Source organism: Cedecea sp. Ae19-4, assembly GCF_059801165.1.
The window spans coordinates 2,400,683-2,514,964 of sequence record NZ_JBCHWG010000001.1; the positions used below are offsets into that span (position 1 = coordinate 2,400,683).

At 55.9% G+C, this 114,282-nt stretch carries 110 protein-coding genes and 1 tRNA gene (2 of these 111 only partly in view); 25 read left to right on the forward strand and 86 right to left on the reverse strand.

Features of this window, described 5'->3' with window-relative positions:
• The 13 genes from nuoM to lrhA form a co-directional block, all read right to left on the reverse strand.
• Window positions 1-1,318: the 5' portion of an NADH-quinone oxidoreductase subunit M gene (gene nuoM, locus AAIE02_RS11335; protein ID WP_166872195.1), read on the reverse strand. It extends 212 nt beyond the left edge of the window; the window shows 1,318 of its 1,530 coding nt (coding positions 1-1,318); the start codon lies at window positions 1,316-1,318; its stop codon lies off the left edge, out of view.
• A gap of 121 nt (window positions 1,319-1,439) precedes the next feature.
• Entirely contained in the window at window positions 1,440-3,281 is a 1,842-nt protein-coding gene (nuoL, locus tag AAIE02_RS11340; protein WP_008459786.1) for an NADH-quinone oxidoreductase subunit L, read from the reverse strand.
• Entirely contained in the window at window positions 3,278-3,580 is a 303-nt protein-coding gene (nuoK, locus tag AAIE02_RS11345) for an NADH-quinone oxidoreductase subunit NuoK (RefSeq protein ID WP_008459783.1), read from the reverse strand. The genes nuoL and nuoK overlap by 4 nt, the downstream gene beginning before the upstream one ends.
• Window positions 3,577-4,134 carry an NADH-quinone oxidoreductase subunit J gene (nuoJ, locus tag AAIE02_RS11350; protein WP_008459782.1) on the reverse strand — a complete coding sequence of 186 codons (558 nt, stop codon included), beginning with the start codon at window positions 4,132-4,134 and terminating at the stop codon, window positions 3,577-3,579. The genes nuoK and nuoJ overlap by 4 nt, the downstream gene beginning before the upstream one ends.
• Before the next feature lie 10 nt (window positions 4,135-4,144).
• Window positions 4,145-4,687: an NADH-quinone oxidoreductase subunit NuoI gene (gene nuoI, locus AAIE02_RS11355; protein ID WP_008459780.1), complete on the reverse strand. Its 543-nt coding sequence runs from the start codon at window positions 4,685-4,687 to the stop codon at window positions 4,145-4,147.
• A gap of 14 nt (window positions 4,688-4,701) precedes the next feature.
• Window positions 4,702-5,679 carry an NADH-quinone oxidoreductase subunit NuoH gene (nuoH, locus tag AAIE02_RS11360; RefSeq protein ID WP_498532553.1) on the reverse strand — a complete coding sequence of 326 codons (978 nt, stop codon included), beginning with the start codon at window positions 5,677-5,679 and terminating at the stop codon, window positions 4,702-4,704.
• Entirely contained in the window at window positions 5,676-8,399 is a 2,724-nt protein-coding gene (gene nuoG, locus AAIE02_RS11365) for an NADH-quinone oxidoreductase subunit NuoG (RefSeq protein ID WP_336819250.1), read from the reverse strand. The genes nuoH and nuoG overlap by 4 nt, the downstream gene beginning before the upstream one ends.
• 169 nt (window positions 8,400-8,568) lie before the next feature.
• Window positions 8,569-9,915 (reverse strand): NADH-quinone oxidoreductase subunit NuoF, encoded by a 1,347-nt coding sequence (nuoF, locus tag AAIE02_RS11370; RefSeq protein ID WP_039305072.1) that lies wholly within the window; start codon window positions 9,913-9,915, stop codon window positions 8,569-8,571.
• Window positions 9,912-10,412 (reverse strand): NADH-quinone oxidoreductase subunit NuoE, encoded by a 501-nt coding sequence (nuoE, locus tag AAIE02_RS11375; protein WP_008459776.1) that lies wholly within the window; start codon window positions 10,410-10,412, stop codon window positions 9,912-9,914. Before nuoE ends, nuoF begins: the two co-directional genes overlap by 4 nt.
• A 2-nt stretch (window positions 10,413-10,414) precedes the next feature.
• Window positions 10,415-12,226 (reverse strand): NADH-quinone oxidoreductase subunit C/D, encoded by a 1,812-nt coding sequence (nuoC, locus tag AAIE02_RS11380; protein ID WP_008459775.1) that lies wholly within the window; start codon window positions 12,224-12,226, stop codon window positions 10,415-10,417.
• A gap of 86 nt (window positions 12,227-12,312) precedes the next feature.
• Window positions 12,313-12,987 carry an NADH-quinone oxidoreductase subunit NuoB gene (gene nuoB, locus AAIE02_RS11385; protein ID WP_008459774.1) on the reverse strand — a complete coding sequence of 225 codons (675 nt, stop codon included), beginning with the start codon at window positions 12,985-12,987 and terminating at the stop codon, window positions 12,313-12,315.
• 15 nt (window positions 12,988-13,002) lie between these two features.
• Window positions 13,003-13,449 carry an NADH-quinone oxidoreductase subunit NuoA gene (gene nuoA / locus AAIE02_RS11390; protein WP_008459773.1) on the reverse strand — a complete coding sequence of 149 codons (447 nt, stop codon included), beginning with the start codon at window positions 13,447-13,449 and terminating at the stop codon, window positions 13,003-13,005.
• 631 nt (window positions 13,450-14,080) lie between these two features.
• Entirely contained in the window at window positions 14,081-15,016 is a 936-nt protein-coding gene (gene lrhA / locus AAIE02_RS11395) for a transcriptional regulator LrhA (RefSeq protein WP_498532554.1), read from the reverse strand.
• 1,002 nt (window positions 15,017-16,018) lie between these two features.
• Between lrhA and alaA the strand changes: the two genes are divergently transcribed.
• Entirely contained in the window at window positions 16,019-17,233 is a 1,215-nt protein-coding gene (alaA, locus tag AAIE02_RS11400) for an alanine transaminase AlaA (RefSeq protein ID WP_498532555.1), read from the forward strand.
• Between the two features lie 75 nt (window positions 17,234-17,308).
• On the forward strand, window positions 17,309-17,908 hold the full coding sequence (gene yfbR / locus AAIE02_RS11405; RefSeq protein WP_166990925.1) for a 5'-deoxynucleotidase: 600 nt from the start codon (window positions 17,309-17,311) through the stop codon (window positions 17,906-17,908).
• 82 nt (window positions 17,909-17,990) lie between these two features.
• On the opposite strand, the gene AAIE02_RS11410 is transcribed toward yfbR, so the two are convergent.
• The 5 genes from AAIE02_RS11410 to AAIE02_RS11430 form a co-directional block, all read right to left on the reverse strand.
• Complete coding sequence (locus tag AAIE02_RS11410) at window positions 17,991-19,823, reverse strand: SLC13 family permease (protein ID WP_008459768.1); 1,833 nt, start codon at window positions 19,821-19,823, stop codon at window positions 17,991-17,993.
• Window positions 19,824-19,914: 91 nt separating this feature from the next.
• Entirely contained in the window at window positions 19,915-20,610 is a 696-nt protein-coding gene (locus AAIE02_RS11415; protein ID WP_498532556.1) for a sugar phosphatase, read from the reverse strand.
• Window positions 20,588-21,082 (reverse strand): YfbU family protein, encoded by a 495-nt coding sequence (locus tag AAIE02_RS11420; RefSeq protein ID WP_166990919.1) that lies wholly within the window; start codon window positions 21,080-21,082, stop codon window positions 20,588-20,590. Before AAIE02_RS11420 ends, AAIE02_RS11415 begins: the two co-directional genes overlap by 23 nt.
• A gap of 95 nt (window positions 21,083-21,177) precedes the next feature.
• On the reverse strand, window positions 21,178-21,633 hold the full coding sequence (yfbV, locus tag AAIE02_RS11425) for a terminus macrodomain insulation protein YfbV (protein WP_008459760.1): 456 nt from the start codon (window positions 21,631-21,633) through the stop codon (window positions 21,178-21,180).
• Between the two features lie 56 nt (window positions 21,634-21,689).
• The gene (locus AAIE02_RS11430) at window positions 21,690-21,893 is read right to left on the reverse strand and encodes a hypothetical protein (protein ID WP_157141428.1); all 204 of its coding nucleotides are present in this window, start codon (window positions 21,891-21,893) and stop codon (window positions 21,690-21,692) included.
• A 78-nt stretch (window positions 21,894-21,971) separates the two neighbouring features.
• Between AAIE02_RS11430 and ackA the strand changes: the two genes are divergently transcribed.
• The gene (ackA, locus tag AAIE02_RS11435) at window positions 21,972-23,174 is read left to right on the forward strand and encodes an acetate kinase (protein WP_008459758.1); all 1,203 of its coding nucleotides are present in this window, start codon (window positions 21,972-21,974) and stop codon (window positions 23,172-23,174) included.
• 85 nt (window positions 23,175-23,259) lie between these two features.
• Complete coding sequence (gene pta / locus AAIE02_RS11440) at window positions 23,260-25,401, forward strand: phosphate acetyltransferase (protein ID WP_166872182.1); 2,142 nt, start codon at window positions 23,260-23,262, stop codon at window positions 25,399-25,401.
• A gap of 64 nt (window positions 25,402-25,465) precedes the next feature.
• Here pta and AAIE02_RS11445 read toward each other — a convergent pair whose 3' ends face one another.
• The 5 genes from AAIE02_RS11445 to AAIE02_RS11465 all read right to left on the reverse strand — a co-directional run bounded on the left by AAIE02_RS11445 (window position 25,466) and on the right by AAIE02_RS11465 (window position 29,462).
• Window positions 25,466-26,419 (reverse strand): transketolase family protein, encoded by a 954-nt coding sequence (locus tag AAIE02_RS11445; protein ID WP_008459755.1) that lies wholly within the window; start codon window positions 26,417-26,419, stop codon window positions 25,466-25,468.
• Window positions 26,412-27,245, reverse strand: coding sequence for a transketolase (locus AAIE02_RS11450; protein ID WP_336706914.1), 834 nt, complete (start codon window positions 27,243-27,245; stop codon window positions 26,412-26,414). Before AAIE02_RS11450 ends, AAIE02_RS11445 begins: the two co-directional genes overlap by 8 nt.
• Complete coding sequence (locus AAIE02_RS11455; RefSeq protein ID WP_008459752.1) at window positions 27,245-28,636, reverse strand: PTS ascorbate transporter subunit IIC; 1,392 nt, start codon at window positions 28,634-28,636, stop codon at window positions 27,245-27,247. Before AAIE02_RS11455 ends, AAIE02_RS11450 begins: the two co-directional genes overlap by 1 nt.
• A gap of 24 nt (window positions 28,637-28,660) precedes the next feature.
• Window positions 28,661-28,933, reverse strand: a complete 273-nt coding sequence (locus AAIE02_RS11460) for a PTS sugar transporter subunit IIB (protein WP_008459751.1) — start codon at window positions 28,931-28,933, stop codon at window positions 28,661-28,663.
• A gap of 85 nt (window positions 28,934-29,018) precedes the next feature.
• Entirely contained in the window at window positions 29,019-29,462 is a 444-nt protein-coding gene (locus AAIE02_RS11465; RefSeq protein WP_166872180.1) for a PTS sugar transporter subunit IIA, read from the reverse strand.
• 256 nt (window positions 29,463-29,718) lie between these two features.
• Between AAIE02_RS11465 and AAIE02_RS11470 the strand changes: the two genes are divergently transcribed.
• Window positions 29,719-30,738 carry a LacI family DNA-binding transcriptional regulator gene (locus AAIE02_RS11470; RefSeq protein ID WP_008459749.1) on the forward strand — a complete coding sequence of 340 codons (1,020 nt, stop codon included), beginning with the start codon at window positions 29,719-29,721 and terminating at the stop codon, window positions 30,736-30,738.
• A gap of 57 nt (window positions 30,739-30,795) precedes the next feature.
• Here AAIE02_RS11470 and yfcD read toward each other — a convergent pair whose 3' ends face one another.
• The 3 genes from yfcD to yfcF are packed head-to-tail and all read right to left on the reverse strand — an operon-like array spanning window position 30,796 to window position 32,650.
• Window positions 30,796-31,338, reverse strand: coding sequence for an NUDIX hydrolase YfcD (yfcD, locus tag AAIE02_RS11475; RefSeq protein WP_039305105.1), 543 nt, complete (start codon window positions 31,336-31,338; stop codon window positions 30,796-30,798).
• 58 nt (window positions 31,339-31,396) lie between these two features.
• Entirely contained in the window at window positions 31,397-31,948 is a 552-nt protein-coding gene (gene yfcE / locus AAIE02_RS11480) for a phosphodiesterase (RefSeq protein WP_008459747.1), read from the reverse strand.
• 57 nt (window positions 31,949-32,005) lie between these two features.
• Entirely contained in the window at window positions 32,006-32,650 is a 645-nt protein-coding gene (gene yfcF / locus AAIE02_RS11485) for a glutathione transferase (RefSeq protein ID WP_498532694.1), read from the reverse strand.
• Window positions 32,651-32,801: 151 nt separating this feature from the next.
• Here yfcF and yfcG point away from each other — a divergent pair, with 151 nt between their 5' ends.
• The 3 genes from yfcG (at window position 32,802) to AAIE02_RS11500 (ending at window position 34,785) form a co-directional block, all read left to right on the forward strand.
• Entirely contained in the window at window positions 32,802-33,431 is a 630-nt protein-coding gene (yfcG, locus tag AAIE02_RS11490) for a GSH-dependent disulfide bond oxidoreductase (protein WP_498532557.1), read from the forward strand.
• 77 nt (window positions 33,432-33,508) lie between these two features.
• Complete coding sequence (gene folX, locus AAIE02_RS11495; protein ID WP_192810979.1) at window positions 33,509-33,868, forward strand: dihydroneopterin triphosphate 2'-epimerase; 360 nt, start codon at window positions 33,509-33,511, stop codon at window positions 33,866-33,868.
• 23 nt (window positions 33,869-33,891) lie between these two features.
• Complete coding sequence (locus AAIE02_RS11500) at window positions 33,892-34,785, forward strand: TIGR01777 family oxidoreductase (RefSeq protein ID WP_336706907.1); 894 nt, start codon at window positions 33,892-33,894, stop codon at window positions 34,783-34,785.
• Between the two features lie 36 nt (window positions 34,786-34,821).
• On the opposite strand, the gene AAIE02_RS11505 is transcribed toward AAIE02_RS11500, so the two are convergent.
• The 3 genes from AAIE02_RS11505 to dalD form a co-directional block, all read right to left on the reverse strand.
• Window positions 34,822-36,099, reverse strand: a complete 1,278-nt coding sequence (locus tag AAIE02_RS11505; protein ID WP_498532558.1) for an MFS transporter — start codon at window positions 36,097-36,099, stop codon at window positions 34,822-34,824.
• Window positions 36,100-36,162: 63 nt separating this feature from the next.
• Complete coding sequence (xylB, locus tag AAIE02_RS11510; protein ID WP_008459740.1) at window positions 36,163-37,629, reverse strand: xylulokinase; 1,467 nt, start codon at window positions 37,627-37,629, stop codon at window positions 36,163-36,165.
• A gap of 9 nt (window positions 37,630-37,638) precedes the next feature.
• A complete protein-coding gene (dalD, locus tag AAIE02_RS11515; RefSeq protein ID WP_498532559.1) occupies window positions 37,639-39,033 on the reverse strand; it encodes a D-arabinitol 4-dehydrogenase in 1,395 nt (464 codons plus the stop codon).
• 194 nt (window positions 39,034-39,227) lie between these two features.
• Between dalD and AAIE02_RS11520 the strand changes: the two genes are divergently transcribed.
• Window positions 39,228-40,178 carry a sugar-binding transcriptional regulator gene (locus tag AAIE02_RS11520; RefSeq protein ID WP_498532560.1) on the forward strand — a complete coding sequence of 317 codons (951 nt, stop codon included), beginning with the start codon at window positions 39,228-39,230 and terminating at the stop codon, window positions 40,176-40,178.
• A 128-nt stretch (window positions 40,179-40,306) separates the two neighbouring features.
• On the opposite strand, the gene hisP is transcribed toward AAIE02_RS11520, so the two are convergent.
• The 17 genes from hisP to pdxB form a co-directional block, all read right to left on the reverse strand.
• Window positions 40,307-41,080: a histidine ABC transporter ATP-binding protein HisP gene (gene hisP / locus AAIE02_RS11525; RefSeq protein ID WP_498532561.1), complete on the reverse strand. Its 774-nt coding sequence runs from the start codon at window positions 41,078-41,080 to the stop codon at window positions 40,307-40,309.
• A 10-nt stretch (window positions 41,081-41,090) separates the two neighbouring features.
• On the reverse strand, window positions 41,091-41,804 hold the full coding sequence (locus tag AAIE02_RS11530; RefSeq protein WP_039305135.1) for an ABC transporter permease: 714 nt from the start codon (window positions 41,802-41,804) through the stop codon (window positions 41,091-41,093).
• On the reverse strand, window positions 41,801-42,487 hold the full coding sequence (locus AAIE02_RS11535; RefSeq protein WP_008459735.1) for a histidine ABC transporter permease HisQ: 687 nt from the start codon (window positions 42,485-42,487) through the stop codon (window positions 41,801-41,803). The genes AAIE02_RS11530 and AAIE02_RS11535 overlap by 4 nt, the downstream gene beginning before the upstream one ends.
• Window positions 42,488-42,561: 74 nt before the next feature.
• Window positions 42,562-43,344 carry a histidine ABC transporter substrate-binding protein HisJ gene (gene hisJ, locus AAIE02_RS11540; protein WP_008459733.1) on the reverse strand — a complete coding sequence of 261 codons (783 nt, stop codon included), beginning with the start codon at window positions 43,342-43,344 and terminating at the stop codon, window positions 42,562-42,564.
• Between the two features lie 191 nt (window positions 43,345-43,535).
• Window positions 43,536-44,318: a lysine/arginine/ornithine ABC transporter substrate-binding protein ArgT gene (gene argT, locus AAIE02_RS11545; protein WP_039295568.1), complete on the reverse strand. Its 783-nt coding sequence runs from the start codon at window positions 44,316-44,318 to the stop codon at window positions 43,536-43,538.
• A gap of 287 nt (window positions 44,319-44,605) precedes the next feature.
• Window positions 44,606-45,178 carry a UbiX family flavin prenyltransferase gene (locus tag AAIE02_RS11550; RefSeq protein ID WP_498532562.1) on the reverse strand — a complete coding sequence of 191 codons (573 nt, stop codon included), beginning with the start codon at window positions 45,176-45,178 and terminating at the stop codon, window positions 44,606-44,608.
• Between the two features lie 21 nt (window positions 45,179-45,199).
• Complete coding sequence (locus tag AAIE02_RS11555) at window positions 45,200-45,871, reverse strand: ArsR/SmtB family transcription factor (protein ID WP_166862568.1); 672 nt, start codon at window positions 45,869-45,871, stop codon at window positions 45,200-45,202.
• Between the two features lie 65 nt (window positions 45,872-45,936).
• Entirely contained in the window at window positions 45,937-47,349 is a 1,413-nt protein-coding gene (locus AAIE02_RS11560) for an MFS transporter (RefSeq protein ID WP_498532563.1), read from the reverse strand.
• A gap of 135 nt (window positions 47,350-47,484) precedes the next feature.
• Window positions 47,485-49,002, reverse strand: a complete 1,518-nt coding sequence (gene purF / locus AAIE02_RS11565) for an amidophosphoribosyltransferase (RefSeq protein WP_008459723.1) — start codon at window positions 49,000-49,002, stop codon at window positions 47,485-47,487.
• 37 nt (window positions 49,003-49,039) lie between these two features.
• On the reverse strand, window positions 49,040-49,525 hold the full coding sequence (gene cvpA / locus AAIE02_RS11570; RefSeq protein WP_008459721.1) for a colicin V production protein: 486 nt from the start codon (window positions 49,523-49,525) through the stop codon (window positions 49,040-49,042).
• 299 nt (window positions 49,526-49,824) lie between these two features.
• Entirely contained in the window at window positions 49,825-50,541 is a 717-nt protein-coding gene (gene dedD / locus AAIE02_RS11575; RefSeq protein ID WP_336819261.1) for a cell division protein DedD, read from the reverse strand.
• Window positions 50,531-51,799, reverse strand: a complete 1,269-nt coding sequence (gene folC / locus AAIE02_RS11580; protein WP_498532564.1) for a bifunctional tetrahydrofolate synthase/dihydrofolate synthase — start codon at window positions 51,797-51,799, stop codon at window positions 50,531-50,533. Before folC ends, dedD begins: the two co-directional genes overlap by 11 nt.
• A 64-nt stretch (window positions 51,800-51,863) precedes the next feature.
• Window positions 51,864-52,784 carry an acetyl-CoA carboxylase, carboxyltransferase subunit beta gene (accD, locus tag AAIE02_RS11585; RefSeq protein WP_008459714.1) on the reverse strand — a complete coding sequence of 307 codons (921 nt, stop codon included), beginning with the start codon at window positions 52,782-52,784 and terminating at the stop codon, window positions 51,864-51,866.
• Window positions 52,785-52,922: 138 nt separating this feature from the next.
• Window positions 52,923-53,582 (reverse strand): DedA family protein, encoded by a 660-nt coding sequence (locus tag AAIE02_RS11590; protein ID WP_008459711.1) that lies wholly within the window; start codon window positions 53,580-53,582, stop codon window positions 52,923-52,925.
• A gap of 25 nt (window positions 53,583-53,607) precedes the next feature.
• A complete protein-coding gene (gene truA / locus AAIE02_RS11595) occupies window positions 53,608-54,423 on the reverse strand; it encodes a tRNA pseudouridine(38-40) synthase TruA (RefSeq protein ID WP_008459710.1) in 816 nt (271 codons plus the stop codon).
• Window positions 54,423-55,436, reverse strand: a complete 1,014-nt coding sequence (locus tag AAIE02_RS11600; protein WP_039305160.1) for an aspartate-semialdehyde dehydrogenase — start codon at window positions 55,434-55,436, stop codon at window positions 54,423-54,425. The genes truA and AAIE02_RS11600 overlap by 1 nt, the downstream gene beginning before the upstream one ends.
• 69 nt (window positions 55,437-55,505) lie before the next feature.
• Complete coding sequence (pdxB, locus tag AAIE02_RS11605; RefSeq protein WP_498532565.1) at window positions 55,506-56,642, reverse strand: 4-phosphoerythronate dehydrogenase PdxB; 1,137 nt, start codon at window positions 56,640-56,642, stop codon at window positions 55,506-55,508.
• A gap of 114 nt (window positions 56,643-56,756) precedes the next feature.
• On the opposite strand from pdxB, the gene flk reads away from it, so the two are divergent.
• Entirely contained in the window at window positions 56,757-57,761 is a 1,005-nt protein-coding gene (gene flk / locus AAIE02_RS11610; protein WP_498532566.1) for a flagella biosynthesis regulator Flk, read from the forward strand.
• Window positions 57,762-57,817: 56 nt separating this feature from the next.
• Here flk and AAIE02_RS11615 read toward each other — a convergent pair whose 3' ends face one another.
• Both AAIE02_RS11615 and fabB read right to left on the reverse strand, forming a co-directional pair.
• A complete protein-coding gene (locus AAIE02_RS11615) occupies window positions 57,818-58,999 on the reverse strand; it encodes an MFS transporter (protein WP_008459697.1) in 1,182 nt (393 codons plus the stop codon).
• A 225-nt stretch (window positions 59,000-59,224) separates the two neighbouring features.
• Window positions 59,225-60,442, reverse strand: a complete 1,218-nt coding sequence (gene fabB, locus AAIE02_RS11620) for a beta-ketoacyl-ACP synthase I (protein ID WP_008459695.1) — start codon at window positions 60,440-60,442, stop codon at window positions 59,225-59,227.
• A gap of 158 nt (window positions 60,443-60,600) precedes the next feature.
• Between fabB and mnmC the strand changes: the two genes are divergently transcribed.
• Window positions 60,601-62,601 carry a bifunctional tRNA (5-methylaminomethyl-2-thiouridine)(34)-methyltransferase MnmC2/FAD-dependent 5-carboxymethylaminomethyl-2-thiouridine(34) oxidoreductase MnmC1 gene (gene mnmC, locus AAIE02_RS11625; protein ID WP_498532567.1) on the forward strand — a complete coding sequence of 667 codons (2,001 nt, stop codon included), beginning with the start codon at window positions 60,601-60,603 and terminating at the stop codon, window positions 62,599-62,601.
• A 71-nt stretch (window positions 62,602-62,672) separates the two neighbouring features.
• On the opposite strand, the gene AAIE02_RS11630 is transcribed toward mnmC, so the two are convergent.
• From AAIE02_RS11630 to prmB, 6 genes are all read right to left on the reverse strand, one after another.
• The gene (locus AAIE02_RS11630) at window positions 62,673-62,948 is read right to left on the reverse strand and encodes a YfcL family protein (protein WP_008459691.1); all 276 of its coding nucleotides are present in this window, start codon (window positions 62,946-62,948) and stop codon (window positions 62,673-62,675) included.
• 27 nt (window positions 62,949-62,975) lie between these two features.
• Window positions 62,976-63,524 (reverse strand): elongation factor P hydroxylase, encoded by a 549-nt coding sequence (locus AAIE02_RS11635; protein ID WP_008459689.1) that lies wholly within the window; start codon window positions 63,522-63,524, stop codon window positions 62,976-62,978.
• A 16-nt stretch (window positions 63,525-63,540) separates the two neighbouring features.
• Window positions 63,541-64,338, reverse strand: coding sequence for a sulfite exporter TauE/SafE family protein (locus tag AAIE02_RS11640; protein ID WP_008459687.1), 798 nt, complete (start codon window positions 64,336-64,338; stop codon window positions 63,541-63,543).
• Entirely contained in the window at window positions 64,339-65,163 is an 825-nt protein-coding gene (gene mepA / locus AAIE02_RS11645; RefSeq protein WP_008459685.1) for a penicillin-insensitive murein endopeptidase, read from the reverse strand.
• Window positions 65,164-65,167: 4 nt separating this feature from the next.
• The gene (gene aroC / locus AAIE02_RS11650; protein WP_498532568.1) at window positions 65,168-66,253 is read right to left on the reverse strand and encodes a chorismate synthase; all 1,086 of its coding nucleotides are present in this window, start codon (window positions 66,251-66,253) and stop codon (window positions 65,168-65,170) included.
• Between the two features lie 82 nt (window positions 66,254-66,335).
• Window positions 66,336-67,268: a 50S ribosomal protein L3 N(5)-glutamine methyltransferase gene (prmB, locus tag AAIE02_RS11655; protein WP_008459683.1), complete on the reverse strand. Its 933-nt coding sequence runs from the start codon at window positions 67,266-67,268 to the stop codon at window positions 66,336-66,338.
• 173 nt (window positions 67,269-67,441) lie between these two features.
• Between prmB and smrB the strand changes: the two genes are divergently transcribed.
• Window positions 67,442-67,993, forward strand: a complete 552-nt coding sequence (smrB, locus tag AAIE02_RS11660; protein WP_008459682.1) for an endonuclease SmrB — start codon at window positions 67,442-67,444, stop codon at window positions 67,991-67,993.
• 176 nt (window positions 67,994-68,169) lie between these two features.
• Here the strand turns inward: smrB and sixA are convergent, their stop codons facing one another.
• From sixA to AAIE02_RS11680, 4 genes are all read right to left on the reverse strand, one after another.
• Window positions 68,170-68,658, reverse strand: a complete 489-nt coding sequence (gene sixA, locus AAIE02_RS11665) for a phosphohistidine phosphatase SixA (RefSeq protein WP_008459681.1) — start codon at window positions 68,656-68,658, stop codon at window positions 68,170-68,172.
• A 179-nt stretch (window positions 68,659-68,837) separates the two neighbouring features.
• Window positions 68,838-71,003, reverse strand: a complete 2,166-nt coding sequence (gene fadJ, locus AAIE02_RS11670; RefSeq protein ID WP_498532569.1) for a fatty acid oxidation complex subunit alpha FadJ — start codon at window positions 71,001-71,003, stop codon at window positions 68,838-68,840.
• Window positions 71,003-72,313 carry an acetyl-CoA C-acyltransferase FadI gene (gene fadI / locus AAIE02_RS11675; RefSeq protein WP_008459679.1) on the reverse strand — a complete coding sequence of 437 codons (1,311 nt, stop codon included), beginning with the start codon at window positions 72,311-72,313 and terminating at the stop codon, window positions 71,003-71,005. The genes fadJ and fadI overlap by 1 nt, the downstream gene beginning before the upstream one ends.
• 179 nt (window positions 72,314-72,492) lie before the next feature.
• The gene (locus tag AAIE02_RS11680; protein ID WP_008459678.1) at window positions 72,493-72,777 is read right to left on the reverse strand and encodes a YfcZ/YiiS family protein; all 285 of its coding nucleotides are present in this window, start codon (window positions 72,775-72,777) and stop codon (window positions 72,493-72,495) included.
• 377 nt (window positions 72,778-73,154) lie between these two features.
• On the opposite strand from AAIE02_RS11680, the gene fadL reads away from it, so the two are divergent.
• Window positions 73,155-74,495, forward strand: coding sequence for a long-chain fatty acid transporter FadL (gene fadL / locus AAIE02_RS11685; protein ID WP_166990856.1), 1,341 nt, complete (start codon window positions 73,155-73,157; stop codon window positions 74,493-74,495).
• A gap of 46 nt (window positions 74,496-74,541) precedes the next feature.
• Here fadL and AAIE02_RS11690 read toward each other — a convergent pair whose 3' ends face one another.
• The 13 genes from AAIE02_RS11690 to ccmA all read right to left on the reverse strand — a co-directional run bounded on the left by AAIE02_RS11690 (window position 74,542) and on the right by ccmA (window position 87,700).
• Window positions 74,542-76,443 carry a heavy metal translocating P-type ATPase gene (locus AAIE02_RS11690; RefSeq protein WP_498532570.1) on the reverse strand — a complete coding sequence of 634 codons (1,902 nt, stop codon included), beginning with the start codon at window positions 76,441-76,443 and terminating at the stop codon, window positions 74,542-74,544.
• The gene (gene hflK / locus AAIE02_RS11695; RefSeq protein WP_498532571.1) at window positions 76,440-77,492 is read right to left on the reverse strand and encodes a protease modulator HflK; all 1,053 of its coding nucleotides are present in this window, start codon (window positions 77,490-77,492) and stop codon (window positions 76,440-76,442) included. Before hflK (AAIE02_RS11695) ends, AAIE02_RS11690 begins: the two co-directional genes overlap by 4 nt.
• A complete protein-coding gene (gene hflC, locus AAIE02_RS11700; RefSeq protein ID WP_336983423.1) occupies window positions 77,489-78,502 on the reverse strand; it encodes a protease modulator HflC in 1,014 nt (337 codons plus the stop codon). The genes hflK (AAIE02_RS11695) and hflC overlap by 4 nt, the downstream gene beginning before the upstream one ends.
• A complete protein-coding gene (hflK, locus tag AAIE02_RS11705) occupies window positions 78,499-80,463 on the reverse strand; it encodes a protease modulator HflK (RefSeq protein WP_498532572.1) in 1,965 nt (654 codons plus the stop codon). Before hflK (AAIE02_RS11705) ends, hflC begins: the two co-directional genes overlap by 4 nt.
• Before the next feature lie 166 nt (window positions 80,464-80,629).
• Window positions 80,630-81,388 carry a phospholipid-binding lipoprotein MlaA gene (gene mlaA / locus AAIE02_RS11710; protein ID WP_008459669.1) on the reverse strand — a complete coding sequence of 253 codons (759 nt, stop codon included), beginning with the start codon at window positions 81,386-81,388 and terminating at the stop codon, window positions 80,630-80,632.
• A gap of 13 nt (window positions 81,389-81,401) precedes the next feature.
• Complete coding sequence (locus AAIE02_RS11715) at window positions 81,402-82,466, reverse strand: cytochrome c-type biogenesis protein CcmH (RefSeq protein WP_336983452.1); 1,065 nt, start codon at window positions 82,464-82,466, stop codon at window positions 81,402-81,404.
• 8 nt (window positions 82,467-82,474) lie between these two features.
• Window positions 82,475-83,032: a DsbE family thiol:disulfide interchange protein gene (locus AAIE02_RS11720; RefSeq protein ID WP_166872115.1), complete on the reverse strand. Its 558-nt coding sequence runs from the start codon at window positions 83,030-83,032 to the stop codon at window positions 82,475-82,477.
• Window positions 83,029-84,984 (reverse strand): heme lyase CcmF/NrfE family subunit, encoded by a 1,956-nt coding sequence (locus AAIE02_RS11725; protein ID WP_498532573.1) that lies wholly within the window; start codon window positions 84,982-84,984, stop codon window positions 83,029-83,031. Before AAIE02_RS11725 ends, AAIE02_RS11720 begins: the two co-directional genes overlap by 4 nt.
• Window positions 84,981-85,460: a cytochrome c maturation protein CcmE gene (gene ccmE, locus AAIE02_RS11730; protein ID WP_008459665.1), complete on the reverse strand. Its 480-nt coding sequence runs from the start codon at window positions 85,458-85,460 to the stop codon at window positions 84,981-84,983. The genes AAIE02_RS11725 and ccmE overlap by 4 nt, the downstream gene beginning before the upstream one ends.
• Window positions 85,461-85,673 (reverse strand): heme exporter protein CcmD, encoded by a 213-nt coding sequence (gene ccmD, locus AAIE02_RS11735; RefSeq protein ID WP_008459664.1) that lies wholly within the window; start codon window positions 85,671-85,673, stop codon window positions 85,461-85,463.
• The gene (locus AAIE02_RS11740) at window positions 85,670-86,410 is read right to left on the reverse strand and encodes a heme ABC transporter permease (RefSeq protein WP_008459663.1); all 741 of its coding nucleotides are present in this window, start codon (window positions 86,408-86,410) and stop codon (window positions 85,670-85,672) included. The genes ccmD and AAIE02_RS11740 overlap by 4 nt, the downstream gene beginning before the upstream one ends.
• Window positions 86,411-86,439: 29 nt before the next feature.
• Entirely contained in the window at window positions 86,440-87,099 is a 660-nt protein-coding gene (gene ccmB / locus AAIE02_RS11745) for a heme exporter protein CcmB (RefSeq protein WP_336983426.1), read from the reverse strand.
• On the reverse strand, window positions 87,092-87,700 hold the full coding sequence (gene ccmA / locus AAIE02_RS11750; RefSeq protein WP_336819278.1) for a cytochrome c biogenesis heme-transporting ATPase CcmA: 609 nt from the start codon (window positions 87,698-87,700) through the stop codon (window positions 87,092-87,094). Before ccmA ends, ccmB begins: the two co-directional genes overlap by 8 nt.
• Window positions 87,701-87,903: 203 nt before the next feature.
• Here ccmA and AAIE02_RS11755 point away from each other — a divergent pair, with 203 nt between their 5' ends.
• The 3 genes from AAIE02_RS11755 to AAIE02_RS11765 all read left to right on the forward strand — a co-directional run bounded on the left by AAIE02_RS11755 (window position 87,904) and on the right by AAIE02_RS11765 (window position 89,691).
• Entirely contained in the window at window positions 87,904-88,845 is a 942-nt protein-coding gene (locus tag AAIE02_RS11755) for a formate/nitrite transporter family protein (RefSeq protein ID WP_498532574.1), read from the forward strand.
• 75 nt (window positions 88,846-88,920) lie between these two features.
• Window positions 88,921-88,995, forward strand: a tRNA-Arg gene (locus AAIE02_RS11760).
• 156 nt (window positions 88,996-89,151) lie between these two features.
• A complete protein-coding gene (locus AAIE02_RS11765) occupies window positions 89,152-89,691 on the forward strand; it encodes a DUF2058 domain-containing protein (protein WP_336983430.1) in 540 nt (179 codons plus the stop codon).
• Window positions 89,692-89,768: 77 nt separating this feature from the next.
• Here the strand turns inward: AAIE02_RS11765 and AAIE02_RS11770 are convergent, their stop codons facing one another.
• Together AAIE02_RS11770 and AAIE02_RS11775 are read right to left on the reverse strand one after the other, a co-directional pair.
• Window positions 89,769-90,479, reverse strand: a complete 711-nt coding sequence (locus AAIE02_RS11770) for a YnfC family lipoprotein (RefSeq protein ID WP_336983431.1) — start codon at window positions 90,477-90,479, stop codon at window positions 89,769-89,771.
• A 284-nt stretch (window positions 90,480-90,763) separates the two neighbouring features.
• Window positions 90,764-92,032, reverse strand: coding sequence for a hypothetical protein (locus tag AAIE02_RS11775; RefSeq protein ID WP_336983432.1), 1,269 nt, complete (start codon window positions 92,030-92,032; stop codon window positions 90,764-90,766).
• Window positions 92,033-92,380: 348 nt separating this feature from the next.
• Between AAIE02_RS11775 and AAIE02_RS11780 the strand changes: the two genes are divergently transcribed.
• Window positions 92,381-93,004 carry an NUDIX hydrolase gene (locus tag AAIE02_RS11780; RefSeq protein ID WP_336983433.1) on the forward strand — a complete coding sequence of 208 codons (624 nt, stop codon included), beginning with the start codon at window positions 92,381-92,383 and terminating at the stop codon, window positions 93,002-93,004.
• A 77-nt stretch (window positions 93,005-93,081) separates the two neighbouring features.
• On the opposite strand, the gene AAIE02_RS11785 is transcribed toward AAIE02_RS11780, so the two are convergent.
• Together AAIE02_RS11785 and AAIE02_RS11790 are read right to left on the reverse strand one after the other, a co-directional pair.
• A complete protein-coding gene (locus AAIE02_RS11785) occupies window positions 93,082-93,309 on the reverse strand; it encodes a hypothetical protein (RefSeq protein WP_336983434.1) in 228 nt (75 codons plus the stop codon).
• A gap of 236 nt (window positions 93,310-93,545) precedes the next feature.
• Window positions 93,546-94,022: a GNAT family N-acetyltransferase gene (locus AAIE02_RS11790; protein WP_166872092.1), complete on the reverse strand. Its 477-nt coding sequence runs from the start codon at window positions 94,020-94,022 to the stop codon at window positions 93,546-93,548.
• A 92-nt stretch (window positions 94,023-94,114) separates the two neighbouring features.
• Between AAIE02_RS11790 and AAIE02_RS11795 the strand changes: the two genes are divergently transcribed.
• Complete coding sequence (locus AAIE02_RS11795) at window positions 94,115-95,047, forward strand: LysR family transcriptional regulator (protein WP_498532575.1); 933 nt, start codon at window positions 94,115-94,117, stop codon at window positions 95,045-95,047.
• 19 nt (window positions 95,048-95,066) lie between these two features.
• Here the strand turns inward: AAIE02_RS11795 and AAIE02_RS11800 are convergent, their stop codons facing one another.
• A complete protein-coding gene (locus tag AAIE02_RS11800; RefSeq protein ID WP_336983437.1) occupies window positions 95,067-95,942 on the reverse strand; it encodes a LysR family transcriptional regulator in 876 nt (291 codons plus the stop codon).
• 129 nt (window positions 95,943-96,071) lie between these two features.
• Between AAIE02_RS11800 and gstA the strand changes: the two genes are divergently transcribed.
• A complete protein-coding gene (gstA, locus tag AAIE02_RS11805; protein ID WP_336983438.1) occupies window positions 96,072-96,677 on the forward strand; it encodes a glutathione transferase GstA in 606 nt (201 codons plus the stop codon).
• A gap of 61 nt (window positions 96,678-96,738) precedes the next feature.
• Window positions 96,739-96,984 carry a DUF2543 family protein gene (locus AAIE02_RS11810; RefSeq protein WP_008459646.1) on the forward strand — a complete coding sequence of 82 codons (246 nt, stop codon included), beginning with the start codon at window positions 96,739-96,741 and terminating at the stop codon, window positions 96,982-96,984.
• Between the two features lie 24 nt (window positions 96,985-97,008).
• Here AAIE02_RS11810 and AAIE02_RS11815 read toward each other — a convergent pair whose 3' ends face one another.
• From AAIE02_RS11815 to AAIE02_RS11835, 5 genes are all read right to left on the reverse strand, one after another.
• Complete coding sequence (locus AAIE02_RS11815) at window positions 97,009-97,707, reverse strand: RluA family pseudouridine synthase (protein ID WP_498532576.1); 699 nt, start codon at window positions 97,705-97,707, stop codon at window positions 97,009-97,011.
• Between the two features lie 115 nt (window positions 97,708-97,822).
• Window positions 97,823-99,025, reverse strand: a complete 1,203-nt coding sequence (locus AAIE02_RS11820) for a cytochrome c (protein ID WP_336983440.1) — start codon at window positions 99,023-99,025, stop codon at window positions 97,823-97,825.
• Between the two features lie 7 nt (window positions 99,026-99,032).
• The gene (locus AAIE02_RS11825) at window positions 99,033-100,937 is read right to left on the reverse strand and encodes an NAD(P)-binding protein (protein ID WP_498532577.1); all 1,905 of its coding nucleotides are present in this window, start codon (window positions 100,935-100,937) and stop codon (window positions 99,033-99,035) included.
• A gap of 289 nt (window positions 100,938-101,226) precedes the next feature.
• Complete coding sequence (locus AAIE02_RS11830; RefSeq protein WP_008459641.1) at window positions 101,227-101,700, reverse strand: ester cyclase; 474 nt, start codon at window positions 101,698-101,700, stop codon at window positions 101,227-101,229.
• Window positions 101,701-101,711: 11 nt separating this feature from the next.
• Window positions 101,712-103,139 (reverse strand): gamma-aminobutyraldehyde dehydrogenase, encoded by a 1,428-nt coding sequence (locus AAIE02_RS11835; RefSeq protein ID WP_336983442.1) that lies wholly within the window; start codon window positions 103,137-103,139, stop codon window positions 101,712-101,714.
• A 236-nt stretch (window positions 103,140-103,375) separates the two neighbouring features.
• On the opposite strand from AAIE02_RS11835, the gene AAIE02_RS11840 reads away from it, so the two are divergent.
• Together AAIE02_RS11840 and AAIE02_RS11845 are read left to right on the forward strand one after the other, a co-directional pair.
• Window positions 103,376-104,095 carry a GntR family transcriptional regulator gene (locus AAIE02_RS11840; protein WP_273968926.1) on the forward strand — a complete coding sequence of 240 codons (720 nt, stop codon included), beginning with the start codon at window positions 103,376-103,378 and terminating at the stop codon, window positions 104,093-104,095.
• Between the two features lie 27 nt (window positions 104,096-104,122).
• Window positions 104,123-104,830 (forward strand): cache domain-containing protein, encoded by a 708-nt coding sequence (locus AAIE02_RS11845; RefSeq protein WP_498532578.1) that lies wholly within the window; start codon window positions 104,123-104,125, stop codon window positions 104,828-104,830.
• A gap of 57 nt (window positions 104,831-104,887) precedes the next feature.
• On the opposite strand, the gene AAIE02_RS11850 is transcribed toward AAIE02_RS11845, so the two are convergent.
• The 4 genes from AAIE02_RS11850 to AAIE02_RS11865 form a co-directional block, all read right to left on the reverse strand.
• Window positions 104,888-106,369, reverse strand: coding sequence for an APC family permease (locus tag AAIE02_RS11850; protein ID WP_336983444.1), 1,482 nt, complete (start codon window positions 106,367-106,369; stop codon window positions 104,888-104,890).
• Between the two features lie 236 nt (window positions 106,370-106,605).
• Entirely contained in the window at window positions 106,606-107,370 is a 765-nt protein-coding gene (locus AAIE02_RS11855; RefSeq protein WP_336983445.1) for a LamB/YcsF family protein, read from the reverse strand.
• Window positions 107,371-107,372: 2 nt separating this feature from the next.
• Complete coding sequence (locus AAIE02_RS11860; protein ID WP_008459635.1) at window positions 107,373-108,872, reverse strand: MDR family MFS transporter; 1,500 nt, start codon at window positions 108,870-108,872, stop codon at window positions 107,373-107,375.
• A 106-nt stretch (window positions 108,873-108,978) separates the two neighbouring features.
• A complete protein-coding gene (locus AAIE02_RS11865; RefSeq protein WP_008459634.1) occupies window positions 108,979-109,329 on the reverse strand; it encodes a cupin domain-containing protein in 351 nt (116 codons plus the stop codon).
• Window positions 109,330-109,675: 346 nt separating this feature from the next.
• On the opposite strand from AAIE02_RS11865, the gene ypdK reads away from it, so the two are divergent.
• Window positions 109,676-109,735 (forward strand): membrane protein YpdK, encoded by a 60-nt coding sequence (gene ypdK / locus AAIE02_RS11870; protein WP_154188806.1) that lies wholly within the window; start codon window positions 109,676-109,678, stop codon window positions 109,733-109,735.
• Between the two features lie 59 nt (window positions 109,736-109,794).
• Here ypdK and alaC read toward each other — a convergent pair whose 3' ends face one another.
• Window positions 109,795-111,033 (reverse strand): alanine transaminase, encoded by a 1,239-nt coding sequence (gene alaC, locus AAIE02_RS11875; protein WP_008459632.1) that lies wholly within the window; start codon window positions 111,031-111,033, stop codon window positions 109,795-109,797.
• Window positions 111,034-111,274: 241 nt separating this feature from the next.
• Between alaC and AAIE02_RS11880 the strand changes: the two genes are divergently transcribed.
• Complete coding sequence (locus tag AAIE02_RS11880; RefSeq protein ID WP_336983446.1) at window positions 111,275-112,516, forward strand: DUF1479 domain-containing protein; 1,242 nt, start codon at window positions 111,275-111,277, stop codon at window positions 112,514-112,516.
• A 234-nt stretch (window positions 112,517-112,750) separates the two neighbouring features.
• On the forward strand, window positions 112,751-114,282 hold the 5' portion of the coding sequence (locus AAIE02_RS11885) for a sensor histidine kinase (protein ID WP_034809573.1). 172 nt of this gene lie beyond the right edge of the window; 1,532 of the gene's 1,704 nt are visible here — the first part of the coding sequence; the start codon lies at window positions 112,751-112,753; its stop codon lies beyond the right edge, outside the window.

The following is a 114,282-nucleotide window of genomic DNA, read 5'->3' on the forward strand; positions in this document are numbered from 1 at the left end:
GCATCGCCAGAGAGTAAACAGAGGCAAAGACCAGACCGAAGGTTGAAATCACGGTAATGACCGGCACAACGTGGAAGCTGCCGAACAGGATCATGAATTCACCGACGAAGTTACCGGTCCCGGGCATACCCAGCGTGGCAACAGCGAAGAACATCGACAGACCCGGCAGCCATTTAATTTTGTTCCACAGGCCGCCCATCATGCGCATGTCACGCGTGTGCAGACGCTCGTAAAGCTGACCGCAGATGATGAACATACCCGCCGCGGACAGACCGTGAGCGATCATCTGAATTACCGCGCCCTGGTAAGCCAGCTGGTTGCCGGTGTAGATAGCAATCAGCACGAAGCCCATGTGGGAAACGGAGGTATAAGCTATCAGGCGTTTAATGTCGGTCTGGGCAAAGGCCATCCACGCGCCGTAGAAGATGCCGATGACACCCAGCCACATGGCGATTGGTGCAAATTCAGCAGACGCTTCAGGGAACAGCGGCAGAGAGAAACGCAGCAGGCCGTAAGCCGCAGTTTTGAGCAAGATACCTGCCAGGTCAACGGAACCCGCCGTTGGTGCCTGGGAGTGCGCATCCGGCAGCCAGCCGTGAAGAGGAACCACCGGCATTTTTACCGCGAAGGCGATAAAGAAGCCCAGCATCAGCAGCCACTGTACACCGTGGGACATCGGCGTTTTCAGCAGCAGCGCATAGTTAAAGGTCCACACGCCGGTCGCATTGTAGTGCACAAACACCAGACCCAGGATAGCAATCAGCATCACCAGGCCGCTCGCCTGGGTATAGATGAAGAACTTGGTCGCGGCGGTAATACGCGTCTTCCCGTCGGAGGCTTTGTGGCCCCACAGCGCAATCAGAAAGTACATCGGCACCAGCATCATTTCCCAGAAGAAGAAGAACAGGAACATGTCGATGGCAAGGAACACGCCGATAACGCCGCCGAGGATCCACATCAGGTTGAGGTGGAAGAAGCCCTGATATTTTTCGATTTCATTCCAGGAACAGAGCACTGCCAGCACGCCAAGCAGGCCGGTCAGCACCACCATCAGCAGCGACAGACCGTCGAGCGCCAGGTGAATATCAATGCCAAAACGTGGGATCCATTTCAGAATGTACTCTGACTGCCACTGCGGCAAACCCGCCGACTGCGTCAGAGAATAGCCACCCTGCAACCACAATTGCAGAGACAGTGCCAGTGTCAGCCCCATGGTGATCAGCGCAATCCAGCGAGGCACTTTCACGCCGAAGCGTTCGGTCTGCCAGCAGAAGAAGCCGCCGATAAAGGGGATTAGTATTAGCCAGGGTAATAGCATGGCGTTTGAGTCCCTAAGTCAAAATAATTCTTAAACATCGCTCACTTCCCAGCGCCAGAGGAGGTATTAAGCCCCACTCCGACCCTCTCTCAACAGAGAGAGGGGGATGGAAGAAATCCTGTTAACGCAGAACCAGCAGCAGGCCGAGAACTACAACGGCACCGATGCTCATGGACGCAACATACCAGCGCAGATAACCGTTCTCGCTCACCAGCAGGCCGCGGCCAGCAAAGCGGGAGAGAACTGCCGGAATGTTCATCAAAGCATTCAGCGGGTCACGGCGCAGCAGCCACGCAATACCGAGGAATGGCTTGACGAAAATCATGTCGTACAGCCAGTCGAAGCCCCAGGCATTGAACCACCAGGTACCGAAGAAACGCCCCAGTGCGCTGTTCGCAAGCGACGTCACCAGAGTACGTTTACCCAGCCACAGGAAGGCGGCAATCAGGATACCGGCAATGGCGACGACGCCGGAGATGATCTCCAGGGTCAGCACGCTGCCGTGCGCAAGTTCAGTGGTTTCCGGCAGTACGCCACGCAGCGGTGGCACAATCATTGCGCCAACGAAGGTGGACAGCACCAGCAGAACAACCAGCGGCAGGTGGTGGGTAATCCCCTTCCCTGCGTGAGCGTGAATTTTTTCTTCACCGTGGAACGTAATGAAAATCATGCGGAAGGTATAGAGCGAGGTCATAAACGCCCCGACCAGGCCCGCAACCATCAGGTTGATGTGGCCGTTCGCCATCGCACCGGCAAGAATTTCATCTTTACTGAAGAAGCCTGCGGTAATCAGCGGCAGAGCGGACAGCGCCGCGCCCCCAACCAGGAAGCAGACATACACCAGCGGAATAGACTTACGCAGACCACCCATCTTGAAGATGTTTTGTTCGTGATGGCACGCCAGAATCACCGAACCGGATGACAGGAACAGCAACGCTTTAAAGAACGCGTGGGTCATCAGGTGGAAGATTGCCGCATCCCACGCCTGCACGCCCAGCGCCAGGAACATGTAGCCAATCTGGCTCATGGTGGAGTAAGCGAGTACGCGTTTGATGTCGGTCTGTACCAGCGCGGCAAAGCCTGCCAGCACCAGCGTGATCGCACCTACGATACCCACCAGATGCAGAATTTCCGGGGTCATCAGGAACAGGCCATGGGTACGGGCAATCAGGTAGACGCCCGCGGTAACCATGGTAGCCGCGTGAATCAGCGCAGAAACCGGGGTTGGGCCCGCCATCGCATCCGCAAGCCATGTTTGCAGCGGAAGCTGTGCAGACTTACCGACCGCACCGCCTAACAGCATAAGGGTTGCCCAGGTCAGCATTTGGTTGCCGGCAGCGAAGTGCTGCGGTGCCAGCTCAACCATTTCGCGGAAGTTCAGCGTGCCCAGCTCGTTGTAGAGGATGAACAGGCCGAAGGCCAGGAACACGTCCCCGACGCGAGTCACCACGAACGCTTTCATTGCCGCCGCGTTGTTCTTCGGATCGGTGTAGTAGAAACCGATCAGCAGGTAAGAACAGAGGCCCACGCCTTCCCAGCCGAGATACATCAGCAGCAGGTTGTCGGCAAGGACCAGAACCACCATGCTGGCGATGAACAGGTTGGTGTAGGCGAAGAATCGGGAATAACCCTCTTCACCGCGCATGTACCAGGAAGCGAACATGTGGATCAGGAAGCCGACACCGGTAACCACAGAAAGCATGGTCAGGGACAGGCCGTCCAGCACCAGGTTGAAGCCGATGTTAAAATCACCGACCGCCATCCAGGTCCACAGCGGCTGAGTGAACGCCTGCTGCCCGTTGTTAAAGAAATCAACCCCAGCAATGGCGGTGACTACCGCCGCCAGACCTACAGAGCCCATCCCGATGGTTGCGGACAGGTTTTCTGACCAGCGGCCGCGGGAAAATGCCAACAGTAAAAAGCCAATCAATGGCAGAACAATGGTTAACCAGAGAAGGTTCATCCACGCATCTCACTTACTGAATCGATATTCAGATTCTGGCGACGACGATGGAGCTGCAGTAACAGCGCGAGGCCAATACTGGCTTCGGCAGCAGCTAAGCTAATCGCGAGTATATACATCACCTGACCGTCAGCCTGGCCCCAGTAGCTGCCGGCAACCACGAAGGCCAGCGCGGCGGCGTTAATCATCACTTCCAGGCTGATCAGCATGAACAGCAGGTTGCGGCGGATGACCAGCCCGGTCAGTCCCAGCACGAACAGAATGGCGGCGAGGATCAGTCCATGTTGCAGCGGGATCATACGTTCTCCTCCGTTTTTCTTCTCACGGCCATGTCAGCAGGGCGATTGCTCAGCACCTCACCGGCACGGTCTTCACGACCCAGGTGGAACGCAACGACCAGACCCGCCAGCAGCAGCATGGAGGCCAGCTCCACCGCCAGTACGTAAGGCCCGAACAGCGCGATACCGACCTGCTTCGCATCGATGGACGTGCCATCAATACCCTGGTCGTTAACGGTGCGGATGGCGTAAATCAGAACCACCAGCAGGACTGCAGACAGGACGCCAGGCCCAATCCACAGCTGCGGTTTCAGCCACTCGCGTTCCTGCTGCTGAACCGCGTTACCGAGGTTAAGCATCATCACCACGAAGACGAACAGCACCATGATAGCCCCGGCGTACACGATGATCTCCAGCGCACCGGCGAAGTAAGCTCCGAGGGAGAAAAACACCCCGGAGATCGCCAGCAGCGAGATGATCAGGTACAGCAGCGCATGCACTGGATTGGTGTGAGTGATCGTCCGAAGGGTCGTCAGGACGGCCACAATGGCGCAGATATAAAAAGCGAATTCCATTCCTGACTCCTTAAGGTAACAGGCCTTTGACGTCGATAGGCTTAGCTTCATTTTCCGCTTCGCCCTTATCTTTGCCGTCGATTGCCATACCTGCCATCCGATAGAAGTTATATTCCGGGTATTTGCCCGGACCGGAGATCAGCAGATCCTCTTTCTCGTACACCAGATCCTGGCGCTTATACTCACCCAGCTCAAAGTCCGGGGTAAGCTGAATCGCGGTGGTTGGACAGGCTTCTTCGCACAGGCCACAGAAGATGCAGCGTGAGAAGTTGATGCGGAAGAACTCCGGATACCAACGACCGTCTTTCATCTCGGCTTTCTGCAGGGAAATACAGCCTACCGGGCAGGCTACCGCACACAGGTTACAGGCAACGCAGCGCTCTTCACCGTCCGGGTCGCGCGTCAGCACGATACGGCCACGGTAGCGCGGCGGCAGATACACTGGTTCTTCCGGATACATGCGGGTTTCGCGCTTGGCGAAAGCGTGCATGCCGATCATCCAGATACTGCGTACCTGGGTGCCGAAACCAACCACTAACTCTTTCAATGTCATGGTTTTTTCACCCCTTATGGTGCCTGGTAAAGAATGACCGCGGCGGTCACCAGCAAGTTGATTAGCGTCAGCGGCAGGCAAACTTTCCAGCCGAAGGACATCACCTGGTCATAACGTGGACGAGGCAGTGCGGCGCGAATCAAAATGAACATTATCATGAAGAACGCGGTTTTCAGCGCGAACCAGATGAACGGTGGTAACCACGGGCCATGCCAGCCACCAAAGAACAGCGTCACAATCAGTGCAGAAACGGTGACGATGCCGATGTATTCCCCGACGAAGAACAGACCGAACTTCATACCGGAATATTCGATGTGATAACCATCGGCCAGTTCCTGCTCGGCTTCCGGTTGGTCAAACGGGTGACGGTGGCAAACCGCAACGCCGGCAATCGCAAAGGTCACGAAGCCGAAGAACTGCGGGATGATGTTCCACAGATGTGCCTGGTTGTTGACGATGTCGGCCATATTAAAGGAACCGGCCTGCGCCACCACGCCCATCAGGGAAAGCCCCAGGAACACTTCATAACTCAGGGTCTGCGCGGAAGCACGCATCGCACCAAGCAGGGAGTATTTGTTGTTACTGGACCAGCCAGCGAACAGCACGGCGTACACCGCCAGGCCCGCCAGCATCAGGAAGAACAGGATCCCGATGTTCAAATCCGCCACCACCCAGCTTGGGCTGACCGGCACAATAGCAAAGGCCAGCAGCAGCGAGGTGAACGCGATCATGGGTGCAAGCGTAAAGATCACGCGGTCGGAGAACTTAGGGATCCAGTCCTCTTTAAAGAACATCTTGATCATGTCCGCAACCAGCTGGAGTGAACCACCCCAGCCTACGCGGTTCGGTCCGTAGCGGTTCTGGAACAGACCGAGCAGACGACGTTCGCCGAAACTCATGAATGCCCCACAGGTCACCACGACCAGTAGAATGACAACCGCTTTGAGGATGCTCAGCAGAATGTCGATAACTTCCGGTGTCAGCCAGCTCATTGCGCAGCCTCCTGCAGATTTTCAAGACGAGCACCGGCAAGCACTGGCGCAATCCCCGGCATCCCCATCGGCAAACCAACCTGCCCTGCAACCAGACCTTCGGACAGCTGCAGCGGCAGACTCAGCGTCTGGCCTTCGTAGCTGAAGGAGATCAGGCTTCCGGCGTTAACGCCAAGCTTCGCGGCATCGGCCGGGTTCAGCTTGATGTAAGGCTCAACCATACGCTTCTGGAACACAGGAGAACGCTGGGACAGCTCGTCGCTACCAAACAGGTGGTAGTACGGCGCGATTCGCCATTTGCCCTCTTCCGCGTGGAAGGTATCCGGCACGGAAGTGAAGTAGTCCAGGCCCGTTTCAGAGGCTTCGATCAGGCGCACGCCCGGATCGCCGTGGCGCAGATGACCGCCCACTTCGGCCTGGAATTTGTTCCATGCTTGCGGGGAGTTCCAGCCTGGAGCCCAGGCAAACGGAATCTGCTGACGGTCGGCCAGCGGGCTGTTGTTCCCTTCCATTGAGAAGGCAAACATCGTGTCTTTATCCTGCGGCTGACGCGGTTCGTGCACGCTGATATTGGCGCGCATAGCGGTGCGTCCGCTCGAACGGATAGGAGAACGGGACAGTTTCTGACCTTTGATACGGAAGGAAGCATCCGGCGCGGCATCTTTAATACCGGCTAACTGAGGCAATACCTTCACGCAGGCGTCAATCACATGGTCAAGCTGCGTCCAGTCAACGTCACGGCTCTGCACGGTGCTGTGCAGCGAGTGCAGCCAGCGCCAGCTTTCGAACATCGTCACGCTGGTGTCGTAGTAAGCCGGGTCATAAACCTGGAAGAAACGCTGGGCGCGACCTTCGTTGTTGATCACCGTCCCGTCGCTTTCTGCAAAGCTCGCCGCGGAAAGTACCAGGTGTGCTTTGTCCATGATGGCCGTGCGCTGATGGTCAATAACCATTACCAGAGGGGCTTTACTCAGCGCCGCATCTACACGGGCAGCGGAAGCATGGCGATGGAGGTCGTTTTCCAGCACCACTACCGCATCGGCAGCGCCGCTTTCCAGCTCGCTAAGAGCCTCTTCCAAAGAGCCACCGCCGATCATGCCGAGGCCAACGCTGTTAACCGCACGAGCAATCATGGTGACGCCGACGTCTGCACCGCGGCCTTTCAGCGCTTTAGCCACATTGGCTGCCGCCTGAATCACAGCTTCGCTACCGGCGTTCGTCCCGGAAACAATCAAGGGCTTCTTCGCACCGGCCAACGCCTGCACGATAACGTCCACTTTGTTTTTCAGGTCACGATCCAGTTCAACCGCCGGAGAGTTGCTGTCCAGCGCATTGGCAATCGCAAAACCAAGGCGAGCCTGATCTTCAACCGGCGCACGGTAAGTCCATGCGGCGATATCATCCAGGCGAGTGCTATCCACGTTGGTGACAAACAGCGGATGCTTAGCGTTCTGACCGATGTTCAGGATTGCGGCGATCTGCCAGTCAGCCACTTTCTGAGCCGCTGCCATTTCACGCGCCTTGCCTTTGACCGCCTGACGGATAGCCAGAGCAGCACGAGCGCCGGTCTGGGTAACGTCTTCGCCCAGGATCAGCACCGCATCGTAAGATTCGATTTCACGCAGCGCAGGCGTGTGAACGCCGCTGTCACGCAGCACTTTCAGCATCAGCTGCAGGCGAGCCTGCTCACCTGCCGCAATACCGGTGTAGAAGTTTTCAGCGCCAACAAGCTCGCGCAGAGCAAAGTTGCTTTCCACGCTTGCGCGCGGAGAACCGATGCCGATCACTTTCTTCGACTGACGCAGGATATCCGCCGCACCCTGCATTGCCTGTTCGGCGTTCAGGGTAATGAGGTCATCACCACGGCGCTGAATTGGCTGACGCGGACGGTCTTTCAGGTTCACATAGCCATAACCGAAACGGCCGCGGTCGCACAGGAAGTAGTGGTTCACGGTGCCGTTGTAGCGGTTTTCGATACGACGAAGTTCGCCGTAACGTTCACCCGGGCTGGTGTTACAGCCCAGCGAGCACTGCTGGCAGATGCTCGGTGCGAACTGCATATCCCACTTACGGTTGTAGCGTTCGGAATGCGTTTTGTCGGTGAATACGCCGGTCGGGCAAATTTCTACCAGGTTACCGGAGAACTCGCTTTCCAGCGTGCCGTCTTCCGGACGACCGAAGTAGACGTTGTCGTGCGCGCCGTAAACGCCCAGGTCTTTACCGTCTGCGTAGTCTTTGTAGTAACGCACGCAGCGGTAGCAAGCGATACAGCGGTTCATTTCATGAGAGATGAACGGACCGAGATCCTGATTGCGGTGAGTACGCTTGGTAAAGCGGTAGCGACGGAAGCTATGACCGGTCATCACGGTCATATCCTGCAGGTGGCAGTTGCCGCCCTCTTCACAGACCGGACAGTCGTGCGGGTGGTTAGTCATCAACCATTCCACAACGCTTTCACGGAACTGTTTCGCTTCGCCATCATCAATAGAGATGAAGGTCCCGTCGGAGGCCGGTGTCATACAGGACATCACCAGGCGACCGCGAGTGTCTTCCGCGTTCTGATATTGCTTCACCGCACACTGGCGGCAAGCACCGACGCTGCCCAGCGCCGGATGCCAGCAAAAATAAGGAATATCAAGACCGAGGGAGAGACAAGCTTCCAGCAAGTTGTCTGCTCCGTTGACCTCGTATTCTTTGCCGTCTACATGAATCGTAGCCATAGTCAGCATGCTTCCAGTTGGCCTGAATAACTTCAGGCGTTAATCAAAAATTCTTGTGCGAACCACCTTCGCCCTCACCCCGGCCCTCTCCCCCAGGAGAGGGAGAAAATCACCGGTCTATCCCCTCTCCCTCAGGGAGAGGGTTAGGGTGAGGGTGAAAAGCTGTCTATCACCAGCGCGTTTTTAACAGGTTCGGCTGAATACCATTAATGGCACGCAGATTTCCGTAATCCTGTTTGGCAATGCCTGCTTCGAATTCGTCGCGGAAATATTTAATCGCACTCTGCAATGGCTCAACGGCACCCGGCGCGTGGGCACAGAAGGTTTTACCTGGACCCAGATGGCGGCAAAGCTGCTCCAGGGTTTCGATATCCCCCGGCTGTCCTTCGCCGCGCTCAAGCGCGCGCAGGATTTTTACGCTCCACGGCAGACCATCGCGGCACGGTGTACACCAGCCGCAGGATTCACGGGCAAAGAACTCTTCCAGGTTACGCACCAGCGGCACCATACCAATTTCATGGTCAACCGCCATTGCCAGCGCCGTACCGAGACGGCTGCCTGCTTTACCAATACTTTCAAATTCCATCGGCAGGTCGAGATGAGCTTCCGTCAGGAAGTCGGTCCCCGCCCCACCCGGCTGCCAGGCTTTAAACTTCAGGCCATCACGCATGCCGCCGGCGTATTCTTCCAGGATTTCGCGAGCGGTTGTGCCGAACGGCAATTCCCAGACGCCAGGGTTTTTCACGCGGCCAGAGAAGCCCATCAGTTTGGTGCCGGCATCTTTACTCATGCCGCCGCCAATGCCCTGATACCACTCCACGCCGTTAGCCAGAATAGCCGGGACGTTACACAGGGTTTCGACGTTGTTTACACAGGTCGGTTTACCCCAAACGCCGCTTGATGCCGGGAACGGTGGCTTAGAACGTGGGTTCGCACGACGGCCTTCCAGGGAGTTAATCAGCGCGGTTTCTTCCCCGCAGATATAACGCCCGGCTCCGGTGTGTACGAACAGTTCGAAATCGAAACCGGAACCCAGGATGTTCTTACCCAGCAGGCCCGCTTCGGTGGCTTCGGCAATCGCGCGACGCAGGTGGTCTGCCGCCTCGATGTACTCACCACGCAAGAAGATGTAGCCACGGTATGCTTTCAGCGCAAAAGCGGAAATCAGCATGCCTTCCACCAGCAGGTGCGGCAGTTGCTCCATCAGCAGGCGGTCTTTATAGGTGCCTGGCTCCATTTCATCGGCGTTACACAGCAGGTAACGGATGTTCATGGACTCGTCTTTCGGCATCAGGCTCCACTTCAAACCGGTGGAAAAGCCCGCGCCGCCGCGCCCTTTCAGGCCAGCGTCTTTTACCGCAGTCACGATTTCATCTGGCGCCATGCCGGTCAGCGCTTTACGCGCGCCTTCATAGCCGTTTTTGCTACGGTATTCGTCAAGCCAGACCGGCTGTTTGTCATCGCGCAGACGCCAGGTCAGCGGATGGGTTTCGGCAGTACGAATAATCGTCTTCATTTATACTGCTCCAGCAAGTCAGGGATGGCTTCCGGCGTCAGATGGCTGTGAGTGTCCTCATCAATCATCATGGTCGGCCCCTTGTCGCAGTTCCCCAGGCAGCAGGTTGGCAGCAGGGTAAAGCGGCCGTCAAACGTAGTCTGGCCCGGCTTGATGTTCAGTTTGGCTTCGATAGCCGACTGAATGCCCTGGTAACCGGTGATATGGCAAACCACGCTGTCGCAGTAGCGAATCACGTGGCGGCCAACCGGCTGGCGGAATATTTGGCTATAGAAAGTGGCCACACCTTCTACATCGCTCGCCGGGATACCCAGCACGTCAGCAATCGCGTAGATGGCACCATCTGGCACCCAACCGCGCTGTTTCTGAACGATTTTCAGCGCTTCGATAGAGGCCGCACGGGCATCTTCGTAATGGTGTTTCTCGTGCTCAATCGCCTCACGCTCTGCCGCACTCAGCTCAAAAGCTTCAGCCTGGTTTTGTTGGTTATCGTGCATAGTTAGCGATCCACATCAGACATTACAAAATCGATACTACCCAGATAGACAATCAGGTCAGAAACCAGGCTGCCGCGGATCGCCGCCGGAATTTGCTGCAGGTGCGCAAAGCTCGGGGTACGGATACGGGTACGATAGCTCATGGTGCTAGCGTCGCTGGTCAGGTAGTAACTGTTAATCCCTTTCGTTGCCTCAATCATCTGGAAGGATTCATTGGCCGGCATGACCGGGCCCCAGGAAACCTGCAGGAAGTGAGTGATCAGGGTTTCGATATGCTGCAGCGTGCGCTCTTTCGGCGGCGGCGTAGTCAGCGGGTGATCCGCTTTGAACGGGCCGGCTGGCATATTTTTCAGACACTGCTCAAGGATGCGCAGACTCTGGCGCAGCTCTTCAACTTTCAGCATAACGCGGGTGTAGCAGTCGCTGATGCCACCGCCAACCGGGACTTCGAAATCGAAGTTCTGGTAGCCGGAGTAAGGACGAGCCTTACGCACGTCGAAGTCGATACCGGTGGCGCGCAGGCCAGCACCGGTGGTGCCCCACTCCAGCGCTTCTTTCGCGGTATAGGCTGCAACGCCCTGGGAACGGCCTTTCAGAATGGTGTTGCGCAGCGCGGCTTTCTCATAAGAATCCAGGCGCTTCGGCATCCACTCCAGGAACTCTTTCAGCAGGCGTTCCCAGCCCTTCGGCAGGTCGTGTGCAACGCCGCCAATACGGAACCAGGCCGGGTGCATACGGAAACCGGTAATCGCTTCCACCAGATCGTAGATTTTCTGACGATCGGTAAACGCGAAGAAGACCGGCGTCATGGCGCCCACGTCCTGAATAAAGGTGGAGATGTACAGCAGGTGGCTGTTGATACGGAACAGCTCAGAGAGCATAACGCGGATAACTTCAACGCGTTCCGGCACGACGATGCCAGCCAGCTTTTCAACCGCCAGCACGTAAGGCATTTCGTTGACGCAACCGCCGAGGTACTCAATACGGTCGGTATACGGAATGTAGCTGTGCCAGGACTGACGCTCACCCATCTTCTCAGCACCACGATGGTGGTAACCGATATCCGGCACGCAGTCGACGATCTCTTCGCCGTCCAGCTGCAGGATGATACGGAAAGCACCGTGCGCGGAGGGGTGGTTCGGCCCCAGGTTAAGGAACATGAAGTCTTCATGTTCGCTGCTGCGCTTCATGCCCCACTCTTCAGGCTTGAAGGTCAGCGCTTCCATTTCCAGATCTTCTTTCTGTTTAGTCAGGATAAACGGATCGAATTCGGTGGCGCGCGCCGGGTAGTCTTTACGCAGCGGGTGGCCTTCCCAGGTCGGCGGCATCATGATGCGCGTCAGGTGCGGGTGACCATTAAAGGTGATGCCAAACATCTCCCAGGTTTCACGCTCATACCAGTTGGCGTTCGGGAAGAGTTTGGTCAGCGTCGGCAGGTTGAGATCGTTTTCAGACAACGCCACCTTGAGCATGATATCGCGATTGCGTTCAATGGAAATCAGGTGGTAGAAAACGGAAAAATCCGCAGCCGGTAAACCGTTGCGGTGTGTGCGTAGACGCTCATCCATGCCATGCAGGTCGAACAGCATAACGTAGGGTTTTGGTGATTTCTTAAGGAAATCGACCACTTCCAGTAACTGTTCACGCTTAACCCAAACGACGGGCACCCCGGTGCGGGTTGGCTGAACGGTAAAGGCATCCGGCCCAAAACGGTTACGCAATTCGCCAATGACCGGATCATCCAGGTGATCCCTTGTCTGCCAGGCTGGCATAGCGGCGTCTTGCGCGGTTAAATCGGTCATAGTTCTCACCATTGCAAATGGTTCTGTGGTGACTGCGTTCAGTGTCTTTGTTTTTATATTATTGATATACAAAGACGCTCACTGACCGCAGGCGCTAATTAAATCTCGTCCGGCGTCCGCAGGTTGGTGACCGCGATACGCTCGCCGCGCTTACGCTCACGCTCGGACTGCATGTTGGCGCGGTAAACGCCCTGATCGCCAACGACCCACGACAGCGGGCGGCGCTCTTTACCGATAGACTCCTGCAACAGCATCAACGCCTGCATGTAAGCCTCCGGACGCGGCGGGCAACCTGGGATGTACACATCAACCGGGATAAATTTATCGACACCTTGCACAACGGAATAGATGTCGTACATGCCGCCAGAGTTAGCGCAGGCGCCCATGGAAATGACCCATTTAGGCTCCAGCATCTGATCGTAAAGGCGCTGAATTACCGGAGCCATTTTGGTGAAGCAGGTACCGGCCACCACCATCAGGTCAGCCTGACGAGGAGAAGCACGTAAAACTTCTGCACCGAAACGCGCCACGTCATGTACAGCGGTAAACGAGGTCACCATCTCTACATAGCAGCAGGAAAGGCCAAAGTTGTATGGCCAGATTGAGTTTTTGCGACCCCAGTTCACCACATCGTGCATAGCATGCTCGAGCTTGCCCATGTAAACGCTGCGGTTAATCTCTTGTTCGAGGGGATCGGTTACGATCTCCTGCTTTTGCAGGGGGTAACGGTCATTCTCACCGTTGGGGTCTATGCGGGTGAGCGTATAGTCCATCTTATTGCCTCGCTATTACTGCGTATGACGGTTAGTGAGACTGTCTGTTTCCGGGTTGATTTTCTCACGACGCGAACGCGCAGGAGTCCAATCCAGAGCGCCAACGCGCACCAGATAAACCAGACCAGCCAGTAGCACTAAAATGAAAATTGCGGCCTCGACGAAGCCAATCCAGCCGCTTTCACGGATAGAAGTTGACCACGCGTAGAGATACAAGGCTTCCACGTCAAAAATAACGAAGAACATGGCGACCAGGTAAAACTTGGCGGAGAGACGTAGACGCGCCGTACCAACGGAGTCGATGCCCGACTCGAAGGGGGTGTTTTTGTGCCGTGCCTTAGCTCGTCCGCCAAGGAACCAGCCCCCGACAAGCATCAAACAACACAGGCCAACGGCGACAATAAGAAAGACAGCGAACGCCCAGTGATGAGCGATAACTTCAGTGGATGTTGACATACTCATTGCTTACTCATCAAAAGTGGCGCCAAAGTCTCTGCTCTTGTTGGCAGATGAACGCCACATCGATTCATGGGGAGGAACAATCAACCGTACAATAACTACCGGAAATAATACGTAGGCAGCCAATTGATGGGGTTTTTTACTCCTTTCTATAACCTTTTGTCAACTTTAACAAAAGTATCCACACATTAATTTACACCGACAGCAATTCATTAACATTTAATGCGTTAAAACTCATCAACACTCGCGTAAAGACCAGATTTAGATGAGGGTGAATCGTGTCCGTTCCGTGTGAAAAAATAAACAGCCCCTATATTTTGGCAGGAAATTACAACTATTCCTCCCCCCAAGAGGGAGTATTTTCTTGATCTGAGACACGCTTTTGTTAATCCACTTCAAAAAGAAGCAACATTGTTATGCGTTTTTTAACATTACCTGGCCTTTGCATGAAGTTTTTGCGCATAAAACGAGCGAAAATAAACATGCAACCAATATATTGAATTTGTTAGAAAAGATGAGCACCCATGTGATTTAATGAAAATCAGGTATAAAAAATGGGCCGTTGGCGTAAAAAAAACCACCAACGACCCATTTTGTATCTTTAATATTTTGTTACTAACTAGTCGACCTGCAGCTACTCAAAATCCCCTTCAACCAGCAGCGTGTCGTCCCCTTCACTTCCCACGGTGTTATAACGGTATGGGTTTTCCGGCGTCGCCAGCGCACTGAAGATCGCTTGCGCCAGCTCATTACCACTTTCGGGGTTTTTACACAGCAGATATTGGGTTTCAGGTAAAATAGGCAGTCCTTCTGACGCCCCCAGCACACGAAGTTCCGGACTCATCATTTCAACCGGCCTGGCCGTTACGCCTAATCCCGCTTTTACGGCGGCCCTGACCGCGGCAAGCGTAGAGGCGACATAAGAAATACGCCATGGCGTCTGGCTGGCATCAAGATGTTCCAGCATCATATCGCGGTACGGGCTTGGATCGTCCAGCATCACCAGCGGCAGCGCTTCCCCACGTTGAAAAACATAATCAGCGGCGCAGTACCACAGCGTAGGCGAGGTTCGCAGGACGATGGCATCAAAGTTAGAAGGGTTTGATGTCGTCACCACCAAATCGACCTCATGCTGATTAAGCATTTCGATCATAAAGGGGTTGCGTTTGACCCTGACATCCAGCGCAAGCTTGGGGTAAACCGAACTGATGCGGTTTAACAGGAACGGCAGGATGGTGTCCGCCGTTTCATCGGAGGCGCCAAGGGTAAGCGACCCTTGCAGGTTGTTAAACATCAGCGAAGAGCACGCTTCATCATTAAAGCGTAGGATTTTACGCGCATAGCCCAGCAGTTGAATGCCGTGCTCGGTGAGCAGTTTATTGCGGCCATGTCGGGCAAAAAGCTCTTTCCCAACTAATTGCTCGAGGCGCTGCATCTGTTGGCTTACAGCGGATTGAGTACGGCACACTGCCGCCGCCGCTGCCGCAAAGGTATTGAGATCGGCGACCGCAACGAATGTCCTCAGCAGATCGAGGTCGAGGTTCAGTATCGGACGATTTGCGTTAATCATAATTTATTCACTAATAGGTTGCTCTTTCGAGTCTGCCCTGGTTGTATTGCTATGATTTATCAAAGAGATAAAGCAATTCCTTTTACCGAATGTCTCCGGTAGTCTTGGCCGCATACGTTAGCGACGGTTCTGTTTGTTATTTTTGTATTCCCCGGCATGTCCCAATAATCTAAAACACACCCAAACGGGATATTAAGCAGGTCAGGATAAGAAAAAAACCACCAACTCATCGTACCAGTCGACTATTTTAAAACTGCGTTAGAAAGGTAAGTCAGCTTCAAAAAACGACTTTTAATAAGCTTTTATATGATTATTTAACGGGCTGGAGTGCAGCGGCAGGCTTTAACCGGCCAAAACACACAACCAGCTGAATAATAATGGAAATATTTTAATTTTCCGGCAAAGCCATGTCGTTGGCACAGCTACTGGCATCCAAAACCTACCATTTTTCGTAGTGTATCTTACAGTAAAACATGATGTTTTATAACACTTATTGCGAATTATCTGATCTTATTCTCTTTTTGTGGTTTCCACTCTGTTGATTATTTACAACGTTTTTTGAAGTCAGCCACACACTATAATAAAAGACACTTAATTATTGCCGAGGTATTTATCTATTACATTGACCAATCTTTTGATATACATCTCTTTAACTACCTTTTCATTAATCCCTTAATGTTTCAGGCATGAATATTAATTTTTACTTATGTTTAGCGACAACGCATTTACGTCGGCAGCACCTCTCCCTCCGCAGTGAGCAAGAAGCAGTGAATACCATTGCATCATGGCGATATAATTAGCCAATAAAACCACAATAACTAAAATTCATAGTTTTTTTGACCATCAGTATTTTTAAATCGCGTTCCGTGCTTATACATTGTGCTGTAAAGATAAATTGCATTTCTTCAGGCCCCATCCTTCAAATCTCGCTTAAGCAGGAGTACATTGTGGCGGTGCGCTTCCACGGCAGGACGCGAAATTAACAACAAAGGTCGAAGCTTCATGTCCCCCATCGAAAAATCCAGCAAACTTGATAATGTCTGTTATGACATCCGTGGCCCGGTACTCAAAGAGGCAAAACGCCTTGAAGAAGAAGGCAACAAAGTGCTTAAGCTCAACATCGGCAACCCCGCGCCGTTCGGTTTCGAAGCGCCGGATGAAATCCTTGTTGATGTGATCCGTAATCTTCCAACCGCCCAGGGATATTGCGACTCCAAAGGGCTTTTCTCTGCCCGTAAAGCCATCATGCAGCATTATCAGGCTCGTGGGATGCGGGATGTGACTACGGAAGATATTTATATCGGGAACGGCGTTTCCGAACTGATCGTCCAGTCGATGCAGGCGCTGCTAAACAGCGGTGACGAAATGCTGGTTCCCGCGCCAGACTACCCGCTTTGGACAGCTGCCGTTTCTTTGTCCAGCGGCAAAGCCGTGCATTATCTGTGTGATGAGAGTTCTGACTGGTTCCCGGACCTCGACGATATCCGCGCTAAAATCACCCCACGCACGCGCGGCATTGTGATTATTAACCCAAACAACCCTACCGGCGCCGTTTACTCCAAAGAGTTGCTGTTAGAGATTGTCGAGATTGCACGCCAGCACAATCTGATCATCTTTGCCGATGAGATTTACGACAAAATCCTTTATGACGATGCCGAGCATCACTCGATCGCAGCCCTGGCACCGGATCTGTTAACCATTACCTTCAACGGCCTGTCAAAAACCTATCGCGTGGCCGGTTTCCGTCAGGGTTGGATGGTGCTCAACGGGCCGAAGAAACACGCTAAAGGCTATATTGAAGGTCTGGAGATGTTAGCCTCTATGCGCCTGTGCGCCAACGTCCCTGCCCAGCATGCTATCCAGACAGCGCTGGGAGGATACCAAAGCATTAGCGAGTTTATCGTGCCTGGTGGCCGCCTGTACGAACAGCGTAACCGTGCCTGGGAATTGATCAACGAGATCCCCGGCGTCTCCTGCGTTAAGCCTCGTGGGGCGCTGTACATGTTCCCGAAAATTGACGCAAAACGCTTCAAAATTCATGACGACCAGAAAATGGTGCTGGACTTCCTGCTGCAGGAAAAGGTTCTGCTGGTTCAGGGTTCGGCATTTAACTGGCCGTGGCCGGATCACGTGCGTATTGTCACTCTGCCGCGCATTGATGATCTGGAAATGTCGATAGCTAAGCTGGGACGTTTCCTCGGACACTACCATCAGTAAGCCGTTCGGGGGCATTTGCAATGCCCCCTTTCTCCCCTCACAATGACGTCACCAAGTTGTTACCGCGAGAACGTCATGAGTCAGAGCCATTTCTTTGCCCACCTCTCCCGCCTGAAACTGATTAGCCGCTGGCCACTAATGCGGAATGTCCGCACCGAGAACGTGTCTGAACACAGCCTGCAGGTCGCCATGGTTGCCCACGCCCTTGCCGCTATCAAAAATCGCAAGTTTAACGGCAACGTAAATGCCGAACGTATTGCGCTGCTGGCGATGTATCACGACGCCAGCGAGGTGCTGACCGGGGATCTCCCCACGCCAGTAAAATACTTCAATTCGCAAATCGCACACGAATACAAAGCCATTGAAAAGATTGCGCAGCAGAAGCTGATCGAGATGGTGCCGGAAGAGCTTCGTGATATCTGGGCGCCGTTGATTGATGAGCACAGCTACAGTGAAGAAGAGAAAGCGCTGGTGAAGCAGGCCGATGCGTTATGCGCTTATCTGAAATGCCTGGAGGAGCTGTCGGCCGGGAACAACGAGTTTCTGCTGGCGAAAAGTCGCCTGGAAAAAACGCTGGCCGACCGCCACAGCCCGGAAATGGATTATTTTATGCGGGTATTTGTGCCAAGCTTCCAGCTTTCGCTGGATGAAATCAGCCAGGATTCGCCGCTTTAAACACGTCCATCTGCCGAAGCGAAATCAGGATAATGTTTTCCCCTTCTCCCTTACAGGGAGGAGGCCGGGATGAGGGTAAATATCAGAACGGGAACAGCATCGGTACCATCACCACGCTCACGATCATCACAATGACCGTAAACGGCACGCCGAGCTTCACGAAGTCGCTGAACTTATAGTTTCCTGGCCCCAGCACCAGCGTGTTCACTGGCGAAGAGACTGGCGTCATAAACGCCGCAGAAGCCGCCATCGCCACAATCATCGCAAACGGATACGGCGACACCCCCATTGATTTAGCCGCAGCCAGCGCAATAGGCGCCATCAATACTGCCGTGGCGGTATTAGAAATAAATAACCCGATAGCCGCACACATCACAAACAGGCACACCAGCATGATATATGGGCCGTAGCCACCGCCAAACTCCATCAGCCCATGAACGATCAGATCCACCCCGCCGGTTTTCTGCAGCGCTAAAGCGAAAGGCATCATCCCGACAATCAGAATAATGCTCGGCCAGTGAATCGCCTTATAGGCACTTTCCATATCAATACAGCGGAATTTGCCCATCAACAAACAGGCGATAATCGCGGCGATTGGATTGGGTATTTCGTCGGTCAGCATCAGCGCCACCATCAGCGCCAGGCAGAAAATCGCATGAGGTGCCTGGCTGTGGGCCGGGGAGGCATCCTGCTCTTCCACAGGCAGACTCAGCACCAGGAAATCACGGTTCTGCTGTGAAAGCTGGTTGATCAGCTTCCAGTCACCAACCACCAGCATAATGTCGCCCAACTGGATAGGTTCATCCACCAGCAATCCTGCCATGGCTTCACCCGCCCGCCGCAGGCCAACAACGTTAAGGCCGTAGCGGGTTCGGAAAGCCATTTCTCGCAAAGTCTGCCCCGTAAGCCCTGACTCTGGCAGCAGAGAAACCTCTGCCATCCCCACATCCAGCGCCTGATCGGAAAAATACTCCCCCCGCAGGATCATTGGCTCCAGCATTTGCTCCCCGCAAAACTCTCGCAAATCAACCTCTGAGGCCGACATGTCAATCAGCAGTACATCGCGGGCGCGGAATTCCGTACCGCCGGTCACGTTGACAATAACGCGCCGAAAGCGGCGCCAGCGCTCCAGGCCAATCACGTTCGCGCCGTAGCGTTCACGTAGCTTTAAATCGTCCAGACGATGGCCAACCATCGGTGAGCCAGGACGAATAGCCAACCGGCGAGCCCGCCCGGTCAGGCGATATTCTTTTATCAGATCGCGAAATGAACGGCGCTTCCAGCTCTCTTTGCCAGCCTCTTCGCCCTGGCCTTTGAGCGCAAAACGCGCCACCAGCATATAAAGGATGCCCAGCACCAGCACCGCCAGGCCAATCGGCGTCACGCTAAAGAACTGGAACCCCTCCAGCCCTTCACGAAGCAGTTCGCTGTTGATCACCAGGTTAGGCGGCGTCGCAACCAGCGTCATCATGCCGCTTATCAGCCCGGCAAAACTGAGCGGCATCATCAGCCGGGAAGGTGAGATTTTCATGCGCATAGAAACGCTGAGCACCACCGGAATAAAAATCGCCACCACGCCGGTGGAGCTCATAAATGCCCCCAACCCGGCCACCGTCACCATCAGCAGGACCAGCATTTTGGTTTCGCTGCTGCCCGCCACGTCCACCAGCCAGCTTCCCATCTTGGTGGCTACACCGGTGCGCACCAGCCCGTCGCCAATAATGAACAGCGCGGCAATCAGAATCACGTTGGGATCGCTAAAGCCGGAAAATGCTTCGCTGAGGCTTAATGTTCCGCTGAGCACAAAAGCGACAATCACCAATAACGCCACCGCGTCCATACGCATTTTTCCTGTGGCGAACAGCAGAACGGCAACCGCCAGTAACGACAACACCCAAATGAGTTCCGAATTCAAAACGAGTCCCTGAATGGCTGAATATTGGTGAATTGAATGTAGACGAGAATGCCATAAAAAAACCCCGCAAATGCGGGGTTAAATCATGGGATTAGTGTTTTCTTAACACTTCGACGACTCCGTCCGGGGATTTCTGGACGAGCAGTTCGGTGAGGGACGTCAGAACGTAATCCACGTGCTCAAGCCGGGGTGTATCCGCCGGGGCATTAACGGCTATCACGTGGCAACCGGCAGCCAGCCCTGAAAGCACGCCTGCTGGCGCGTCTTCAACGACCACGCACTCTTCCGGCTCCAGGCCAAGCAGCTGCGCTCCCAGCAAATAGGCATCCGGCTCAGGCTTACCGCGTGCGACGCGTTCCGCCGTCACAATCACGTCCGGTTCTGGCAGCCCACCGGCCAGGCGACGAGCGGATGCCACCGGCACGGAACCTGAAGTGACAATGGCCCACGGAATACCCGCTTCGTTAAGATGCGCCAGCAGCTCCGCAGCTCCCGGCAGCGCGACAATGCCGTCGGTATCTTCAGACTCAAGCTTCTCCAGACGCAGGAACTCTTGCTGAATCTCTTCCTCAGAAGCACCGGCCATAAAGTGGCGCAGTGAAGTAATCGCCTGCTTGCCGTGGATGAAGCCTAATACTTCTTCCGGGGAAATATTAAAACGCTTTGCCCAGTTTACCCACGCGCGTTCAACGGCGGGAAGGGAATCAACCAGCGTACCATCCAAATCAAACAAGAAACCTTTACACTTCACTCCGCGTCTCTCCTCAGGCGTTAATGATCTGCGCAATCTCGTTGGCGCTTAAGTGATACTGACGTGGGCAGGCGTGCCACACTTTCAGCATTCGTTGGTATTTGTCCCACATTGGGGTTTGGGCGTTGAAACCGTGGGTGCCGGCATCAAAATGGGTATAGCGGCCTTCAATATTCACCATAAAGCGAACATAGCCGAGGAAGCGGGCTTCGGTGGCAGCATCAAAGCCCATAAAGGTGACGCGGCGTTCATCGATTTCTTTGCCGTCTTTCAGGTTTGTCCAGGAGACATGCATCGCGTGATACATTTCCATGATGTCGATAACGATGCGGCATGTTTCTTCTTTTAGCTCGCCAAACTCGCGATCCAGCTCGCGCATTTGCAGGCCATAGCCGCGTTCGATGATGGTCTGCAGACGACGATAGCGTTCGGCGTTATCCGGGTCCATCATCGTCATCATCTTATACTGGTTAGATAAAATCAGACGTTGCGCGTGGGTCATTTCCATTTCCTGGCTCCTTTGGTACATGGAAAAATGCAGGTTACGACGAGGATAACCTTTAAGAAAGTGTGCCTTCCTTTATATGCGCAACCGCAGGGTAATTACAAATCATCCAGGAAAGTTTTATCCAACTGCTTAAACGCGCGCTTCAGCACGTCCGCCAGCGCCTGATAGTCTGGCTTACCTTCCACCGGTGCCAGCGCCTGCCCGGCTTCCTGAAGCTTCATGCGAACGTCATAAAACCACTGTAACGTCGACGGCGGTAATGGCGTGACCGAGCGCTTACCCAGCCACCACAGCCCCTGCATCGGCAGGCTACAGGCAAAGAGTGCCGTCGCCACCGCCGGGCCAAGCTGGCCACCCAACGCGATCTGCCACGTCAGGGTAAATACCGCCAGCGGCGGCATAAAGCGGATGGCATAGCGGGTGGCGCGTATCACGCGGTTTTCGATAAATACCGGCGCCAGACGCTTATCCAGCGGCCAGGTCTTCGAGTAGTGTTGCCCACGTCCGAACAGGCTAAACCAGCTTACATGGCTATTCTGGGGTGTCGACATGGCTCATACCTCAACTCTACGTATAAAAAATAAAATAATACTGTAACTCAACAACTCTAAATGACATCGTTCAAAAAATTTTGTCTTTCCGAGCCGCTATCTGCTACCCTGTGCCGGCCTTTGATGGCCGTAGTTGGGAAACCACAAGCTGTCAAACATTCTTTTACATCGCCGTGACCTGCAGCTTCAGGAATATGGCGTAAACTCTGAGTAATTTTATTCGCCATGCCGAAAAACGCTTCCGGCATGACGTTAATCATAAATGTCCGCGTCATCATGCGCTACGCTGATAGACTCACTGACGTTTTTTTAGCCACGTATCAAAAATAGGTACTTCCATGTCGAGTAAGCTAGTACTGGTTCTGAACTGCGGTAGCTCATCCCTGAAATTCGCAATTATCGATGCTGTAAACGGTGAAGAGTACCTTTCTGGTTTAGCAGAGTGTTTCCACCTTCCTGAAGCCCGTATCAAGTGGAAGCTGGACGGCGCTAAACAAGAAGCGGCTCTGGGTGCAGGTGCCGCTCACAGCGAAGCTCTTAACTTCATCGTTAATAAAATTCTGGCAGAAAAACCAGAATTGTCCGCTCAGCTGACCGCAATTGGTCACCGTATCGTACACGGCGGTGAAAAATACACCAGTTCCGTAGTTATCGATGATTCCGTGATTCAGGGTATCAAAGATTCAGCCTCTTTTGCACCGCTGCATAACCCGGCTCACCTGATCGGTATCGCTGAAGCCCTGAAATCCTTCCCTAACCTGGCTGATAAAAACGTTGCCGTGTTCGACACCGCGTTCCATCAGACCATGCCGGAAGAATCTTTCCTCTACGCTCTGCCGTACAAACTGTACAAAGAGCACGGCGTTCGTCGCTATGGCGCACACGGCACCAGCCACTTCTACGTGACTCAGGAAGCCGCAAAAATGCTGAACAAGCCGGTTGATGAACTGAACATCATCACCTGCCACCTGGGCAACGGCGGTTCCGTTTCTGCAATCCGTAACGGCAAATGCGTTGATACCTCCATGGGTCTGACCCCGCTGGAAGGTCTGGTGATGGGTACCCGTTCCGGCGACATCGACCCGGCTATCATCTTCCACCTGCACGATGCCCTGGGCATGAGCGTAGAAGACATCAACAAAATGCTGACCAAAGAGTCCGGCCTGCTGGGTCTGACCGAAGTGACCAGCGACTGCCGCTACGTTGAAGACAACTACGCAACTAAAGAAGACGCTAAACGCGCAATGGACGTTTACTGCCACCGTCTGGCGAAATACATCGGTTCCTACACCGCGCTGATGGACGGTCGTCTGGACGCCGTTGTCTTCACCGGCGGTATCGGTGAAAACGCCGCAATGGTGCGCGAGCTGTCCCTGGGCAAACTGGGCGTACTGGGCTTCGACGTTGATCACGAGCGCAACCTGGCTGCACGTTTCGGCAAGTCTGGCTTCATCAACAAGGAAGGCACCCGCCCTGCGGTGGTTATCACCACCAACGAAGAGCTGGTCATCGCTCAGGATGCATCCCGCCTGACCGCCTGATTCCCTCACCGCCAGCCTTAGCTGGCGGTGTTGTTTTCTGAGTCGAGTGAGCATATCTGCTCGCGAAAACGAAAGAGGTTATACCGTGTCCCGTACTATTATGCTGATCCCTACCGGAACCAGCGTCGGCCTTACCAGCGTAAGCCTTGGCGTTATCCGTGCTATGGAACAAAAAGGCGTTCGCCTGAGCGTGTTCAAACCTATCGCCCAGCCGCGTACCGGTGGCGATACGCCGGACCAGACCACCAGCATCATCCGTGCTAACTCCACCATCCCGGCCGCTGAGCCGCTGCACATGAGCCACGTTGAGTCTCTGCTGTCCAGCAACCAGCAGGACGTGCTGATGGAAGAGATCATCGCCAACTACCACAACAGCAGCAAAGATGCTGAAGTTGTACTGGTTGAAGGCCTGGTCCCAACCCGCAAACACCAGTTTGCGCAGGCGCTGAACTATGAAATCGCCAAAACCCTGAACGCAGAAATCGTCTTCGTGATGTCTCTGGGCAATGATTCTCCGGAGCAGCTGAAAGAGCGTATCGAACTGACCCGCAGCAGCTTCGGCGGCAGCAAGAACACCAACATCACCGGCGTCATCATCAACAAGCTGAACGCCCCGGTTGATGAGCAAGGCCGCACCCGTCCCGACCTGTCTGAAATTTTCGACGACTCCAGCAAAGCAAGCATCGCTAACATCGATCCTAAGCTGCTGTTTGCCGACAGCCCACTGCCGGTTCTGGGCTGCGTGCCGTGGAGCTTCGAGCTGATTGCCACCCGCGCAATCGACATGGCTCGCCACCTGAACGCAACCATCGTTAACCAAGGCGACATCAACACCCGCCGCGTGAAGTCCGTTACCTTCTGTGCGCGCAGCATTCCGCACATGCTGGAACACTTCCGCCCTGGCTCTCTGCTGGTTACCTCCGCAGATCGCCCGGACGTGCTGGTTGCTGCCTGCCTGGCCGCCATGAATGGCGTGGAAATCGGCGCTATCCTGCTGACTGGTGGTTACGAAATGGACCCACGCATCAGCAAGCTGTGCGAACGTGCTTTTGCTACCGGCCTGCCGCTGTTCATGGTTGAAACCAACACCTGGCAGACCTCTCTGAGCCTGCAGAGCTTCAACCTGGAAGTCCCAACCGACGACCATCAGCGTATCGAAAAAGTGCAGGAATATGTGGCCAGCCACATCGATGCTAACTGGATCGAATCCCTGACCGCGACCTCCGAGCGCAGCCGTCGTCTGTCTCCTCCAGCTTTCCGTTACCAGCTGACCGAACTGGCTCGCAAAGCCGGTAAACGCGTCGTGCTGCCGGAAGGCGACGAACCGCGTACCGTTAAAGCGGCAGCCATCTGTGCTGAGCGCGGTATCGCTACCTGTGTTCTGTTGGGTAACCCGGATGAAATCACCCGTGTTGCTGCGGCGCAGGGCGTTGAGCTGGGTGCAGGCATCGAAATAGTTGATCCAGAAGTGGTTCGCGAAAGCTACGTTGCCCGCCTGGTTGAGCTGCGTAAGAGCAAAGGCATGACCGAAGCCGTTGCCCGCGAGCAGCTGGAAGACAACGTTGTGCTGGGCACCCTGATGCTCGAGCAGGACGAAGTTGACGGCCTGGTTTCCGGCGCGGTTCACACCACCGCCAACACCATCCGTCCACCGCTGCAGCTGATCAAAACCGCACCGGGCAGTTCTCTGGTCTCTTCCGTGTTCTTCATGCTGCTGCCTGAACAGGTTTACGTTTACGGCGACTGCGCGATCAACCCGGATCCAACCGCAGAACAGCTGGCAGAAATCGCGATTCAGTCCGCTGACTCCGCAGCCGCCTTCGGTATCGACCCACGCGTCGCAATGCTCTCCTACTCAACCGGTAACTCCGGCGCGGGTAGCGACGTTGAGAAAGTGCGTGAAGCCACCCGTATCGCTCAGGAAAAACGCCCTGATCTGGTCATCGACGGTCCACTGCAGTACGACGCTGCGGTTATGGCTGACGTGGCTAAGTCTAAGGCACCAAACTCTCCTGTTGCGGGCCGTGCGACCGTGTTCATCTTCCCTGACCTGAACACCGGGAACACCACCTACAAAGCGGTACAGCGTTCTGCAGACCTGATCTCCATCGGGCCAATGCTGCAGGGTATGCGCAAGCCGGTTAACGATCTGTCCCGTGGCGCGCTGGTGGACGATATCGTCTACACCATCGCGCTGACCGCGATTCAGTCCGCTCAGCAAGCGTAAGCTCACTGAGACGCAAAAAAGGCAGCCATCTGGCTGCCTTTTCTTTTTCTGTCACCTTTAACCGCTACAGCAGCTCTTTCGCCGCCTGCACGATATCTGCCGCCGTCAGGCCATACTCCTGCTGCAGGAAGTCCTGAGTCCCGACCTGGCCGTAACGCTCCTTCACGCCCACTCTGCGCATCGGCACCGGGCAGGTTTCCACCAGCACTTCCGCCACCGCTGAGCCCAGCCCGTTGTGAATACTGTGGTTTTCACAGGTCACAATTCGGCCGGTTTTTTCGGCGTAGTTCTTCACCAGCATGCGGTCGATAGGCTTGAGGGTAAACATGTCGATGACCGCCGCGCTAACCCCTTCCTGCTCCAGCTGCTGAGCCGCTTTCAGCGCTTCCGCAACCATAATTCCGTTGGCGATTAGCGTGATATCCGTTCCCTCACGCAGCACATTACCTTTGCCGATGGTGAAGGTTGAACCTGCCTCATAAACCGTCGCCGCCTGCTTGCGAATAGTCCGCACCCAGTAGAAGCCTTCCAGCTCGATTAACTGACGCAGAATGTCTTTAAACATCACCGCATCAGTCACTTCCAGCACAACAGAATGCGCCAGCCCGCGAACAATGCCCATATCTTCAAACGACATATGGGTTCCACCGTTATGGCAGGCCGTCACCCCGGCGTCGGAAGCAATCACCTTGACGTTATTCCGCTGGTAATCCAGCGACATAAACAGCTGGTCAAAGCAGCGGCGGCTGGCGAAGGCGGTAAAGGTGTGGACGAACGGTTTGCGGCCGGTCAGCGACAGCCCGGCCGCCACGCCAATCACGTTGGCTTCCATGATGCCGCAGTTAATCACATGCTGCGGGTTATCTCGCTGCACGCCATCCATCGCCATCGAACTCATCAGGTCAGCTTCCAGCGCAATGATCCCGCTGCCTTCGCCAATCTGCTGCTGAACAAACCCGGCGTAGACTTTACGCATCTCAACGGCGTCCTGGCCGCCGCTCTGACTTACCTTAATCATGTGCCGCCTCCAGTTGCGCGATGGCCTGCTCCAGCGCCTGTTTTGACTGCTCCGTCAGGCGGAGATGGTGGGAGTTCCCCAGTTGCTCAAGGTACGGCACCCCCTGCCCTTTAATGCTGTCGAGGATCACCAGCAAAGGGCGCTGTTCGCCGCTGCGAACGGGTTTCACCGCCGCCAGCAAACCGGGAATGTCATCGCCTTTCACCTGCACCACGTCAAACCCGAAGGCGCTAAACTTCTCTGCCAGATCGAAAGCACAGATGATTTCGTCCAGCTCGCCGTCCAGCTGCTGTTTGTTCCAGTCCACAAACACCGTCAGATTGTTAAGACGGTGATGAGCAATAAACTGGAAAGCCTCCCAGCACTGCCCCTCGTTCAACTCGCCGTCGCCGACAATGCTGAAGACCCGGTTGCGACGCTGCGCCAGTTTGTGGGACAGCGCCATGCCGGCAGCAATCGAAATCCCTTGCCCTAACGAACCTGTGGTCGCATCCACACCGCGCGTTTTCAGGCGATCGGGGTGGCTGGGCAGGCTGGTACCGTTCTGGTTTAGCGTGGCCAACTGCTCCGCAGGAAAATACCCTTTCAGCGCCAGCGTGCTGTACAGCGCCGGGCCAGCATGCCCCTTCGACAGCACAAAGTAGTCGCGTTCAGCCCAGTCAGGGTCGCCCGGATCGATATTCATCACGTCGCCGTACAGCACCGCCAGCGTCTCGACCACCGACATGCTGCCGCCGTAATGGCCAAACCCCAGTTGGGTGAGCGCTTTCAGCGTCTCTACCCGGATGTCGCGCGCAAACCGCGTGACGTCAGCCAGTTCATTCATTATTTAGCCCCCGTCTTGTCTTCAGTATGTACGGCAGGAGTGCCTTTTCCTTTGCCCAGATAGTTGAACCCGACCAGTACCGCAAACACGGCGACCACTACTGCGGTAATCGCCGCAGGTGACAGGAAGCGTGCAAGGTTGCCGAGGATAATCCCCACCACGCCAAAATCGGCGTCGGAGAAGGTTGTGTTGGCGAAGCCCAGCGCGCCCAGAACAGGCAGCAGCAAGACCGGCAGGAAGGTGATCAGCAGCCCGTTGGCAAAAGCCCCCACCATCGCGCCGCGACGGCCGCCAGTAGCGTTACCAAACACGCCCGCTGTCGCCCCGGTAAAGAAGTGAGGCACCACGCCCGGCAAAATCAGCACCAGCTTCATCTGCCCTAAAAGGAACAAGCCCACCAGACCGCCGAGGAAGCTGAACAGAAAGCCCACCAGCACGGCATTCGGCGCATAAGGGTAAACCACCGGGCAGTCCAGCGCCGGACGTGCATTAGGTACCAGCTTCTCAGAGAAACCGGTAAACGCCGGGACGATTTCCGCCAGAATCAAGCGCACGCCCTGCAGGATGATGAACACCCCGGCCGCAAAGGTAATCGCCTGAATAATGGAGTAAACCAGGAAGTTCTGGCCGCCGCTGAGTTTCTCTTCTACATAAGCCTGGCCTGCACAAATCGCGAGGATCATGTAGATGACAATCATGGTCAGGGAGATGGAGATTGAACTGTCACGCAGGAAGCTGAGGTTCTTCGGCAGGTTCATCTCTTCCGTTGAGCGCGAACCTTTCCCGCACTTGCTGCCGATCCAGCCGGACAGGACGTAACCCAGCGTACCGAAGTGGCCAAAGCCGATATCATCGGTGCCGGTGATGCGGCGCATATAGCGCTGCGCAATGGCCGGGAAGAACGCCATTATCAGCCCGAGGATCAGCGACCCGGTGAACACCAGCGCCACGCCTTCAAAGCCCGCCACGGTCAGGATGACGCTTATCATGCACGCCATGTAGAATGTGTGGTGCCCGGTCAGGAAGATGTACTTCAGGCGGGTAAAGCGAGCCACAATGATGTTCGCCACCATCCCGAAGGCCATGATCAGCGCCGTGGATGCCCCGTATTTCTCCAGTGCGATAGAAACAATCGCTTCATTATTCGGAATAATACCCTGGATATTAAAGGCGTGCTCAAACATACCGCCCAGTGGATTCAAAGACCCCACTAATACGGTGGCACCGCCGCCCAAAACAATAAAACCTAATACGGTTTTAATTGAGCCTTTCACCACATCAGAAAATGACTTCTTTTGCGCTACCAGACCAATTAAGGCTATCAGCCCGACGAGAATGGCCGGGACCTTCAGAATATCAACAATAAAATTCAGCGTGCCAAGGATAAACATATCCGCCTCCGCTTATTATTATGATTAACGACCGGCGAAATAAGCGCTCAGCTTATTTTCCAGCTCATTGATATCGATGATGTTGTTGATCACCACCAGTTGGCTATCCGGCAGGCGCGCGCTGGCGGCAATATCTTTCGCCATCACAAACACATCCGCCGCGTCCGGCGTGGCGGAAGATAAATCCGAGTGTTCAACCTCTGCCTCAATATTGAGTTTTTTAAGCACCTTTTTAATATTCATTTCAACCATAAAACTACTGCCGAGGCCGGAACCGCAGATTGCCATTATCTTCATTTTGTGTACCTTATATTTTTAGTAGAGTAAGAGCGCATCGCATTTTTCAATGCAACGTAAAAACCTATGGTGTTAAATTAAAAAATTAGAATCGATTAATGATTTTTTGTATTTCCTCCAGGTTATTGGCCTGATGCAGTAACGCCATGTCCTCGTCGCTGGAAAATAGCTCAGCGAGCGCAGAAATCATTTCAATATGGCTATGGCTGTCCGGGGCCGCCAGCATAATAATGACGTCCACCGGGTCGTTCCCCTCAGAATGAAAGCTCACGCCCCGCTTCAGCTTCAGCAGCGACAGGCCAAGCCCGGTCGCGCCCTCTTCCGGACGCGCATGCGGCATCGCCAGGCCCGGTGCCAGCACATAGTACGGCCCAAGCTTTTGGTGCTGCTGCATAATGGCCGTCAGGTAATGGGGCGCAATAATCCCCGCGTCCAGCAGCGGCCGGGCGCTAATCTCCAGCGCCTGCTGCCAGTTTGCGACCTCGCCCTGAAGCTGAATAGTCTGCGGATGCAGCCATTGGTTAAGCACGATAACCTCTCGAAATCGACATTGATGATGGGCAAACTTTATTCAACGGCCCTGGGTTTAACTGTGATTGATATCACAAAGATAGCGCTACCAATAACTATCACTCAATTTTGTGATAGCGCTATCAGATTGCAATCATTGTGTTAAATCGCATTTAGGCGCACGATTTCAGGCGTATACTTGAGCGATATTTCCCCTTCGTTTTCAGGGGCCAACGTCAGCCTGGCGTTTTTCAGGTCGAGAATCAGGAATCACAATGTCCATAACCCGAAAGCGGCGAAGTACCGGTAAGGTGACGCTTGCAGATGTGGCTCAGCTCGCCGGAGTCGGTACTATGACCGTTTCGCGAGCGCTAAGAACCCCGGAGCAGGTTTCCGACAAATTACGCGAAAAAATCGAAGCGGCGGTTTCCGAGCTGGGTTATATGCCCAACCTTGCGGCAAGCGCGCTGGCCTCCGCCTCCTCGTACACCATTGCAATGGTGGTCCCAAGCCTGGCAGAATCCGGCTGCAGTGAAATGTTTGCCGGCCTGCAGCAGGTGCTGCAGCCTGCGGGGTATCAGATAGTCCTGGCAGAATCCCAGCACCGGCTGGAGCAGGAAGAGAAGCTGCTGGAAACCCTACTGGCGTCCAATATCGCCGCGGCGATCCTACTGAGCGTGGAACACAGCGACACGGTGCGAGGCTGGCTGAAACACGCCAGCATTCCTGTGCTCGAAATCGGTGCCACCCGCGCCGATCCGCTGGACATGAACATCGGCATTGATAACGTCGCCGCCATGTTTGAACTGACGGAAATGCTCATCCACCGAGGCTATCAGAATATCGGGCTACTGTGCGCGAACCAGGAACAGTGGATTTTCCAGCAGCACCTTCAAGGCTGGTACAAAGCGATGCTGCGCCACCATATGTCGCCCAACAGGGTGATCAACGCTGCCGCGCCGCCGAATTTCTCCACCGGGGCCGCACAGCTACCCGAGTTTTTGCTGGCCTGGCCGGAGCTGGATGCGCTGGTTTGCGTGTCGGATGAGCTGGCCTGCGGCGCGCTGTACGAATGCCAGCGCAGGCGCATCAAAGTGCCTGACGACTTAGCCATCGTCGGGTTTGGCGACAGCGACGTGAGCCGCGTGTGCCAGCCAGCGCTGACCACCATTGCGGTACCGCATCGTAAGATTGGGATTGAAGCCGGGCGAGCGCTGTTGGCAAGAATTAACGAAGAAGAATGGGACAGAAGCCCGACTATCGCGTCATCGCTGTGTATGCGGGAGAGCTGCTGATTTTCCCTCACCCAGGTCCCCTTCTTGCTGGAAAAGGATCGGGGTGAGGGCCAACAATTACTCGCTTTCTTCGCTTTGTGACTCGTTTTTGGCGTTGCGGGTCATCCACAGCGCCAGCGCCTTCAGCGAATCAGGGGTAAATTCGTCACAGCGCGCGGTGATCTCTTCCGGGGACATCCAGCTCACTTCGCTGACTTCTTCTTCCTGCAGCGCGAAAGGCCCGTGGGACACGCAGCTAAAAAGCCCGCCCCAAACGCGGCAGCTATCGTCTTCGAAGTAGAACTGCCCGTGTTCCGCGAACGGCACGCCGGCAATACCCAGCTCTTCTTCCGCCTCGCGGCGAGCTGACTCGAGCATTTGTTCATCCGCCTGTACTACGCCGCCTGCGGTAGCATCCAGCATGCCCGGCATGAAGTCTTTAATTTCGGTGCGACGCTGCACCAGAATTTTGCCCATGCCATCGTGAACAACAATATAGGTCGCGCGATGACGCAGCCGCTGCGCACGCATTTGCTCGCGGCTTGCCTGCGCGATGACCTCATTGTCCTCATTAACAATATCTACCCATTCCGTGCCGACAAAATGACTCTGTTCCACCATCAGGGAAACCTTATTCAGGGGCGCTCTTACGGCGCGTTATTGGATTAACCTGTCAACGTTACGGGGTAATACGCACCTGTGCAATAACCCCATCACTCTCCAGCGTGCGAACGGTCAGAACACCATCATCCAGCATCCCGTAACTGGCCTCAAAACCGCCCTTCGGTATGCTGACAGAGCCCGGATTAAACAAATAGATCTGTTCGTGCTTTTCTGCAACCGGAAGATGCGTATGGCCGAAAATCAGAACATCGCCAGCGGACAGCGGCGGCAAATGCCCAGGATGATAAAGATGCCCGTGGGTCAGAAAAAGCCGCTGCTCCGCCAGCAAAACCTGCTGCCAGGGCGCGGTAATCGGAAACTGGAGCAGCATCTGGTCCACTTCGCTGTCGCAGTTTCCGCGCACCGCGATAATCTTATCGGCAACGCTATTCAGGCACTGCGCCACCGCTGGAGGATTATAGCCTTCGGGCAACGCGTTCCGAGGACCGTGATTCAGTAAGTCGCCCAGAATAACCAGCCATTTCGCGCCGCTGTGTGCAAAACGTTCGAGGACTTTTTCCGTAGCGGGTAGCGAACCGTGAAGGTCCGAAGCAAACATCAGTTTCATTTATCCCTGGCTCCAGTAATGACAATCCGCCAATCATAACGAATTCCCCGCCCGCTATCAGCCTGCGTTTTTGGCCGACTGTGCCAGCCAAAGCTGCACCGACGCGCGCTGCCACTGAAAGCTCGCATACTCTTTCAGCCGCTCAGGCACTTCATCCCCGTTCAGGATAAGACGGTTGAGCATCAGCGCCAGGTCGGTGTCGGCGATAGACCATTCACCAAACAAATTTGGCTGCCCTTGCGGGAGCAAATGCTCTGCGGTAGCGATTAACTTCTCTGCAGCCCGTTGGCCCGCCGGGCTTAGCGCCGGTTTCTTCTCGCCGGCAAAGACCACGGCCGTGGAGCGCTCTTCCCGAATGGGCATTAAGTCGCTGCGAAGCCACGCCTGCACCTGCCGCGCCCGGGCGCGTTTTTCAATGTCATGAGGATAAATGCGTTCCCACGTCGGCGGCGCAAAACGCTCTTCCAGATATTCATCAATGGCGGAGGATTCGCTGAGCACAAAATCGCCAACCGCCAGCACCGGGACGCGGCGAGTCAGATCAAACCCCTTCCAGCCAGGCTTTAAATTCTGGCCACTGGCGAGGTCGATGGTTTGCAGCGCAAAGGCGAGTCCTTTCTCTTTCAGCGCAACAAAAACGGAAAGCACATAGGGGCTGAAACACTGGCTATCGGTCCACAACGTAATGGCAGGCTGGCTCATCATATCCTCACTTATTCGCGCGACAGGTTATTGAACATAGAGCGAAAAAAGCGTTTTGTCATCCGCTTAAAACGCACCATTGCGGTGCAGAAATAGCAATAACTTCTATACTCGAAACATTTGCCAAAATGGACTAACCCCTGGAGTGACCATGATCGAACTTTATTATGCGCCTACCCCAAACGGCCATAAAATTACCCTGTTTATGGAAGAGGCCGGCCTGGAGTACAAAATCCACCGGGTCGATATCGGCAAAGGCGAACAGTTTCGCCCGGATTTTTTGGCTATCTCGCCGAATAACAAAATTCCTGCCATCGTGGATAACAAACCGGCCGACGGCGGCGAGCCTTTAAGTCTCTTTGAGTCCGGCGAAATTTTGCTTTATCTGGCGGATAAAACCGGGTTACTCCTCAGCAAAGAACTGCGCGCCCGCCATGCCACGCTGCAGTGGCTTTTCTGGCAGGTCGGCGGCTTCGGCCCGATGCTGGGCCAGAATCACCATTTCAACCACTTTGCTCCGCAGCCCGTCCCTTATGCTATCGAGCGCTACCAGGTTGAAACCCAGCGTCTTTACGGCGTACTCAATAAACAGCTGGAGAAAGCCCCGTGGCTTGGCGGCCACGATTACAGCATTGCGGACATCGCGACTTATCCCTGGGTGGTGTCCCATGAGCGCCAGCGCGTTGACCTCGCCAATTTCCCGGCGGTAAGGAACTGGTTTGAGCGGATCCGCACCCGGCCTGCCACCGTGAAGGCTTATCAGCGGGCAGATAAGGGATAATCCCCGGTTCAGGTTTTTTCCCGCGCTGGTGTATCCTGTGGCGGGAAAAGACTAATAAGGAACCTGCAATGTCATCCATGCAACCAGACGCCATTATTCGCATTAAAAACCTGCGCCTGCGGACTTTTATTGGTATCAAAGAAGAAGAGATCGCCAACCGGCAGGATGTCGTGATTAACGTCGCTCTCCACTACCCAGCGGGCAAAGCCAGGGAGAGTGAAGACATCAACGATGCGCTGAACTACCGCACCGTGACCAAAGACATCATCCAGCTGGTTGAGAATAACCGCTTCTCCCTGCTGGAAAAATTAACTCAGGATGTGCTGAACATCGCATGCGCCCACCCGTGGGTGACATATGCTGAAGTAGAGATCGATAAACTTCACGCGCTCCGCTACGCCGACTCGGTATCCATGACCCTGAGCTGGCGGCGATAAGCGCGTCCAGGTGGGAGGAAAGTATGGAGATCCTGATTACCGGCGGCAGCGGGCTGATTGGCCGCCACCTGACAGCTCGCCTGCTCGAGCTGGGCCATACTGTTTCGGTCGTCACGCGTGCGCCGGAAAAGGCCCGCAAGCGGCTGAATAATCGCGTCGTACTGCTCAAAGGGCTCGACGGCTTACAGAATCTCGACGCCTTTGACGCGGTCATCAACCTGGCCGGGGAGCCGATCGCCGATAAGCGCTGGAGCGAGGAGCAAAAGCAGCGCCTGTGCCAGAGCCGCTGGCAAATCACCGAGCGGCTGGTCGAGCTGTTTAAAGCCAGCCAGCAGCCGCCCAAAGTCTTCATTTCCGGGTCAGCCACCGGCTATTACGGCGACCTTGGCGAAGTGGTCGTTACCGAAGACGAACCTCCCCACAACGAATTTACCCACAAGCTTTGCGCCCGCTGGGAGCAAATCGCCTGTGGTGCGCAAAGTGAAAAGACGCGAGTTTGCCTGTTACGTACCGGCGTTGTTTTAGCCCCCAAAGGCGGAATTCTGGCCAAAATGCTGCCGCTGTTCCGGCTGGGGCTCGGCGGCCCCATCGGCAATGGCAGGCAGTATCTGGCGTGGATCCACGTCGACGATATGGTAAACGGCATTCTCTGGCTGCTGGATAACGACCTGCGCGGGCCGTTTAATCTGGTTTCCCCTTACCCGGTTCGTAACGAACAGTTTTCCCATGCTCTCGGCCATGCCCTCAAGCGCCCGGCGATACTTCGCGCCCCGGCCACGGCCATTCGTCTTCTGATGGGGGAATCTTCGGTGTTAGTGCTCGGCGGGCAGCGGGCGCTGCCTAAACGCCTTGAGGAATCCGGCTTTGGCTTCCGCTGGTTTGATTTAGATGAAGCTCTGGCGGATGTGATTCGCTAACGGCAAAAAGCCGGGTTTATCCCCGGCTTTTTCATTTTACTGCTCTACAGGGCTCATTTTCCCCGCGTCAGCTTTATCCTTCACCCTTTTCGGCTGCGGAACTTTGATGATAAACGTCAGCACGCCCGCGAACAGATACAGCCCGGTGTACGCCCAAACTACGCCCACAATGTCGAAAAACGGCAGGATCAGTGACGCAATAGCCGGTGCCACAAAGTTGCTCATCCCCGCCGACAGGTTATAGATGGAAATGGCCGCCCCGCGATGATGCGGCTCCAGGGTTGGAAACACCGCCGTCATCGGCACAAACGCCGCGACAAAAGTGCCGAGCATGACCGCCGGGATCAGCGCCACCCAGAAGTTATGCCCCACCCACACCGGCAGGTAATAAAACGTCAGGCTGGAGATCGCCATACCTAAACAGCCGAACCAGCGAACCTGGCGGATCCAGCCGATGTACTCCCCCATGATTCCCCAAAAGATATTGGTGAAAATGGTGACGAAGAAGAACACCGCCCAGATTTGCAGCCATTCTGAAATCGTAAAACCGAGACGGTCAACAAACAACAGCGGCATCACTATCGCAAAGCCAAACAGCGACAGCGTGTTAATAATGCGGATAAGACAGGCGTAAAACACGTCAGGGTTGCTGAACAGAATGGTCACGGCCCGCGACATCTCCGTCATTTTCTCTTTCAGCGGCAAATTAACCCGCGAACGGTCAACCGGTACATTACGCAGGCTGAAGTAGGCGATAAGCCCCCCGCCCGTGACCCAGGCAATGGCCATCCACAGCGTCCCCGTTTCGCCAAATGCCGGGATAGTCAGGCTGGGCAGATAGCTCCCTACCACGCCGATGCCGATAGAGTACATCGCCCAGAACCAGCCCGTTGCCGCCGCCAGCCTCTCACGCGGTACCACCTGCACCAACATCAGCATGAAGGAGTAGATAAACAGCGGATAAGCCAGGCCGCGAATGCCGTAAAACAGAAGCATCAGCGGGTAGTTACGCATCCCGAGGCCAAGCGTCATAAACAATGCATGCATCACGACCCAGGTCACAAAACCAATCAGCATTGCTTTTTGCGGGGTGATAAGCTCAGCGACTACGCCGGAAGCCCAGGCCGCCAGACCTGCCGCAAGGCCATACAGAGTAAACACCATCGCTGATTCCGCGGGCGTAAAGCCCATGTCGGTAATGTGTTTAGACAAAAACGCCATCTCGAAACCATCGCCGCTCATAAAAATAGCGATGGCGACAAATCCCCACAGCAGATGTTTAGGTAAACCAAACCAGTAGTGTTTAGATTGCATCACACTCTTCCTCGTTCACGGGTACAGGGGTTTCCGGCGGCAGAGAGGCCGCCGGAAGGGCCGTCAGGGCAGCAGCTTACGAGCGGCTTTTTGTTGTTGGTAAAGCAGATGGAACACGGACAACCGCTGCTGCAGCACACTTTGCAGTTTTTTACGCGGCGTGAAGCGCTGTTGAACAGGAGGCTTGCGGCAAACAACTTCTTCTACGCCGCCGTCGGCCAACCAGCCAAGGCGAGCAGCACCGAGCGCTCCGGAGGAGCTCGCCGGATGGGTCACAATCGGCACATCCAGCACGTCGGCAATCAGCTGCGCCCAGATAGCGCTACGCGCCCCTCCGCCGGTCAGGCTGCATTGGGTAATCTGGCTGCGGGACGTCTCCAGCACCGCCATGCCGTCCGCCAGGCCAAAAGTCACGCCCTCAATCACCGAATACCCCAGTAAGGCACGGCTGGTTTCATGGTTGAGTGCGAAGAAACTCCCCATGGCGTGAGCATCGTTATGCGGCGTGCGCTCCCCAGACAGATAAGGCAGGAAAACTGGCGCATGCTTTTTCTGCTCGTCGCTCAGATCTGCCATTTCCTCCATAAGCTGGCTTTCGGTGACCGACAGCAGATTGCACACCCAGCGCAGGCAACTGGCGGCGCTGAGCATTACGCTCATCTGGTGCCAGCGCTGAGGTAGAGCATGGCAAAAAGCATGCACGCCGGATTCAGGGCGGGTTTGCAGCTCGTCGTTTACCACGAAGATAACGCCAGACGTGCCGAGCGAAATAAACGCATCGCCGCTGTTCACCGCGCCAACGCCCACTGCCGAGGTAGCATTATCGCCACCGCCGCCGGCGATATTAACGCCGGAGCTAAGCCCCCACTCGGTCGCCAGGGCGGAACGTAAAACGGCGCTGACTTCGCTGCCCTCTACCAGGCGCGGCATCTGGCTGCGGGTTAGTCCGGTCGCCGCCAGCAGTTTGTCTGACCAGTCACGTTTTGCCACGTCCAGCCACAGCGTTCCGGCGGCGTCCGACGGGTCAGAAACGAACGCGCCGCTCAGCCGCCAGCGCAGGTAGTCTTTCGGCAGCAGCACCTTATCCACGCGGGAAAAGATTTCCGGCTCGTGCTCCGCCACCCAGCGTAGCTTCGGGGCGGTAAAACCGGGCATCACCAGGTTGCCGCTGATGGTCAGAAATTCAGGGTGTTCTGCCGTGAGCCGAGCGCATTGTTCGGCGCTGCGCGTGTCGTTCCACAGAATGCAGGGACGCAGCACTTTTCCCTGGTCGTCCAGCAACACCGCGCCGTGCATCTGCCCGGACAAGCCAATAGCGCGAATTTTCGCCCAGGCATCAGGCATTTGTTGGCGCAGCGTAGAGACCACCTGCTGCGTCGCCTGCCACCAGGCCTCAGGATCCTGCTCCGCCCAGTGCGGATGCGGGCGCTGAACGGTTAATGCCGCGTGAGCAGAGCCTAAAATTTCACCCTGCCCGTCAATCAGCAAAGCCTTTAGTTCAGAGGTGCCGATATCGATACCAAGATACATAGCGCCTCCTTAAGCTGCTGCCAAAGGCGATTGAGGAGACTTGATCCACGCCTCAAGGCGAGTGACCGTCCGCGCCATCAGCTCATGGAAAGCGGAGGAATGCGCGAGTTCAGCAAACAAAGTTTCGTCGCTGACAAAGGCTTTGAGCGGCTCAGGAGCGGCGAACAAGGCCCGAATCGCGTCGTCCTGCATGACGCCATCCTGGTACTCATAAGGCAGTTGACCTTGCGCCCAGCGCTGCAGGAAGAGGAAGAACAGTGCGGGCAGAACCGCCGTGGCCGCAGGCTCCTCACCTCGCTGATAGCACTCCATCAGCGTCGGGGTAATAAAGCCAGGGATCTTGGACAGGCCGTCGGCCGCTACGCGCTGGTTGGTGTCTTTGATATAGGGATTACTAAAGCGGGCCAGCACCACATCCCGATACTCAGCCAGATCCAACGGGCTTGGCGACAGTGAAGGAATAACATCCTCCGTGACGTAGTCCCATGCCATCTGCCTAATCGGCTGCTGCACGGTACTTTCATCAATGTAGTTCAGCCCGGTCAGCGTCCCCGCCCAGGCTATGCAGCTGTGGCTGGCGTTCAGAATGCGAATTTTTGCCTCTTCATACGGCAGCACTGATTTCACCATTTCGACGCCAACGTTCTCAAGCGGCGGGCGACCGTTGATAAAGTCGTCCTCGATAACCCACTGAATAAAAGACTCCCCCATCACCGGCACCTTATCGTCGAACCCCGTCGCCGCTTTCACCCGTGGAGCAATGTCTGCCGTAGGGCGAGGGGTAATACGGTCAACCATGGTGTTAGGCGACACGGTGTGGGTGCTCACCCAGTCAAACAGCGCGTGGTCACCCTTCGCCTTCAGGAACGACAGAAAGCCGTGGCGGAAGCGTTCGCCGTTGTGGCGCAGGTTATCGCAGTTGAGCAGCGTTACCGGCTCACCGCCGTTGCTCATACGCCGATGCAGAATGCGGCTGAGCGCGCCGTAAAGCGTGGTCATGCCCCCGGCAAGATCGGCTTTGACATCCGGCTGATGAACGTCCAGCTCGTGCTGCGGCGTGAGATAATACCCGGCTTCGGTGACGGTGAAGGCGATCACGCGGGTCGACGCTCTGGCCCCCTCTTCAACCAGGGCTGTAATCTCTTTATCCCACGGCAGCACTTTTCGGATAGAGGCAATCTTTTCGTAGGCTCGGACACCTTCCGGCGTAACAGTTTCCAGCACGTATTCGCCGTGCTGCGCCGCCAGTTGACTCAGCAACTCGCCGGCATCATCGCGGATGTTGCCCAGCGAAATACTCCAGCCGTCATCGCCCTGCTCGCGCAGCTGATTGAGATACCACGCCTGATGGGCACGGTGGAAAGAACCTGCGCCAATATGCATCCATACCGATTTCGTCGTCATGATTCACCTCAGAATTAAGCATTTGTCATTTTCATGGGCATTTGCCCGATTGTTATAGTCTAGTTGCGGCAGGTGCCGTCTTTCTGAGATCAAACTCACACAGACAACATTTGCCCATAAAAATGACTTTTGCCCAATTACCAACGAAACGCGCGCGGAGTAGAATGTGTTTCAAAGAGTCATAAGGTGTCGCCATGAGCAGAGAAGAGAAAAAACAAGAGCAAGCCGCACGCGTTGCCTGGATGTATTACGTGGCAGGTATGACGCAGCAGGATATTGCCCGCGAACTGGGCATTTCCCGTCAGGTCGCTCAGCGGCTGGTTTCTTCCGCACGCGAGCAGGGTATGGTAACGGTGAAAATTGCCCATCCGGTCGCCCGCTGCCTGAAGCTGGCGCAGCAAGTCCAGGCGCGTTTCGGCCTGGAAATCTGCCGCGTGGTGCCTTCGGAAGGGCTGGATGACGAAGCTATCCAGCAGATGCTGGCGGTGGAAGGTGCCGAAGTGATGTCACAGTTTATCGCTGACGAGCAGCCGCAGGTTTTCGGCATCGGCTCCGGGAAAACGCTGCGCTCAATCATCGACGTGCTGCCGTGGATCGAACGCCCGCAGCACCACTGCGTCTCAATGATTGGGGCGATTGCGCGCGATGACTCGGGTACGCGCTATGACATGCCGCTAAAAATGGCGGAAAAAATGCAGGGCAAATATTATTTCATCCCCGCCCCTCTGTACGCCGACAGCGAAGAAGACAGAGACATGTGGTGCCGGCATAAAGTGTACCAGCGAGTAACAGACCGGGCGCTGGCGGCCAATGTCGCGTTCCTCGGTGTTGGCGAGGTGGACATCGGCTGCCCGCTGAACGCCGAGGGTTTTATTACCGACGAGCAGGTCAACATGCTGCACCGCCAGGGCGTTGCCGGTGAAATGCTGGGGCATTTCTTTGACCACGATGGCCAGCGCGTTTACAGCGAGCTGGATGCTCTGCTGACCAGCGTGCCGCTGCAAAGCGATAACCCACGTAAGATCATCGCTTTTTCCGGTGGAGCGCGAAAATTTGCCGCCATCAAAGCAGCATTGACCGGTCGCTGGATGTCAGGCCTGGTAACGGATGAGAGTACGGCGGTAAGGTTGTTGGCTGAGAGGTGAGGCGTTATTCACCCTGACCCCGGCCCTCTCCCAGAGGGAGAGGGGGAAAACAATGAATGCCCACTCCGATTCGGAAGGGAGAAAACCATCAGTCCCCTCTCCCTTTGGGAGAGGGTTAGGGTGAGGGATTACTTCAACGAACCAGAAAGGAACTGCTGCAGGCGAGCGCTCTTAGGGCTGCCAAACAGCTCGGCTGGCGGGCCTTCTTCTTCAATGCGCCCTTGATGCAGGAAGATAACGTGGCTGGAAACATGCCGGGCAAAGTCCATCTCGTGGGTGACCACGACCATGGTTTTCCCCTCCTCCGCCAGCTTCTGCATAATGCGCAGGACTTCGCCCACCAGCTCCGGGTCAAGCGCCGAAGTAGGCTCGTCAAACAGCAGCACTTCCGGCTCCATCGCCAGCGCACGGGCAATGGAAACGCGCTGCTGCTGGCCACCGGACAGATGCACCGGGTATTTAAAGTACTGACGCTCGTCGATGCCGACTTTGGCCAGGTACTTAATCGCCCGTTCTTTTGATTCCTGCTTGCTCAGCCCAAGCACCTGAATAGGCGCTTCCATCACGTTTTCCAGCACCGTCATGTGGCTCCACAGGTTGAAGTGCTGGAACACCATCGTCAGGCGAGTGCGCAGCAGGCGCAGCTGGTTTTTGTCGGCGACTTTGAGCTGACCGTCTTTATCCCGCACCAGATTGATGTTCTGGTTGCTGACCACAATCGTGCCTTCACTTGGTTTTTCAAGGAAATTAATGCAGCGCAAAAAGGTACTTTTGCCCGAGCCAGACGAACCGATGATGCTGATCACGTCCCCGGCGTTAGCCTTCAGAGACACCCCTTTGAGCACTTCATGTTCGCCGTAGCGTTTGTGCAGATCCGTTACGTTTAATTTAATTTCAGCCATCAGAAGTCACTCAGTGCGAAGCGGGTTTAACGTGCTGCAGCCAGCGTTTTTCCGCTTTGCGGAACAGGCTTATCAGCACATAAGAGATAATCAAATACAGCACGGCCGCGATGCCAAACGCGGTAAACGGCTGGTAGGTTGCGGAGTTGATATCACGGGCAATCTTGAGCAGATCCGGCACCGTGGCGGTAAACGCCAGCGCCGTAGAGTGCAGCATCAGGATCACTTCGTTGCTGTAGGCCGGCAGCGCAATACGCAGCGCGGAAGGCAGAATAATACAGCGGTACATTTTCACTTTTGAGAAGCCGTAAGCGCGCGCCGCTTCAATATCACCGTGCGGAACCGAGCGAATAGCACCGGCGAAAATCTCCGTGGTGTAGGCGCAGGTGTTGAGCGTCAGCGCCAGTACGGTACAGTTCAGGCCGCTGCGGAAGAACGCGTTCAGCAGCTCCGTCCCTTTGACTATCTCCAGCGTGTACATCCCGGAATAGAACACCAGCAACTGCACGTAGAGCGGCGTGCCGCGAAATACGTAGGTAAAGAGCCAGATGGGGAACGAAATAAATTTGTTGCTGGACACGCGCCCAATGGCGAGGAACAGCGCCAGAATCCCGCCCATCACCACGGACGTAATCAACAGCCACAGCGTAATGGCGACGCCCGTAAAGCGGTAACCGTCCGTCCACAGCAGCGACTGCCAGTAATCGTGAATAATATCGATCATAGCTCGGCCCTCTTGACGCCAACGGAATAGCGGCGTTCAAGCCAGAGCAGCACCCCGTTTGAAACCGTGGTAAAGACCAGGTAGATAATCCCGGCGACAATCGCGAAGTAGAACGGCTGCCAGGTGCTTTTCCCGGCAAGCTGCGTGGCTTTTACCACGTCTTCCAGGCCAAGCAGAGAAACCAGCGCGGTGGCTTTGAGGATCACCTGCCAGTTGTTACCTATGCCCGGCAGCGCGTAGCGCATCATGGCCGGGAACAGAATACGGCGGAAAGTTTGTGACCCGGTAAAGCCAAAGGCGGTGGCCGCCTCAATATGGCCCTTCGGCACGGCAAGATAGGCCCCACGGAAGGTTTCGGTGAAATAAGCCCCGTAGATAAAACCGAGCGTGATGATCCCGGCGATCATTGGGTCGATATCAAACTGCGCCATTCCCAGCGCATCTGTAATGCTGTTGAGCAGCATCTGCAGCCCGTAGAAAATTAACAGCATCAGCACCAGATCAGGCACGCCGCGAATCAGCGTGGTGTAGCCTTCAAACAGCAAAGCGAGCGGGCGATTTTTGGACAATTTTGCGCCAGCACCGGCAAGCCCAATCAGCACGGAAAGGACAACCGAGGCGAGCGCCAGCTCAAGCGTAACCAGAGCCCCTTTGAAAATTACTTCGGAAAAGCCATACAACATGGTGCGTATCCTGTCGTCAGTGTTTGCTGCTTATTGGGCCCCGTCTGACGCGGGGCCTTTGTCACCGGTAAGGCTTATTCACCATACACATTAAAATCAAAGTACGGCTTCGCTAACTTGTCGTAGGTGCCGTCTTTACGCATCTCCGCGAACGCCTTGTTCAGCGCCTCGCGCAGTTCGTTATCTTCTTTACGCAGGCCCATGCCGGTGCCCACGCCAAACAGCTTGTCGTCTTTGATGGACGGGCCACCGAACTGATAGTTTTTGCCCACCGGCTGCTTCAGGAAGCCTTCGCTGGCGGCGACTTCATCCTGGAAGGCGGCGTCAATACGTCCGGCAGCCAGGTCGGCGTAAATGGAATCCTGCCCCTGATAGGAGACAATTTCGATGCCTTTTGGCGCCCAGTGTTCATTGCCGTAGGTTTCCTGCGTGGTGCCCTGCAGCACGCCGACGCGCTTGCCTTTCAGCGACTCAAGGGTCGGCTGAATCGGGGAACCTTTGGCCACCACCAGACGAGAATCTGCCGCGTACAGCTTGTCGGTAAAGGCGATTTCCTGCTGGCGTTTTTCGGTGATGGACAACGAAGACATGATGGCGTCGATCTTCTTCGCTTTCAGCGAAGGGATCAGCGCATCCAATGGGTTTTCAACGAAGGTACATTGGGTGTTAATGCGCTTGCAGAGTTCTTTCGCCAAATCGATATCAAAGCCGATCAGCTGGCCCTGAGCATTTTTGGATTCAAATGGCGCATAGGTTGGGTCCGTGCCAATCCGCAGGGTTTTCGGAATGGCAGCGAATGCTGTGGTCACGCTGGAAAACGCCAGCACCAGAGAAAGAGACAAAACCAGCTTTTTCATAATTATCCTCAATAGACTGTCCGTTACTTAAGGCTCACACCCACTACAAACAGGGAAAACTTACGCAACACGTTGCGAAAAAACCGTTTTCGCACCATAACGGTGCAGCCGGAACGGGACTGCACCACTGCATAGTTATCCTGCCCGGTTAAGAATATATTCAAAACCGGGCTACAGACTAAGGGATAAACTTATTCGCCGTAAACATTAAAGTCGAAGTACTTTTTCGCCAGTTTGTCGTAAGTCCCGTCTTTACGCATTTCAGCCAGCGCTTTGTCGAACGCGGCCTTCAGCTCGGTGTCATCTTTACGCAGGCCGATCCCGGTCCCATCGCCGAAGTATTTTTTGTCCTTCACGGACGGACCGGCAAAGGCATAGTCTTTCCCGGCAGGCTGTTTCAGGAAGCCTTCGCTCCCGGCAACTTCGTCCTGGAATGCCGCATCCAGGCGCCCTGCAGCGAGGTCAGAGTAAATCAAATCCTGGTTGGCGTAGGCCACCACATCAACGCCTTTCGGGCGCCATTCAGCGTTGCCGTAGGTCTCCTGAATGGAGCCCTGCAGCACCCCAACGTGCTTGCCTTTCAGCGATTCGAGCGTCGGCTGAATCGGGGAACCTTTGGCCGCGATCAGGCGGGAATCCGCCGCGTACAGTTTGTTGGAGAAAAGGATCTCCTGCTGGCGTTTTTCAGTGATCGACAGAGACGAGATAATGGCGTCAATTTTCTTCGCTTTCAGCGACGGGATCAGGGAATCAAAGTCGCTGCCAACCCAGGTACATTTGGTCTGAATGCGCTTGCAAAGTTCGTTACCCAGATCGATATCAAACCCAACAAAATCGCCTTTCGCGTCTTTCGAAGAGAATGGCGCGTAGGTCGCGTCGGTACCAATGCGGACGTTTTGCGGAATCGCTGCAAACACGCTGGCTGCGCTGGACAGGCCGAGCAGTAAAGACAGTGCAAGAACCGACTTCTTCATACGATACCCTCAAGTTTGGCTTTCTTATTTGTGATGTCTTGTTGTGTGGTAATGCCTTTGCATACGGAGAGTTGCAGTTCTCATGCCACTTTTCCCTGCGTGGAAAAAAGCCGCTGATTTATGTTAATAAAACGTTGCAACTTCGCGCTAGTTTGAAAGATAGCAGGTCTGGGAAGCGGGACTAGAGGGGAAGGCGGTTTTCGAGGATTAAATCTTCTAAAAGCGATCGGCGTTGCAGAATTGCCCCATAATGAGGCAATCATTTTGTGATGCACCGCAGCAGTGCATTACTTGTGTTCACCCCAGCGAACGAACAGATCTTCGGGCAGCTCAAGGTCAAACTGATCCAGCACCCGGTTGACCGTCTGGTCGACAATATCCTGCAGCGTTTGCGGGCGATGATAAAAAGCCGGCACCGGCGGCATGATCACCGCGCCCAGCTCGGACGCCTGGGTCATCAGGCGCAGGTGCCCGAGGTGCAACGGCGTTTCGCGAATGCAAAGCACCAGCGGGCGACGCTCTTTCAGCACCACGTCCGCCGCACGGGTCAGCAGCCCGTCCGTATAGCTGTGCACGATGCCGGACAGCGTTTTAATCGAGCACGGCAGCACCGCCATCCCCATGGTCTTAAACGAACCAGAGGAGATGCTGGCGGCGATATCCCGTGAGTCGTGCACAACATCCGCCAGGGCCTGCACATCACGCAGCGAGTAATCGGTTTCCAGCGCCAGCGTCTGGCGCGCCGCATTGCTCATCACCAGGTGGCTTTCCACCTCCGGCAGCTGCTGGAGGAGCTGCAGTAAACGCACCCCGTAAATGGCGCCGCTTGCGCCGGAAATACCGACAATCAGTCGTTTCATTCATCACCTTTTCTCACCCTTTCAGGATGACCATTTCGACTCAACTCGCAACCCGGCCGCCTGCCAGCCAGGAAAACCATCATCCACGCGCTGCACCATAAAGTCTTTCTGGCGCAGAAACGCCACTGCTTGTCTGGAAAGTACGCAGAAACGCCCACCGCAGTAGGCCAGAATATCCCTGTCGCGAGGTAAATCAGACAGGTGCTGCTCCAGCTTCTCCAGCGGAATATTCAGCGCACCGGGAATATGGCCGGCGGAATAATCTTCCGCGGAGCGAACATCCAGCAACAACGCGCCCTGCTCCAGCCTGGCCAGCAGCGCTTCAATGGAAACCCCCTCCAGCCGCTGCGGGTTGTAGAGACTCTCCGTCGCAACGCGCTGCATTTCGCTGTGCTGCCAGGTATTAAAATTGTGCAGAGCAGAAAGCACGTTTGCCACCGGCCCTTCGCCTTCGCGGTAAAAAACCTGCTTCCCGACGCGCCGCGACTGTACGAACCCGGCCCGCCTGAGCTGCTGTAAATGCTGGGAGGTATTGGTCACGGAAAGGCCGGTTGTCTCTGCCAGTTGCTCAACTGAACTTTCGTGCTGAAAAACGGCCTCCAGCAAGGCAAGACGATGGGGATGCGCCATCGCGCGAGCAAGACCTGCCAGTATTTCTAGTTGGCCCTGCGGGCTCCCCATCACTTTTTTCATCCACGCTGCCCGTTATCCGCCAAACGCCGCCGATGTTAGCATTGCCGCCCCTAAAGTGACAGATATCACCTGGCCTGCCGACTCAGGCGTATTGCTAAAAGCGTCGCACAGGCCGGCGCCAAAGCGAAGACCCCAAACAACGCCATACTGGCCGCGCTGACCCCTTCAACCCCTCCAGGTGAAGTGATGCCGGCCCCGTTAGTAATAACCCCGGCCAGGGCGGCGGCGAGCGCCGTCGCGTAAAGCTGCACGGTAGTAATGGAGGCGGACGCCAGCGTTTCTTCCCCGGGCGGTGCCGCCTGAAATACCTTCGTTAAAAGATGAGGCCAGGCAAGACCAATCCCGAACCCAACGCCCGCCAGCGCCGTACCGCAGGCAACCACGCCCGCCGGGCCGTTAAAAGGTGTCGGCATAATAATGGACAGCGTGACCAACGACACAAGCACCACCAGCGGCCCGACGCAGATTATCCGCTGCGACATTTTTGCACTGACTGAAGCGCTACAAAGCGCCGCCAGCGTCCAGCCCCCGGCCATCATTGCCGTCAAATAACCGGCAGACAACGGGCTGAATAGATGGATGAGCTGCAGAAAGTATGGCACGTATATTTCCGTCGTCAGGCCAATGACCAGCAGCGCCATCATCGCATAAAGCAGGCCAATACCGCGCGTCGGGGAATAAGCGCCGCGAGGCAGCAATTTTGCCGCCTCCGGCCTGCTGTCCAGGCGAGCGATGAGCCACCCTAGCCCCAGACCAACAGCTATTCCGGAGATATTCAGGGGCAAAGAGCCGCCCAGCCCGGCGAGGGAAATGGCTAGCACAGACAGGACCAACAGCGAGATGGTGAGTACGGGCAATCGTGCCTCACCGGCTTCAGGCTTCGACATGCTTCTAAATTGCACCATCACAATCAGGGCAAGCACGGCGGCTATCGGCAGCAACGCCCAAAACGCAAGGCGCCATTCGCCGATCTCCGCGAAAACACCGCCGATCGCCGGGCCGCATAGGGTTGCGATGCCCCACATGCCGGAAACCAGCGCCATAGCCCGGGACCATAGCGGAGCCTCAAAGGCGACGCGGATCAGCGCGTAGCTCAGCGCAAACAACACACCACCTCCGAGTCCCTGCACCACTCTCCCCAGGAGCATGACCGGCATGGAGGGTGCCAGCGCGCAGATTACCGCCCCGCAGGAAAACAGCAGCAGGGCCGACAGGTAGGCCATCGCCGCGCCCTGGCGCGCAATCAGTTTCGCAGAGATGGCGGAGCCTACAATCGACGCGGCGACAAAGAGCGTGGTGTTCCACGCATACCAGGCCAGGCCGCCAATCTCCTGAATGACGGTCGGCAAAATCGTGGTGACGATATAAATATTAATGGCATGCAGCGCCACGCCGCCGGCGAGGGCCAGGGATCGCAGCCCGTTATGGCCGCTAAGCAGCGTGGCCCAGGAGGCATTTTGACTCGTAATGTCTGACATTCACTCTTCCATCTATCATTCCATAAAGTAATGGAATGATAGAATGAAAAACCAACCACAATTTGTCTCTCTGTGCATCGGGCATAAAAAAGCCCACGGGGTAAACCGTGGGCCTGTAAACGAGGGCGGCTTAGCTTAGCCTTCGTTGTGCATCTCTAAGTTTTCCACTTCGTTCTGACGCGCCAGCGCTTTGGAGTCGTCGTTACGCAAGGATTCGAGATACTGCAGGTATTTGTGGTCAACGTCTTTCGTCACGTAGATGCCGTTAAAGACGGAGCATTCGAACTGGGTGATGTCCGGGTTTTCCACGCGTACCGCTTCGATCAGATCGTCCAGATCCTGGAAAATCAGGCCGTCGGCGCCGATGATCTGGCGAATTTCATCCACTTCGCGGCCGTGAGCAATCAGCTCGTTGGCGCTCGGCATATCAATGCCGTACACGTTAGGGAAGCGAATTTCCGGCGCAGCGGATGCCAGATAAACCTTTTTGGCACCGGCTTCACGTGCCATCTCGATAATCTGCTCAGAGGTGGTGCCACGCACGATGGAGTCATCCACCAGCAGCACGTTCTTGTCGCGGAATTCAGCGCGGTTGGCATTCAGCTTACGGCGCACGGATTTACGGCGCAGCTGCTGGCCCGGCATGATAAACGTGCGGCCCACGTAGCGGTTTTTCACAAACCCCTGGCGGTACGGCTTCTCAAGAATGCGGGCGATTTCCAGCGCGATGTCGCAGGAGGTTTCTGGAATCGGAATGACCACGTCGATATCCAGGTCTTCCCATTCACGGGCAATTTTTTCGCCAAGCTTTTTCCCCATCTCAACGCGCGCGCTGTAGACGGAAATCTTGTCGATGAAGGAGTCCGGGCGAGCAAAGTACACATACTCGAACAGGCAAGGATTGCTGACCGGATTGTCGGCGCACTGGCGGGTGAACAGCTGGCCTTTCTCGGTAATGTAAACTGCTTCGCCCGGCGCGATATCACGCAGGAATTCAAAGCCCAGAGTGTCCAGCGCCACGCTCTCGGAGGCCACCATGTATTCGGTGCGGCCATCGCCCAGATCGCGTTTGCCGATCACCAGCGGGCGGATGCCGTTCGGGTCGCGGAAGGCAACCATGCCGTGGCCGATAATCATCGCCACGCAGGCGTAAGCGCCGCGAATCTGGCGGTTAGTGGCGGCGATAGCAGCAAAAATGTTGTCTGCTTCCAGCGGATAATGGCGGAAGTTATCCAGCTCGCTGGCAAAGATATTGAGCAGGATTTCAGAATCAGAAGTGGTGTTAATGTGGCGGCGCTTTTCTTCGAACAGCTTTTTGCGCAGCTCGTGAGCATTGGTCAGATTACCGTTATGCGCCAGCGTAATCCCGTAAGGCGAGTTGACGTAGAAAGGCTGAGCTTCAGAAGCGCTGGAACTGCCGGCTGTGGGGTAACGCACGTGGCCAATACCCATATTCCCCTGCAGACGCTGCATGTGACGGGCTTCAAACACATCGCTCACCAGGCCATTCGCTTTACGCAGACGGAAGCAATTTAACGCGTCGATGGTGACGATGCCTGCGGCATCCTGGCCACGGTGCTGAAGCACCGTTAACGCATCATAAATCGACTGGTTTACCGGCATGAAACCGGCGATACCGACAATACCGCACATGTTGTCTTTTCCTCATTAAGCCACATCCCCACTACGATTAGCGGGGCAAGAAACTTGACGAGCTTTGCAGATAGTCAAAGAACCATCTGATGATGAAACTGAATTGCGGGATAAGCTGCGACTTTTGCCAGTCATCGCTTTTCGAAAAACCGGTAAAGGTATCCAGGAAGAACAGAATGGCGGAGACGATCAGTACGCCACGCAAGGCGCCAAAACAGATCCCCAACACCCTGTCTGTACCCGACAGGCCGGTTTTTTGCACCAGCGCGCTAATCACATAATTGACTATCGCACCAACAATCAGCGTCGCGATAAACAGCACCGCGATAGCTATCCCATTACGTACCAGTTCGTCTTCAAAGCCAGTGAACCAGACTGACAGATAAGTGTAGTAATGACTGGCGACAAAGAAAGCACATCCCCAGGTCACAAGCGATAACGCTTCCTTCACAAACCCACGTATTACGCTTACCAGACAAGAAAAACCGATAACCGCAATGATGGCGTAATCTATCCAGATCATGAAAAAATCTCGTGATAAATTGCCCTGACGTCCAGTTCGGGGCGAATTCTAACAGAAAAAGAAAACGTTTGCGTAGGGATTTCCTTCCCCCGCGTAAATAAATAATGGCGTTGAAAAAAGCATCAACGCCATTAAAAAAGTGCCTGTTTTGCCTTCACTCCGTTGGGGGGAAGCGACGATGTACCGTCGTTTTTCCCCTCACCCTAACCCTCTCCCCAAAGGGGCGAGGGAACAGCATGGTGCGATATTTTTCCCCCTCTCCCTTCCAGGGAGAGGGCCGGGGTGAGGCTCACTGGCGACTACCTTGGCGAATAATTCATCACCACGCCGTTCAGACCAGAAAGCGAATTCAGTTCGCCCAGCGAAGACTTCAGCTTATCTTTCGAGGCATCCGGCCCGACCAGAATACGGGTAATTTTCCCCTGCACAGGCGTGGTCGGCGAGGTGTAAACCTTGAACCCGGCCCCACGCAGTTTACCAACAATTTCATTCACTTTGTCCGCATTTTTCAATGCGCCAAGCTGCACCACATAGGCTTGCCCGGTCGGGGCTTTGTCGGCAGTTTTTTCCGCCTTCGACGCCTGTTCGGAGGCCATCGCAAGCTGCTGACCAGTGTTATCATCAGCGGCAGGTTTAGGCTGCGGTTTTTCCACCGGCTTAGGCTTTGGTTTTTCCTGCACGGGCTGCGGCTTAGGCTGTTCGCGCGCGACAGGCACTTCGTCAACGCCCGCAGAGCCTTCGTTCGGGATAGCCCCGCTGTTCAGCCCCGGCGGTACGGAAGCGCCCGCCCTTACCTCTTCCGCCGCGCCTTCCGGCGGCTGCGCTGGCAAAGCCTGAGTAGCCGCCGGCAGCATATCGGGCTCGTCGCTGTCTCCAGGTTTTGGCACCAAAGGAATGGCCGCGAACTCATCCTGATAATGTTTTTTCTGCCCGTCCAGCAGACCCGGCAGCACAATCACGCCCAGTGCGACCAGAATAATGGTTCCGACTAATCGGTTTTGAAACTTACTCGCCACCTGCTCTCCCCGCGTCCAGTACTTCCATTACATGGGCTACCGTGTGGAACGAACCACACACCAGCACGGTATCTTCTGCCGTTGCTTCCGCCATGGCGGCATGCCATGCGTCCGCCACGGTTGCAAATGCTTTGCCGTGACCAAGATGGGCCATAAGCTGCTCTGCGCTTGCGCCTCGTGGCCCTTCCAGCGGAGCACAATACCAGCTATCGACCTGAGGCGACAAACAGGCAAGCGTTCCGGCTATGTCTTTATCGTGTAGCATGCCAATCACCGCCAGCACACGACCCTGTTTTGGTAGCGCCGCCAGGCGACCCGCAAGATAAGCCGCCGCGTGAGGGTTATGGGCAACATCAAGAATCACGCGCGGTGCCTGAGACACAATCTGGAAACGCCCCGGCAGCGTGGCATGTTCGATGCCGTAGCGTATCGCGTTTTCACTCACGTTCAGTTTGCTGGCACGTAAAGCGGCCAGCGCCGTGGCGGCATTGGGCTGTGGAACCAGCGGCAGCGGCAGATCTTTAAGCTCGCCGTTAGCGTCCCGGAACGTCCAGCCTGTGCCGTTAACTTCATAATCCCAGTCAACGCCGCGGCGCAGTAATTGCGCGCCCTTCTCCTGCGCCACATCGGCAATCGTCTGCGGCATATCTGGCTCGCCCACAACCGCAGGGTTATCTCTGCGGAAGACGCCGGCTTTTTCACGGCCAATGCTCTCACGGTCCGGGCCAAGCCAGTCGGTGTGATCGAGCGCAATGCTGGTGACCACAGCCACATCGGAATCCACAATATTGGTGGCATCCAGACGCCCGCCAAGGCCAACCTCAAGAATCACCACGTCTACCGCCTGCTGCTTAAACAATAGCAAGGCCGAGAGCGTTCCGTATTCAAAATAGGTTAAGGAAATATCTCCGCGAGCGGCCTCAATTTCGGCAAACGAGGCGGTATGCAGGGCTTCAGGCAACTCTTCACCCTGAATGCGCACGCGCTCGGTGTAACGCACCAGATGCGGAGAGCTATAAACCCCTACTCGATAGCCGTCGGCCATCAGCGCGGTTTCAAGCGTACGGCAGGTGGTGCCTTTCCCGTTCGTGCCGGCCACGGTAAAAACCGTTGGCGCAGGTTTCAGCACATCGAGCTTGCGCGCAACGTTGCTGATGCGCTTAAGGCCCATATCGATAGTGGTGGAATGAAGGTTTTCAAGATAGCAAAGCCACGTGGCCAGGGGCGACGTGGCTTGAGGAATAAGGTCTTTGTCCATGATGCCCACTTAACATGCACATAAAGAAAAGGGCAGAACCTGCTGGCCTGCCCTTAGTTGCGAATCAGGCCTCTTGACCCTGTTCCGGTGCTGGCGGAACCACGATAGGCTCACGCGGGGCTTCCGGGTTTGGCGCTGGCAGATTCATGAACTTCGCCAGGATGCTCGCCAGTTTCAGGCGCATTTCCGGACGACGAACGATCATGTCGATAGCGCCTTTTTCGATCAGGAACTCACTGCGCTGGAAGCCCGGCGGCAGTTTTTCACGAACGGTCTGCTCGATAACGCGTGGACCGGCAAAGCCAATCAGCGCTTTCGGCTCGGCAATGTTCAGGTCACCCAGCATCGCGAAGCTTGCGGAAACGCCGCCCATGGTTGGGTCAGTCAGCACGGAGATGTACGGCAGACCGCGTTCCTGCATTTTTGCCAGCGCAGCGCTGGTTTTCGCCATCTGCATCAGCGACATCAGCGCTTCCTGCATACGCGCCCCGCCGGAAGCGGAAAAGCACACCATTGGGCAGTTGTCTTCCAGCGCCTGCTCAACGGCACGAACAAAACGCGCGCCAACTACGGAGCCCATTGAGCCGCCCATAAAGGCGAACTCGAAGGCCGCAGCCACAACAGGCATACCGTGCAGGGTGCCTTTCATGACAACCAGCGCGTCTTTCTCGCCGGTCTCTTTCTGCGCGCTAACCAGACGATCTTTGTACTTCTTGGAGTCACGGAACTTCAGCAAATCTTTTGGCTCAAGCTCGCTCCCCAATTCCACCATTGTGCCTTCATCTAACAGGCTATGCAGGCGATCGCGGGCCGACATACGCATGTGGTGATCGCACTTAGGGCAGACACCAAGATTGCGTTCCAGCTCGGCGCGGTACAGGACCTGGCCGCAGCTGTCGCACTTGGTCCACACCCCTTCAGGGATGCTCGCCTTGCGGGTGGGAGTAATATTGCTCTTATTGAGAATTCGTTCAATCCAGCTCATTGATGACCTTTCTGCTTGAACCTGGTCGATACCAGCTTTTCTGCGGCAGTTTTCCCTGCCCCAGACCATAAATGGTGCTCATTAAAACACAACGGCCCTCTACTTTGGATAAAAAAGTGGTCGAACCGCTGCCACGTATTATTTTGACTGCCGCGACGCCGCGCGTTTGTGGCGGATAACTTCCACCACGCCAGGCAAAATCGACACCACGATAATTGCCACAATCAGCAGCTTCAGGTTTTCCTGTACCACCGGCAGGTTACCGAACAGATAGCCCGCGTAGGTGAACAGCAAGACCCACAGCAGTGCGCCGACCACGTTATAGAACGCAAAATGGCGATAGGACATGTGCCCCATCCCGGCGACAAACGGTGCGAAGGTTCGCACAATCGGCACGAAGCGCGCGAGGATAATCGTTTTTCCGCCGTGACGCTCGTAAAAAGCGTGAGTTTTATCGAGATAACTGCGGCGGAAGATTTTTGAATTCGGATTACTGAACAACTTCTCACCAAACAGCCGCCCGATAGTGTAGTTCACCGCATCGCCGATGATGGCGGCAATCACCATCAAAATGACCATGTAATGCACGTTCAGGTCGTTGGTTTCCAGCGACGCCAGCGCGCCCGCCACAAACAGCAGTGAATCACCCGGTAAAAACGGCGTAACTACCAGCCCGGTTTCGCAGAACAAAATCAGGAACAGAATAGCGTAAACCCAGACACCGTATTGTGCCACTAGCTCGGCCAGATGCACGTCGATATGCAAAATGAAGTCGATGATAAAACGGATGAAATCCATCAAAGTATCCTTTCTTAAGCAGCAATCAATCGGCTAAAAAAAGCGGCCCCATCGGCAGACGCGGCAGCGCAAAGTGGTCGGGGTAATCCACCGACACCAGGTACAGCCCTTCCGCCTTCGCGGTGGCAGCGGCCTTAGTGCGGTCCTTCATTGCCAGCAGATCGGCCATCCAGGTTTCAGCCTGGTTGCCGCAGCCGACTTCCATCAGGCTACCGACGATGTTGCGCACCATGTGGTGCACAAAAGCGTTGGCCTTAATGTCCACCACGATGTAAGCGCCGTAGCGGTTTACCGTAATGTGCATCATATTGCGCCATGGGGTGCGGGACTGGCACTGCACCGCACGGAACGAGGTAAAGTCATTTTCCCCCAGCAGGCTCTGCGCGGCGCGGTGCATTTTATCCGCATCCAGAGGCAGATGAAAATGGGTTACGCCCTGCTGCAGAATGGCCGGACGCAGGCGGTGATTATAAATCACGTAGCGATAGCGGCGAGCCGTGGCGCTAAAGCGGGCATGGAACTCAGACGGCACATCTTTTACCCAGCGCACGGCGATGTCACCAGGCAAATTCGTATTGACGCCCATCGTCCAGGCCGCATCTTTGCGCACCGCGCTGGTTTCAAAATGCACCACCTGGCCCGTGGCGTGAACGCCCGCATCGGTGCGCCCTGCGCAAAACACGTTAATCGGCTCATTGGCCACCTGAGACAGCGCTTTTTCCAGCTTTTCCTGCACGCTGCGCACTTCGTTTTGGCGCTGCCAGCCGTAATATTTACTGCCGTCGTACTCAATGCCGAGCGCGATTTTATGAAGCGGAATTTCGCTTAGCACTTCGGACATCAGTACATATACTCCTGCACGAGTTTCTCAGCGGTTTTTATCGCCATCAGCGCGCCGCCAAAGCGAACGTTATCGGCGACTGACCAGAACTGGATTTGCTCCGGCATACCGTAATCGTTGTGTACGCAGCCAATAGAAAGATGGCCGCTACCGGACGCATCCGCCACCTGAGTCGGGAATTCTCCTTCTTCAGACAGCTCAATATCTTCTGCCTGAGCAAACGCATCGCGGGCTTCTTCTGCCGCCAGCGGGCGCAGCGCTTCAAAGTTGACGATTTGGGCATGGCCATAGAACACCGGCGACTGCACAAGGCTGGCGGAGATCATTAAGCCATCGTCCTGCAGCACTTTACGCACTTCATTCACCAGGCGACGCTCTTCCCGCACGCTGCCTTCGGCGTCCGGCACCAGCGGCAGCATGTTGAACGCCAGCTGGCGGCCAAACAGGTCTTCTTCATCAATAGGAATGCCGTTCAGCAGACGGGCGCTTTGCCCGGCCAGCGCGTCTACGGCCACTTTGCCGCGCGCAGAAGCAGACAGCAGGCTGGTCACCTGAATACGTGACAGGCCACCCTGCTCAATCAACGGTTTCAAAGCGCTCAGCAGTTGGCTGGTCAGGCTGTCCGCCACGGCCACCAGATTACGGTTACGGTAATCGCTCAGCACGAACGGGTTCACATCCGGCACAACCAGCGGCACGTCCGGCTCCAGCGAGAAAAGACCGCTTGAGTCAATCACCAGACAGCCCGCGTTGGTCGCTTCTTCCACATAGCGAGCGGAGGCTTCAACGCCCGCCACGAAGAACGCCAGCTGAGCCTGCGTCCAGTCAAACTCTGCCGCGTCCTGCACCAGGATAGTTTTGCCTTCATAACGCAGATTTTCACCGGCGCTCTCGCCGCGCGCCAGGGCATACAATTCACCAACCGGGAACTGACGTTCAGCAAGCAGTTCAAGCAAAGCTGAGCCTACGGCACCGGTGGCGCCTAAAATGGCAATATTCCAGCCTTCGGACATGTTGGTTTACTCCAGAAAATAGAACAGATGCTCCCCGGGACGTCGCCCCAGGGAGCCAGAAGATATTGCTTAGCGAAGCGGGTGATGTGCCGCGCTAAAGCCAAGTTTTTGCAGCATGCCTGCCGCGTCGGCATCGTCACACTGCACATACAGCGATGACCACTCGCGGCGCTCCAGGTAGTTCTTACGCAGCTTGTCGAATTCACCAGGCTGACCGGCTACCTTTCGCAGCGGCGCGTCGTCGCGGCGCACATCATACACCAGATGCACCAGTCTTTTGAGCGTGGGCTGATCGAGCGGGCCTGCCAGCGTAATGCGGCCAAACTCCGGCGGAGGCAGAAGTGAATCCAGCGCCACTTTCTGAGACTGGCCGATAAAATCGCTAAAGGCTTCAAAGACCTGCGTGGTGCCGCGAGCCTTACCTTCAAGCGTATAGCCCGCAATGTGCGCCGTGCCAATATCGACCTTGTCGAGCAACTCGACGTTGAGATCCGGCTCCGGCTCCCAGACGTCCAGCACAACGCTGAGATTCTGCCCTGCTTTTAAGCATTTCAGCAATGCGTTGTTGTCCACTACCGGGCCACGACAGGCATTAATCAGAATAGCGCCAGACTTCAGGCGGCTAATCAGCGCCTCGTCCGCCAGATGCAGCGTTTTATACTCGCCGGATTTAAACAGTGGCGTATGGAAGGTGATGACGTCGGCTTCCTGCACCAGCGTTTCCAGCGAAAGGAAATCGCCTTCATCACCGCGATCGGCTCGCGGCGGGTCGCACAGTAAGGTGCGCACGCCCCAGGCTTCCAGACGAGCCTGAAGACGGGCACCAACGTTACCCACGCCGACGATGCCGACTGTCCGGTTTTTCAGCTCAAAACCATCACGTTCGGCCAGCATCAATAAGGAGGAGAACACATACTCAACCACGGCAATCGCGTTGCATCCAGGAGCGGCAGAGAAAGCCACCCCGGCACTTTGCAAATACGCTTCATCAACGTGATCGGTTCCGGCCGTGGCCGTCCCGACAAATTTGATCCCTTTACCGTCCAGCAGTTCGGCATTCACTTTGGTGACCGAACGAACCATCAACGCGTCAGCATCCGTTAACGCATCCACCGGAATCGGACGTCCCGGCACGGCAGTCACCTCGCCCAGGCGGCTGAAAAGTTCGCGGGCATAGGGCATATTTTCATCAACGAGGATTTTCACCTGAGTACCTGTCTGTTAATCGTCGAGATAAGGCCGGATAGTGTGCCATAATCTGACGTCCGGGCATAACGAACTACTTGCGAATGTTTTGTCGCACTTAAGGATCATTTAATAATGCAACCCATTCAGGGCGCCACGCCGCGTCCTCCGGGGGAACCTCCCTCCGCACCGTCTGCCGCCGGCGAACAGCCGCTTTCCACCCAGCAACGTACCGTGCTGGAGCGCCTGATCACCCGGATCATTGCGCTTAGCCAACAGCAGAGCGCTGAAGTGTGGGCGGGCCTTAAGCACGATCTGGGACTCAAAAGCGAGACGCCGCTGCTGTCTCGGCATTTCCCTGCCGCTGAGCAGAACCTGAATCAGCGCCTGACCAGTGCGCAAACCACGCTGGCAACGCGTCAGATCATTCAGCAACTGAGCGATTTGCTGCCCCAGGGCAATAACCGCCAGGCGGTGAGCGACTTTATCCGCCAGCAGTTTGGCCAGACGGCGCTGAGCCAGCTCACGCCGGACCAGCTCAAAACCGTGCTGACGCTGCTGCAAAACAACCAGCTCGCCATCCCTCAGCCGCAGCAGCGCCCGGCCACCGACCGCCCGCTGCTCCCCGCCGAGCACAACAGCCTGAACCAGCTTGTCACCAAACTCGCCGCGGCAACGGGCGAGTCCGGCAAACAAATCTGGCAGTCAATGCTGGAGCTGTCCGGCGTGAAAACCGGTGAACTCATTCCGGCTAAGCACTTTGCTTTGTTGACAACCTGGCTCCAGGCAAGGCAAACGCTGAGCCAGCAGTCTACGCCTACTTTGCACAGCGTGCAGGCGGCCCTAAAGCAGCCGCTTGAGCCGCAGGAGTGGAAAGAGATGGTGGATTACAGCCAGCAGCGCTTCCAGGCCACGCCGCAAACGATACTGACGACCGCGCAGGTACAGGACATTCTCAATCAGGTGTTTTTAAAACGCGCCGAGCGACAGCCAGCTACGATTGAAGTGCGTGATATTCAGCCGATCTACAACCCGATGTTTAGCGCAATTATCGAGCCGATAAAGGCGCTGAGCGCGAGGCCAGGTCTGGCGTTGATCGCGCTGGTCGTGGTGGTGATTTTGCTCTGGCTGGTGATCTAGTTCCTCACCCCAACCCTCTCCCAAAAGGAGAGGGAAAAAACGGGCAACAAGCAAACCTACTTCCTGAACGCCACCAGCGTCACGGCAATCCCCAGCACCGCAGAAACGGCCCCGGCCATAAACACCGACGAATAGCCCATAGACGTTGCCAGAATTCCGGTCAGCGGCCCGGTGACACCGTATGAAATATCCTGGAAAGCAGCATAGCCGCCCAGCGCCGTGCCGCGCACCTGAGGCGGAACACGCTTAACCACTTCAACGCCAAGCGCGGGGAATATAAGCGAACAACCGCAGCCGGTCAGCGCCGCACCCAGCAGCGCGGTCCAGGCTCCAGGCGCGTGCCAGAGCAGCAGCAAGCCCACGGTTTCAACCGCAAGGGAAAACAGCGCCACGCGCACGCCGCCGTAGCGATCGGGCATCCAGCCAAACAGCACGCGCACCAGTACGAAAGCGCCGCCAAAAGCCGTCAACGTGAAGCCTGCATGGGCCCAGCCGTTTGCGGCAAAATAGAGCGAAACAAAGGTGCCGATAACCGCAAAGCCGACGCCCTGCAGCGCGAGACCCAGCCCCGGCTGCCAGATAAGTCCGATCACAGTCAATAACGAAGGCCGCTCGCCTTTATGGGCCGGAACAGGTTTCACGGTGCCGTTAAACAGCAGCCCAATCAGCGGCAAAGCAATGGTTGTCACGCCCAGCGCCACAAAACCCCACTGGCTGTTAAGCATCAACCCCAGCGGTGCACCGGCAGCCAGCGCGCCATAAATCGCCATCCCATTCCAGGACATCACCTTACCCGAACGCCCAGGGCCAACCAGCCCCAGTCCCCAGGTCAGGTTGCCGGTCAGCAGCTGGCTTTCGCCGAAGCCAAGAATCAACCGCCCAACGATCAGCAAGGCAAACTTCACCGCTGGCTCTACCGGCAATAGCGCGGCGAGCAGGTAGGCAGCGCCCGCCAGTCCGCAGGCAAACATCCCTTGCAGGACGGAGCGTTTAGCGCCCATCTGGTCGGCGAGTCGCCCCGCGTAACCCCGGGTCAATACGGTGGCGAGAAACTGAATGCCCACCGCCACGCCAACCATCATGTTGCCGTAGCCCAACTGCTGGTGAACAAAAAGCGGGATAACGGGCAGCGGCAGGCCCACCGTCATATAGGTCAGAAAGACCGCAAAAGTAATTCTGAAAAGCGACGTATTTGCCGATTTCGACGTTTTAAGAGTGGAATCAGGTACTGCAGACATACTGCTTACTCCATAAATTCAGAGCAAGGCGCAAGTTACCCCGCGCCCTTTCCTCTGAGTGTTCAGATGACAGGGTGCGTTGGTTAACGTTAAACGCTTACGCATTATCAATAATGATAATGGAGGGGAATGCATAGTGCCTTTCGGTTAACCGACTGTCAATGCTGAACAATGGGCAAAAAAATGGGGCCCCCGCAGGTGCCCCATTCCGAATGATTATGGCGATTAAGCGTTCAGCTTACGCATCACCAGCGTGGCGTTAGTGCCGCCGAAGCCGAAGCTGTTGGACATCACGGTGGTCAGCGCTGCATCCGTCGCTTTAGTGACGATGTTCAGGCCAGCAGCCTGTTCGTCCAGCTCTTCCACGTTAATGCTTGGCGCGATGAAGCCGTGTTCAAGCATCAGCAGAGAATAGATGGCTTCCTGTACGCCCGCGGCGCCCAGAGAGTGGCCGGTCATGGCTTTGGTCGCAGAGATCGCCGGGCTGCGATCGGCGAACACTTCACGAATCGCACCCAGCTCTTTCACGTCGCCTACCGGAGTAGAAGTACCGTGGGAGTTCAGGTAGTCGATTGGGGTATCAACGCCGTGCATCGCCATCTTCATGCAGCGCACCGCGCCTTCACCGGATGGGGCAACCATGTCCGCGCCGTCAGACGTTGCGCCGTAGCCAACGATTTCAGCATAGATGTGTGCGCCACGAGCCAGAGCGTGCTCCAGTTCTTCAACCACAACCATACCGCCGCCGCCTGCAATGACGAAGCCGTCGCGGTGCGCGTCATAGGTACGGGAAGCTTTTTCTGGCGTTTCGTTGTACTTGGTGGACAGCGCGCCCATCGCATCAAACTCACACGCCATTTCCCAGCCCAGTTCTTCGCCGCCGCCGGCAAAGACGATGTCTTGTTTACCGAGCTGAATCTGCTCTACCGCGTTACCGATACAGTGGGCGGAAGTTGCACAGGCGGAGCTGATGGAGTAGTTCACCCCATGAATTTTGAACGGCGTTGCCAGGCAAGCGGAAACCGCAGAGCCCATGGCTTTGGTCACCACGTAAGGACCCACGGCTTTCAGGCCACGCGGGCTACGCATGGCGTCAGCACCAAAGACCTGCGCTTTAGAAGAGCCGCCGGAACCGGCAATCAGACCAACGCGCGGGTTGTTCTGGTAAACCTCTTCGCTCAGGCCTGCATCGGCAATCGCTTCACGCATGGAGAGATAGGCATAGATAGAGGCATCGTTCATGAAACGAACCACTTTACGGTCAATCAAACCAGTGGTATCCAGCTTGACGTTACCCCAGATGTGGCTACGCATTCCCGCGTCTTTAAACTCTTCCGAGAAAGTGATCCCTGAGCGTCCTTCTCGCAGAGATGCCAGGACTTCCTGCTGGTTATTACCAATGCTGGAAACAATGCCCAGGCCAGTAATCACTGCACGTTTCATTCAAATACCTCGTTCACTGCACTATGTAGGATTTCGTGTCGCACAATAGCGTACAGTTGTAAGCCGAACAAGTCCGATCAGCCAAATTGTGCGGAAATTTGCGCCGCTCCGCTCACGCCGTTATGATCGTGCCACTGCCTGTCAGACGAGCAACTTACGTGAAACATTCCCCTATACAATCCGCCAACCTCGGTTTTAACGAAGAAGGTACACCTGTATCCCGAGATTTTGACGACGTTTACTTCTCTAACGATAACGGACTGGAAGAGACGCGATACGTCTTCCTCGGCGGAAACCATCTCCCTGAACGCTTTGCAACCCACGAAAGACCGCTTTTTGTGGTCGCAGAAAGTGGGTTTGGTACCGGCCTTAACTTTTTGACTTTATGGCAGGCGTTCGATGAATTTTGTGTGAAACGTGAAGATGCCTGCTTAAAACGGCTGCATTTTATCAGTTTTGAAAAATTTCCCCTGACCGCCGCCGATCTGGCGCTGGCCCATCAGCACTGGCCAGAGCTCAGTCGCTTCGCCACCGAGCTTCAGCAACAATGGCCGCTGCCGATTCCCGGCTGCCACCGCCTGCTGCTGGACAATGGCCGCATCACGCTTGACCTGTGGTTTGGCGATATTAACGAGCTGATATCTCAGTTAGATGACACCCTTAATCAGCAGGTCGATGCCTGGTTCCTGGATGGCTTCGCGCCCTCCAAAAACCCGGATATGTGGACGCAGCAGCTCTTCCAGGCCATGGTTCGCATGGCTCGCCCTGGGGGCACGCTGGCGACCTTTACTTCCGCAGGCTTTGTACGCCGTGGCTTAATTGAAGCGGGCTTCACCGTGACACGCAGCAAAGGGTTTGGCCGCAAACGCGAAATGCTAGTTGGATCTCTACAACAGCCCGTGGATACTCCTGCCCGCACCCCCTGGTACGCTCGCCCTGGCACAAGTGAACGTGAAACCGCGATTATTGGCGGCGGCATTGCCAGCGCCCTGCTCGCCCTGGCGCTGCTGCGTCGAGGCTGGAAGGTCACCCTGTATTGCGAGGATGAAGCCCCAGCCCAGGGCGCATCCGGCAACCGTCAGGGCGCACTTTACCCGCTGCTTACCGCGCATGATGCGGCGCTAACCACCTTTTTCCCGGCGGCATTCACCTTCGCGCGCCGACTGTACGATGCCCTTCCGGTAACTTTTGATCATGCCTGGTGCGGCGTAACCCAGCTCGCCTGGGATGAAAAAAGTGCACATAAAATCGAACAGATGCTCGGTCTGAACCTGCCAGACTTACTGGCGAAGGCGGTGGATGCTGATACTGTGGCGGAAACCTGTGGCGTGGACACGCAGTGCGGTGGCATCAGCTATCCGCTGGGCGGCTGGCTCTACCCGGCACAGCTTACCACCGGCGCTCTTGCACAAGCCGAACAGCAAGGATTAAAGATTCATTATGGATACCGGGTGACCGACTTAACGGCCGCGAATGGCGGCTGGAAGATAGATTTTGCTCAGCAGGAGACCGCCCAGCATGCCGCCGTCGTGCTGGCCAACGGACATCAAATAAGTCGGTTTTCTCAAACTCAGAACCTGCCTGTTTATTCAGTCGGCGGCCAGGTCAGCCATATTCCTACCACGCCGGGATTAAGCCAGCTCCGCCAGGTGCTGTGCTACGACGGCTATCTGACGCCGGTCAACCCGCACAACCAGCAGCATTGTATTGGCGCCAGCTATCACCGTGGCCGGGATGAAATGACCTGGAATGCAGAAGATCAGCAGCATAATCGCCAGCGCCTGCTCGACTGCCTGCCGAATGCCGAATGGGCAAAAGAAGTGGACGTTTCAGCCAACGAAGCCCGCTGCGGCGTGCGCTGCGCTTCACGCGACCACCTTCCAATGGTGGGCAGTGTGCCAGATTATGACGCCACGTTTGAGCAATATATCGGGCTGGCCGAGGATCGTGCAAACGCAGAGCCTGCACCGGTTTACGACAATCTTTATATGCTGGGTGCATTGGGCTCACGCGGGCTGTGTAGCGCGCCGCTGGCTTCTGAGATTCTGGCAGCGCAGATGAGTGAAGAGCCTATTCCGCTGGATGCAGTCACGCTCGCGGCGCTGAACCCGAATCGGCTTTGGGTAAGGAAGCTATTGAAAGGAAAAGCGGTGAAGTGATGTTCCCCTCATCAGCTTCTCTGTAACGCTTTTATCCCCTCTCCCTTTTAGGGAGAGGGTTAGGGTGAGGGTTAAAACTTCGCCTTCTCGAAAAGCGTTTCCCACATGCCCAACACCAGCGCCTGGTCGCGCGGGGAAAGCTCACCGGCCTGAATCGCCTTTTGCAGGCTATCGCTCACCACCACATGCAGCGCGTCTGGCGTATGGTCGTCGCCGTTTTCCAGTTCGGCTACCGCCAGAGTCAGGTGCCCACGCAGATAACCGCTGGCAAACAGGTCGTCGTCACTGGCGTGCTCCACCATCTCATCAATCAACGCCAAAATACGTGACTCAAATTCCGCGATCATCATACATCCTCTTCATACAGGTGATTTTTAGTTTAGGTCTTCTGGCCAGGCAAACTGCCCGGCTTCGAGCGCAGGGGTGCCATAATACGCCCTTAGCGCGTCAATCAAACGAGCCGGGCGCTCGGGGATCCCGTCTTTCAGATAAGTCATAACCTGGGCATGAACCCGGCGCTGAAACGCAATGCGGTCAGGCTCAAAATCGCCGCTCAGGTTGTCGCAGCTGACGTTAAACGGGAAGCCCGCGGCGGTGCTGAGCATCCACTCCAGCGCCTGCGGCTTCACTTCCACATCTTCGAACTTGCCCTGGGTTTCGGCGTCTCGCCCGTCCGGGCAATACCAGTAACCGAAGTCCACCAGCTTGCGGCGCTCTGCGCCCGCCACGCACCAGTGGGAAATCTCATGCATTCCGCTGGCGTAATAGCCGTGCGCGAAGACGATGCGGTTATACGGCAATTCGTCATCCGCAGGCAGATAAATAGGCTCGTCATCGCCCTTGATCAAGCGGGTATTAAACTCTGCCAGGAAGCAGCTATCGAACACGTCAATCAGTTCCTGGTAATGGTGTTGTTTGCTCATAGTGACATCATTCATTTCAGGCTATCCCTAACCAATGGAGAATTTCCGGTCCGTGGCTGTCATACAGCAGCTTGGCGCTCATTACCGCCGAAACAACGACAATCATTGGGCGAATCAGCTGCTGCCCTTTACTTAAGACGAGGCGCGAACCCGCCCTCGCCCCTAAAAATTGCCCGGCCATCATCACAAAGCCGGTGCCCCAAATCACCTTGCCGCCGATGATAAACAGCAGCAGCCCGCCAAGATTGGAGGTGGCGTTCAGGACTTTCGCGTGGGCGGTGGATTTGGCGAGGTTGAAGCCGCAAAGCGTCACAAAGGCCAGCGCGTAAAACGACCCGGCGCCGGGGCCAAAGAAGCCATCATAAAAACCGACGCAGCCCCCGGCAATTAACGCGAACGGCAAACCGTGCAGGCGGCGCTGCCGGTCTTCTTCCCCGAGCTTTGGCATCAGCAGGAAATAGAGCCCGATGCCGATAATCAGCAGCGGCAGGATCTGGCGCAAAATATCGGACTTCACGTGCTGCACCAGCAATGCGCCGCACGTAGAGCCGATAAAGGTCATCAGAATATTGAGCTTCTGATCGGCAAGGCTGACCACCTTGCGGCGAATGAAATAGAGAGAGGCTGAAACCGAGCCGCCGCAGGCCTGTAGCTTGTTGGTTGCCAGGGCCTGAGCCGGAGACATGCCTACCGCCAGCAAAGCAGGGACCGTCAGTAACCCGCCGCCGCCCGCAAGGGCATCAATAAACCCGGCCAGCATGGCGACAAAAAACAGCGCCAGCAGCAGCAGCGGGGAAACCATAAACCATTCCATTTACAGAGCGTGCTCATCCAGTAATGCCTGACAGGAGGCGGGTAGCGGCGGTGGCGTTGTCTTTTTCGGCGGCGTGCTGCCCGGTGCAGGCGGCGCGAACCAGCTTTGCAGCTCGGCCCCGCAGCCGTCTCCCGGCGGAGGCAGAGGCTGATCCTCACACTCAAGGCTGTTAGCCGGGCAGCGCAGGCGAACGTGCATGTGGGCGCGGTGGGCAAACCACGGGCGCACCTTACGCAGCCAGTCGCGGTCAGCGCCCGCATCTTCGCAAAGCCGCTGCTTAATAGCCGGGTTCACGAAGATGCGCGTCACCTCGTTATCTTTAGCCGCGAGCTTAATCAGGCTGTCGATTTCCGGTTTCCACAGCGAAGGCACCACGCGCTTGCCGTCGGCAGCAACCAAATCCAAAGCCTGAGGGCGCAGCAATTGCGCCGACGTCCAGCGAGTTTTTGGCAGTTGCAGGAAAATGTCGACATCAAGCCCGGTCTGATGGCTGGCGTGGCCGGAGCTAAAACGCCCGCCTGCCGCCATGCCCATGTCACCAATCAACACTGTCCCCAGGCCGAGCTGATTTACCTGATTACTCAGGCGCTGAATAAACATCACCAGATCGGGATGACCAAAGTAGCGACGCTGATCCGGGCGCATCACCTGGTAGCGGGCGTCCTCAAGCGGCAACGCGTGAGCCCCGACGATGCAGCCGTTGGAAAACGCGCCAATAGACTGCGCGCTACCGGCAATCGGGTGGTCGATTTTTTGCCACGGCGTCGCCGCTAGAGCCTGGGCGCTGGCGGCCAGCGCCAGCATCCCGATCAGGAGTTTGTTCATCGTCTTACCAGCGAGGCAGCGGGGAAGAAACGTCAGCGTTCTGAGCGCGCTGGCGCAGCAGGTGATCCATCAGCACGATAGCCAGCATTGCTTCTGCGATCGGCACAGCGCGGATCCCCACGCAAGGATCGTGACGCCCGCGGGTGATCATCTCCACTTCTTCGCCTTCGCGATTAATGGTTTTGCCCGGCACGGTAATGCTGGAAGTTGGTTTCAGGGCCATATTAGCCACGATCTGCTGCCCGCTGCTGATGCCGCCCAGAATGCCGCCCGCGTGGTTGCTCTGGAAGCCTTGCTGGCTGATTTCATCCCGGTTCTGGCTGCCGCGCAGGTTCACCACGCCGAAGCCTTCGCCAATTTCCACGCCTTTCACCGCGTTGATACTCATCAGCGCGTGGGCAATGTCTGCGTCCAGGCGGTCAAAGACCGGCTCACCGAGGCCCGGCGGCACGTTGTCAGCCACAACGGTCACTTTCGCGCCGATGGAGTCGCCCTCTTTTTTCAGGCCTCGCATCAGCTCGTCCAGCGCGTCGATTTTATCCGGGTCCGGGCAGAAGAACGGATTCTGCTCAACCTGATCCCAGTCTTTGATTTCCAGCGGAATATCGCCCATCTGCGTCAGGCAGCCGCGAATTTTAATGCCGAATTTCTGCTCAAGGTATTTCTTGGCAATGGCGCCCGCTGCAACGCGCATGGCGGTTTCACGGGCAGAAGAACGGCCGCCGCCGCGGTAGTCGCGCAGGCCGTATTTTTGTTCGTAGGTGTAATCCGCGTGTCCCGGACGGAACACGTCTTTGATGGCGCTGTAATCCTGGGAACGCTGATCGGTATTTTCAATCAGCAGGCCAATGCTCGTGCCGGTCGTCACGCCTTCAAACACGCCGGAGAGAATTTTGACCTGGTCAGGCTCACGGCGTTGAGTGGTGTAGCGCGAGGTGCCCGGACGGCGGCGATCGAGATCGTGCTGCAGGTCGGCCTCCGTCAGCGGGATGCCCGGCGGGACGCCGTCAACAATGCAGCCCAGCGCGATGCCGTGAGATTCACCAAATGTCGTTACGCGAAAAACCTGTCCAATACTGTTACCAGCCATCACGGCTCCTTAATCACCGTTCTAGTTATTGTGTTGTGCGCGGGAAGTAAAACGAGCCCGAAGGCTCGTCTACGTTCGGCAATTAATCTTTGTAGATACTGAAGTACTCGCGAGCGTCAATCAGCTGCGCTTTAGTCAGCATAAATACGCCGTCGCCGCCGTTGTCGAACTCAAGCCAGGTGAACGGCACCTCCGGGTACTGTTCCATCAGGTGTACCATGCTGTTCCCCACTTCACAAATCAGGATCCCGCCGTCGGCCAGGTAATCCGGCGCGCAGCCAAGAATACGACGAGCCAGCTTCAGACCATCGCTGCCGGCCGCCAGGCCCAGCTCAGGTTCGAAGTGGTATTCGCCCGGCAGATCCGCCATGTCTTCTTCATCAACATACGGCGGGTTCGTCACAATCACGTCGTACTGCACTTTAGGCAGGTCGCGGAACAGGTCAGAGCGAATCGGCGTGACGTTGTGGTCCAGGCCGTGCTCGGCAATGTTCTGCTCGGCCACGGCGATAGCGTCAGGGGAAATATCAACAATATCCACTTCCGCATTCGGGAATTCATAGGCGCAGGCAATCCCGATGCAGCCGCTGCCGGTGCACATATCCAGAATGTGCTGCGGCTCGTGGTCGATCATCCCGGCAAAGCGGTTGTTAATCAGCTCTCCAATCGGCGAGCGCGGCACCAGTACACGTTCGTCCACGTAGAACTCGTGGCCGCAGAACCAGGCTTTATTGGTCAGGTAGGCAACCGGAATACGTTCGTTGACGCGGCGAATCACGCGTTCGACGATGCGGTGACGCTCGCTTGGGGTCAGACGCGCGGTGCGCATGTCTTCAGGAATATCCAGCGGCAGGTACAGACTTGGCAGAACCAGCTGAACGGCTTCATCCCATGGATTGTCGGTGCCGTGCCCATACCAGATGTTGGCGGCGCTAAAGCGGCTGACCGACCAGCGCAGCATGTCCTGAATGGTATGCAGCTCGTTTACTGCCTCATCGACGAAAATTTTATCCACGTGCCCTCCGCAGGCGACTCACGCTAGTTCAATAATAATCGGTTAGTTTGCCATGAAGGAGGCGACAAATCAGCATCCATCGACGCCGGGAGGCCGCGAAATTTGCGTTTTCTTTATTGCTGCCGGGTAAAGCAGGTAAACTGGCCGCAAAGCGAATGCGAGATGAGAGAAACATGAAAAAAAAATCACCGCTCAGTTCCGAAGATGAGGCGCTGTTTCGCGGCCTGATGGGCGGCACGAAAAAACTGGCTCAGGACACGATTGTCCACCGCCCGGTGCGCAAGAAAATAACGGAAGTGCCCGTGAAGCGTCTGCTGCAGGAGCAGGCTGATGCCAGCCACTATTTTTCCGATGAGTTTCAGCCACGCCTGGCGACCGAAGGGCCAATGCGCTACGTGCGCGAAGGCGTGAGTCATTTTGAACTGAAGAAACTGCGTCGCGGGGATTATTCTCCGGAGCTATTTCTTGATTTGCACGGTCTGACCCAGCTTCAGGCCAAACAGGAGCTGGGCGCGCTGATAGCCGCCTGCCGCCGCGAGCATGTTTTTTGTGCCTGCGTGATGCACGGCCACGGTAAACACGTCCTAAAGCAGCAAACGCCGCTCTGGCTGGCGCAGCATCCGCATATTGTGGCGTTTCATCAGGCACCGAAAGAGTACGGCGGCGATGCCGCGCTGCTGGTGCTGATTGAGATTGAGGAGTGGCAGCCGCCGGAGCTGCCATAAGCTCAGCGCAAGGGATTCCCCTCACCCCGGCCCTCTCCCATAGGGAGAGGGGGAAAACGATCGGGAGCAGTCCCCTCGCCACTTTGGGGAGAGGGTTAGGGTGAGGGGGAAAATCCTGAGCACCTTAAAAGCAAAAAGAGCCGCGTTCGCGACTCTTTTTTTCATGCTCACAGCAATCAGATAGCCTTAGCCACCTTGAAGTTGCAGGGGCTCATCTGCCAGTTAAACACACCTTTACCGGAATCCGGGTCCAGCGTGACGTTGGCAATGGCCGAAGTCGTAAACATCGGCGGAGCCTCTTCCGGGCAAAGCTCGGAAACCAGATAACCCACGAGCGGCAGGTGGGAAACCACCAGCGCAGATTCAACACCTTGACTTGCCAGCGCCAGCAGGTAATCCCCCACCAGGCCTACATCACCGCAGGGCCGCAGCTCTGGCAGGATGTCTTCTTTTTCCGGGAGGTTCAGCGCTTCCCGCACCACGTCCAGGGTTTGTTCAGCTCGCAGGTAAGGGCTCACCAGAACACGTTCGATACTTGCCACTTGACCCGTTAACCAGGTCGCCATCAGACGGGATTCATCACACCCACATTGGGTTAAGGGACGAACCGAGTCGCTGGCAGCATCGAGTGCTGCGTCGCCGTGACGCATGATAAAAACTTGCATATTGCACCGCTTTTGTTAACCAGGAACGCCTGAACCCGCACGCTGAAAAAGTGGGGTTCACGGCAGCCGGGCATTGTGCCTTATCCGTACATCGAATGAAACGCTGTCTTTTACCTCAATGCTGCAAGTATAGTCAATATCTGTTTACAAAATGACCTTGCAGCGTACATTTACCGGTTTTAGCTCAGCGCTTCGTCAAGCTCGGTCACCGGCTGCGACGTCAACGCGGGCCAGAAACTAAGGTGTTGTTCAGCCATAATAATCAGCCTTTCACAGGGGCTGAACCGCTCCCCGTACAGGCTCGCTAAACGCTGTAATTTTGCCACCACATCGGCGGCCCCCAGGCTGTCCATATACCTGAACGGCCCGCCTAAAAACGGCGGAAAACCAATGCCGAAAACGCCGCCAATATCGCCATCACGTGCGCTTCTGACCACACCCTCATCGAGGCAGCGAGCGGCCTCGTTGAGCATCATCATGACGCAGCGCTCGGCGATGTGTTCCGGGGTCTGACGCCCGTTCGGCGTCACGCCTAATAGCGTGTAAATCGCTGTGTCAGGCTGTTTCTTGCTTTTACGCCCTTTTGCAGGATAAAGATAGAAACCGCGACCATTTTTTCTTCCTTTGCGATCGTCCTTCAAGATTGCATCCACGGTATCAGGCGCGGCAAAGCGATCGCCGAAAGCCTGCTGCAGAATCGGGATAATCTTCGTGCCGACGTCTATCCCAACCTCATCCAGCAATTGTACCGGCCCCACCGGAAAACCGAACTTCACCAGCGCATCGTCAATACGCTCGATCGGCTCACCTTCCGTGAGGCAGCGCAGCGCTTCATTAACATAAGGCGCCAGAATGCGATTGACGTAAAACCCGGCGCTGTCGCCTACCACAATCGGCGTTTTGCCCTGTTTTTTCGCCAACTGCACGGTCGTGGAAATGGTTTCCGCGCTAGTCCCTGCATGAGGAATCACTTCGACCAGCGGCATTTTGTCTACAGGGCTGAAGAAATGCAGGCCAATAACCTGCTGCGGGCGCGCTGCCTGAGCGGCAATATCGGCAATCGGCAGCGAAGAAGTATTCGAGGCAAAAACGGTGTGCGGTGCAGTATACTGTTCAACCTCAGCCACCATTTTTTGCTTCAGCGCCAGATCTTCAAACACGGCTTCCACCACGATATCTCGCTGGCTAAAGCCGTGGTAATCGGTTCCACCGGAGATACGTGCCAGTTCGCGCTGGCGCTCAGCAGGCTTCATATGGCGGCGACGGACTTTCTTCTCCAGCAGATCCCAGCTGTATTTCAGCGCGTGGTTAATGCCTTCGTTGTTAATGTCCTTAATGCGCACCGGAAGCTTGCCTTTGGTGGCCGTCACATAGGCGATCCCGCCGCCCATTAATCCCCCCCCCAGCACGCCGACAGAATTTAGTTTGCCGGGCTTTGCTTCACCGCCATACTCTTTTTTCAGCTCCGTACTGGCAAAGAACAGGCCGCGCAAAGCGGCAGATTCGGGAGACATGGCCAGCTCACCAAACGCTTTGGCTTCGGCCTCATAGCCGCTTTTGCTCCCTTGCTCCAGCCCGGTGCGGATAACCTGGATAATGCAGCCCGTTGCCGGGTAATTGCCCTGCGTCTTCTCTTCGGTCTTCTTGCTGACCATGCTGAACAAGAGCGAGCGCCCCAGCGGCCCGGCGAGTACGCGTTCTTTTACCGGCAGTTCACGCGAAGGTTTCCGCCCTTTAAGCGCCAGCTCAACAGCGGCCTCAAGCAAAATAGATTCGGGCACCACGTCATCCACCAGCCCCAGCTTCAGGGCCTGACGCGGGCGCAGCTGCTTGCCGGTCAAAATCATGTCCAGCGCATTGCTGACGCCTATCAGGCGAGGTAAACGCTGAGTGCCGCCCGAGCCCGGCAGCAGGCCCAGTTGCACTTCCGGCAGGCCAAGCAGCGTTTTAGGTGAATCGGTACAGATGCGGACATGGCAGGCAAGCGCCATCTCCAGGCCGCCGCCCAGGCAGGCGCCGTGAATCGCGGCCACCACCGGGATCGGCAGCGCGGCGATTTCTGCCATGATCTGCTGCCCCTGTCGCGCCAGCTCTTGCGCTTCTGCAGCCGTTTTGCAGCCGCCTATCATGTTGATGTCGGCCCCGGCGATAAAGTTGTCCGGCTTGCCGGAGATAAATACCAGCCCCTGCACGCTCGGGTTGTCGCGCAGTTTTTTTATAATGCTGTGTACCTGCGCCCCAAATTCGGCCTTCAGGGTATTCATTTTTTCGCCCGGAACGTCGATGGTCACTACGGCAACGTTATCCAGTCGGATGTGTAAATCGAATGCGCCTTGCTGTGCCATCACTCCACCTCCAGAACCATTGCCGCACCAAGCCCACCGGCCGCACACGCGGTAACGAGGCCAAAGCCTCCCCCGCGGCGACGCAGTTCATGCAGCGTCTGGGTAATCATCCTTGCGCCCGTCGCCGCAAACGGATGCCCGTAGGCGATCGACCCTCCCAGCACGTTAAATTTCGCGTCATCGACTTCGCCCGTGGCGTGAGCCCGGCCCAGCACATTGCGGGCAAAGTTTTCACTAGAAAGCATTTTCAGGTTGGCTAACGTCTGCGCGGCAAAGGCTTCGTGCATATCAAACAGGGTCAAATCATTCAGCGTAATGCCCGCGCGCTCAAGCGCCAGCGGCGTCGCCCACGCCGGGCCAAGCAGCATATCCTGCCAGACATCAATGGCGGTGAACGCGTAGCTGCGCAGGAAACCGAGCGGCTTGAGGCCAAGCTCTTTTGCCCGGGATTCGGTCATCAGGATCACGGCCGCAGCGCCGTCCGTCAGCGGCGTACTGTTAGCCGCGGTCACGGTGCCGTGCTTGCGGTCAAACGCCGGACGGAGTTTTGCATAATCGGCGAGGCTGGAGCCTTTACGCACGTTGTTATCTTCAGCGAACGGCTGACGATAGGGAGGAATAAACGCCGTCATCACTTCATCGGCCAGCTTTCCTTCCTGCCAGGCCTGGGCGGCACGCTCGTGGGAACGATGTGCCAGCGCGTCCTGCTGTTCGCGAGTGATGCCGTGAGTTTTCGCCATCTGCTCAGCGGTATCCCCCATACGCAGACCGGTAGAATATTCAGCCACGGCGGGAGGAACTGGCAAAAGATCGCGAGGACGTAATTTGGAAAACAGTTTCAGCCGCTGCCCAAGCGTGCGCGCTTTGTTCACGTCCACCAGCGTACGGCCCAGCTTTTTGCTGACGCCAATAGGCAGCACGGAAGAAGAATCTGCGCCACCTGCAATCCCGGCGCGAATGGTGCCGGCCATCAAACTTTCGGCTACGTTTGCAACGGCCTGGAAACTTGTGGCGCAGGCACGGCTGACGCTGTAGGCATCGGTATGGACGCTCATGCCGGTCGCCAGCACGATTTCACGGGCAATGTTTGGCGCTTCCGGCATTTGTACCACCTGGCCAAAGACCAGTTGCTCAATCGCCTCGGGCGGCACTTCGCTGCGGGCCATCAGCTCGCTCACCACCATATTGCCGAGATCGACGGCGGGAATACCATGAAAAGCCGTGGCCTGACGGGCAAACGGCGTGCGTAAACCACTGACAATGGCAATACGATCGCCCTGGCGGGTAATCAACGGCAGTGCCTGACTCATAACGCTCCCCTGCTAAAAAAAGTGAATACAGACAAAAAGTGGTCTGACCTGATCACAGTCTTAACTAAAAATTCACATCCAGCCAACCAGCGGGCGAAAAAAATGGGAGAAGCGACACGAATTATTACATAACGAAATGAACGCCCCCGCTTTACACGGGGGAATTAGAGAGCGGGAATTTAACGCAGGCCGAGCTGGAAAATCATCGTTTCAGCCTGGCAGCTAAACTGGAAATCGATATCCAGCTGCACGCCGTCGGCGACTTCGGTGTAGCGCGGTGTAATCTGGCAAGGTTCAGACTCAACGTCACGGGCTTTAGCCGTTAACGCAGCCAGCACTTCATCGGCTTCTGTTTTGCTAGTAAATACACGGCTGTAGGAGGCGATGCAATCTGTGTTGTCGATAATAGAACCGACATCAATGCAGCAGCAAACCGGGGTTTCATCGGCGGTATTTTTACTCATCACGCTTTCCTCTGTAATGCGGCTTAAAATAGGAGAATGGTTAAAATAATTGTGGCTATTTTACGCCCGCCGTTGCATCTGCTCCAGTTGATAATCCTCACAAAACCGACAAGTGACGGAAATCACACTTAAAAATGATCTAAAACAAATAACATCCCCGCTTTGATGAGAAGTTCCCCCCAATTTTGCCACTCAGATCCCGTTTTCAAGATCAAACATGAAAAACTTTAGAAACAAACTTGCAACATCCTCGCTGGTCAGACCTATACTCTCGCCACTGGTCTGATTTCTCTGTACCCGATCAGTCCCTACTATTCGCGCTCCTGTTACGGTATGTAACATTGTTTGCATAAAAATAAATCAATGAGGTTTTGGTCATGAGCCAGAAAAACCTGTTTACAAAGTCAGCCCTCGCGGTTGCAGTGGCAATAGTCTCCTCCCAGGCGTACGCCGCCGGCTTTCAATTAAACGAGTTCTCTTCCTCTGGCCTTGGCCGAGCGTATTCGGGGGAAGGTGCAGTTGCGGATAATGCGGGTTCAGCAAGCCGCAACCCCGCTACCATCATGATGTTCGATCGCCCTTCTTTCTCCGCTGGTGCTATCTTCGTTGACCCGGACGTTGATATCTCCGGCCGTTCGCCGTCAGGCAAAAGCCTGGATGCGAAAAACATCGCGCCAACCGCATGGGTCCCTAACCTGCACTTTGTGGCGCCGATCAACGACCAGTTTGGCTGGGGTGCGTCCGTTACCTCTAACTACGGCCTGGCCACCGAGTATAATGACAGCTACGCAGCAGGCTCGATGGGCGGTACCACCGACCTGACGACCCTGAACATGAACCTGAGCGGCGCCTACCGCCTGAACAGCAACTGGAGCTTCGGCCTCGGTTTCGACGCGGTTTATGCTAAAGCGAAGATTGAGCGCTATGCGGGCGATCTGCCACAAATTCTGGCGGCAAATCCAAAAGTTCCAGCAGCTTATAAAGGTCTGCTCGGATCTATCCCTGCAGATACCCAAATCGCCCATCTGAAGGGTGACAAATGGGGCTTCGGCTGGAACGCCGGGATCCTGTATGAAATTGATAAAGACAACCGCTACGGCTTCACCTACCGCTCTGAAGTGAAAATTGACTTCGACGGCGACTATAAGAGCAGCCTGCCACCATCAAGTGCTTTGCCACCGGCACTCTCCGGTATCCTGTCCGCAAACAACATTCCTGTCGGCACGGGCGGCGCGACTATTCCTGGCTCTCTGAACCTGTATCTGCCTGAGATGTGGGAACTGTCCGGTTATAACAAAGTGGCACCAAAATGGGCCATCCACTATAGCCTGACCTACACCAGCTGGAGCCAGTTCCAGGAGCTGAAAGCGAAAGACAGCAACGGCCAGAAGCTGTTCTATAAAGATGAAGGCTTCCGGGATGCTTACCGCATCGCGCTGGGTACCACCTACTATATGGACGACAACTGGACGTTCCGTACCGGTATCGCGTTCGATGACAGCCCGGTGCCGGCTAACAAGCGTTCTATCTCCATTCCGGACCAGGACCGCCTGTGGCTGAGCGCCGGTACCACCTATGCGTTCAACAAAGACGCGTCTGTGGACGTAGGCGTTTCCTACATGCACGGTCAGAAAGTGAACATTGAAGAGTACCCGTACTCCTTCAAATCTGAAGGTAAAGCCTGGCTGTACGGCGCTAACTTCAACTACGCGTTCTAAGTTACTGCCCCGAAAAGTAAAGCGCCTTCATCAGAAGGCGCTTTTTTTATGCCTGCTCGTTTAGCTTCTCTTCAAACCGCAGTAATCTTCCCGCATTGCCGAGCACCAGCAGCGTGCTGAGATTATGCAACAGCGCAGCGATAACTGCGCCAGAAGCGCCAAGCCAGCCAAAAGCCGCCATCGCGACAATGGCCAGCGTCCAGCCCAGGCCGATAAATACGTTGACCTGCAAAGTCCGTCGGCAACAGCGGCTCAGGCGCACGCAGGTGCCCAGCCGGCGAAGATCGCTGCCGATCAAGACAATATCCGCCGAAGACATCGCGATGTCGGACCCACCGGCCCCCATTGCCACGCCCACCACGCCAGCCTTTAGTGCCAGCGAATCGTTGATACCATCGCCGATAACCATAGGCCGGTAGCCGCTGTCGATTTGCCGTTTTACCTGCGCCAGTTTATCCGCGGGCAGCGCCCCGGCCACTACGTCAGCGATCCCCACCTGGTGCGCAATTTTGTCCGCAACCGACTGGCGATCGCCGGTCAGTAAAAGCTGTCGGTTTAGCCCAAGATCGCGCAGCTCGGCCATCGCCGTTGCCGCCTCACTTCGCAGACTATCAGCCAGCAGCAGCCAGCCAAGAAAACGGCCATCCAGCGCCAGCCCGACAATCGGGCCATCGTGCTCAGGGGCTGCAGGTAAGTCGCTCAGAGTGGAGGCTAACAGCTCACGCCTGCCAAGCACCGCTTCTCCCTGCGGTGTAGAGGCGGAAACGCCTAGCCCCTGATGCTCACGCACATTTTCGAGAGGCAGCCAGGCTTCCCGCGAAACAATCTCGCTTACCGCGCGGCTGACCGGGTGATTGCTGGTCGCGCCCAGGCTGGCCGCCAGGGTTTGCAGCAAAGTGGGATCGGTGTCGCCATAAGGCGCCACGGCCTGCAGGTGTAGCCTGCCGTGCGTTAGCGTGCCGGTCTTGTCGACCACCACGGCGTTGATCTCCGCCAGCTCCTCAAGAAAGGCCGCGCCGCGAATTAAAATGCCGTGGCGGGCGGCCACCGTCAGCCCGGCAATAGATGATGCCGGGGCGGAAAGCACAAGCGCGCAGGGACAGGCTGCCACCAGGACGGCCAGCATCGCCTGGGCATCCTGCGTCAGGAACCAGGTGCTGGCGGCAATCATCAGCACCAAAAGCAAATAACGCGCCGCGTGGCGCTCGAGCAAACGCGTTATCGGCGGGCTTGCCTGTTCCGCGCTTTGCATCAGGGCGATCACGCGCCCCAGCGTCGAGGTCTCTCCGGTACGCGTAACCCGGATGCGCAGCAGACCATCCAGATTTATCGCCCCGCCAAAAACTTCCGCACCCGGCACAACTTCCTGCGGTACGGACTCCCCGGTAATCGGTGCCGTGTCCAGGCTGGCTTTGCCTTCCAGCACCAGGCCGTCGGCAGGAATATGGTCCCCGGCACGCACTTCAACCACATCGCCAGGTTCGAGATCGTGGTTGTCAATATCCTGTAATTCACCGTCCGCGCTTAAGCGCCGCGCCCGGCTGCGCGTGAGTTTGCTCAGCGCGGCAATAGCTTCCTGCGACCCAATCACGCTGCGCTCTTCGAGAATATGCCCGACGATCATGATCAGCGGCAGCAGCGCGGCGGTCAGAAGATCCCCGGTCGCCCAGGCACCCAGCAATGCCAGCGCGATAAGCTGGTCGGTCAATCCGTGCAGGCTGGGGTAGCGCAGGCTATGCAGCGCGTGACGCAGCACCGGAACAGCCACAACAACCGAGGCTGCGCCCAAAAGTAAATCGCCAACGGCAACCTGCTGAGGCGCCAGCCACCGCCAAAGCAGCCCCAGAATCAGCGCCCCGCTGGCCACCAGCGCCAGCATCAACTGGCGGGTAATATGCCGCTGCTCCTGGCGGGTCAGCGCCCCACCGGCTTGTACAGAAGAAGTCATGGTTTCGTCGCCTCTTGTTGCGCTACACCCTGCAGGATCAAATGCGCATCATCCTGCGGCGACACGGTGATTACCGACCCGGCCAGGGACAGGATCCCGGCTATTCGCTGGCGATAAATACGTCCCAGCAAATCAGGATCGTCATGGTTGCTGGCCAGACGGGCAATTGTCGCCGTGTCCGACTGCGCCTTCGCCACGCTCTCCTGCGCTTTTGCCTGGGCAGTTTGCAGCATCTGGTCGGCCTGTTGAACCGCCTTTTGCCGCGTTAATGAGGCATCGCTTTGCGCCGTCGCGATCGCTTTCGAGGCCTGCTGGCTGGCGGTTAAGACCGCATTGAATGCCGCCACGGTCGTCAGCGGTAAAGCAGACTGCACGGTCACCCGCTCAAGAGTAATCCCCGCATCGCTCCCCGACTGCTGAAGCCGCAGCAAATTCTGTTCGATATTCCGCTGCACGTCGCTCCGCAGCTGTTCGCGCTGCTGCGCCACGTTCATATCGTTGCCGGGCATTTCGGGCCGGGCAACCAGAATGGTATCCAGATCGCGGGAAGCACAAACCGCGACCGCCGCGCGCTCGACCAGCCGGTCCAGCAGCGGCAGGACATGCTTGTCCTGTAACACATAAGCGGTTGGCGTTCTGACCCGATAAAATACGCTAATATCCAGTTGCACAACGCCCGCATCACCGGTGAGCAAGAAACCAGAGCCCGAAACAGCATCATTGCCGGGGCCACCGTTGATATCCAGGCTTTGCGCTTCGGACGAGCGCAGCAGCGCGGTCACCCGGTGTTCAATCACCCGATCCGGTCCTGGCACCATCACTACTTCATTTACCGGCGCGGGCCAGGCAAGCAGCAAGCCAGGCTCGGCTACGCGCTGCTCAGCGCCGAAGCGCAGCACCACGGCCCTGCTGCCCGGCGGAATTTGCCGGACATTCGACAGCAACCACGCCCCGGCGGCAAACAGCGTCAGCACAAAGATCGCGATAAACGCCAGCCGAATCGACTGCGTCCACGGCCCACCGGGCTCAAGTTTTTGCCGTTCAGTCATGGTTTTTTATCCGCCGCTTTATCCATTTTCGGCCCGTCAACCAGCAGGCTGAACGGTTTGGCATCGGTACGCAGCACCAGTCGGGTTTGCGCATTCACCATGCCGCTAAGCGCGTCAATCTGGCGCAGCAGGCTATAAAGCTGCGGGGCGCTGGCATAAGCTTTACCGTAAATGGACGCCGTTTGTACCTGGGCCTGGGCTTCGATATCCGCCGCTTTCACTGAGGCCTGAGCTTCGGTGATGCGGGCATCGCGGTCGGCGGCGGAACGAATCTCTGCCGCCGCGCGCTTACCTTCCGCCGTGCGCTCAATCGCAATGGTTTCACGCTCTGCTCGCATACGGTCAACCGTGGCGTTGAGCGTCACGGCCGGCAACGTCAGGCGTTCGGTGCCCATCTGCACCAGCCTGATGCCGTAACTTTGCAGCAGCGGCTGGCTGATTTGCTGCTGAAGATGCGATTCAAACTCCGCCAGCTGAACCTGCTTGCCGTCGGTGTTCACCAGTTGAGAAAGCGTGAAGCCGCTGGCGGTGGTTTCCAGCGCTGAGCCTAAGTAGGTGCGAATTTGCCGGGCCGCTTCATCCGGCTGGTTTTGCACCGCCCGCATAAACCGCTGCACGTGTTCAGGCGTGCTGTCCACTTCCCATACCGCGTAGGACTGAACGATGATCCGCAGGCCATCGCGCGTGCCGACATCCTGCAGCCCGCTGGACGTCGTCCGCAGGCGCAGATCCACCACCGTTGCCGTTTCAAAAGGGGCAGGCAGCCGCCAGGCAAGCCCCGGCTCCAGCAGCACGCGGACGGGTTTGCCGAAACGGGTGATCACCAGTGATTCACCGGATCTCACCTGCACCAGGCTCGCAGCCGCAAGCAGAATAACGACCAAAACAACGGCGGCGGTAATACGCTTCCAGGCGCCTTTTTTACCCCCTTCCGGGGCGGAAGAGTGGCCATGACTGCAGCCGTGGCCGTGGTGGTGATCATGATGTCCATGAGAGTGGGAATGGCTCACCGGGAAAGCTCCTGTGCGGGTTTAGCGGGCGCGTCACGCCGCGCCGCATCGGTAGAAGTAGGGAAATCACGCAGATCGAGCGTGGGCGGCGAACCGGCACCAATTCGCTGGTCAATGACCAATAATGGGCGGCCGCTGAGGGCCTGCTGAAGCTGTTTAAACCAAAGCTCGTCGATAAAGACCTGCCCTGCCTGCTGGTAAGCATTCTTCTGCGCGGCAAAGCGGATGGCCGTTGCCTGAGCTTCGCTTAGCGCTTCGGTAGCATTAACCTGCGCCGTGTTTTCGCGCACTGCAGCATTGGTCGCGGCAATCGCGGCTTTTTCTGCCGCACTTCCCTGCTCTCTCAGAATCAGAGACTGCGCGGCAATCTGCGCGGCCTGTACACCATGAAAAGCGTCGGCCGCCCCAGCAGGCGGATGAATCGCCTCCACGACGGTAGAAAGGATTTCCACGCCGCTGTGCAGGTTATCCAGTTGCTGCTGCACGGCCTGGTTAATCTGCCCGGCCAGGTCGTCACGCCGCTCGCTCAGGACATCATCCAGCGTTAAAGACGAGAACTGATGTACCAACACCTCATTTGCCGTGCTGCGCACCAGATCAGACAGGTTCACTGCCCGGTAGGTTGCCGCCAGCGCGGCGTTATCAGTCAGGCCAATACGCCACATAAAGCGCACGTCGCTGTTAACGATCTGCAGGCTTTGCCGATCCCCGCTCTGGCTGGCGATGATTTGTGCTTTGTCGAAGTTGTGGGTGGCATCCCAAAGCCTGTCGGCGCTGGCGGGCGCGGGGCCTTCGGCATCGGCGCGTTTTACAGGAGGTTGGCTGGCTGGATCTTCCCCGGCAGCCAGCTCATGCACCTGCCCATTTTCGGTCAACTGCACCCGACCAAACGGCCAGGGCAGCCCCAGATGCAGCCCCGGCTCAAGCACTGCCACAGAGCGGCCAAAGCGCTCATACACGCCGCGTTCGGTGGCTGAGATTTGCTGCAGCCCGGTCAACAACCAGCCGCAGATCACCATCAGGGTCACCATCGGGATAAACGCGCGCTTCAGGACGCTGAAGGCCCAGACCTGGCGAAGATCGATGCCAAACCGCTGGTGCAGCTCCTGCTGTAAAAACCCGAGCGGGCGCGGCGGCCAGGTTAGCTGGGCGGCCAGCTGGCTTTTGGGGATAAGCCTGGGCTCTGTCGTGCCGTCTCCGGGGGGTGCGAACAGAGAAAACAGCCCGCGCAGCATAAACTCGACGGCAACCAGCAGTACCAGCGCAGCGGGCAAGTTTATCGCCAGTGCACTGTTGAGCTGTGGCCAGACAAGTCCCGGTAAACTCAGCACCTGTACCGCCATCACCAGGCGCAGCAGCGGCGCTATCGACCCGGCTTCCGGGGAAGCTTCTTTCGATACCGCACTGAGATGCCGTTCGGCCACCAGCAGCACAAAGACGGATCCTGCCAGGCACGCTACAGCTATCCAGCGGTTATTATTGTCCAGCAGCGGAACGTAGCGGCTACTCCAGCCAGAAAACGCAATATAGAACGCCAGCGCGGCAAGCGCCCCGGACCAGATGCCTTCTGCCTTAAACAAAGCTTCAGCCCGGGCAAAATTTAACGGCACCAGGCCCGTAAGCCAGCTTAAAAGAGGATTCCTGGGCGCTTCTTCCTCCTGAACCGAAGGCTCAATCGGTGGGGAAAACTTAAAGCTTCGCCACTGGCAAATACGCTGCGTCGCGTGCAGCGAAACAACCAATAACAAAAGCGCTGCGGCATTGCTGCAGAGTAAAGCGACCCAGCGGGAATCTGGCTCCAGGATACTGACCGTCAGCGCCAGCAGGAGCATCATAAACAGCAAGAAGGTTAAGGCGAACACCGCACGCGCGGCGAGTCGGGCCTGCGCGCCGGCCAGCGAATAGCGAGCGGGCAGCGCCTGAGGCAGCAGTTCAGCTTCGGGTAACCGGGTAGGTGGCATGATGTTTTAAGCGTGAGGTGCGCAAGAGTTACGCAGTATTTTTGGATTGTTATTTTATAACATACCAACACAAAATGCTGGCGAGTAAAGATGTGTCATTTTATGTCAGTGTTATGACAATAAAAAAGCGAACATCAATGTTCGCTTTTTCACATCCAGGTAGCACTTACTGGGAGTCGATATCTTTCAGGTCATCCTGAATCGCCGCCGCGTTCGGGTTCGCCTCTGGCTTAAGCTGGCCGCCGTTAGCCAGGAAGTCATGGCGCTGGAAGTAGGCTTCACGCACGGTGATATAAGGATCGGCTGACTGGCGCAGCAGGCCGTCGGAATCCAGCAACTGGGCGCGCGTTTCGACACCTTCGACCGCCCATTTACCGATGGACATCGGCCAGGTCAGCCAGGAAAGCACCGGATACAGCGTATCGACAAAATCACCGCCGTCTTCGCGCAGCGTGAAGCTGCCATAGCCCGGTAACATCACATAAGGACCGTAGCCTACGTCGTAATGGCCCAGCGTGCTGCCGAAGCGGTGAGGCTCGACGCGCTGAAGTTTAGGGTTAGCCATCCCGGCCACGTCGATGAAGCCCCCCATCCCCAGCAGGGTGTTCAGGAAGAAGCGCGTAAAGTGCACCATCCCCTGGTACGGGTCGCCCTGCACGAAGTAGTTCACCATCGTGGCGGGCTCTTCGAGGTTGCTGGTGAAGTTGCTCAGGCCGTTGCGCGCGGGCACCGGCACATAGTCACGCCACGCTACGGCCACCGGACGTAATACATACGGGTCCAGCACGTTGTAGTTGAAGTTGAACATTGAACGGTTGAACCCTTCGAGCGGGTCCGAACGCCCCTGAGGCTGCTGGCTACCAGAACTGGCACATCCCACTAATACCGTTGTTGCCAGAGCAAGTCCGGTCAGGCGGAAATTCATTAGCGTCTCCCTATTATTGTTTGTCTGCGCTTTCAGTGGTGCCCGGTTCAAGCTGGGCCCTCGCCTGATCGATGCTGCGCTCAATGACGGCGCGGCGCTGGTCGTTTGCCGGTAAAATTTTCAGCATCATGTCCCACGCCCCAATCGCCTCACGGTAGTTCTGGCGCTCAAAAGCATTGAACGCCAGCAGGCTGAGCACGCGAATATTCGTGTGGTCATCTTTTAACATTTCGCGGAGCAGAAGCCCACCAAGCTGGTTATCCTGCGCGTCGGCAGAGCGGGTCAATACTTCAGCATAGCCCAGCTTTGCTTCGCCGTTTGTGGGCGCAAGTTTATAGGCGTGAGCAAAAGCCTGTGTCGCCGTTGTGGCGTTATTCAGCACCATGCCAATGCGCCCAAGCATCATCCAGCCTTCAAGATTATCAGGCTGTTGCTGCAATCGCGTGCGTAATCCTAACCCAAGACGCGCCATCTCTTCCATAGTCAGCGGCGCGGCCTGCGGGTCAAGAACACGTTTTAACAACGCTGGCGTCTCGGCCGTCGCCTGCCGCCAGGCCTGCACCTGCGCCAGCCCGGACGTTTTCAGATAACTGCCAGCGCTGACCGCCAGCAGCAGCACGCCCCCCGGCAAAAAGACCCACAGCGAGATTTTCCCTGAGGTTATCCCGCCGTTCAGCGCCGGATTTTCTTCCGTGAGCGAAATCTTTTGCCGCCTGCGGCTGCGCAAGACAATCACCGCCGCACCACCGACAATAAACAGCCCCGGCAACACCCAGAGGATCACCGTGGCTGGCGTCAGCGGCGGCTCATAGGTCACAAAATGGCCGTAACGCTCCACCATATAGTCCACAATCTGTTGCTTGCTTTTTCCCTCCTGCATCAGCTCGTAAACTTTAAGCTTCATGTCTGAGGCAATCATTGCATTGGAATCCGCAATACTGTTGTTCTGGCATTTCGGGCAGCGCAGCGCCTCGGTTAGCTGACGGAACTGCTGCTCCTGCGCTTCATCTTTAAAAGTGAAGGTATCAATGGCCGCCGCCGCATTTAGGCTAAACAGCATCCCGAGCAAAAAGAACATTGCGCGCATCATGAGCCCGCCTCCTGGCTGTATTTCTCCCAAAGCGGCTTCAGCTCCTGCTGCCAGACGCGATCGTTCAGATCGCCCGCGTGGCGGTAGCGGATGATCCCCTTGCCGTCGATCAGGAAGGTTTCCGGCGCGCCGTACACGCCGAGATCCAGCCCCAGCATGCCGTTGCCGTCAAACAGGCTTAGCCTGTACGGGTTACCGAGATCGCGTAGCCAGGTAATCGCTTTATGGCGATCGTCTTTATAGTTCATGCCGACGACGCGGACGCCCTGCGCGGCAAGCCCGTTAAGAAACTTGTGTTCGGCGCGGCAGGTTGGGCACCAGGTCGCCCAGACATTCAGCAGCAGCGGCTTGCCGTCCGCCAGCACTTCCCGCCCCCACTCTTTACCCGGCTCATCGAGCGATTCCAGACGAAACACCGGCACAGGCTTACCAATCAGCGCCGACTCCAGATCCGTGGGCGCTTCGCCCTGGGCATTGCGCGCCAGCTGCCAGAGCAGCAGCGAGGCCAGCAGCAGAAACAGCGCCAGCGGAATAAAAAGATAGCGGCGCTTCATGCTGCGGCCTCCGGCTTAACTTTACGGCTGCGATAACGCGGGTCACACAGGCAGCAAAGCCCGCCGAGGGCCATCAGCAGCCCGCCCGCCCAAATCCAGCGCACGAAAGGTTTGTAATACAGGCGTACCGCCCAGCTGCCATCGTCCAGCTCTTCGCCCAGCGCGGCATAAAGGTCACGGGTGAAACCGCCGTCGATGGCCGCCTCGGTCATCATCGCCCGGTTGCTGTTATAGAAACGCTTTTCGGCGTGCAGCGTGGCTTCCGGCTTGCCGTGGCGGGTGACGTCAATCACGCCCACACCGCCGCGGTAGTTAGGGCCGGTGATGTCCCGCACTTCCCGGAACACAAAGTGGTACTGATGAATATCAATGCTGTCGCCGGACTTCATGCGCACATCGCGCTCGACGCTGTAGCTCTGGCTAAAGGCGATGCCAACCACCGTCACCGCCAGGCCCAAATGCGCGGAAACCATCCCCCAGTGGCTGGCAGGAATTTTGCGTAACCCACCCCAGAAGCCGTGGCGATGCGTGGCGCGCTGATAAACCTCCATCAACGCCAGCACAAAGACCCAGATGGTCATCAGCAGGCCGACCACCGTCATCGCCTCTACGCGATCCTGCATCAGCCACGGTAAAAGCAGCGACAGCATCAGCGTGATAACCACCGCCGCCAGCAGATGCTTGCGCAGCTTGCCCGGCTCGTCGCGCCGCCAGCGAACCAGCGGCCCAATGCCAAGCATCAGCGCAAACGGGGCCATCAACGCAGTAAACATCGTATTGAAGAACGGCTCCCCGATGGAAATGCTGCCGAGGCCAAGCTGCTTATGCACCAGCGGCAGCAGCGTGCCCAGCAGAACCACCAGCATGGCGGCAATCAGCAGGACGTTGTTGCCGAGCAGGAAAGACTCGCGCGACCAGAGATCGTTGCTCACGCGGGAGCGGACTTTGCTGCCTTTGACCGCATACAGCAGCAGCGAACCACCGATAACGACCACCAGGAAAGCCAGAATAAACATGCCGCGCGCCGGATCGGACGCAAAGGAATGCACCGACACCAGCACGCCGGAGCGAACCAGGAACGTCCCCAGCAGGCAAAGCGAGAAGGCGCTTATCGCCAGCAGCACCGTCCAGGCTTTAAAGCTGCCGCGTTTTTCGGTAACGGAAAGCGAGTGGATAAGCGCCGTGCCCGCCAGCCACGGCATAAACGAGGCGTTTTCTACCGGGTCCCAGAACCACCAGCCGCCCCAGCCCAGTTCGTAATAAGCCCACGCCGAACCCAGCACAATCCCCACGGTCAGGAAAGCCCATGCCGCCAGCGTCCACGGGCGAGTCCAGCGCGCCCAGGCGCTGTCCAGCCTGCCGCCCAGCAGCGCCGCAATCGAGAAAGCAAACGCCACAGAAAAACCTACATACCCCATATACAGCAGCGGCGGGTGCAGAATCAGGCCGATGTCCTGTAGCAGCGGGTTTAAATCTCGCCCTTCCAGCGGGTAGTCCGGCAGCGTGCGGATAAAAGGATTGGAGGTGAAAATAATAAACAGCAGGAAGCCGAAGTTAATCATCCCCATGACAGCCAGCACGCGGGCGTGATCTTCTTTAGGCATGCTGCGCCCGGTGAGAGCAACGGCAAACGTCCAGCCGCTCATCATCAGCACCCACAGCATCAATGACCCTTCGTGCGCCCCCCAGGTGGCCGCCACGCGATACCAGACCGGCAGCTCGGTATTCGAGTTGTTGGCGACGTAAAGCACGCTGAAGTCGTTCACCACGAAGGCGTTAACCAGTATCAGGAATGATGCGCAAAGGGTGATAAACAGCGCCCAGCTAAACGGCCGCGCGGAGGCCATCAGCCGCTGGTCACCGCGCGCCACGCCCCAGAGTGGATAAACGCTTAATAGCAAAGACCAGCCGAGCGCCAGGCTTAGCAGAAACCCACCAATTTCCGGCATCATGAGGCGTTATCCTTATACACTTCCGGGGCCTGCTGGTGATTTTGCTCCATCGCCGCTTTCACCTCCGGCGGCGTGTAGTTTTCATCATGTTTCGCCAGCACTTCTTTAGCGTGGATAAGCGTGGCACCTTCCATCACGCCCTGGGCCACCACGCCCTGCCCCTCGCGGAACAGATCCGGCAGAATGCCCTCGTAGGTCACGTCCACCACGCCACGCGCGTCATACAGCTTGAAGCTGACCTTCAGGCTTTGGCTGTCGCGCTTCACGCTGCCCGGCATCACCATGCCGCCGATCCTCAGGCGCTGCCCGGTTTCCGGCATTAAATGACTTTCGCCTTTGCCGTAGATAATTTCGCCGGGGGTATAAAACAGGTCGATATTGCTGCGCAGGGCGTACAGCACGAGCGTTATTGTCAGCCCAAGACCGGCCAGCACCGCCACGGCCAGATAAAGCCGGTTTTTACGACGCGGATTCACTTAAACTTCCTCCTGGCGCTGACGAGCGACACGAATACGCTGCTCTCTGGCCTGCTGGCGCGCCACCGCCCGCAGAATGGCGCGGTGCTGGTAGCGGGTATGAAAAATCAGCCCAAGCAGCGGCAGAAGCGTAAAAGCCACCGCCAGCCAGACGTAAAAGGCGTAGCCGCCCATGGCGAAAAACTCGCCCCAGTGTGTGAACGCCCACGTCATGATTTTGCTCCTTTGCCGTTAGCAAGCGCTAACACCCACGGACGGCGGCTTTCCTGTAACAGCAGCAGGTTACGAAGGCGCATCAGGGTGAGCGTGATAAACAGCGCGAGGAAGCCGAAGATAGTCCAGCGCAGCGGCGTACGCATGGAAGGGTCGATGGACTGCTGCATATTGGTCGAGCCCTGATGCAGCGTGTTCCACCACTCCACCGAGAAGTGAATAATCGGCAGGTTCACCACGCCGACCAGCACCAGAATCCCGGCGGCACGGCCCGCAAGACGGCGATCGTCAAACGCGCTGTACAGCGCGATGGCCCCCACGTAGAGGAACAGCAGCACCAGTTCGGAGGTCAGCCTCGCGTCCCAAATCCACCATGTGCCCCACATTGGCTTCCCCCAGGCGGAGCCGGTGACCAGGGCGATAAAGGTAAATGCCGCCCCGATGGGGGCCATCGCCATCACCGCCAGATCGGCGGTTTTTATCTGCCACACCAGGCCAATAAAGGCGGCAATCGCCATGCTGGCGTAAATGCCCATCGACCACATCGCCGCCGGGACGTGAAGGTACATGATCCGGTAGCTTTGCCCCTGTTGGTAGTCCGCCGGGGCAATACCAAAGCCCCAGACGCAACCGACCACCAGCAGCACCGCGCTGAGGATAGCCAGCCAGGGCAGCAGGCGGCCACAAAAGTGGTAAAGCCGCTCGGGTTTAGCCAACTGATGTAATGTTTTCCACATAGGTTTTGCTCACAAAACAAAAAATAAAGTTATGCAACGCTTACCCGCAGCGCCGCTGCCGTAGCGAACGGGCTTAGCGTGGCGCTGCCGGCCAGCAGCGCGCCAAGAATTGCCATATAGCCCTCCACCGGCAGATGCATCGAGGCGGCATCCATCGCGGCGGTGGCAAAAATTAAAAGCGGGATAGTCAGCGGCAACACCAGCAGGCTGAGCAGCACCCCGCCCCGCTTCAGACCAACCGTTAACCCCACGCCGGGCGCGCCGAGAAAGCTCAGCGTCGGCGTCCCCAGCAGCAACGTGGTGGCCATCACCTGCCAGCCATAAAAATCCAGCCCGAGCAGCAGGGCCGCCAGCGGTGAAAGCAATAACAACGGCAGCCCGGTCACCACCCAGTGAGCGGTCACTTTCGCCAGTACCACCAGCGGCAAAGGCACCGGCAGCAGCATCAGCTGTTCCAGCGAGCCGTCCTGAAAGTCATCCCGGAACAGCTTGTCCATCGCCATTAAAGAGGCCAGCAGAGCCGCCACCCAGATAACCCCCGGCGCAATGCGCACCAGGAGCTGCGGCTCCGGGCCAATGCCGAGCGGAAACAGGGTTATCACAATCAGGAAGAACCACAGCGGGTTGGCGATTTCAGCCCCGCGACGAAACACGACCTGCAGTTCGCGCCAGAAAATGCGCCTAATCATAAACAGCTTCCTGCAAATGAATCTGCCGTATAGCGCAACTTAGTGGCTGATGGCTGGTGAGAATTACTATCCCGCCAGCTTCGGCGTGCTGCTGCAGGCGCCGGGTCAAGCGCTCAATGCCGGCGGCGTCCAGGGCGGTAAACGGTTCATCCAGAAGCCAAAGCTTTGCCGTGGAAAGCCACAGACGAGCGAGCGCGGCGCGGCGCTGCTGCCCGGCGGAAAGCTGGTTGACGGATAAATCTTCGAAGCCGAGCAGCCCGGTTTGCTCGAGCGCAGCCCACAGCTGTTCTTCGGCTACATCGGCATGAAAAAAGGTGAGATTTTCAAAAGGGGTGAGAACGGATTTGATCCCCGGCTGGTGGCCAATCCACAACAGGTCACCGTGGAAATTATCGCGTTGGCGGCGAAGTGGCTGATTTTGCCAGAAGACTTCGCCCTCATCGGCCTGCGCCAGTCCGGCCAGAATACGTAAAAGCGTGGTTTTCCCCGCGCCGTTTTTGCCCGCCACCTGCACCATTTCTCCCGGCTCAACGCTAAACGACAGCGCGTTGAACAGCGTGCGATCGTCACGCTGGCAGGTCAGTTGTCGGGCTTCTAGCATCAGGAGGCGCTCCTTGTCTCGGGTGACGCTAAGCATATCATATCGCCCTGTTTTCTTCAGGTTACCCCCGACGCCTTCGGCTACTCCATTAGGGTTAATTGGCTTATTCAGATCAAATCTTGGGCGATTATTCCCATTCGTCAAAAACGTGGGATAAAAACCGCTACGCTTAAGTGAACATTTTCCGACCTGGAACCGCCCTGATGGACAAGATCGAGCCCGATGAAATAGCTAAGAACGATGAGCTGGCAGTGGACAGCGATGAGAAATTGAGCGGCAAGAGAATAGAAGTGGACGAGGATCGCCTGCCCTCCGGCGCGATGGCGATTCACGAGCACATTCGCCAGGACGGGCAAAAAGAGCTGGAGCGCGACGGCATGGCGCTGTTCTGGTCTGCCGTGGCGGCGGGTTTGTCGATGGGCGCCTCGCTGCTGGCGAAAGGGATTTTTCACGTTAACCTGGTCGGCGTGCCCGGCAATTTTCTGCTGGAAAATCTTGGCTACACCTTTGGTTTTATCATCGTCATTATGGCGCGCCAGCAGCTGTTTACTGAAAACACCGTCACCGCCGTGCTGCCGGTGATGCAGCACCCGACCACCAGCAATTTGGGGCTGCTGATGCGGCTGTGGGGCATTGTGCTGTTCGGGAATATCGTCGGCACCGCGATGGCGGCGCTGGCCTTTGAATTTATGCCGATATTCGACGAAGCCACTCGCAAAGCCTTCGACGATATCGGCATGAAGGTGATGGCAAACCCGCCCGGTGAGATGTTCGCCAATGCCATTATCTCCGGCTGGATCATCGCCACCATGGTGTGGATGTTCCCTGCCGCGGGTTCGGCAAAAATCTTTGTTATCGTGCTGATGACGTGGCTGGTTGCGCTGGGTGATTTAACCCATATCGTGGTCGGCTCGGTCGAAATTCTCTATCTGGTGTTCAACGGCACGCTGCACTGGAGCGAGTTCTTATGGCCGTTTGCCCTGCCCACCTTAGCCGGAAATATTTGTGGCGGAACGTTCATCTTCGCGCTGATCAGCCACGCGCAGATCCGAAACGATATGAGCAATAAGAAGAAGGCCGAGGCGAAGCGGAAGCAAGAAGAAATGAGCCGACATTCAGCGAAGAGCGGAAAATGTGACGGGTAAATTGTTCATCTTCCAGGCAAACGGACCGCCAACCTCTTAACCTGCCTCGAAAAGCGGGTATACTACGCCCGCCGCGTTCCCTTAGTTAAATGGATATAACGAGCCCCTCCTAAGGGCTAGTTGCAGGTTCGATTCCTGCAGGGAACGCCATTAGATTTCACCTTTCTGCTCTGCCTTTCTTTCAGACTCGTCATTAAAAATACCTTCTGCTATCAATGCAGTGAGCTTTGCATATCCACAGCATGGAATCACCGGAAGCATTAAGGATATAATCCCCTCAACGATCCCTCAGCCGTCGAAAAGAACATGACAAAACTTACGTTACAAGAGCAGATGCTCAAAGCAGGCCTGGTTAGCAGCAAAAAAGTGGCCAAAGTGCAGCGCACCGCGAAGAAATCACGCGTGCAGGCTCGTGAAGCTCGGGAAGCCGTGGAAGCCAACAAACAGGCTCAGGTTGAGCGCGATAAAGAACTCAGCGAACAGCAAAAGCAGGCCACTTTAGCCAAAGAATATAAAGCGCAGATCAAGCAGCTGATCGAAATGAACCGCATTGTTATTTCTAAGGGCGATATCGGCTATAACTTCACGGACAATAACTTAATTAAAAAAGTGTACGTCGATAAAGTGACCCAGACTCAGTTGATCAAAGGCCGCCTGGCCATTGCCCGCCTGATTTCAGATAAAAACCCTGAAGGTGAATACGCCATTATTCCCGCAGTCGTTGCCGATAAAATTAAACAGCGCGATGCCAGTTTTATTGTGCTGAGCAGCGACCTGGCGCCAGAAGACAAAGACGAAGACGATCCGTATGCGGACTTCGTGGTGCCTGATGATTTGATGTGGTAACGATTCATTGCGTTAAGGCGGCCAGATATTACTGAGCCGCCTGAGTTCTGGCATCGGTTCGCCCATTTTTATTAGAATCAGAAATATTCTGTTTCGTGGCTAGTCATCCATAACTGTGTTGCACCGTGATAATCATCTTTAACGGAGGATATCATCGAGCATTTGTCTGCATTACCATCATCGGTATAAGTACAGCTTTGCTTCACCCTGACGGTGAAGTACTGACTTTTTGATACTAGCTCAGAGTCCATGAATTGCGCGCTTCCTGATGGATAAAAAAAACGATCGTCTCTTGGTTCATTGTAATCTCTTATACGCTCAGGGAATTGGCTATTGCGATACTCATATAGCGTTGCAACTTTGCCCGTATCTTTGTCCACCATTTTTTCAAGCAGACCGTGCACATTATAAGTGAGAGTATATTTTCCCTGATCATTCTCAAGCTCAGTTATTTCGCAGCGCTTATTAACCTTTCCAGTAATACTCTGACCTTCAAAAGAGCTTAGTACTCCATCTTTATTGACTACATGGAAAATTCGACCATTGACCATATCAACCATATTGATATTAGTGAAACACCCGCTGCGATCGTACTTAACCTCCGTCATCACCAGAAGTTTTCCTTGCTCATCTCTAATCGACTGAACACTATGCTTTACGTGACCGGTAGTTGGATTATGATCAAACAAAAGAGCAGCATTTAAAACAGCCGGTTTGAATTGAGTCAATGCATCGACATTAAATGACACTGCCAAAACTGATAAGATAAATAACGTTCTTGCCTTCATTGGTCATTCCTTTTTTAGTAGTATTGCCCCCTGGGTGACAGGGTTATTATTTAATTTCCGAAAAGCTACTGTGCGCGAAGCAGTAATTTAAAAAAGTTATAAACCTATCATTGCTGTATAAACGATTGTGCCTATACAGTGACCTTATTCTTTACGTCTAATCATGAATATGAATAAACCACTTAATCTGCGGCCAGAGTCACATCAGCAGACCAGGCTGAGTTGCAGCATCCGTGAGAAGAGAATGCTGCTGTCAGATATGAAATGCTGGAAATGACGCTAAACTACCGCACCACCTTCACATCGCTATAGATAAACCGCTTCGCCTCACCCTTCTCCTGATAACCAAAGCGAATAAACATGCGCAGGTCTTCAAAATAGGCATAGTCACCGCTGGCTTCTTTGCCGTCGCCGAGATCCTGTTTACAGATTAACTCCAGGTAGCGGCCAGGGAAATTAGGATGAATATCGGCAGCATTTTGCCATTCTTTACCGGCCACGCAGGTCTGGCTTAGCGTTTGCTCTGTATCAGGCTTATCCTGGTTGTAAACCTGGCTGCGTGAGGAATAAGTTTTGCCCGGTTTCACCGGGAGCATGAAATTGCTCTCCAGATTTTTGCTAACCCACGGTGCTTCGGACATGGCTTCCCACTTTTTCACATCCACCATGTTAAACAAGCGCTGATACTGGGAATAGAAATCGGCATTGCCGAGGCTAATCTTCGTCACGGTGAGCGTCGTGCCGTCCGGCTGAGCATCGACTTTTGCCCTAAGCGTAAGGCCGTCTCCTTCCTGGCTTACCTGAGTAAAACTTATCGAGCGAAAAGCCGGTTTTTGCTGCGGATCGGTAAAGATTTTATCAATAGCATTTGTCACCTGCGCCGGAAGGGCAAACCGCTGCAATGCCGCCGGGGTGTTATTGTCTAAATCCGGCTTAGCGGGCGTGGTATCGGCCGCCTCTTTGTCACGACGGACAAGCGCGCCCGTGCCTTTGTAGCTCGACAGATTGCTGACGCCACAAAGTGTTTTTGCAACGCTTGCCGTTTCCGGCGAGAGGACTTTATTTTCCCCAGCTGAGGTGTCCGTTGCCATTCCCTGGTTATCCAGCGAGAAAGTACGGGTTGCGATGCCCTCCGCTTTTACGCAGTTGAAGACCACATCCTCGATTTTTACCGAGTAAGGCGCACCGTATTTTTCTTCGTGATAGATTTTGTCGAAGTCTGTCGCCAGCCGGGCTTTCAGTATTGCCCCTTCACGCTGGCTGTTAGAGACATCAACAAACCGCTTTTCACCGTTCTGACTCGCGGAAGGGACACCGGCCCACTTCGCTTCCGGCACATTCTGCTTACAGAGATCCAGCCCTGGCGTGGTCATAAACGGACTGTCCGCATCCGGCTCGAATGCCGTCCCCGGCGTATAGCGGTTGATGGAGTTGACCGCGTAGACGCGCAAACTTTTATTCGCCTGCGCATTAATAAACAGCAGCGTTTTATCATCGGTCCGGCAGTCGGTGTATATCCAGACTTCGCTGCTCAGCCCTGCCATAGTCGTCACGCGATAAGCCGTATTGATCCCAGGCCCTAAGCGTACGGTCGTACCGGGCACTACTTCGATGCTTTTAACAGGCGCTGGTTCGGGCAAGTTTATGGCGAGAGCTGGTGCGGTGAGCGTAAGTCCCAAAATTAGCGAAGCAGTCCATTTCATGGCAAGTCGTTATTCATCATTATCCGAAAGTAGACCCAGAATAGCGCAAAGATCCTCAACAAGATAATGCCAGAAATGAGGGGGTTAGCCGGAAACTGCCTCGCGAAACCTGCTCTACTCACATTTTAATCCATTGATTTTACTGCTACGGTTGTGCACTGACTGAGTTTTTCTTTCTGCACAACACAGGTGAAAACAATGCCGGACGCCATCAAAGAGACCGATATCCACACAGTCGCTCAGAAACTCAATGCTATTGCCCAGAACGGGCTGACATACGCCAAAGATGTGTTTGACAAGGAACGCTATGAAGCCCTCCGTGACATCGCCGAAAACCTGCTCCGCTCCCGTTTTAACATTAATTCAGAAACCTTGAATCCTGTCTCTGAGTCCGGGTACGCCACACCGAAAACCGACGTTCGCGCTTTTATTATTCGCGACGGTAAGGTGCTGATGGTCAAAGAAGCGGAGGATGGGAAATGGAGCTTACCCGGCGGCTGGGCCGATGTGGGCGATACCCCGTCCGCTGCCGTCTGCCGGGAAGTAAGGGAAGAAACCGGGCTGGAAGTGAAGGTGACCAAACTGTTGGGCGTGTGGGACCGTAATCTGCACGGCCATCCCCCGCTGCCCTGGCACGTCTACAAGCTCATTTTTCTGTGTGAAGAAACCGGCGGCAACCTTGCCCTCAGCCAGGAATCCACCGATATCGGCTTCTTCGCCATTAACGATCTGCCGGAGCTATCGTTGACGCGCATTGTCCCGGAAGAGCTGATTGTCAGCATGGAAATTGCCACCAGCGATAGGCAACCGTGGTATGACTAGCAGCTTGACGCGAGCAAACAGGCAACTTCAGGCCCGCTATCATGACGATAAACAGGGCCTGAAACAGTAAGATCGGATTAAAGATTCGCGCTGCGTAAAGCGGTGCAAAAAGCGCAGTTGCAGCCCGCAATCGGGATGATTTTGGTGATGTCGTAGTTGGCTTCGGAAGGAATGGCATGCCCATGGGCGGCGTTATTGTTCACATTCGCCGTCTGTTCAGGGTGAACCGAGGAATTAGAAACGAATGCCGAGGCATGGAATGAGGTCGCTAACAGCGTTGCACCGACGATACTTAATACTTTCATTTTGTCACCCAGGCTAAAAACCAGACCATCACTCTAACGTGGGCAGATTTTGAACACCAGATGCCACGGCTGAAATAAAGTGTGCATATTTATGTCTAAACGTTCAGCACTGCATTATATCGATTAATGCCATTAATATTAATAAGTTACCATAAAATAACTCATCGCATTTTTGCAAATAAGCGCTGTTAGCTGTATAAATCCCGCCGCTGCGGGATTGTTATATCGTCCTGTTTTTATTCGGCAAATTTCAATAATGCCTCACCATCCAGGCGGTAGCGAACCCATTCCGATTGCGGCAACGCCCCGATGCTCAGATAAAAATCAATCGCGGGCTGGTTCCAGTCCAGGACAGACCATTCCAGGCGGCCACACTGCCGCTGCACCGCGCACTGCGCGATATATTTCAGTAACGACCTTCCCGCTCCCCTGCCGCGATACTCAGGAGAGATGTATAAATCCTCCATGTAGATACCGTTCCTCCCAAGCCAGGTCGAGTAGCTGGTGAAGAAAACGGCGTAACCGATAATTTTGCCTTCTGTCTCGCAGATCAACGCTTCAGTTTTACTGCCTGCGTCAAACAGCGTCGCCCGGATCTCCTCTGGCGTGGTGATCACTTCCTGGGGGGCTTTTTCATACACGGCCAGCTCATAGATCATGTCGTAAATAGCCTGAGCGTCTTCCGGGCGGGCCTGACGAATCGTCATACTCATTGGTTTTCCTGTTATTTCTGGATGGCGTTAACGTTGCTGGCCCCAAGCATAAAGGTTATTGTCAGGCGAATTAAGTGCAATGAAATCACCAGATGATGAATATTATGCATCCAACCTTAAGGCGTCTCGATTTAAACCTTTTGCCTGTTTTTGACGCGATTTATCGCCATCGTTCCGTCCGCCTGGCGGCCGATGAACTGGCGATGAGCACCTCGGCGCTTAGCCACGCGCTGTCGAGACTGAGAGCCTCGCTCAATGACCCGCTGTTTTACCGGGAAGGGCACCGGATGTGTCCCAGCGCGTATGCCACGCAGCTCGCCCCTTCTATTGCTTCGACGTTGAAATACCTGGATCAAGAGCTGACTCAGCAGCCGGAGTTTGACGCATCCCGGACGACAGAGCGCCTGCAGATAGCGATTACGGATTTTACCGCTTTTTGTATTTTCCCTGCCCTGATGCACAAACTGCAGCATGAAGCGCCCGGCCTGAGCTTCGAGTTACTTTACTTGCCTCATACACCGGCACTGACGGAGCTTCTGGCGGGCGAAGTGGATTTGGCGCTGGGGTTCAGTACCTCAGAAGATATCCGGCATCCGGAGCTGGAAGAAATTGGCTGGTTTACAGATGAGTATGTCGTCATCAGTCACCCAAGCCGGACACGGCTGACATTTGAGGATTATCTCGCCGCAAGGCACATCGTTGTCACGCCGTGGAATGAGAAGCAAGGTGTGTTGGACAGGCAGCTTGAGCAAATGGGTTACACGCGGCAAATAGCCATCAAGACGCCATCTATGCTTAGCGCGCCGTTTATTGTGGCAGAAAGCAATCTGCTAATGGCGCTGCCGCGCTTTGCCGCTGAAAAACTGATGCCAGCCACGAATATAAAGATTTTTTCATTACCGTTCGAAATACGTCCGTTTGAAATAAAAATTTATTCACACAAACGAAGCGGGAAGCGGAGCGCGACCAACTGGCTGAAATCGAGGCTGCAAACGCTGGCGAAGGAGATAAACACCGGGCAGTGAAAGCTGTTCGGCGTTTAGCTCATCCCGCTTTACGCAGTCGGGTTACCAGGGCCTGAACCGCCGGGGATGTTTTTCCTGCCGAAGAACACACCAGGCCAAACTCGCGATGAAGCCCCGGCGTCAGCGGCACCACGCACAGGCCGCGCATATCTTCAGGCAGCGTGGACGCAGGCACTATCGCCACACCCATGTCTTCACGCACCAGCATACAGGCGCTGACCCAGTCCCGGACCGTGACGCGTACGTCAGACAAGCGCAAACCGGCCTCTGCCATTAAACTGCCGCCGTTTACCACACAGCCTCCAGTCGCCAGCACGAAGGGCTGCCCCGCCAACGCTTCAAGGGTTATTCCCCGGGATCTGGCCCCACGCGCCATGGCGTGGCTGGCAGGCAACACCGCCATCCAGGCATCCTGCCCGAGAATAACGTCAGCCCGGCCGGGAACGGGGTTCATCACCACACCCAGTTCGACGGTATCTGCGGCAATCCACTGCTCGACTTCTTCATCAATGCCTTCGAGTACCACGACCTCAATGCCGGGATGCAAACGCCTGAAGTCACGCAGCAGGCCGGGCAGCAGCGTCGATGTCACCGACGGGAAGCTGCCGAGGCGAATACGGCTCCCGCTTAAGTCCCGACACGACTCGGTCAGCGAGCGGATCGCCTCGAGATGCAGCTGCATACTCCTGGCATGAGCGATAACCTGCTCCCCCAGCGCGGTAACGCCAATGTTCCTGCGCTCGCGGGTAAAAACCGGGAACCCCAGGGAAGCTTCAAGCTGCGCGATGGCCTGGCTGGCACCTGACTGAGTCATGCCCACCTCCTCCGCCGCACGGGAAATGTTGCGGGCATCGGCCACCGCGACCAGCAACCGCCAGTGCAAAAGGTTCATCATCGTTATCAGTAGCTCAACTAATAGTTATTTAATGAATGATTAATTTTACAGAGGTGCCGGGCTAAATCATAGTGCATCCAGGTGCCGGGTCGCGCACTGTACACCTGTTTCCCCATTTTTGGAGATGCCATGAAACTGTATTACGCCCCAAAAGCTTGTTCGCTCTCGCCTCACATTATCCTGCGTGAATTAGAGCTGGAATTCGAACTCATCAAAGTGGATAACAAAACTAAACTCACCGCCGACGGGCGAGACTTTTTCACCGTCACGCCCAAAGGCTATGTTGCCGCGCTGGAGCTGGACAACGGAGAGATCCTGACGGAAGGCACGGCTATCGTGCAATACCTGGCCGATCTCCAGCCGGAAAAAGGGCTAGCGCCTCTGGCAGGAAGCTGGGCGCGGGTGAGATTGCAGGAGTGGCTGAATTTCATCACCAGCGAACTTCATACCGCGTCTGCCCCTCTGTTCAACGCTTCGCTGCCGGAAGAGGTTAAAACCATCTTCCGCGAAAAATTTTTCAAGCGACTCGATTTTGTTCAGGACAAACTCTCGAAGACGGTTTATCTAACCGGCTCCACTTTTAGCGTGGCTGATGCCTATCTTTATACCGTCCTGAGCTGGGGCAAAATGTTATCAATCGACCTTAACCAGTGGCCCGCTATTACCCGTTATATGACGGCGATAAACGCGCGGCCAGCGGTGCAGGAAGCGCTGCGTGTGGAAGAAACTCACTGATCCCTTTTGCCCGCTGAACAGTGTTATCATCCGGGCCAGGCTAACAAACCCAGAGATAACCATGAACAACGAAATCGACCTGAAATATTACGACATCGCGGACGAGTACTCGACGGAAGCGGCAAAGCCCGTTGCCGAGGATGAGCGTGATGCCGTGGCGCACTATTTCCAGCTGCTGATTACCCGCTTAATGAATAACGAGGAAATCAGCGAGGAAGCGCAGGGTGAGATGGCCGTTGAGGCTGGCCTTGCCGAACAGCGCATTGACGAAATCGCTGAGTTTCTGAATCAGTGGGGCAACGAGTAATTTCTGCCACAACACGTTTCCCCGTCAGAACGGGCTGTCGCACCTGGCCGCCACCGGTTCGCCGCTGACGGGGTGAACAAAATGCAGTTCGCTGGCATGCAGCATCAGCCGAGGCGCTCGTTCGGTGCACGGCAACGCCAGCCCGCCATACAGATCGCAGCCCAGGATCGGGTGCCCAAGATATTGCGCATGGATGCGCAGCTGGTGGGTCCGTCCGGTTTCAGGCGCAAGCTGTACCCTCGTTAACGGCAGCCGAGCACCATTTTCAAGTTCCCGATAAATCCGCTCAACCACAGTGTAACGCGAGCGAGCAGGTTTGCCGCTGACGGCGCAAATCGACATCAGTGGAAACAGCGCCGGATCTTTGGCAATCGCCGCGTCGATCATTCCTTCCTCTTTTTCAAGATGCCCGCAAAGCAGCGCGGTATACACCTTGGCAACAGAACGCTGGCTGAACTGCTGGCAGAGCAACGCATTGATCGCCTTATTCAGCGCAATCACCATCAGCCCGGAGGTGCCGAAATCCAGGCGATGCACCAGCGTGCAGCCGGGGAATATCTTCACCAGCCGATGATGCACCGAGTCAAGATTCTGCGGGTTTTTCCCTGAAAGGCTGAGCAAGCCGGAAGGTTTATTGATCAACGCCAGATGCTCGTCCTGATAAAGAATTTCTATCTCATCAAAACAAGGCGGGGCAATAAACGTATCAATAATCGTAGACATTGGGCTGCCCGGCTGGAGAGTGAAGCCGGATGATAGCGAATTTCACGAGGCCAGGCGAATCTAACCCCGAAAAAGAGGGGCCATCAAGGCCCCTGTTTAAACTTATCTGGCTGAACTATTTGCCCTCGCCGGTTATCTTCTTCACCTCAGCTTCGGTTGCCGCAGGCGCACCGTTACCCCAGGAACCACGCACGTAGTTCACCACATCGGTCATCTCTTTGTCCGACAGCACGCCTTTATAGCCGGGCATCATGAACGGAATAGTGCCCTGGGTTTGCGGCGTGTGCGCCCCGTCGGCGATCACGCGGATAAGCGAGGACGGATCTTTCGCCATCACCGCCGAGTTGCCCACCAACGACGGCACGTTAAAGTCAGTCCCCTTCCCGTCCGGGCTGTGGCAGGTTGAGCAGTAGCGCATGTAGAGGGTTTTACCGTCGGACGGCTGAGAAACCACGGCAGCATTCACCGGCGTGGCGGCTGGTTTTTGCGGCTTGAAGTTGGCGATATACAGCGCGATAGCTTCCAGGTCGGCATCCGTCAGGTACTGGGTACTTTGGGTGACCACTTCCCCCATTGGCCCGGCAATAGCGTGATGCTGGCTGCGGCCTTTGCTCAGCAAGTCTTTCACTTCCTGGGTGGACATATTCATGCCGCGCAGGGAAGGCGCATACCAGCCGTCGATCATCGCCCCGCTCAGGAATTCCGGGCTGGAATCATCGTAGCCTTTCTCCTGCATCGCCATGCCGCGTGGAGTATGGCAGGCGCCGCAGTGGCCCGGCCCCTGCACCAGATAAGCCCCACGTTTAATTTTCTCCGCGTTATCCCCGCGGGCCTCAACCACCACACCGCCGGATTTCACGTCATCCACGAACAGGCCGTTCCACACGCGCAGCGGCCAGCGGGCCGACAGCAGCAGCGGAATATCATTCTCTTTATTGGCGGTCGCCGCCGGGGCAACGTCCTTCATAAAGTAGTCGTACAGCGCCTTCACGTCTTCATCGGTCATTTTGGCGTAGGAAGGATAAGGCATCGCCGGGTAAAGGGCGTGACCATCTTTGGCTATCCCCTGGCGAACCGCCTTCTCGAAATCTTCGTAGCTGTAATCGCCAATGCCGTGGGTTTTGTCCGGCGTGATGTTGGTGGAGTAGATATCCCCCACCGGCGTGGAAAACTTTTTGCCTCCGGCCATCGGCTGGCCGCCGTCTACGGTGTGGCAGGCGACGCAGTCTGACGCGCGCGCCACATACTCACCTTGCGATACGGCAGCGTAGCCGCTGGCAGAAAAGAGGATCGAGATAGCCGCTAAAATACGTTTCATTTCCTGGTTACCCCATCGCCACAAGTTCGTTGACCGCACGCCATGCCTGGTCGATAGCCGCGTGGGCGTAAGCGCTCCAGTCTGAGTCAGAGTTAGCAATCGTGATGCGGCCTATCGGCTGGCGGGCACGGTTGATAATTTCCGGCATTTTCTCCATGTCATCGCTCAGGGCGTTAGCATAGTAGGCATAGCCGTGCGCCCAGCGGTTGACCGTGATGGCCGCAATATCGCGTTCGTGGTCAAAGCCGGTGTGGCCCAGCATCTCCTGCAGCTGAGAGCGGATCATCTGCTCGTGGGCTTCAAAGGTAGACCCCAGCAGGAATGCACGGCCCCGGCGGAACTGCTCGCGCGGAGACATGTTGCTGCCCGGATAAGTCGGCACATACACCATGTGGATACACATCGGGTCGTCCGGCGTTTGCGGGTGATGGTAGTCGCCCATGCTGACCGGGTAATCAAGCTTCACGCGGCTGTACGGCGCTGCCGGGGAATAGAATTCATGCACGCCGGTGTTTTTGAAAGCACGCCAGTTGTTGACCACCACGTTGGTGTAGACCAGCGGCGCTTTAACGTTGAGGCGCAGATCTTCTTTCTGCTGCTCCGGTGCCTCCGGCACGATGTACGGGATCATCATGTTGTAGCCCGCCATGATGGCGTTGCGGCTCTTCACGCGGCGCAGCTTGCCGCTCTGATTATTGATATAGCTCACCACCACGCCGTTATCGGCATTGGCGGCGTTAATCACGCTGCTGTTGAGCCGAATGCGGGTACCGTTTTCCGGCCTGTCCAGCAGCTCGTAGTGCAGCCTTGCGGTGACGGAATCTTCCATCGTACTGCCCGGCAGCGCGTCAGGAATCAGTTTTCGCACCATCAGGCGCGTCAGCCCGGCGTTGCCGTCCGGGAAGTGGTAAGTGTACGGCTCTTCAAGGTCGGCCAGCGCTTCGCCATCCAGCGGCGGCAACCCCATTGCCTCCATGCCCGGCAGCGCACAGGCGCGCGCGTCGCTGCAGCTCACGCCTTCAATCCCGATGGCAAAAAAGTCGTTGGTACGCTGCTGGAAGTACATCAGCGCCATTTTGCTTAAGCCGACTTTCTGCTCGAGGAACTCATGATAGCTGTGGACATCCAGCCATTCACTTTTCTGCTCGACCGTCATGCCCGGCAGGTAATCGGCAGGGTTGACGTGCAGATCCAGCAGCGCCTTGCGGTCTGCCTCGCTCAGCGGGAAGTCATTGATAAAGGCTTCGATGCTGCGGCCATTGAGCCTGTCCGGCGGAATATCGTCCGACACCGCGCGACCCGGGTCGCCGCTGACGATTTTGGTTTCACCGAAGTTCTTTTTGTCGAAGAACACGCCGCGGCTCAGGTTCTGGTCCGGGTAGAAAGTAGCGTCAAAGCTGCTTTTCATTCGCGTGATGCTGACGCCCAGGGAATCCATCAGGCCGTGAACCACCGGGCTGAAGTTGCTGTTCGGCGACTGGAATGATTCGCTGCCGCCGTAGCCCAGCAGCGTTTTGCCGCCGACGTTGAACTGGTTGCGCTTGGCGTGCCCGCCGAAGTCGTCATGGTTGTCGAGGATCAGGATTTTGGCCTCCTTCCCCATTTTTTCGCGCCAGAAGCAGGCTGCCGCCAGGCCGCTGATCCCGCCTCCCACCACCACCAGGTCGTACTCTTCTTCTACCGGCAGCTTACCGAAGTCGAATTTTTCGTGCTCGCGCCCAAGGGCATGCGCCATTTCGAACGAGCCAGGGTGGTTGCCGCGCAGACCAGTTAGCCCCGGCGGGTAGTAATCTGCATTTATCACGGCGCTGCCGGGTGCTTTGCCGTTTGCCCTCACCAGTTCCAGAGGCGTTAAACCAGAGACAATTGCAATTGCCATCCCGTTAAGAAAGTCACGTCGGGTAATAGACATAGATAACCTTTTTTATCAGTCCTTTATACCCGTCATACTTCAAGTTGCATGTGCGTGACCTGCATCCGCTCACCTCAGTCACATAGTTATCTATGCGCCTGAGGATTCACGGCCTTGGTGCCTTCCTGCAACTCGAATTATTTAGGGTATAGACATATTGTTAACCAAATGATAACAAACTCCCTGCCGCTTCGCTACGCGATAAGCCTGTTAACTATAGTGTCTTTTCTGGTAACGGGTTGCCGGTGCGCCGCCCGCGGGTAACGACCAGTAAGCGGTGTGCTGCGGGCTATTGCCGAGGTTTGAGCTCTTCGTCGAGTTTCTTCGAGTCGTAGTAATCGCCCTGCCAGGTAATTTTGCCGTGGCTGACTTTGATAAAGCTCACGCCTTCAAACTTGATCGGGTTGTTGGTTGCCGGGCTGCCGCCCCACTCGCCGCTGTTGGTGCCGGTGAACGTCCAGCGGAAAGCGATAGTGTCGTGGTTATAAACCGGCTCGCTGGTCATCTGCCAGTGCAGGTCCGGCACCGCTTTAATAAACGCGCCAATCACCTCTTTCTCGGCTTTCTCTTTCCCTTCAACCGGTGTGCCGACGGCGGCGTCGTAATAAACCATATCGCTGGCAAGATACTGGGCCGCCTGCCCGGCCTGGTGGGCATTCCACGCGGCCATATAATTTTTCACGACGGAAAGCGGAGCGCTTTCGGCCAGCGCCAGGGTTGAAAAGAAAAACAGCGACAGCGCAACAGCATTAACTCTTTTCATCGCAGGGATCCTTATTCAGTGATATCGCACATAATGTGTTTGAGGCGGGTGTATTCGTCGAGGGAGTAAGACGAAAGGTCTTTGCCGTAGCCGGACTTTTTAAATCCGCCGTGGGGCATTTCCGCGCAAAGCGGGATATGGTTGTTGATCCACACGGTGCCGAAATCGAGACGGGTGCTAAAGCGCTGCGCCCGGCTGTGGCTGCTGGTCCAGACGCTTGCCGCCAGGCCGTATTCCACGTCGTTGGCTCTGCTGAGCGCCTCTTCTTCGCTGCTGAAAGACTGGATAGTCATCACCGGGCCAAAAACTTCATGCTGGATGGCTTCATCGCGCTGCTTCAGCCCGGAAATGATCGTCGGCTCAAAGTAGTAGCCGGGGCCCGCGCCCTTTTTGCCGCCGGTTTCAATTTTTGCATGGGCAGGCAGCCGTTCAATAAAGCCCGTCACCTGCTCCAGCTGGTTGCGGCTGTTGAGGGCGCCATACAAAGCCTCGCGATCGTCTGGCTCGCCGAAGGTGATTGATTTGGTTTTCTGAATCAGCTTTTCAAGGAAAGCGTCGTAGGCGGAGGCTTCAACGATGATACGCGTGGCAGCGGTGCAATCCTGCCCGGCATTAGAGAAACCGGCGGCGGTAATCACCTCGACCGCTTTGTTCATGTCCGCATCGGCAAACACCACCACCGGCGCCTTGCCACCCAATTCGAGATGTGCTTTGGTCAGGTTGGCGGCAGCAGAGGCGGCAACCTGCAGCCCGGCGCGAACGGAACCGGTAATCGACACCAACGAGGCTTCCGGGTTGGATACCACCAGCGAGCCCGTCCCCGCTTTGCCCAGCACCACGTTGAATGCGCCCTGTGGGAACAAAGGTGCCGCAATTTCGGCCAGAATCAGCGTGCTGATAGGCGTCGTATCGCTCGGTTTCAGCACCACGGTGTTGCCCGCCGCAAGCGCCGGAGCGATTTTCCAAACGGCCATCATGAATGGGTAGTTCCACGGCGTCACCTGCCCGACAATCCCCAGCGGTTCACGGCGAATGGTTGAGGTAAACCCGGCGGCATATTCCCCGGAAGCTTTCCCCTCAAGGCAACGGGCCGCCCCGGCAAAGAAGCGGATAGCGTCGCAGGACGCCGCGATTTCATCGCGCTCGATAAAGTGTTTAAGCTGCCCCGTTTCCTGACTTTGCACCTCCACAATCCGCGCGGCATTACGTTCAATTTCATCGGCAAGTTTCAGCAAGGCACGCTGCCGCTCGGACGGCAGGGAATGTTTCCATACCGTGAACGCCGCTTTTGCCGCCGCGTAAGCCTGGTTAACTTCTTCCGCGCCGCCGTCAGGGGATTGTGCATAAACCTCGCCGTTGACCGGGCTGACCAGGTCAAACAATGTGGCTGGCTGGCCCGCCACATAGTGCCCGTTGATAAAATGCTTCAGGGTTTGCATCGCCTTTTCCTCAGATTAAACATAAACAATATTATGTAATATCTTTTGAGTGGCGACTTTTCAATCTGCGCTTGATAGCAACATGATCGACCCCACAATTTAACAATATTTTTACATTGCAATGCCGGGCAAGCGGTGAAAACCGCCGTTTCTGGTAGCCTGTCGATGCCTTTCTTAAAGGCCCGGGCTGTGCTATCAATAACCGTTGATTCAGGGAATTTTAATCAGAGAGCACTATGATTACTCACGCAGTAATATTCGCACCTATAGGACAGGCAAGTCGATCCGATCAAATTGTGCAGCGGCTTTCAAATGCAATTATTACTGGTTTGCTTGAGGCAAATGAGCAGCTTCCTAATGAAGCCGACCTTGCCAAAATGATGGGCGTTTCCCACATAACAATACGCGAAGCCTTAAATACTCTGCGGGCGAATAATTTAATCCACACCGTTCGTGGACGAAATGGCGGCAGCTTTGTTTGCGAAAATAGCGGCGAATTTCAGACGCCTCTCCACCCTTTTAAGGCCATCAGCTCAGACTATATTTCTGACCTCGGCGAAATGCATTGCGCCATAATTAGCCACAGCGCCAAACTGGCCTCCAGACGCATGACCAGCGCGGATATCACCCGGCTGCGGGAATTTGTTGAGGCGCTGAAATCGGCCAGCACGCCGGAGCTAAAAACTCAGGCAGATATGCGCTGCCTGCTGGCACTTTCCGCCAGTTCTCAGTCCGCAAGGCTTGCCAACCAGGAACTGCTGCTGCAGGCCGAATGGGCTTCACTGGTGGCCATTCTTTACCGTGATGAAGCCATTCATCGGGAAGTGATTGATGTTTATACCGAATTGATCGCCGCGCTAGAAACCCATCACGAGCAGGAGGCGGTGCGATTAGCCACGCAACTCATCGACACCTTCACCTTCTATCTCATTGAAAGCAAATTAAAATATAAATAAAACTGACACAACAACACGGGCATCGCCATGAATGTACCTGCAAGCCTCATCCCTTTTACCCGTAAGATTGACGACATCCTTACCACCACCATCCAGGCAACCATTGCGCTTGCCGGGCAGGTTGAGTCCACGCTGGCAGCGTTTCACGGCGGCGATCATAAATTGCTGCTGGATCCCGCGGTAAAGCGAGCCATCCAGGAACACATCAAAGAGACGCTGAACGAAACGCCTTATTGCTCAGGCTCTGGCTTTGCCAGCCACATTGCAGGCAGCACGGAAGAGAAAGAGTACTGGCTGCTGGAGTGGTGGTACAAAAAGGCCGACGGCGTGAAAAAGGTGAATCTCGACCTGGATCAGGCCACCCAGCAGCGGCTGGATTTCAGGACCTTTGAGTGGTTTAAAGATGCTCAGGAAAACGGCCAGGCGTATATTCACGGCCCTTATGTCGATTACGTTTGTAATACGTCTTATACCTTAACCTCTGCGATGCCGGTTTATTTGCACCAGCGTTTTATTGGCGTGGCGGCAATTGATGTGCTGGTCAGCGAAGTAGAGGAAGAATTACTTCCGCTGTTCAATAACCACAGAGTTATGCTGACTAATTTAGATAAGCGGATTATTTTCTCTACTTATCCTAAATACCGCGTGGGTGAATTACTGAATACCGCTGAGGCAGTTGAAGTCTATAACACAGAATACTGCACGTTATATGAGCTGATTAAAAAAGGGTCATAAGACCCTTTAATAGTGTGGATAAATGCATACAAAAAAAGGGCCATAAGGCCCTTTGGATTAATACTCGCGGGAAAGATTTAGCCGTTTGGCGTATTCAATGGCGTCATTTTCAGGCGCATCAGAATGGCCGAACGGTCTGGCAATCGTCATGTAAACCAGCCCCGAGCCGATGACCAACGCCAGGCCAATCAGCACCGTCCAGCGGTCAATAAAGGTTGCGCTGTCCGCAGGCTGGGCCAACAGCCAGATCCCGCCGATACCGTAGGCCAGCGCCAGCACATTCACCAGCGTGCCCCATGCCCCCAGCGTCCATTCTCCCGCAGGCTTCCAGCCCTTAAGGCGCTGGCGCAGCGCGGCCAGAATCACCATCTGGAAGGAGACGTATATCCCTATCACGGCAAACGCGGTGATGCGAGCAAGGTTATCCGGCTGGAAGTAGACCCAGACGCAAATCACCATCGGCAGCAGGCAGCTCACCAACATCGCGTTGTCCGGCACGTTATGCTTCGAGATCTTCGCCATCCACTCGCTGCCCGGCAGCATTTTGTCGCGGGAGAACGAGAAGATCAGGCGGCTCAGCGCGGCCTGAAGCGACAGGATGCAGGAGAGCATCGCCACAATGGCAATCACGATAAACAGCATGGCGCCCTTCTCGCCCAGCGCATCGTTCAGAATCGCCGGGATCGGATCGGCTATTTTGCCGTTCACAATGTTCATCAGATCCGGGGATGACAGCAGGTAACCCAGAATGGAGATCACCGCAGAGATCGCGCCGAAAACGATACTGAGGATCATCGCCACCGGGATCTTACGCCCCGGGTTTTTCACCTCTTCCGCCACGTTGCCGCAGGCTTCAAAGCCGAAGAACATAAACAGCCCCATCAGCGACGCCGACATAAAGGCCGTGCCGTAGCTGCCGTCTTTTGCCAGCGCGCCCATGGCGTCAAACACCACGGAGAAAGGCTGATTGCGGTGGAAAATCAGCAGGTAAATGCCGAGCGCAATCACGCTGATAATTTCGCACCAGAACCCGAAGCGGGCGACCCTCGCCAGGTTTTTCGTCCCGGACATGTTGACGCCCATCATGATGGTGAGCAGCACCACGGAAGTGAGCAGCATCGCAATTGGCGTATCGCCGTAATGGAAAAGCGAGGCGACGAAGGTGGAGGTGTATTCCACGATAGACGTAATGGTCACCACCAGCGCCCAGAGGTAAATCCACGCGGCAATCCAGGCGTATTTCTTCCCCCACAGCCTTCTGGCCCACGGATATAGCCCGCCGGTGATGGGATACTGCGAAGCCACCTCGCCAAACACCAGGGCAACCAGCAGCTGCCCGCAGGCGGCAATCAGAATCCACCAGATGGCTGGCGGCCCGGCGAGGGTTATCGCCAGCGCAAACAGGGAATACACGGCGGTCAACGGCGAGAGGTAGGTAAAACCGAGCGCAAAGTTAGACACCAGGCCGATGGAGCGGTTGAACTGCTGGCCCTTCTCCGGCAGGGAATCGGTATTTTTTGTAGCAGATGTCTGTTCCATATGTCTTTCTCTTTAGGGGGCATAGTTGCAGGCAATGGCTACATTTTATAAAACATATTAAGTTATATGTATATTGTGCTTTGTCACAGTTTTGTTAGATATAATGTTATTATATTGTTAACAATAAAAGACAGAAGAAGAGTGAATGAAAGCAATTTCAGAGGTGGAAAAAGCGCCAGCCACAATGTACGCGGAGAGCCGGTCACCCCGCACTCCGCCTGCAGCGCAAAACGCGTTTATCTGGCAAAAGCCTGCACCTCTATTTCCTGAGAAATAAACAGATTGCGGATTGCCTGCGCCATAGCAAGCGCCCCCGCGCTATCGCCGTGCACACAAATGGAGTCGGCCTGGATGGGGGTAAATACGCCTTCGATTGACTCCACGCCACCCTCAGTAATCAGCTGCAGCATACGTGCGGCAACCTGCCCGGCATCGTGTAACACGGCACCAGGTTCACGTCTTGACACCAGAGAACCATCAGCATGATAGGCCCGGTCGGCAAAGGCTTCGCTGACGGTCGCCACCCCTTTTTGCTGCGCCCATGCCAGCAGGGGCGAGCCCGCCAGCACCACCAGCGGCAAGGAGGCGTCAAACGCCAGAATGGCATCCAGCACCGCTTCGGCCTGGCGCTTGTCATGCGCGATGGTGTTATACAGCGCCCCATGCGGTTTCACATACAGGACACGCGTTCCCACTGCCTGTGCCAGCCCCTGTAGCGCGCCAATCTGGTAAATGACGTCTGCCGTCAGTTCGTCGCTGGCAATATCCATATTGCGCCGGCCAAACCCGACGAGATCCGGATACGCCACGTGCGCGCCCACGGCAACGCCCTGAGCTTTTGCGGCGCGAAGTGTTTCGAGCATGCCCGCAGGCGATCCGGCGTGAAAACCACAGGCCACGTTGGCACTGCTGACAATTTGCAGGATCGCGGCATCATCCCCCATTGTCCACTGCCCGAAGCTTTCACCTAAATCACTGTTTAAATCGATGTTTTTTTTCATAGTCAGCCTTTACGCAGCGGCTCATTTTTCATCAGCAGCGCGAGGACAAAGCCCAGCACCACAACGCCCGCCGAAATTATAAACACGGAATGAATCGCTGAGCCAAAAGCCTGCAGATAATCGTTACGGATCGCTACGGGCAGTTCGTGTACCGCCTGCGCGCCAAGCTGGCGCGGCAATTGAGTCCCCTCCGGGATCAGCGTCTCAAGATTACTGCGCAGCACGGAGGTAAAAACCGCGCCAAACGCAGCCACGCCAATTGAACCACCGATGGAGCGAAACAGCGTCGCGCTTGAGGTCGCTACCCCGATAAGTTTTATTTCCACGCTGTTCTGCACGGCCAGCACCAATACCTGCATCACCATGCCGAGTCCCAGCCCTAAAAGACCAACGTACAGATAAAGCGTGGTCAGCGGCGTCTCCAGCTTTAGCGTACCGAGCAGCGCCATCGCGATAAAACTTAACAGCGTTCCGATAATGGGAAAAATGCGGTAGCGGCCTATTTTACTGATGATGCGCCCGCTGATGATTGAGGTCAGGATAAGTCCCCCCATCAGCGGCAGCATTTGCATCCCCGCCTGGGACGGCGTTGAGAACTTTACCACCTGCAGATAAAGGGGCAAAAAGGTCATCGAGCCAAACAGCGACATGCCGATAATAAACCCAATCAGGCAGCTCAATAAAAAAGTACGGTTGCGGAACAGGTGCAGCGGGATCATCGGCTCAATCGCCAGTCGCTCTTCATAAATAAAGCCAATGAGCGCCACGACAAAGAACGCAAAGATGCACCACAGCTGCGGATCAGTCCACGCCATGACCGTGCCGCCTTCGCTGGTGAATAAAATCAGGCAGGTCAGAGAAATTGTCAGGTAGCCCGCGCCAAGAAAATCAATTTGATGCCTAATTCGCGCCGTCTGGGATTTCAGCACCGCGCCGATAACCAGCAGGGCAAAAATCCCCAGCGGCAGGTTGATATAGAAAATCCAACGCCAGGAAAAATGTTCAACCAGAAAACCGCCAATCAGCGGGCCAATGACCGTCGCCAGGCCGAAAACACCGCCAAAAAGCCCCTGATATTTGCCGCGTTCGGCGGGCGGGATCACGTCGCCCACCGCCGCCATGGTGACCACCAGCAGCCCGCCGCCGCCCAGTCCCTGGAGCGCGCGCATTAAAATAAGCTGCGTCATGTTTTGCGCGAGGCCGCACAGCGCGGAGCCAAGGAGAAAGACCACAATCGCCGTTTGCAATACAACTTTGCGCCCGAGCAGGTCGCCAAACTTGCCGTAGAGCGGCACGACTATCGTGGAAGCCAGTAGATACGCAGTGACAACCCAGGAAAGCCTGTCCAGGCCGCCCAATTCACCCACGATAGTCGGCAAAGCCGTAGAAACGATGGTTTGGTCCAGCGCGGCCAGCAGCATGACGAGCATAAGCGCCGCGAACAGCAGGCGGACGGAGGTTGTTTGCGGCGAGCCAGATGAAGCAGTTTCGGTCGTTGTCATGGTCGTTTTCATTAAGGGGAATAAGTTCGCCCTGGCGATTTGCTGAGAGTGTAAAGATACCTGCTTAACCGCCGCCTGAATTGCATCCAAACTCTGAAAAGCGCGATTAATCCGTTACTGGCAAATTCACCCTGTCGCCTCGGGTCGTTGGCTGCGAGATAACAAGAAATTCAACCTCGTTATCGGAATCATTGCGAGCCTGATGTTTTGCCTGCGGCGGAATCGGGATCCCCTTCCCCGCGGGCACAACGTAGCGCTCGCCTTCCAGCTCCATCGTCAATGCCCCGGTTAACACAAAAAAGAATTGCTGCGCCACGGAATGGTAGTGCCTTTGTTCCGTCCGCCCCGGCGGCATACGTTCATGAATCACGCTCAAAGCAGGATCTTTTAACAGATGCCATCCATCACAGTCTGTTCCCCACAAATAGTGTTCCGCATTTTCTTTTGAAACGATCATCTTTCCCCCCTGTTCAGCGAAAAAAATTAATAAAATTTAGCGTAAGCAAAAATACTTATTTTTAGACAAAAAATATCACTAAAAATGCGATATATCTTAATGTTTTTAATGAAGTAAATAAGGGATCACCCACACCTAATTAAAGTTCAAAAAACAGACAACTGTCACAATTTTGAGACACTTGTTTTCATTTTTAATTTGGGAGTACATTAGCGCCGTCCGGGTAAGGTTTTACCTCCGAATACCAGATGAAGCGGCACCCTAAAAGCAGTTTGCGGCTTCAGCTTATTATGTACCTGTTGAGATGCGCGTCAGCGCGGAGCGATGTGAAGTGAAATATTTTCTGATGGGTATTTCTGTGATTGTTGTGTTGTGGGCCGGCACCTTCTTCCTGATGGTTGAATAAGCCTTCACAAACAGCAGCGCAAAAAGAACAGGAGCCAAAGGGCTCCTGTTTTCGTTTCATTATTCGGCGTTTTCCGCCGCGTTTTTCGGCAGCGGTGGCAGCAGCCCGTCAGCCCTGAACATCGCCTTAATACCGCGCACGGCCTGACGGATACGATCCCGGTTTTCAATCAGCGCGAAGCGAACGTGAGTGTCACCGTAGTCGCCGAAGCCAATCCCCGGTGAAACGCAAACTTTCGCTTCCTGCAGCAGCTTTTTGGCGAACTCCAGCGAACCCATCGCCGCGTAATGTTCAGGAATTTTTGCCCAGACGTACATGGACGCTTTCGGGCATTCCACCATCCAGCCCGCTTCATGTAACCCTTTTACCAGTACGTCCCGACGGCGTTTGTATTGCTCTGCGATATCACGCACGCACTGCTGATCGCCTTCAAGGGCAGCAATCGCCGCCACCTGCAGCGGCGTAAAGGTGCCGTAATCGTGGTAGCTCTTGATACGTGCCAGCGCGCTGACCAGTTCCTGGTTACCGACCATAAAGCCGATCCGCCAGCCCGCCATGTTGTAGCTTTTTGACAGCGTGAAGAACTCAACGGCCACGTCGCGCGCACCGGGCACTTCCATAATGGAAGGCGCTTTCCAGCCGTCATAGACAATATCGGCGTAGGCCAGATCATGAATCACCAGCACGTCGTACTGCTTCGCCAGGGCAACAACCTTCTCGAAAAACGCCAGCTCCACGCACTGGGCGGTTGGGTTAGACGGAAAGCCGAGGATCATCATTTTCGGTTTCGGGTAACTTTCGCGAATCGCCCTCTCCAGCTCGGCAAAGAAGTCCACGCCTTCCACCAGCGGCACGGAGCGAACCTGCGCCCCGGCGATCACCGCCCCGTAAATATGAATTGGGTAGCTTGGGTTCGGCACCAGCACGGTATCCCCGTGATCCAGCGTAGCCAGCATCAGGTGCGCCAGCCCTTCCTTCGAGCCAATGGTCACAATGGCTTCGCTTTCCGGGTCGATATCCACGTCGTAGCGATCTTTGTACCAGCGAGAAATGGCGCGGCGCAGACGAGGAATGCCTCGCGAAGTGGAATACCCGTGCGTGTCTTCACGCTGGGCCACGGTGCAAAGTTTCTCGACGATGTGCGGCGGTGTCGCCCCGTCCGGGTTGCCCATGCTGAAATCAATAATGTCTTCGCCGCGGCGTCGCGCAGCCATTTTCAGCTCGGCAGTGATGTTAAAAACGTAAGGGGGTAAGCGATCGATACGCGAAAAACGACGTTTTGGACTGGAGTCAGCCATAAATTCCTCAGAGTAACGTGAGCGCCCGGACCGTCCGAGCGACGCTGCCACGTGATGTGGCCTGTTTTGAAAATAGCCTGAATAAAAATCGCCTGTCGAGGGGGAAATGAAAATATTTTTTCCGCGGCACAAAACGGGAATTTTCGAATGAAATACATCACTATTTCATTTAATAATTCAGGCATACATTAACCAGGTAGCAACAACTCAGTAACTTATTCTCTGAAAGAGGGCGTCACCTATGCACCTGGACATTAACGATCTGCCAAAAGCTATCCGCGAGATAAAACAAAAGCTGCGCCGCGATCTGCCCCACTATCAATCGGCGTTTACCGAACTTGAAGCCAATATTCGCCAGCAGATCGAAACGATCCGCGAAGAAATGGCGCGCGGCGAGAACCCTGTTCCGCAGCTCGACGCCGACGACATTCTTCAGGGCCGCGTGAGCGAGCAACAAAAAGCGCTGATTCGCCAGCGCGGCTGCTGCACGATCCGGGGCGTTTTCCCGCAGGAACAAGCTCGTGGCTGGAATGAAGAGATCGGCAATTATCTGGCACGAAATCATTTTGTCGAACGCCTGAAAAATGCGGCGGAAGACAACTATTTCGGCACGCTTGCCGACAGTAAGCCGCAGATTTACGGCATTTACTGGTCTAAACCACAAACCGAAGCCCGCCAGCATGAGCGTATGAAAGCGGTGCAGGTGTTCCTCAATAATCTGTGGCAAACGGAAAGCCACGGCAGGCAACACTTCGATCCAAATCGCGTCGTTTCTTACGCGGATCGCACTCGCCGTCGCCCGCCCCGCTCAAGCTCGCTGGGGCTTTCTCCGCACGTTGACGGCGGATCGGTTGAGCGCTGGCTGGACGAAAACTTCCGCCACGTTTACCGCCACGTATTTTCCGGTAACTGGAAAGATTACGATCCGTTTGCCGCCGAAGGCAGAACGGAAGTAAGGGAGTTCCCGTCCCCTGCGGTTTGTTCGATGTTCCGTACTTTCCAGGGCTGGACGGCGCTCACGCCCCAGCGCAAACACGGTGGCACGCTAAATTTGCTGCCGGTGGCGAATGCCATGGCCTGGATCCTGCTGCGGGCGCTGCAGGACGATGTACCAGAGGAATCGTTGTGCGAAGCTAAGCCAGGCAGAGCATTATCCATTAACAAAGAGTGGCATCCCCTTTTACTGACTGGGATTTCCTCAATTCCCGATATGGAGCCGGGCGATACCGTTTTCTGGCACTGCGATGTGATTCATGCCGTCGAGAACGAGCACCTCGGTGAGTTCGATAGCAACGTGATGTACATCGCCGCCGCGCCGTGGTGCGAGAAGAATGCCGGGTACCTGCCGCGCCAGTGGGACGCATTTGTTGAGGGTAAAACGCCGCCGGATTTCGCCGCCGATGATTTTGAGGTGGATTTTGCTGGTCGTGCGACCACGCAGGATTTGACGCCTGCTGGGCGGGAACAGCTTGGCGGGAAGTAATGATCCTCACCCAGGCCCTCTCCCTGGAAGGGAGAGGCAATCAACCATGTTCCTCGTCACCTATTTTCTCCCTGCCCCTTTGCGGGGAGGGAGTAGACTGCATGCTGTTGTGACCTGGTATTTTCTCCCTCGCCCCCCTGGGGAGAGGGTCGGGGTGAGGGGTGTCCTCAACTGGAAACCCCCGCCAAATTTCCTTATCATTGGCGCTTCCCCTCTGAGCCACGCGAGTGACCCGTGCACGAAATTTTTACTATGCTGCTGGCGGTGTTCGATCGCGCGGCGCTGATGCTTATTTGCCTTTTCTTCCTGATTCGAATTCGTCTGTTCCGCGAATTGCTGCACAAAAGCGCCCATACGCCTAAAGAGCTGCTGGCGGTCACCGCTATTTTCTCAATGTTTGCGTTGTTCAGTACCTGGTCAGGCGTGCCGGTTGAAGGCTCGCTGGTCAACGTGCGTATTATCGCGGTGATGTCCGGTGGGATCCTGTTTGGCCCCTGGGTGGGGATTATTACCGGGCTTATCGCCGGGACACACCGCTACCTGATTGATATCGGCGGCATCACCGCTATCCCCTGCTTTATCACCAGCATCCTGGCCGGGATAATGTCCGGCTGGATCAACCGCAAAGTGCCGAAAGAGAAGCACTGGCGAGTCGGTATCATCGGCGGCATGCTCTGTGAAACGATGACCATGATTCTGGTGGTGCTCTGGGCGCCAAGCACCGCGCTGGGCCTTGATATCGTGTCCAAAATCGGCGTGCCGATGATCCTCGGCTCGGTGTCAATCGGCTTTATTATCCTGCTGGTGCAAAGCGTCGAGGGCGAGAAAGAGGCCAGCGCCGCCCGCCAGGCCAAGCTAGCGCTGGATATCGCCAACAAAACGCTGCCGCTGTTCCGCAAGGTTAACAGCGAGTCGCTACGCCAGGTTTGCCAGATTATTCGCCACGATATCGATGCGGATGCGGTGGCCATTACCGATACCGAAAAAGTGCTGGCCTACGTCGGGCTGGGGGAAAATAACTATCACGAGAACGACCAGGCTTTCAGCCCGCGCACCCGTCAGGCACTGAAAGAGGGGCGCATCATCATTCGCAACGATGACGAAGCCTGGCGAACGCCGGAAATTCACTCCTTAATCATCATCCCGCTGTGGGAAAAAGGCGTGGTGACCGGCACCCTGAAAATCTATTACCGCCATGCCCACCAGATCACCTCCACGCTGCAGGAAATGGCGGTTGGCCTGTCGCAGATTATTTCTACCCAGCTTGAGGTTTCCCGCGCGGAGCAGCTGCGCGAAATGGCCAACAAAGCCGAACTCCGGGCGCTGCAAAGCAAGATAAACCCGCATTTCCTGTTCAATGCGCTGAATGCGATATCCTCCTCAATCCGTATGAACCCGGACACTGCCCGCCAGCTTATCGTCAACCTGTCACGCTACCTGCGCTATAACATCGAGCTGAACGACGACGAGCAGATTGATATCCGCAAGGAGCTGTATCAAATCAAGGATTACATTGCCATTGAGCAGGCGCGCTTTGGCGACAAGCTGACGGTGATTTATAACATTGATGAAGAGGTCAACTGCCGCATTCCCAGCCTGCTTATCCAGCCTCTGGTGGAAAATGCCATTGTGCACGGCATTCAGCCCTGTAAAGGTAAGGGTGTGGTGACGATAAGCATTGAAGAGAGCGGCAACCGGGTGCGCATTGCCGTGCGCGATACCGGCCACGGGATCGATCCTAAAGTGGTCGAGCGCGTGGAGAATAA

Excerpts from the sequence above, each read along its gene's own strand:
- nuoL (WP_008459786.1), bottom strand. The coding sequence starts at position 3,281 with ATGAACCTTCTCTGGTTAACCATTGTTCTGCCATTGATTGGCTTTTTA.
- nuoK (WP_008459783.1), bottom strand. The coding sequence starts at position 3,580 with ATGATCCCGCTGCAACATGGACTGATCCTCGCCGCCATTCTGTTCGTG.
- nuoJ (WP_008459782.1), bottom strand. The coding sequence starts at position 4,134 with ATGGAATTCGCTTTTTATATCTGCGCCATTGTGGCCGTCCTGACGACC.
- nuoI (WP_008459780.1), bottom strand. The coding sequence starts at position 4,687 with ATGACATTGAAAGAGTTAGTGGTTGGTTTCGGCACCCAGGTACGCAGT.
- nuoH (WP_498532553.1), bottom strand. The coding sequence starts at position 5,679 with ATGAGCTGGCTGACACCGGAAGTTATCGACATTCTGCTGAGCATCCTC.
- nuoG (WP_336819250.1), bottom strand. The coding sequence starts at position 8,399 with ATGGCTACGATTCATGTAGACGGCAAAGAATACGAGGTCAACGGAGCA.
- nuoF (WP_039305072.1), bottom strand. The coding sequence starts at position 9,915 with ATGAAGACGATTATTCGTACTGCCGAAACCCATCCGCTGACCTGGCGT.
- nuoE (WP_008459776.1), bottom strand. The coding sequence starts at position 10,412 with ATGCACGATAACCAACAAAACCAGGCTGAAGCTTTTGAGCTGAGTGCG.
- nuoC (WP_008459775.1), bottom strand. The coding sequence starts at position 12,226 with ATGGTGAGAACTATGACCGATTTAACCGCGCAAGACGCCGCTATGCCA.
- nuoB (WP_008459774.1), bottom strand. The coding sequence starts at position 12,987 with ATGGACTATACGCTCACCCGCATAGACCCCAACGGTGAGAATGACCGT.
- nuoA (WP_008459773.1), bottom strand. The coding sequence starts at position 13,449 with ATGAGTATGTCAACATCCACTGAAGTTATCGCTCATCACTGGGCGTTC.
- lrhA (WP_498532554.1), bottom strand. The coding sequence starts at position 15,016 with ATGATTAACGCAAATCGTCCGATACTGAACCTCGACCTCGATCTGCTG.
- alaA (WP_498532555.1), top strand. The coding sequence starts at position 16,019 with ATGTCCCCCATCGAAAAATCCAGCAAACTTGATAATGTCTGTTATGAC.
- yfbR (WP_166990925.1), top strand. The coding sequence starts at position 17,309 with ATGAGTCAGAGCCATTTCTTTGCCCACCTCTCCCGCCTGAAACTGATT.
- AAIE02_RS11420 (WP_166990919.1), bottom strand. The coding sequence starts at position 21,082 with ATGGAAATGACCCACGCGCAACGTCTGATTTTATCTAACCAGTATAAG.
- yfbV (WP_008459760.1), bottom strand. The coding sequence starts at position 21,633 with ATGTCGACACCCCAGAATAGCCATGTAAGCTGGTTTAGCCTGTTCGGA.
- AAIE02_RS11430 (WP_157141428.1), bottom strand. The coding sequence starts at position 21,893 with ATGATTAACGTCATGCCGGAAGCGTTTTTCGGCATGGCGAATAAAATT.
- ackA (WP_008459758.1), top strand. The coding sequence starts at position 21,972 with ATGTCGAGTAAGCTAGTACTGGTTCTGAACTGCGGTAGCTCATCCCTG.
- AAIE02_RS11445 (WP_008459755.1), bottom strand. The coding sequence starts at position 26,419 with ATGATTAAGGTAAGTCAGAGCGGCGGCCAGGACGCCGTTGAGATGCGT.
- AAIE02_RS11450 (WP_336706914.1), bottom strand. The coding sequence starts at position 27,245 with ATGAATGAACTGGCTGACGTCACGCGGTTTGCGCGCGACATCCGGGTA.
- AAIE02_RS11455 (WP_008459752.1), bottom strand. The coding sequence starts at position 28,636 with ATGTTTATCCTTGGCACGCTGAATTTTATTGTTGATATTCTGAAGGTC.
- AAIE02_RS11460 (WP_008459751.1), bottom strand. The coding sequence starts at position 28,933 with ATGAAGATAATGGCAATCTGCGGTTCCGGCCTCGGCAGTAGTTTTATG.
- AAIE02_RS11470 (WP_008459749.1), top strand. The coding sequence starts at position 29,719 with ATGTCCATAACCCGAAAGCGGCGAAGTACCGGTAAGGTGACGCTTGCA.
- yfcD (WP_039305105.1), bottom strand. The coding sequence starts at position 31,338 with ATGGTGGAACAGAGTCATTTTGTCGGCACGGAATGGGTAGATATTGTT.
- yfcE (WP_008459747.1), bottom strand. The coding sequence starts at position 31,948 with ATGAAACTGATGTTTGCTTCGGACCTTCACGGTTCGCTACCCGCTACG.
- yfcF (WP_498532694.1), bottom strand. The coding sequence starts at position 32,650 with ATGAGCCAGCCTGCCATTACGTTGTGGACCGATAGCCAGTGTTTCAGC.
- yfcG (WP_498532557.1), top strand. The coding sequence starts at position 32,802 with ATGATCGAACTTTATTATGCGCCTACCCCAAACGGCCATAAAATTACC.
- folX (WP_192810979.1), top strand. The coding sequence starts at position 33,509 with ATGCAACCAGACGCCATTATTCGCATTAAAAACCTGCGCCTGCGGACT.
- AAIE02_RS11500 (WP_336706907.1), top strand. The coding sequence starts at position 33,892 with ATGGAGATCCTGATTACCGGCGGCAGCGGGCTGATTGGCCGCCACCTG.
- AAIE02_RS11505 (WP_498532558.1), bottom strand. The coding sequence starts at position 36,099 with ATGCAATCTAAACACTACTGGTTTGGTTTACCTAAACATCTGCTGTGG.
- xylB (WP_008459740.1), bottom strand. The coding sequence starts at position 37,629 with ATGTATCTTGGTATCGATATCGGCACCTCTGAACTAAAGGCTTTGCTG.
- dalD (WP_498532559.1), bottom strand. The coding sequence starts at position 39,033 with ATGACGACGAAATCGGTATGGATGCATATTGGCGCAGGTTCTTTCCAC.
- AAIE02_RS11520 (WP_498532560.1), top strand. The coding sequence starts at position 39,228 with ATGAGCAGAGAAGAGAAAAAACAAGAGCAAGCCGCACGCGTTGCCTGG.
- hisP (WP_498532561.1), bottom strand. The coding sequence starts at position 41,080 with ATGGCTGAAATTAAATTAAACGTAACGGATCTGCACAAACGCTACGGC.
- AAIE02_RS11530 (WP_039305135.1), bottom strand. The coding sequence starts at position 41,804 with ATGATCGATATTATTCACGATTACTGGCAGTCGCTGCTGTGGACGGAC.
- AAIE02_RS11535 (WP_008459735.1), bottom strand. The coding sequence starts at position 42,487 with ATGTTGTATGGCTTTTCCGAAGTAATTTTCAAAGGGGCTCTGGTTACG.
- hisJ (WP_008459733.1), bottom strand. The coding sequence starts at position 43,344 with ATGAAAAAGCTGGTTTTGTCTCTTTCTCTGGTGCTGGCGTTTTCCAGC.
- argT (WP_039295568.1), bottom strand. The coding sequence starts at position 44,318 with ATGAAGAAGTCGGTTCTTGCACTGTCTTTACTGCTCGGCCTGTCCAGC.
- AAIE02_RS11550 (WP_498532562.1), bottom strand. The coding sequence starts at position 45,178 with ATGAAACGACTGATTGTCGGTATTTCCGGCGCAAGCGGCGCCATTTAC.
- AAIE02_RS11555 (WP_166862568.1), bottom strand. The coding sequence starts at position 45,871 with ATGAAAAAAGTGATGGGGAGCCCGCAGGGCCAACTAGAAATACTGGCA.
- AAIE02_RS11560 (WP_498532563.1), bottom strand. The coding sequence starts at position 47,349 with ATGTCAGACATTACGAGTCAAAATGCCTCCTGGGCCACGCTGCTTAGC.
- purF (WP_008459723.1), bottom strand. The coding sequence starts at position 49,002 with ATGTGCGGTATTGTCGGTATCGCCGGTTTCATGCCGGTAAACCAGTCG.
- cvpA (WP_008459721.1), bottom strand. The coding sequence starts at position 49,525 with ATGATCTGGATAGATTACGCCATCATTGCGGTTATCGGTTTTTCTTGT.
- folC (WP_498532564.1), bottom strand. The coding sequence starts at position 51,799 with ATGGACAAAGACCTTATTCCTCAAGCCACGTCGCCCCTGGCCACGTGG.
- accD (WP_008459714.1), bottom strand. The coding sequence starts at position 52,784 with ATGAGCTGGATTGAACGAATTCTCAATAAGAGCAATATTACTCCCACC.
- AAIE02_RS11590 (WP_008459711.1), bottom strand. The coding sequence starts at position 53,582 with ATGGATTTCATCCGTTTTATCATCGACTTCATTTTGCATATCGACGTG.
- truA (WP_008459710.1), bottom strand. The coding sequence starts at position 54,423 with ATGTCCGAAGTGCTAAGCGAAATTCCGCTTCATAAAATCGCGCTCGGC.
- AAIE02_RS11600 (WP_039305160.1), bottom strand. The coding sequence starts at position 55,436 with ATGTCCGAAGGCTGGAATATTGCCATTTTAGGCGCCACCGGTGCCGTA.
- flk (WP_498532566.1), top strand. The coding sequence starts at position 56,757 with ATGCAACCCATTCAGGGCGCCACGCCGCGTCCTCCGGGGGAACCTCCC.
- AAIE02_RS11615 (WP_008459697.1), bottom strand. The coding sequence starts at position 58,999 with ATGTCTGCAGTACCTGATTCCACTCTTAAAACGTCGAAATCGGCAAAT.
- fabB (WP_008459695.1), bottom strand. The coding sequence starts at position 60,442 with ATGAAACGTGCAGTGATTACTGGCCTGGGCATTGTTTCCAGCATTGGT.
- AAIE02_RS11630 (WP_008459691.1), bottom strand. The coding sequence starts at position 62,948 with ATGATCGCGGAATTTGAGTCACGTATTTTGGCGTTGATTGATGAGATG.
- AAIE02_RS11635 (WP_008459689.1), bottom strand. The coding sequence starts at position 63,524 with ATGAGCAAACAACACCATTACCAGGAACTGATTGACGTGTTCGATAGC.
- AAIE02_RS11640 (WP_008459687.1), bottom strand. The coding sequence starts at position 64,338 with ATGGAATGGTTTATGGTTTCCCCGCTGCTGCTGCTGGCGCTGTTTTTT.
- mepA (WP_008459685.1), bottom strand. The coding sequence starts at position 65,163 with ATGAACAAACTCCTGATCGGGATGCTGGCGCTGGCCGCCAGCGCCCAG.
- aroC (WP_498532568.1), bottom strand. The coding sequence starts at position 66,253 with ATGGCTGGTAACAGTATTGGACAGGTTTTTCGCGTAACGACATTTGGT.
- smrB (WP_008459682.1), top strand. The coding sequence starts at position 67,442 with ATGAAAAAAAAATCACCGCTCAGTTCCGAAGATGAGGCGCTGTTTCGC.
- sixA (WP_008459681.1), bottom strand. The coding sequence starts at position 68,658 with ATGCAAGTTTTTATCATGCGTCACGGCGACGCAGCACTCGATGCTGCC.
- fadJ (WP_498532569.1), bottom strand. The coding sequence starts at position 71,003 with ATGGCACAGCAAGGCGCATTCGATTTACACATCCGACTGGATAACGTT.
- fadI (WP_008459679.1), bottom strand. The coding sequence starts at position 72,313 with ATGAGTCAGGCACTGCCGTTGATTACCCGCCAGGGCGATCGTATTGCC.
- AAIE02_RS11680 (WP_008459678.1), bottom strand. The coding sequence starts at position 72,777 with ATGAGTAAAAATACCGCCGATGAAACCCCGGTTTGCTGCTGCATTGAT.
- fadL (WP_166990856.1), top strand. The coding sequence starts at position 73,155 with ATGAGCCAGAAAAACCTGTTTACAAAGTCAGCCCTCGCGGTTGCAGTG.
- AAIE02_RS11690 (WP_498532570.1), bottom strand. The coding sequence starts at position 76,443 with ATGACTTCTTCTGTACAAGCCGGTGGGGCGCTGACCCGCCAGGAGCAG.
- hflK (WP_498532571.1), bottom strand. The coding sequence starts at position 77,492 with ATGACTGAACGGCAAAAACTTGAGCCCGGTGGGCCGTGGACGCAGTCG.
- hflK (WP_498532572.1), bottom strand. The coding sequence starts at position 80,463 with ATGCCACCTACCCGGTTACCCGAAGCTGAACTGCTGCCTCAGGCGCTG.
- mlaA (WP_008459669.1), bottom strand. The coding sequence starts at position 81,388 with ATGAATTTCCGCCTGACCGGACTTGCTCTGGCAACAACGGTATTAGTG.
- AAIE02_RS11715 (WP_336983452.1), bottom strand. The coding sequence starts at position 82,466 with ATGTTCTTTTTGCTCGGGATGCTGTTTAGCCTAAATGCGGCGGCGGCC.
- AAIE02_RS11720 (WP_166872115.1), bottom strand. The coding sequence starts at position 83,032 with ATGAAGCGCCGCTATCTTTTTATTCCGCTGGCGCTGTTTCTGCTGCTG.
- AAIE02_RS11725 (WP_498532573.1), bottom strand. The coding sequence starts at position 84,984 with ATGATGCCGGAAATTGGTGGGTTTCTGCTAAGCCTGGCGCTCGGCTGG.
- ccmD (WP_008459664.1), bottom strand. The coding sequence starts at position 85,673 with ATGACGTGGGCGTTCACACACTGGGGCGAGTTTTTCGCCATGGGCGGC.
- AAIE02_RS11740 (WP_008459663.1), bottom strand. The coding sequence starts at position 86,410 with ATGTGGAAAACATTACATCAGTTGGCTAAACCCGAGCGGCTTTACCAC.
- ccmB (WP_336983426.1), bottom strand. The coding sequence starts at position 87,099 with ATGATTAGGCGCATTTTCTGGCGCGAACTGCAGGTCGTGTTTCGTCGC.
- ccmA (WP_336819278.1), bottom strand. The coding sequence starts at position 87,700 with ATGCTAGAAGCCCGACAACTGACCTGCCAGCGTGACGATCGCACGCTG.
- AAIE02_RS11755 (WP_498532574.1), top strand. The coding sequence starts at position 87,904 with ATGGACAAGATCGAGCCCGATGAAATAGCTAAGAACGATGAGCTGGCA.
- AAIE02_RS11765 (WP_336983430.1), top strand. The coding sequence starts at position 89,152 with ATGACAAAACTTACGTTACAAGAGCAGATGCTCAAAGCAGGCCTGGTT.
- AAIE02_RS11770 (WP_336983431.1), bottom strand. The coding sequence starts at position 90,479 with ATGAAGGCAAGAACGTTATTTATCTTATCAGTTTTGGCAGTGTCATTT.
- AAIE02_RS11780 (WP_336983433.1), top strand. The coding sequence starts at position 92,381 with ATGCCGGACGCCATCAAAGAGACCGATATCCACACAGTCGCTCAGAAA.
- AAIE02_RS11785 (WP_336983434.1), bottom strand. The coding sequence starts at position 93,309 with ATGAAAGTATTAAGTATCGTCGGTGCAACGCTGTTAGCGACCTCATTC.
- AAIE02_RS11790 (WP_166872092.1), bottom strand. The coding sequence starts at position 94,022 with ATGAGTATGACGATTCGTCAGGCCCGCCCGGAAGACGCTCAGGCTATT.
- AAIE02_RS11795 (WP_498532575.1), top strand. The coding sequence starts at position 94,115 with ATGATGAATATTATGCATCCAACCTTAAGGCGTCTCGATTTAAACCTT.
- AAIE02_RS11800 (WP_336983437.1), bottom strand. The coding sequence starts at position 95,942 with ATGATGAACCTTTTGCACTGGCGGTTGCTGGTCGCGGTGGCCGATGCC.
- gstA (WP_336983438.1), top strand. The coding sequence starts at position 96,072 with ATGAAACTGTATTACGCCCCAAAAGCTTGTTCGCTCTCGCCTCACATT.
- AAIE02_RS11810 (WP_008459646.1), top strand. The coding sequence starts at position 96,739 with ATGAACAACGAAATCGACCTGAAATATTACGACATCGCGGACGAGTAC.
- AAIE02_RS11815 (WP_498532576.1), bottom strand. The coding sequence starts at position 97,707 with ATGTCTACGATTATTGATACGTTTATTGCCCCGCCTTGTTTTGATGAG.
- AAIE02_RS11820 (WP_336983440.1), bottom strand. The coding sequence starts at position 99,025 with ATGAAACGTATTTTAGCGGCTATCTCGATCCTCTTTTCTGCCAGCGGC.
- AAIE02_RS11825 (WP_498532577.1), bottom strand. The coding sequence starts at position 100,937 with ATGTCTATTACCCGACGTGACTTTCTTAACGGGATGGCAATTGCAATT.
- AAIE02_RS11830 (WP_008459641.1), bottom strand. The coding sequence starts at position 101,700 with ATGAAAAGAGTTAATGCTGTTGCGCTGTCGCTGTTTTTCTTTTCAACC.
- AAIE02_RS11835 (WP_336983442.1), bottom strand. The coding sequence starts at position 103,139 with ATGCAAACCCTGAAGCATTTTATCAACGGGCACTATGTGGCGGGCCAG.
- AAIE02_RS11840 (WP_273968926.1), top strand. The coding sequence starts at position 103,376 with ATGATTACTCACGCAGTAATATTCGCACCTATAGGACAGGCAAGTCGA.
- AAIE02_RS11845 (WP_498532578.1), top strand. The coding sequence starts at position 104,123 with ATGAATGTACCTGCAAGCCTCATCCCTTTTACCCGTAAGATTGACGAC.
- AAIE02_RS11850 (WP_336983444.1), bottom strand. The coding sequence starts at position 106,369 with ATGGAACAGACATCTGCTACAAAAAATACCGATTCCCTGCCGGAGAAG.
- AAIE02_RS11855 (WP_336983445.1), bottom strand. The coding sequence starts at position 107,370 with ATGAAAAAAAACATCGATTTAAACAGTGATTTAGGTGAAAGCTTCGGG.
- AAIE02_RS11860 (WP_008459635.1), bottom strand. The coding sequence starts at position 108,872 with ATGACAACGACCGAAACTGCTTCATCTGGCTCGCCGCAAACAACCTCC.
- AAIE02_RS11865 (WP_008459634.1), bottom strand. The coding sequence starts at position 109,329 with ATGATCGTTTCAAAAGAAAATGCGGAACACTATTTGTGGGGAACAGAC.
- alaC (WP_008459632.1), bottom strand. The coding sequence starts at position 111,033 with ATGGCTGACTCCAGTCCAAAACGTCGTTTTTCGCGTATCGATCGCTTA.
- AAIE02_RS11880 (WP_336983446.1), top strand. The coding sequence starts at position 111,275 with ATGCACCTGGACATTAACGATCTGCCAAAAGCTATCCGCGAGATAAAA.